Raw genomic sequence first — 115343 nt, 5'->3', positions numbered from 1 at the left:
TTTGCTCATCAAGGGTTCTAGTCAAATTTCTTATTTGTAGATGTATCCTTACTCTAGCCAATACCTCGTCTTGTTGAAACGGTTTGGTGATGTAATCGACGGCTCCGATGGAAAGACCTTTGACCTTATCAACTGTGTCAGTCAGTGCGGTCATAAAAATTACCGGGATGTCTCGATTTGAGGGGTTGGCCTTTAGTCTTTTGCAAGTCTCAAATCCATCAATTCCTGGCATCATTACGTCCAATAGAATTAGATCGGGTTGATTATAGTTAACTTGTTCAATCGCGCTTTCACCATCTGTTTCCACAGCAACCGTAAAGCCAGCATTGTGCAAAGCCTGGGATATAACTGATAAATTGGTGGGTGTATCATCTACAACTAAGATGAGATTTTTGTCTTGATCGTATGTCACTGCTTCAGGATCCTATCAACACAAATTAATTTACTCATAAATTTAAAAATATCTATAATTTATGCTACCTTTACCATGTCTAATTATAATTTTGTTTCTTCAAATCAAAAAAATAGAGTTATAATTATATAAATTTTAGTGATTATGAATTGATTTGGATAAATGAGTTAACTTATTAAAGTTAACAAACCCTAAGCCGGACAAAAAAATGGGTAGCCTGATTCATCTGTGCTGGTGCATACTTGAAGCTATTAATGAAAAAGGTGCTTGTTTAGGATTATATAAACTTACCTTGAACTTACCCTCAGGGAAAATACTGACAGGAGGCGGTATTTATGGCAGTTATTGTCAAAGATTGAGAAACGAGCCAGGAGTATATTTGGCTCGGAACAAGATTCGGAGTTTACAAGTCATCACGCCCAAGTCATTTCTGGGAGTAATTTCAGACATAAGCGAGTTTGTTACCTACTTTTGCTTAAGTCCTGTTCGCGCAGCGGAGGCCTTCGGCCAATCATTTATAGATGATTACCCATGATAAAAACCTCTGCTTGTCTGCTTTCCCATCAGCCTTAACTATGGGTGTTCAACCAGATTTGTTCTGATGGACTATTGATCTGATGGGCTATTTACCAAAGCCAGAATTTCTTGCCACTCCTGATTTGATAAAGGCTTCTCTACCAACTCCACACCAAAACAATCGGCAGCAGCATGAGTTAGGGCATCCACCACAATGTTTATTAAGGCATCTCCCTGTTGAGCCATGGGTAGATTAAAGGGAGGGGGCGCTTCCCCAAACACGTGAGTATACAGTCCAGCATCTGGTTCTAAGCGAATTGAGCCATGCTGCAAAATCACATTACCACGGCGCAATTGAGCACTACCAATCAGTTTAGAACCATCTGCCAACACTAAATCGGCACCAGTAGCAGTCCCGAAACAGTTGGGATTGTTAATATACCCCTGTCCTGCTGAACCATAGTGCAACTCTACACCAAGGGAGCGCCACCCCTGAATCAAAAACTCACAAATTTGGTGATAGGCATCAAGACGTTTACCAGTCAACCCGGAATTAACCACCATATAGGTCAAATCTCCCTGATGTAGCACAGCTCTACCACCACTGGGACGCCTTACCAGCTCTACTGGTTGTGATGCCCAAGTGAGTTGTTCCCAGAACTCAGGCCAACGGCGTTGATGGTAGCCAAGAGAGATGGTTGGTGATGCCCAGGTATAAAATCGCAATACTGGGGGATGTTTTCCCCGTTGGTGCTGGGCTAGTAGCCACTGGTCAATGGCCATCTGAAGCCGCCCTGATGCCTGTAGTAAGGGTATTAAACGCCAGGATGAACTCTGAAGTGGTAAGTCTGAACGATCAGAAGTCTTAAGTGGTAAGTCTGAAGTATTAAACAATGCCATTGTTGGCTGATTTGTTCGAACTGGTATGTTTTAACTTTTATCCTTCACCTGTGTGCTAACATCATCTTGTATCAGAAGATTTTAGGCCGCACCAAACTCAGCTTGTAATAAGTCATCATTGTCATCGGCGATAGTGGCTACCACGGTGATGGCGCGAGAAATTTCCCCTGGGGACAATTCAGCAACAGTTCGCGTGGATAACACGACAACTTGATCCTCAACAATAGCAAAGCGGGATTCAAAGGTGTCATACCAGTTCATTTCCAGGAGTTTGCGCATCAATGTTGCCTCGTCCTTGGCAGGTAGATGCATCACAGAAGACCAAGCTGTAAAGGTGTCATCATCTGTGGAACCAGTGAGCTGGACGAATACTTCCACGCTACCGTACTGAAACTTCCACAAGTAGCCTTCTTCACTGTGGCTTACCATAGCGCTATTGTTTTGTTCCAGGCTGGAGATGACCGTTTCAATGTTTTCGACATAGTTAACGGCAGTCATAGTCTGGTTGAACTCACTGGCAACGATTTCTGCCATTGACAAGTCTTGACTAGATAGAGTGTCAGGATTCGGCTGTGGGTTTGTCATAATCAATTTCTCTGTGCTGGTCTTGGGGTTTGCCTAAGACCCAGTATCACCTGTAGCTATGCTTGTTGACACGTTGATTAATTTTCTTAAATCAAGGGTCGAGACATGGAATTAGGTGAGAGAGGCAAAAAGGAAAGGGTCAAGGGTAAAAGATGATTTTTCTTTAACCTTTTTCCTTGAACCCTTTTCTTATATTTTACCTTTGAGAGATCGAAACACTAACAAAGGCACTTGCTCAGCTTCTGATTACTTGACCAATTTTCTAGGAGACTGCTTTTTGCTGATTTTTAGATACCTGATTGAGACCCTTTAAAAACATTGGCACAAATTTTTCTATAAACCCTTGTGGATCTTGCTGCCAAGCCTTTTGTGCTACCTGAATCCTGGTCATTTGTAGTTCAGGGGCTAGCAAGGTTTGGGGTAAGCGCTCGATCAGGTACTGAGGACGTTCCCACACTGGCAAGGTATTGGCAACCTCCAGCAAGTTATTGATTCGGCGGAGTTCAGCACCTGCCATCAGATCTATACCAGATTCATAAGCCGCCTGTTCTATGGCTACATACTGGCGCTTTGCCTGTTCTACCTTCTGTCGATGTTCTGGGCTTTTCTTGGCAATTTGTGCCAACCACCGATTCCCCCAACGGACATGACCAACTTCCTCTGGGAAAATCCGTTCAATGGTTTTGATAATCTTAATATTTTCTTTAGTTTTTGGTGCCTCTTTCAATGCTTTGATGTGGGCTGAGAAGTACTCACATCCGCGTTTTTCGGTGACATTAATCGCGGCCAAACCAGCGATCAGTCCATCGTTGAGCTTTCCTTGTTGTTTATAGCTTTCCTGGTCGATTAGTCGATCAAATTCCTTGATGTAGGACACTCCAGGGGGCTTACCAATATCTGCTCCCAGTTCCATGAGTAGGTCAGTCAGCCACATGGCATGACGAGCTTCGTCAGCAATGTGATGAGATAGATCCCGCACCAGTTCTTTTGGCTGACCATCCAGCTTTTCTACCAAATCCGTGAGATCTAGGCAACTGTGTTGTTCGTTGTAGCGATAGCGGTTGAGCATGACCAGGTGAAGTTTGCGATCGCGTACCACATGTGGCAAGATTTCACGGGCACCCATGCCATTGTTTGATTTGTGAGGATATGCAACTGTCATAGATTTTATTAGCTATACTCGCACCAAACCGACGTCTGACCCGATAGGGGAACGGTCGTTGAATTGGCAACAGGAATTATTTCTGAGTTTCACCGAACATACCCCCAGTCTACTGTAGTCTGTAATAATAAGAAGTTACTCGACCTTACCAGTAGCCAAAAGTTTGATTCAGTAATAACATCAATCTCAAACAATCTAAAAACAGTGGGATCATACCTATTCCTAAATTGTGAGCGATCTGAAATACTAATTAATCAAGAGTCAGACATAAATAAAGAAGCCACCCTTAAGGATGGCTAATGGTCTTAGTTAACCATTGACAAAGTACTAGACATCGTAGTAGAGTGCGAACTCGTAAGGATGAGGCCGCAACCGCATGGGATTGACTTCGTTGTCTATTTTGAATTCAATCCAGTTGGTAATAAAGTCTTCGGTGAATACTCCTGATTCAGTCAAGAAGGTATGATCCTTTTCTAAGGCTGCCAGAGCATCCTCTAGAGAACCGGGGGTTGATGGAATTTTGCTCAATTCCTCTGGAGAGAGGTCGTAAATATCCACATCCAGAGAATCACCGGGTTCAATCTCGTTCTTGATGCCATCAATACCAGCACAGAGCATGGCGGCGAAGGCGAGATAGGGGTTACAGGTTGCATCAGGGCAACGGAACTCTAACCGCTTCGCCTTGGGATTGGGTCCAGACAGAGGAATGCGGATGGAAGCTGAACGGTTACCTTGGGAATAAGCTAAGTTCACGGGCGCTTCAAACCCAGGTACCAGACGCTTGTAGGAGTTGGTGCTGGGGTTGGTAAGTGCCAACAGAGCCGGGGCGTGCTTGAGTAAACCACCGATGTAATTGAGCGCCATTTTACTTAGGTTGGCGTAACCATCACCCCAAAACAAGGGTTCTCCATCCTTCCAGATAGATTGATGGGTATGCATCCCGGAACCATTGTCGTTCAAGATTGGTTTGGGCATGAAGGTGACAGTTCTGCCATACTTCTTGGCAACATTTTTGATGACATACTTATAAATCATCAGATCGTCAGCAGCCTTAATTAGGGTGCCAAAGCGGATACCCAACTCGTTCTGTCCACCTGTAGCCACCTCGTGGTGGTGCTTTTCAATGGGTACACCGCACTCTGCCATAGTCAGCAGCATTTCGGTACGCATGTCTTGCAGGGTGTCCGTGGGGGCAACAGGGAAATAACCTTCTTTATAGCGAGGCTTATATGCGAGGTTACCACCTGCTTCTTCTCGACCAGAATTCCAACGACCTTCAACGCTGTCTACATAGTAGTAGCACTGACTCTCGGTTTGGTCAAAGCGAACATCATCAAACACAAAGAATTCAGCTTCTGGACCAAAGAAGGCGGTATCCCCAATGCCAGTGCTGCTCAGATAGTCAAGGGCTTTCTGAGCAATGCTGCGAGGATCGCGGCTGTACCACTCCCCTGTACGCGGTTCCTTAATGCTGCAAATCATGCTCAGGGTTGGTTCTTTCATGAATGGGTCGATCCAAGCCGTTGTGGGATCAGGAACCATTGCCATGTCAGATTCGTTGATTGCTTTCCAACCCCGAATGCTTGAACCATCGAAGGGAACTCCTTCGTCAAAGGAACTCTCTTCTATTTGGTCAAAGTAAAACGAGCAGTGCTGCCAGATCCCTGGCATATCAATGAATTTAAGGTCGATGATTTTTATGTCTTCGTCTTGAATCATTTTCAAGACTTCTTGTGGGGTTTCAGGCATGAATGACTCCTTTGAACAGCTTTACGTTTGTTTACAAAGAAACAATTTTAGAAAATTACTTGAGGCACGTGAATCTACCAAAATTGGCTACACTTAACCTTTCCCAAACCGAGGACTGGCTAGGTAAGCATCCGAGTCAGTTATTCGTGGGGAGATACTTTTTTTGCGAGTGGTTCAAGGAGCACGATTTCCTTAAAAGCATCCTGAGGGGGTGACATGAGCCATTAAAAGCTTGCTATATAAGGCTTTAAGGCCAATAATTCATGTAAGATCTAGTCCCAAATTAACTCTCGATTCATTTAATGGCAAGCTCAAACCCTTATAACATAGTCCAATGTCAACCCAAAACAGAATGTATCTTTTTGTAACATATGGGCTGAAATTATTACCCAGTAATGATTTCAGCTTGCATGTCACCCCCCCATAAAAGCATCTTGATTGGCTTTTCCCTTGAACAGTGAAAAGTTGTAGTTCCCTGATTCCTGACTCATCCTAGGGATAGAAAGTAGGAGATTATGTATCTAACAATACAGAATGTCCTAAGATGTACGGATCTCATATGAATAAAAAATTAAATTTTCGACTTCTAGACTCAGTCAGGTTGGCAAAAAGGCTCGCACAAAGGCTCAACAGAAGGTCTTTGTCTGCTCAGCAAGGGAGCCCATGGCAAGACTAGGCTCTGGTTAGTGGCAGGTTTTGCCTAAATCCCTCTATATGGCCTCTATATGGGCAATGGGGTTAGTGGGAGCATTTGGTCGGTCGGTTCTAGTTTCCCTGTTTCCCCCCTCTGGGAGTGTCTTGCTCAACTATAAGGTCACATCTATGGTGGGCAACCCCCAATCCTATAGGAGGATTCAGGATGAAAGCAACAAGCAACACGGTACAATCTAGTGATGAAAGATATGTATACGCTTAGCTCCAGGCAATTATAGCGTCTGGAGTTGAGCACACATTCAACTTGCTGTTTAACTCCTGTGGGGCGCATAATGTAGCGCTCTGTATCTGTTGAGTTCTCGCCCTAAATCTAGGGAAGACACCAATAGTAAATCAAAATTATCAAGATTGTTGTTGGGAGAATAATTTAATGAGGGATTTAGTCACAAACTTGATTAGGAATTATGATAGCTCAGGTCGCTACCTAGATCGGGATGCCATCGATTCACTTAAGTCTTACTTTGAAACTGGCACCGCTCGGGTGGCTGTAGCTACTTTAATCAATGGCAATGCTGCTTCTATTGTCAAGCAAGCATCAGCACAACTGTATGAGGAAGTTCCTGAACTGTTGCGTCCAGGTGGCAATTCTTATACGACTCGTCGTTATGCTGCTTGTTTACGAGATCTGGATTATTACCTGCGCTATGCTAGTTATGCCCTAGTTGCTGGTGATACCAATGTCCTGGATGAGCGGGTTCTACAAGGGTTGCGGGAAACCTATAACTCCCTAGGTGTGCCAATCGGTCCAACGGTGCGTGGGATTGAGATTATGAAAGATATGGTCAAAGCAATGGCAACAGAAGCTGGTATCGGGAATATCGGATTTGTTGATCAGCCTTTTGACCACATGAATCGTGAGTTTAGCGAAACAGATGTTTAAGACATTGATGGTTCGTTGAGAGTTGACGGTTGTACGGGTGACCAGACTGGTTGCCCGTACTATAGGGCTGCGCGCAGGGAATCGGGAATCGGGAATCGGGAATCGGGAATCGGAAATCGGGAATCGGGAATCGGGAATCGGGAATCGGGAATCGGGTAATTGCTGATTTAATTGCTAATTTTGTCAAGGTCTATTACTTGAACGCTGCTCCAGTAAGGGACGAAACTAACAAACTGGCGAGAGCGTCCAGCCACAAATAATTGAATTACTGATTTAATTGCGATTGGCCGTAGGCCACGCTACGCGAACGCTTAATACAGGCTTGCTGGTTTGTAGCACTCAGGACGGATAACTGGCTTATAAAATAGTACATAGATACTAATTAAAGTCCAGTATGTGTGGTAGATTCACGCTGACAACGATAGGGGTAAGCCTAGCGCGAGCTTTGAATTTAGATCATGTGCCAACTGAGGAGGCTAAGTACAATATTGCCCCTACTCAGCTGGTAGCAACAGTCTTAAACCCCTCAAACGATAGTGAGCGACAATGGCAATTGTTTCGTTGGGGTTTAATTCCTAGTTGGGCAAAGGATCTTAAAATTGGTGCAAAGCTGATTAATGCTAGAGCAGAAACGGTAGCAGAAAAGCCAGCATTTCGCAGTGCATTTCGTCGTCGGCGTTGCTTGGTTGTAGCGGATGGTTTTTATGAGTGGCGACGAAAGGATGGCAAGAAGCAACCGTTGTATTTCCAGAGGAAAGATAAGCGTCCGTTTGCTTTTGCAGGACTTTGGGAACGTTGGAAAAATCCAGCGGGTGAGATAATTGTTTCTTGTACAATTATAACCACAGTAGCTAATGAAATTATCAGTCCGATCCATGATCGAATGCCAGTGATATTAGAACCTAGTGATTATGATTTATGGCTGCATCATCAGGTAAGTCAACGGGAGCTATTGCAGCCACTACTGATTACCTATGATGCCCAGAAGATGAGTGTTTATCCCGTTAGCACTACTGTGAATAATGTCAGAAATAGTAGTCCTGAGTGTATCATACCTGTGGAAATTAATAATAAGTCCAATAGTCACTACCATTATACATTTTAAATTACCATGACTGCTTTTACAGTAAATTTAAACTCTATTCTTGAAATAACCGATGACCAATTTTATCAGTTATGTCGAAATAACCCGGAGATTAAATTTGAGCGCAATGCCAAGGGAGAACTGATTATTATGTCACCTACTGGTGGAGAAACTGGTAAACAAAATTTTGAACTAGCTACTGATTTTGGAATTTGGAATCGACAAGCTAAATTAGGGGTTTGTTTTGACTCTTCGACATGCTTTAAACTCCCTAATGGTGCTGACCGTTCTCCGGATATAGCGTGGATTAAACAAGAACGTTGGGATTCGCTTAAACCAGAGCAACGCCAGAAGTTTCCACCGATTTGCCCCGATTTTGTTCTAGAATTAATGTCTCCAACTGATAGGTTAACCGTGACTCAAGCCAAGATGGAGGAATATCTAAAAAATGGGGTACGTCTGGGCTGGTTAATTAATCCTCAAGCACGGCAAGTGGAAATTTATCGACCAGGACAAGTGGTGGAGGTGTTGGAGTCTCCTAAGACTTTATCAGGGGAGGAGGTTTTGCCTGGGTTTGTCTTGGATTTGCACTATCTTTGGTCAACCTAGGATTATTGTGCGTTCGCGTAGCGGCTCGTAGCAAGCATTGCTTTTTTTTAAGTAAGCAAGATGTGAGCAATATTTGCCGTTAAAGCTGTTAGATAATTAACCAAAATCACTATTATGACTGCTTTTACAGTAAGTTTAAACTCTATTATTGAACTGACCGATGACCAATTTTATCAGTTATGTCGAAATAACCCGGAGATTAAATTTGAACGCAATGCCAAGGGAGAAGTGATTATTATGTCACCTACTGGCGGAGAAACTGGTAACCATAATGCTGAAATCATCATCGATTTAGGTATTTGGAATCGACGAACTAAGCTAGGTAAAGTTTTTGACTCTTCGACATGCTTTAAACTCCCTAATGGTGCTGACCGTTCTCCGGATGTAGCGTGGATTAAACAACAACGCTGGGATTCACTTAAACCAGAGCAACGCCAGAAGTTTCCACCGATTTGCCCGGATTTTGTGGTAGAATTAATGTCTCCAAGTGATCGGTTAACGGTGACTCAAGCCAAGATGGAGGAATATCTAAAAAATGGGGTACGTCTGGGCTGGTTAATTAATCCTCAAGCACGGCAAGTGGAAATTTATCGACCAGGACAAGTGGTGGAGGTGTTGGAGTCTCCTAAGACTTTATCAGGGGAGGAGGTTTTGCCTGGGTTTGTCTTGGATTTGCACTATCTTTGGTCAACCTAGGATTCTGCTTTTGTCAATAATCACTTGCCCCCGGAATGATAATTTTTTAAAAATTCAACACTAGTTTTTTAGAGGTCTGCTATGGGTCGTGCATCAAAACTAAAACAACAACGTCGCCAAGAATCTCACGACGGTACTAACAGAACTTCATCCCGAGCTAGGTACGTATTATTTGAATCCAATAGCTCTAATTACCTAGCTTCATTAGAGTTATTAGGTGGCATGGAACGGTTAAATTGGTGTCCTCATCCAGGGGGAGCACTAAAATTTGATTCCTCTAGTCAAGCCCAAGCCAAAGCTAAGCGGATTGCTAAGCAAAGAGGATACACCCTACAAGTGGTTGAGCTTAATTCTGAAGATGTTAATACTGACCAAAAACTTTAGTTACAACCTCCACATTAGGCTCAACCTCTATCCAAAGGGTGGCACCACCATTCTTGGGAGATTCGGGTCGATAGACTAACCGGGATGGCCCGCTGATTTCTACATAATGACAGTTGATATCGCGATTACCCCGTTTAACTGTAATCACTGGGTCTGTTGTATGGTTTTGTTGATTCTTTTGAAGTACTTCTTCGTTGAGGTAGATGTGAGTCATCGATTTGCTGGGCTGTTTTCTCCAGGAGCCTTGTGGTCCACGGCTACCGGGAATTATCTTGGGCATACCGTTATATAGGGGAATCCGCCAAAAGCGACCCACTTTTTCGGCTCCTTGAATTCTGCCCTCTTTAAGGAGTTGGCGAACTCGTTGAGGACAAATACCTAGGAGATAGGCGGCTTGGGTGGTATCTATCATGATCGGACAACTTACTCTAGCGCTATTAATTTATTCCAAAATATACCATACAATTACAGCAATTGCCAAGTTTTATAGGGAACAGGGAACAGGGAACAGGGAACAGGGAACAGGGAACAGGGAACAGGGAACAGGGAACAGGGAACAGGGAACAGGGAACAGAGATTATTAAAGATTAAGCATTAAGTATTAAGTATTAAGTATTAAGTATTAAAGATTAAAGATTAAGTACTAAGTATTCAAGATTAAGTGTTGAATCTAGTAATAATGGTTTAGCAAAATTGCTGATGTCTGTGCATAAAGTAGAATAAAAATAAGCAAAAATATCTATAACTATAGCAAATTATCGAAAACTACTTCTTAGATCTCCCGTCTCCACCCTATCCCCACACGTAAGCATTCAGGCGTCAGGCGTCAGGCGTCAGGCGTCAGCCGTTGGCCAACTACTGATAGCACCTCAAGTAGCGTGTGCGTAGCACATAAGCTGAATGCTGATAGCTGAATGCTGTTCGCGTAGCGTGCGCGTAGCGCTTATGCTGAATGCTTACCACTCTCGCTTATTCGCTGGCTCCAGCCCTATAGTTCTGACAGTAATACCGTCGAAATCGATAACCAGGGACTTTAGATATAGATTGTTTATCCTTAATACAACCTTGGGATTTTAACTCAACAGAGGCAGAAAAATTGACTACCCACAATTCTAAAGGTTTCGGCAGTTGAGCCACAGTTTTTTGTAGCGTTTCTGTAGCCACCCTTGGCTCGGTGTCTTTATGTGCCAAGAGAAACTGGGGTGAATTAATAGCAGTATCAACTACTTTGCGACGGTTCAATTCCCAAGCTAAGCCCATGATTTCTCCTGTTTGTTCATGGCTTTTGTGAACTGTGGCAATCAGGACTGGAAGGGATTGAGACTGGGAATCACTAATCTCTAATATTTTAGCGATCGCAAGATCTGGTCGATCGGCTTTTTGGTAACTCACATGGGATGCGACTATGACTCCACCTACCAATCCCATCAACAGGATTAGTGCTACCCATTGCTGATCTTTCCCTTGGGCAGCTCTCCAACAACTGGCAAAGCTTGCTGCTAGTAACATAATTACGATGGGGAAGTAGACAAACTGGTAACGAGCGGCTAAGGTCAAATCAATCCCAAGACCGTAAGTGAATAATAAGAATAATGCGATCGCTCCCACCACAAATCCGCCCAAAATCTGAGTCATGAACTTAGTCTGGGAGTGTAAGCTCTGAATTCTGAGTCCTCGACGCAACAGTTGCACTATCAAGACTACTAATATTACTGTTACTAGTCCAGAGGCGACCATAATCGGTAGGGATTGCCCTTCTACTGGCAGCATCACTACCATGGTGATCAGCCAAGAGAACAGTCTAGCTAAAGGTTCGAGCAAATTGCTGAGGGTTGTGTCTTGGTGAACCCACTCTGTCAAACGATTACTGGAGGGGCGTGGCAAAATTGGCAGCCAAACTAAGACTCCCATTAATGTCCCGACCGCTACTGCGTAAATTCGCCACCAGTACTTCCAAGAAAACACTGAACCCCCTGACCCAATCCGCAACCCAAGCATTACCAGTCCTACAGCTGCGATCACGAGGACGAAAAAGTAATGGACAGCTATGCCCAAGCTATTGACAATAACCCAGATTAATGCTATGTAAATCGGCAAGGGAGTCTGCCGTTGAAGCGATCGCGTAGCGTACACCAAACAACTGACTGAAGCGATAACTAATAGAATCCCTAGAGTGTAGTGTCGAGCTTCTTGGGCCAGATAGATGCCATAGGGTGAAACAGCCATCAGTGCTGCTGCGAAGTGACCCACCAGGGAAGAGCGAAACCCTAACCAACCTAACCCAAACATGGCTGGAATCGAAATCACTCCCAGTAGCACACTCAAGGATCGCGCTACCCACAGGGATACCAATTCCCCATGGCCTGGAAACAGCTTCAGCCACAGATGGGTGAGGACGAAGTACAGTGGTGGGTGATTACTCTCTGTGATTAGGTTATTAATAACGGAATTGATGCTAGCACTAGAGTTCGGTTTCAGGGGAGCTAAGAGGGTATCTGAGGTAATCACCTGATCCAGCGGTACCCTCCGAAAACTATTGCCCAGGCTAAACACTAGGGTGGCAAATTCATCTGACCAGGGGGGTTTTCCGGCCAGATAGGTAAACCGTAAACCTGCTGCGATCGCTATCCACACCAGCAGTAATAGAACTATGACCCAACTACTCCAGCTTTTGTCCACTTGGGATTTTGGGTGGTTAAGAATCATTAGCCATTAATTCTCTTTGTAGGTAGGAATAAACGTAACGTTCTCCCACACTACTTTATTATTGTTGATGCCACTGTTTAGTTACTTGAACTGAAATCGGTGCTGGGGCAGAGGAATAATACCGCGCAATAATACCCCTATGAAATAATTAGATGAGCTAATCATTGGGATAATTTTTGAATACTGATGAAGACCAAGCTCAAACCAGACTGGGCGGGGGATGACTTACTCTCCCGGTTCGTTAATCTGTTGATCGACACCAAGCCGATCTACAAGGTGATGCAACACCAGGCCAGGCAGGTGCTAATTAAAACCGCAGAAAAAAATGGGATTGAGTGGCGGAAAAACTACCAGGAGTTAGAAAAATCAGGAGCGAAGACCTTACTATGCGAGATTACTAACCCTAGCCTAGTCTACCCAGACTACTACAAAGTCCCTTTCCATGCTTATGACCAGGGAAACCTATGCTGGGAAGCTGCCTTTGAAGCTGCCAGTGCTACCCAGGCTATGGGGTTGAGGATTTGGCCGAAAGAAAAACTCACTTGGCTTTCGGCACAAGAACGATTACGAAGTAGTTTTCATAAAGTACTAGGAGAGTATAATCCCGAGATAGTGACAGATGTCCTAGACATTGGCTGCTCAGTGGGCATCTCTACCATTACGCTACACCGCTACTACTCCAGGATCAAAAAGGGCAAAATCCGCACCGTTGGGTTAGACTTATCCCCTTATATGCTGGCTGTGGCCAAGACAATGGATGAGACAGCAGAAATATCAGAATGGATCCATGGCAAAGGAGAGGACACCGGTTTACCGGACAATTCCTTTGATGTGGTCACCTTACAGTTTGTGATCCACGAACTACCGCGCCAAGCAACAGAGGGAATTTTTTCGGAAGTGCTACGGATTCTAAGACCTGGTGGCTGCCTTGGTGTTGTAGACAATAATCCTGCCTCCCCAGTCATCCAGAATCTGCCCCCTGCACTGTTTGTGTTGATGAAAAGTACAGAACCTTGGAGTGATGACTACTACAGCTTTGATGTGGAAGGGGCGATGATTAAGGTTGGTTTTGACTATCAGACTACGGTAGCCAGCGATCCTCGTCACCGCACTATTATTGCTACAAAACCTGGTTGAGGTGAGTGTGGTTTGTAGCAATTCCTCTTGATGCAGTGGCTAATAGTGATAATTACGAGTCAATCCCAAACTAGTCCATTTGGGATTGACTCGCTGTTTGCAGCTTCCTGTGCCGTTCAAAGGTGCTGTAAAAACAACCCAGTTAGGTTATATAAGTAAGGATATGAAAAAATCAGTAGAATTTTAATAAATTTATGATGAAGACTAGCCAAATTTTTTGAAAGCTTTTTTAAACTAAATGTGAAGATTTGGTGATTTGTGAAAAAAAAGTAAAAATCTTGTGAATTAAGTCCAGGTGGTTTTCGAGTATCCTAGTCTTGCCCAACCTGAGTTCGACATCACCGAATTTATCCAGGAGTCAGGAGCTTCGATTCAGGAGTCAGTAGCCATAATAACTGAATTTTATAGTTAATTTGGAATTAATCAGAGTTTAATGGGCAATTAAGCTATGTATTCTCCCAATAACTTCTGAATTATTCTCCTTAATTCTCAAAACACCAGCCAATTTCTTAGATAAAACTGAGGTTGATCAAGACCTATTGCCCAAGACCTATTGTTCATACTGGGATTTTGGCATCAACAGGTTTGGGGTAGACTCAAATCTAATCTCTTTGTCCTTTGCCCTAATCCGCTGACAAATCCGGCGAAGTCTAATCAGCGCCCAAAGCCGGTTAGACCAAAGCACGGGCAGAATTTAGGGCAGCACTATGGTATTGATTGGACTAATAGCAGTCAAACCCAATTGGACTAATAGCCATGGGAGGAGGATATCCTGATCTGGTCAGCCTTGGCCTTTATCACCTTTCTCGTCAGAGAGATAACATAAAAGAAGTTCTTGCAAGCAGCACCTACACTAGAAGGTGCGACCCAAGGGCGATTTACTCGTCCTAGGAGGCGCGCACCTATGAAAATTTATAGCCACCATCTACGAGGTCTTCTGGTTATGATCACAGATCTGTCCCCATTGGGATCAGGACTGAAACAAGTTGTTAGGACTAATCAGGGGGTGTCGATAGAACGGATTACTGGCTATCAGCAGGTGCGACCCATGGCTAATTTAATTATTCATGGGTCAAGCGCACCTATAGAAAGTATGGGGTTGGTGAGACTCGATGGCAATCAGGCGAAGCCAAGCTGTCAGTTGTATGGTCTCTATTTTCGTCTTGCAGTTGCCAGGGAACCTATTCGACCTATTTCCTATATTTCTTTAGATGTCTTTTGTTAAGAACATAAACAATCAGTTCTAATTATGTCAGAAATTCTAACACTAATCAAAAAACCAGAGATTCCCAGAAAATTAGTAAAACCATCTCAACCAATTGAACTAATTCAGCCATCAGAACCAAAGTTTATGGCTGTTGGGGTTATTACTGGTGAGGTAGATTTGTCGGAAAAAATTCCTACCATTACCATCCAGGGTAAGGCTTACCCACTCTTTTTTCTGCTGAAGCACAACCGGAAAAGGTATGTGCTGGATATTCTCAAGGGGCACATCGAGGCTGGAAACCGAGAGCATCGCCTCGTGGTATATCCTAAGCCGATCCACTTCCCAGATAGGAACAAATTCCAGGATATCCGGTTTGAGGTGATTGGGATTTTACAGGAAGACAGACCCCATGCTTGGGCTGAAGCGATTGGCAATGGGTATTTCATCTTGGCTGGATTGTGGCAGTTCATCCCTGTTTGTAAAGTTCCCTGTGTGTCAGTCTTTAGGAACCACAGTGAACAATTAGTGAACTATCTCAAAAACCACCAGGCTACAGAAAGAACTCGGGTACTCAAAGCTGGTCACTGTCCATTATTCTGGCGGGACTCCTCGGTCAAACCATTCCGATTCAATCCTAAGCTCAAGGAGCAGGGCAAGCCAAAATTCATCCAGGTCAAAGCCCGATTCCTTCCCCACAAAAATGCTTTCGCGTTTGTGGAAGAATTGGCACCCCCAATGGATCAGGCTCCACGGTTCTGCAAAGTTCGGAAAGAAGATAAGCAGGAAGCCTTGGCCGAAGCTAAGAGAAGAGCTGCTGAAATGGCTGAAAAAAGAGCTGCTGAAACGGCTGAAAGTCCTGAAAAAACAGCTGCTGAAAGTCCTGAAAAAAGACCTGCTGAAATTCCTAAAAGTGCTGAAAGTTGAGTACTTCTATTCACAATACCAAGCTCAGTACCAACCCAACTCCCAGTCGAACTGTTCAGACTTGACTGCTGAGGTGTTTGGTGCTGGCAAGGCTGGTAGGGTGATAGTTAAGATTTCAGCACAGGTCAGGTAAGCCTAGCACTTATCTATAGTGCAGCGCTATAACTTGGTTTACTGACTATATACTTTCCATCAGTTAACTATAGCGCTATAATAAACGAGTAACTCTAGCAGTTTTAAATTAGGTGAGGTACATTTTTCTAGGAAGCAGCGGATCTGGGAGTAGAGAGCAGGGAGCAGCGGATCTCGGAGCAGCGGATCTCGGAACACTGATAGGAATCATTTTACCAACGACTTTACTTAATCTAGCCAATCATTGAAACTAATAAGTTAGGATTATAAACTAACCTATTTCAGGTTTAGGGTATTGCTTTGACAAGGATGCGATCGCGTAGCGTAGCCCTTCGGGCTAATCGCAACTGCCCCCGTTGGTACTTTTCTGTAAACAAGCGAAGCATCCGCAGTTTTTGTACTTAAGAGTAATTATCTCTGATTATCTTCTATTTTCTTGACAATGAAATATCCCTGCTCTTAGAATCGCGAATGGCGCAGGACTTCTTGAGCCGAATTCCAATTTTTTCCAAATTTCGATCGGGCAGGAAACCTGAGTATTCCTGAATTCCCCGGAACCAGAAGCCACAAGGAGACCCTATGGTTCAATCTTCTGAGTGCTCAATCCAAATTGGCCCGGCCTTAAGGGGATGGGAGACACGAGGGTCTCCATCATCTCGACTGTCCTGTCCCTTTAACATCAGGCCAAAATTCGGAAAATCATTAATTCAAACATCATGCTAAGTACACCATTCAACCGCTTCAAGCCAGCTGCTCTTCCCTTGAAGAAAGCACTCTCAAGACTAGCACTCGGTCTAGCGACCCTGCCCTTTGCTGTAGTGGCAGTATTTTGTGTCACAGCTCCCACGGCTTTAGCAGAAACGGTAGAACCATTGCATGGAATAAACATCACTGAAAAAGGTGTCACGATCGTAGTGACGAGCAACGGCTGCACGCAGAAAGAGGACTTCACAACCATATTGGCAAAATCCCAGCCTCCCATTGTTACCTTCATCCGCCTGAAACCGGATCTTTGTAAAGGTGTTTCCCGTCCCTACCCGATTACGTTCTCGCTGAAGGAAGTGGGTGCGGCTGAGTTCAAAGTGGCTAATCTGTTTGTACCTGGTCCCAGATTTTAGCGGCGGAAGTTCTGAAAACAGGACTCTAAGTCGAAAAAAATGTCACAAACTGCCTGGTGAGATCGTTTTAGTTATAGAGGGAAACACCTAACTTTGGGGTAGGCAAGTGTGGCGAACACGAGTTAAACAAGGTTTAACTTTTACCCTATGGTCTCAATTTAATAATTCCGCTCAAATTCCTCCCGATGGTGACGTTACGGTAGAGCGCGGGAGGAATTTTTTATATCGATCTCAGTTATAATAAATCTTAAAAACCCTAAGTCATTTCCAATTGCCCATCTTTCTATGCCAGCCAAGGATATTTTTCACAACACCGTTCGGTTAGCCCTGGAAAAAGATGGCTAGGTTATCACCAAATATATTCTATTATACATCAAAGTTTACGGAAAGGCATGGAAACATTGAACTATCATGAATTAGTCCAAAAAATCCTGAAAGCCCACGCTATCAACCTTAACGATGATGATACAGAAGTTCAAATGATTTTTGATAGTGAGCGCAATCATTATTTAGTGATGGTAGTGGGCTGGTATGACCAACGACGGGAATATGGAAGCTTAATTCATATTGATATAAAAGATAATAAAATTTGGATTCAGAGTGATGGCACTGAAGTGGGAGTAGCTAATGAATTAGTTGAAGCAGGAGTTCCCCGACAGGATATAGTTTTAGGGTTTAAGTCTCCCTTCAAAAGGCAATTTACTAGATATGCTCACCAGTAGCCTGTTACAAAAAAGCAGTTTAGTCGTAGGGTGGGCAAAAAGTAATAGACTTTTTCCATTAAGCTTATCGGCGATCGCTTTTTTACCACCCTACCATTATAGCTTCAATCCAATAGCCAACTAAACAAATCGCCCACAGTAATGCTTAACTCCCTAGCCAAGGATGGCACAGGAAGTTTCTCGGATGATTGATCAAACACTTCGATTTGCTGTTTTGGACGATAAACGAAAACGGTTTGCTCTTCTGGATCAATCAACCAGCCCATTGCCGTCCCATACGTTAAACAATGGAGAATATTCTTTGTCACCTTGGTTTGACTTTGGTCAGGTGAAAGAATCTCAATTGTCCAATCAGGCGCTGCCTGGAAAACATTGGCAATTTCGCCATTGTCATCACGAGGAATTCTCTGGTAAACAAACACAGATACATCCGGAACGGTTGAGCGTCCACCAAAAGTACACCGAAGTTCTGGAAAAGCACGAGCAATTCGTTCTTGCTTCACCACTAGATTAATAGCAGTAACCAATTCCCCTTGAATTGTGCTGTGTTTTCCCTGTGGCATTGGTTTCTGAATAATTTTGCCATCAATGTACTCACTAGCAGGTTTGGTTTCTGGTAGTTTTAGAAATGCTTCCAATGACACTAGTTGTGATTTTTTATTGGGAGAGTTTTGAGTAATCATTGTCATTGGTCACAAACCCCATGGAATTCCTCTCTCTATTATATAGCATTTTTAGTTAAGATGTGAACATAAATATAATCAAGCAATTAGCCATGGTAACCAAATTGCTAAACTCAGCAAGCTAACAAACAAAACTGGCATGGTAAGAATAAAAGTTAAGCGAATATAATAAATCCAACTTATTTGGAGTCCTCTAAAAGCCAATACATTTAACCAAAGTAGCGTTGATATACTTCCTAAGGGAGTAATTTTTGCTCCTAAGTTGCAGCCAATTAAGTTACCATATATCATCACTTCTTTTATAGCTGGATCAATATCGGTAATGCTTTCAATTGCCTTAGCATTCAGCAGTACTGTTGGAAAGTTGTTGAGTACACTAGCAAGAAATGTGGCTAGGAAACCACTACCACTAGCCGCTAAAGTGAGTCCCCAATTAGAAAGGATTTCCAACCGCTGGCTCAACAGAGCAGTTATGCCAAGATTGTCCAAACCGATGCCGAATAGAAACAGGACTAGGATAAGTAAAATAATTCGCCATGGCAGTTGACCTGCTAGCTGTAAAATATAACTAAGTGTAATAGCACGACCGTTAAAGGAACGTGCTGCTAATCCCACCATCACTAAAGCTGCCATAGCAGCAATCCAGGCAATGGGTAAATTTAGGACTTTTGCGAACAAGTAGCCAATTAAGAGTAGTGCTAAAATAGGAAAACTCAATTTAAAGATTAAGGAATCTCGAATCGCACGATTAGGTGGTGGTAAACGGGCAAGGTTATAGGTCAGGGGGATTTCGGGTTCAAAATAGAACCAGAGAATGATGATACTAGTGGCTATTGTGGCAACGGTTACGGGCAACATCACCATCACATACCGCAACCAGGAAATCTGTAAATAATCAACATAAATCAGATTTACTGGATTACTCATCGGCAGTAGCAAGCTAGCGGCATCGGTAATAAAACCACTAGTAAATACAAATGCTAGAGTAGCTTTGGCACTAAAGCCAAGCAGCAGCAAAATTTCCATCACAGCAGCTGTCCAGACTATAGTCGTGGCCACGTTAGTAAACACATTGCTCAATAACATCCCGACTAGGATCACTAAGGAGAAAAGCAAATGGCCACGACCACATCCCCAATTAGCTATGTGAAGCGCTAACCACCGAAACCAACCTGCTTGACCTAAACTTAGGGCAATAATAATTAGAGAAATGAGGGTGAAAGTGGCGTTTCCAACTCTCGCCCAGACTATGGGAATATGGTGCAATAGCAAAGGGAACAGGGAGTAGGGAGTAGGGAGTAGGGAGTAGGGAACAAAAATTATCACAATTCCTACACGGATCCCTAAATAACTAATAACTAATGACTGGTAATCCGATGCTAGGCATAAGTGATGATTTTATGGTACTATCAACAGTCAACGGTGAACGGTAAACGGTGAACTGTCAAGAAAAGCTAAAGCATTAGGTAAAATAAGCTATTAGGTCACAAATAGTGTTATATTCCTTAAGTTAAAGATTAAACCACTAGATATAGCGTGACCTCTGCCAGAGTCTTCCCCAAACCCATGAACCATATCCAGGAGTGGACAGCTAGTAGTGTTGATGAACAGCTGACTCGCCTCAATGTAAGGTCTCTCGAAGGCTCTAGCCCATTTGAGTATCTCTTCTATTCCGACTCCCTGCCCAGACGCAATGATGGTCGATTGCTAAACTCGATTCTGAAACGCTATCAACACCTCGAACAAGGGGGATGGTGGTGTTCTGGTATTGACTTGCTTACTGGTCAGGAAGATATTTGGGGCTGTTTCAAACCCAGCCAACCCCGTCAGAGTGGGGAAACCAGGAAGCTAATTAAATATGAACATCCCCCCAAAACTCCCACAGGCTTGTTTGCTCTGCGAGTACCTTTCCACCTCTGGCAACGGATTGCTGAGCGCAATGATATTACTATTCTCCCCACAGACCTTGACCACAATCAACCCGATCTAGGGTTTTGGCAGTGGCTAATCTCTCACCCCTCGATTCCGTTGTGTATTACTGAGGGCGCTAAGAAAGCTGGAGCTTTACTCACTGCTGGTTACGCTGCGATCGCATTACCAGGAATTAATGGTGGGTATCGAATCCGTAGGGATGCCCAGGGAAATCGGATTGGGAAGTCTGACTTGATTCCTCAACTACGGAAACTAGCGACTCCGGAGCGACCGATTTACATAGTCTTTGACCAAGACTCGAAACCAAATACGATCAATGCTGTCAATGCTGCCATTCGTAGAATGGGATATCTGCTCAATAAAGCCGGTTGCCCTGTGAAGGTAATAACTTGGGATGCCCAGCTAGGCAAAGGGGTAGATGATTTAATTGCTGATCAAGGTCAGAAGACCTTTGAGCAAGTTTACCAACGAGCACTCCCCCTGGATACTTGGAAAGCTAAATCCCTAACCCAGCTCACCTATGGAGCTAACCTTAAAGTAAATTGCCGCTATCTCGAAGAACTTCCGATTCCGGATACAGCCCAACTGATTGGGATTAAATCCCCTAAGGGTACTGGAAAAACCCAACTACTAGAAAAAATTGTCTCTCAAGCCCTAGCCCGAAAGCAATGGGTATTGGTGCTTGGTCATCGGGTGCGATTAGTAGAAGCATTGTGCCAACGCTTCGGCATCAAGTATATCACTGAGGTCAGGGATGATCAGAAGCAAGGGGTGTTAGGTTATGGTTTATGTCTCGACTCCTTGCATGGTAATTCTCAGGCTCGCTTCAATGCCGCTAACTGGTCTGATGGTGTAGTGATTATCGATGAAGTGGAGCAAGTGCTCTGGCATGGATTGAACTCTAGCACCTGTCAGAGTAATCGGGTTGCTATTCTCAAATCCCTGAAAACCCTAATCCAGAATGTCTTGGGGGGGTCTGGTCAAGTTTATATTGCGGATGCGGACTTGAGTGATATATCGATAGATTACTTACTGACCTTGTCTGGAGTTGACCTGGAACCCTTCATCATTGAGAATGACTGGAAACCGAACATTGACGGATCCTGGCAAGTTCATAACTATACCGATAGCACACCAAAAAGACTAGTGCGAGAGCTAGAAGCACACATTGCTCAAGGAGGCAAACCGTTTGTGTGTCTTTCGGCTCAAAAACCGAAGAGCCAATGGGGTACTTGCACTCTAGAAGCTTACCTAAAAAAGCAATTTCCCCACCTCCGGATATTGCGTATTGATTCGGAATCCCTTGGTGAAACCAGTCATCCAGCCATGGGGTGTATCAATAACCTCAACAATGTTTTAGGGGAGTATGACATTGTATTAGCTAGTCCTGCTATTGAAACGGGAGTGAGTATTGATCTGCGGGGACATTTTACCTCTGTGTGGTGTATTGCCCAAGGGGTGCAAGGAGAAAATAGTGTCAGACAAACCTTAGGGCGGATCCGAGAAAATCTACCCCGGTTCATCTGGGTAGCCCCTTATGGCTTTAATCACGTCGGTAATGGCTCCAGGTCTCTATCCTCACTACTGGCATCTGGACAGCGTTTGACCCAAATGAATATTCGGTTGCTACAACAATCGGATTTCGATGCTGTGGATGATTTAGATACGGGCTTTCAAGCAGAATCGTTGATGTGCTGGGCTAAAATGGCTGTCCGCTTCAATGCCGCCATGGTGAACTATCGGGAATCGGTGCTAGCAGGATTGCGTGCTGAAGGTCATCTGGTGATGGATGTTTCCCCAGCCAGTTCCACTAAAGCTGGGAAAAAGAAGTCTAAGGGTTCACCCCAAGCGGAAGAGTTGGGAGCACAGAATGCTCTGATGGCAGCGATTACTGCAGTTAGAGACCAAAACTATCAGGCTGAGTGTAATGCGATCGCATCTAGTCAAGACTTCAGTGATAGCCAATATCAAACGATTAGCAAACGCTTAGTCAAAAACCCATCGGAGCGTCGCTCACTACGGAAGTACGATTTAAAGCAGCGTTATGGCATCCCAGTCACACCAGAACTAGTACTCAAAGATGACCAAGGCTGGTATAAGCAGCTACGGCTGCATTATTTTCTTACCCTAGGTCGGCAACATCTAGCAGAACGGGATGCTAAGGTAGCGCGACTGTTAATTGAGCAAGGTCAAGGGAGTATATTTCTACCGGATTTCAATCGTGCTGTGCTCGGAGCGATGATTGGTACTATGAAGGTTTTGGGGATACCAATTCTATTAGAAAATCTGGAACGAGAACTCAAAAATACTGATCAGGACTTGCAGGAGATGGCTGCGATCGCATTAGCAAACCGTTGTGCTATCAAAACCATCACCGGGATAGGACTAGCTAAAAAAGCAACTCCGATTGTTATTATCAGGCGCTTCTTAGATAAAATCGGCTATGGCTTGCAGTGTATTCGTTATCAGAGCCAAGGAAAAAAGCGGTTCAGAGTTTATCAGCTAGTTAGTCCAGAAGATGGTCGCATGGAAGTGTTCCAGAGCTGGTTAGCTAGTGATGGTCAAAGGTTACGCACTAGTCAGAGTTGGCTGGATAATGGTTTATCCCCTAGGTCGGGTAACACTCAGTCAGTGGATTCAGAAAACAGTAATTATGTTCAATTGTGTTTGAATGTTTAGTCTTAATGTTTAGTTTTAATTTTTAGTCTGAATGTTTAGGGATAATCAACACAACTGTCTCGGAGTTTATTACCTTGACGGACAAGCACGTACCGTCAACTATTCCAGCTAGTTTTTGTGCTCAGCTGAGTCAAAGCCCTTCAAAACCTAAATTGATCTAGCTAAGCGCTTAGCGCTTAGCTAGAAAAGCTTTATTTTGAGACAGGAAATTTAAAGTTAACCACCAATGGCGTTGTTAGTACACGCCAGGATTATAGCGATCATCGCCCGCATTATAAACCTCTGAGGTCTTAGTCACGGTAAAATCATCAAGGTGAGCTTGTAAGTTTTTCTTCTGGCGTGCGCTTAGTCCCGGAATGTTCAGAACATCTTCTACGGACTTGTAGGGAGCATTTTGAACAATCTTACCAGCCAAGGTTGGGTAGAATCCGCGATATTGGCGAAACTTTCGGACATGAGTATTGTTCAGGTCAATCTTCTCACCAAACTCGGTGGATAACTTGCGATCAGCCTCATTGCTCCGGGAACGAGCGATTAAAGCCGTAGATGAGGGCAACGTTAAGTTATTTAACGAAAATGTGTCTGCTGAAGACATAGGGGAAGCGATCGCATTTTGGGGTAAGCCTAAGCACCCCAAGCTAAGCACTAGAAGGCATAGCACTGCCAGATGACCCAATTTTTTCATCATAAAACTCCTTACTTACACAACACAGCACGAAGAGAAATTAATCTCTGTGGGTTTAGTTTAATTTTTGTTTCCTATCATCTCATATTATCGAAGTCCAGACACAAGACCTAAACTTTTTCCAGAAGACGATTCCCACCGTCTATGTATCAAAATATACAATAATTTCCGGGATAATTCTCCCCATTTCCCGCTCTTCCCCTCCTGGGAGGGGTTAGGGTTCCGATTCCCGATTCCCGATTCCCGATTCCCGACCGACACCTAAAAACCTACCCCTGTCAGGACTTTCACCTTGGGTGAGTCTCATGTTTAACGAATTCCTAAGCAAATCCTAAAATAGATCTAAAAGCTGACGGATAAATCTGACTTTTGTGGCAAGATATCTATCCTGAGAAGAAAAAATAGCAACAGGATTTAGCCATGACTCTACGATTGGGGGATACCGTACCCGACTTTACTCAGAATTCTAGCGAAGGTGAGATTAATTTGTATGAATGGGCAGGAGATAGCTGGGTAGTGCTGTTTTCTCACCCAGCGGACTTCACCCCAGTTTGCACCACCGAGTTAGGTATGGTTGCTAAACTCAAGCCCGAATTTGAGAAGCGCAATGTTAAAGTGATAGCCTTGAGCGTGGATGATGTTGACTCCCACAAAGGCTGGATTGGAGATATCAACGAAACCCAGACAACAACGGTCAACTACCCGATTTTGGCGGATCCAGATAAAAAGGTGTCTGACCTTTACGATATGATCCACCCCAACGCTGACAATACCCTAACCGTACGCTCTGTTTTCGTCATCGACTCACAGAAGAAATTGCGGTTAGTGTTAACCTACCCTGCTAGCACCGGTCGTAACTTTGACGAAATCCTGCGGGTGATTGACTCCCTACAGTTGACCGATGACTATAAAGTCGCTACTCCTGTTAACTGGAAAGACGGGGATGACTGCGTCATTGTACCATCCATCAAAGATCCAGAAGAGTTGAAGGAAAAGTTTCCCAAAGGATATGAGGTAATTAAGCCCTATCTGCGGATGACACCCCAACCTAACAAGTAATATCAAGTTCGGTTGAATACCGATAATAAAAGTGTGGGGAGATGGGGAGATGGGGAGATGGGGGAGATTTTTATTAAGCGATGCAGCGCCGCCAAAGGGGGTTTCCCCCATGAGCGACTGCATCAAGACAGGGTAATTATCCTGACATGATATAAAATAATTATCAGGTCTGAAGGATGAAGGATTAAGGATTCTTCATCCTTCATTCTTAATGTTTAATTTTTAATTCTTCATTCTTCATTCTTCATTCTTCATTCTTCATTCTTCATTCTTTATAATTTAAACTTGATTAAAATGGATATCACAACAGGTTTTGTTGACACAATTGGGAATACACCACTTATTCGGTTAAACAGCTTTAGCGAAGAAACGGGTTGTGAAATCCTAGGGAAAGCGGAGTTTCTCAATCCAGGCGGTTCTGTAAAAGACCGAGCTGCCCTCTATATTATTAAAGATGCAGAAGAAAAAGGCTTACTCAAGCCTGGGGGTACAGTTGTTGAAGGAACCGCTGGCAATACGGGCATTGGTCTAGCCCATATCTGTAATGCCAAGGGATACAAGTGCCTGATTATTATCCCGGAAACTCAATCCCAAGAAAAAATGGATACCCTCAGAACACTGGGAGCTGAAGTCCGCCCAGTGCCAGCAGTACCCTACAAAGACCCGAATAATTATGTAAAGCTTTCTGGACGCATTGCCCAAGAGATGGATAATGCCATCTGGGCGAATCAGTTTGATAATTTGGCAAACCGACAAGCTCATTATGAAACCACTGGGCCAGAACTGTGGCAGCAAACTGACGGGAAAATTGATGCTTGGGTCTCAGCAACTGGGACAGGTGGGACCTATGCAGGGGTAGCGATGTATTTGAAAGAAAAAAATCCTAACCTTCAATGTGTGGTGGCTGACCCCATGGGCAGTGGTTTATACAGTTATGTCAAGACTGGTGAAATTAAACCGGAAGGTAGCTCTATTACAGAAGGTATCGGTAACAGCCGTATTACTGGCAATATGGAAGGGGCTCCCATTGATGATGCGATTCAAATTGATGACCACGAATGTCTCCGGGTAGTTTACCAGCTGCTGAGTCGGGATGGATTATTTATGGGAGGGTCTGTCGGGATTAATGTCGGAGCTGCTGTTGCTCTGGCTAAACAAATGGGACCTGGTCATACAATTGTGACTGTACTTTGTGATGGCGGTGGTCGTTATCAATCACGGCTATTCAATCGGGAATGGTTGGTATCTAAAGGACTTTCTGTGGGTGATTGCACCTCTTGAGGAAAAAGGATCAAGGGTTCGTAATCTTTGTAAGTATTCAGCCAATGGGAACGGGCAACAGGGAACAGGGAGTAGAAAGAAATCCTTGACACTTGTTACTAATCTTTAAGAATAACACAAATAAAAACAAATAAAAGTACCCTTTTGAGTACTGTCACATATGCAAGCAAACTTGGTATTGTAATTGATATGGATCAATATCAAGCCTTGCTCTGTGAGCACCTTGAGGAGCCTAAGCACCACGGATGTCCCTAAAAAGACACCTACAGACACTCGTGCCAAGGCTTTCCACTTTGGAAAGACACCTCAAGTCAACTTAGCTTTTGGTTATAACTCAAACCTAAGCTCCTTGCCTGTATAGGTCTAGGGGCTAGTAGCTGTTTGCAGAAAGTGTAGCATGGGCGTCGCGGCTTAGCTGACCGCTCAAACTAGATTAGTCTAGATCAGTGTCACAAATCAAGACTTAATTCTCATTATTTATTAAGAATAATGATTAGGCTTTTTCAAGAAAAACTGAAGTAATAAGCCTTAACTTTGTATGTTGATTTTTCTAGAGGAAGTACACCCGATGCAAACCCAAGACCTCCTAAAATCCCCTAATCGTCAAAAATTTGATGCAGTAGTTGATTCTAGCTGGAACCAAAAAGAAAACTCTGAGGTATATACATTTATTAAACGCCAACTCCAGTACTTCAATCTTGAACAGGAACTTGATATAGGCCAGATACTTTTTGAAGGCTGTCTTCGTGGGGTTAGCAAAATTGAATCTGGACAAGATATTCAAGACCCCTCAGACTGGCTAAAAGCTACCTGCTTCTACATAATCCTAGAGCATATCCGAATCACTTACGTCTACAGCAGTTTTGACTGGGAGCTGACCACAGGGAATTGGGACCAAGCATCGCCGACCCACGCCATGGGCACCTACAACTAATGTGGCAACTAATGTGGCAACTAATGTGGTAATTCTTTGATGATCATAAGGGCTATAGTCATTAGGGTCACTCTTGGACAAATGTAAGTAGGGGCATACTAAAACACCGCTATGGAAAGATTTTTTATGCCAATTTGGCAACACAGCTCCGTAACCTCATTGTTTCATGGTTATACCCTTGATCAATTTATTTTCCCCTACCTACTTATCAATGTCACAAATCGAGACTTAATCGTCACTAAGTGAGTAATAGTGATCATAAAGTTTCTCAAATACAATTGAAAGTCAGGGCATCATGTGCTTTTATTTTTACCGAGGAACTACACTATATGCAACCTAGAAAACCTCCAAAGTCCCCTAATCGTAAACAATTTGATGCCGCTGTTAATTCTATTTTAAACCAACGAGAGAAATCTGGACTGTTTGCATTTATTGAATTCCGACTCAAGCAGTTCAACCTTGAACACAAATTTGATATCTTTGACATCTTTATCGAAAGCTATATTCGCGGAGTTAGCAAAATTGAATCTGGACAAGATATTGAAAATCCATCAGCTTGGCTAAGAACAACCTGCTTAAATGTGATTAGAGAGCATTTTGCCAAGAAAGGAAAGCATTGGAAAAAAGAACGTGAGTTTAGCTCTATAGAATACCAGATTAGCTCCAATGATGGTTCCGATTATTTATCGGATGAATATGTCAAGGAAATACTGTCAGATATTAGACAACTAGTAAGTCCTCTAGATTTTGATATTTTTGTGTTACGAGTGATGGAGGAATTGTCCTGGATTCAAATTGAAGAACGCCTGAACTTGGCAAGTAATACAGCCTTGCGAAAACGATATCAGCGTATGAGGAAAGTTTTGAGAGACTATTTTTTTGATATCGACAACTCTATGCTCGAAGACTATGGCTTATCCTGAAGTAAGCATATGCGCTACGCGCACGCTACTTGAGGTGCCGTCAGCTGTCAGCCGTCAGCCGTTAGCCGTCAGCTTATTTTATTCAAAAGCACCTCAAGTAGCACCATCTGTAGCCCATAAGCTGATAGCTGATACGCGACACGCTGATAGCTAAATGTAATGGTGATTATTAAAAATTTCCAGTGAAACAAGCAAATTGATTACGTAGCGTTTCACTGGTCTTAGGTGATTTCTGGGAAACAAAGATTTCTAAATACTCTTCTAACTTAGCGATTTGGTTTTTATAGGTATCAATATCATTGTCACTCAGCCAGCTAAAGTTTTTGGCTATAACTAGATCAGCTTTATCTATCAACAGGGTAAGGATTTCGTCAGCTTCAGCTAGTTCGAGGATCTCAGCCATACGGTTGGTGTCTGACACAGACAAAGTTGGACGGGCTGCCAGTTGGCAATACTCCAGCAATAGTTCCAATCGGCGTAGATTTGATTGGGTTGGGCTTTCTGTTGATATCGTGTACATAGAAAATCTGTTCATGTCACACCACTTGTTACTTTGATTGGGCTTCAGTCTTGATTGGGCTTCACTACATTAGTGAGATTTTTTATGTAATTAGGACACGAATCGAAAGGATTTCACAAAAGCTTTATATCTAAGAGGTTTTTTTTAAAGCAACTATGAAGCTTGATCAGGTTGAAGGTTGAATGTTGATCAGGTTGAAGGTTGAATGTTGATCAGGTTGAATGTTGATCAGGTTGAAGGTTGAATGTTGATCAGGTTGAAGGTTGAAGGTTGATCAGGTTGAAGGTTGAACGCGATTGCGTGGCCATTCGCGTAGCGTGGCCAAAGGCCAAGGCCAAGGTTTAAGAGGTTGAAGGTTGAACGCGATTGCGTGGCCATTCGCGTAGCGTGGCCAAAGGCCAAGGCCAAGGTTTAAGAGGTTGAACGCGATTGCGTGGCCTTTTGGCCAAGGTTTAATAACCAGTTAACCTGTAACCAGTTAACCTGTTCCCTGTTCCCTGTTCCCTGTTCCCTGTTCCCTGTTCCCTGTTCCCTGTTCCCTGTTCCCTGTTCCCTATTCCCTGTTCCCTGTTCCCTTTGCTATATGAGTTAGAATCTCTACCGTAGCTTGCCCAGTTTTTTGCCAACTAAATTCACTGGCTCTAGCAAGACCTGATTGGCGAAGATGCGATCGCATTTGAGCATCGGTTGCTACTGCTGCCATGGCTGCTGTGATTTCTTCAGGGTTGTAAGGATTGATTAATATAGCGGCATCTCCAGCTACTTCCGGTAAGGAGGAGAGATTAGCTGTAATTACAGGAGTACCGCAAGCCATTGCCTCTAATACAGGAATACCGAAGCCTTCCCAAAGACTGGGGAATACAAATGCGATCGCATTTCTAATCATGGTCGGTAACTGGTGCTGAGGGACATATCCTAGGAATTTGACCTGACTGGATATATCCAGTTGCTCCGCTTGGGCTTCCAGCAATGGTGTGTAGCGTTTATCCGTTGCGCCAGCAATCCAGAGTTGGTAGTCTTGGCAATTGGGTAGAGCAGCGAAAGCCTCAATCAGCCGATGGAGGTTTTTGTGGGGGTCTGGGCGTCCGATGTAGAGAAAATAGGGACAATTTTCCCGGTTTTCCCCATCTTTTTCCCCATCTACTGTATCCAGATAATTAGGACTTACGAAATTTAGTTGGTTTTGCCCCCCTGCCCCCCAATTCTGGGGGGTAATGATGTCAAAGTCCCCCAGAATTGGGGGATTTAGGGGGCACTTGCGTAAGTCCTGATAATAATATTGATTGGCATCGTAAGCCAGTAAGACCGGGGTAATTTTTGCGGCTGGAATCTTGAAGAAGTCAGTAAGGTCTCTAGCCGTAGCCCTAGAGTTACAGATGATGTGTTCTGCTTGAGCAAGAACTTGGGGGATATAGTAGCGTTGGTAGGTAGTTAAGGGTGAGAAACCCTGGGGAAACCGTAACCCAATCAAATCATGAACCATTACCACATAGCGGCAATTGGTGAACAGGGGAGCTTCTGGAACAGGAGAAAACAAAAGATCCGTTCGCAATTTTTTATAAATTCGCGGCAGTTGAAACTGAGTCCACAACAGACGACGAAAATGTCCTTTCGTGCCTTGTTCAGGGCTTAAATTCCCTGGAATTGGGTAGCAAGTGTAGGTAGTAGCACTACAGAAACGGCTAGACGCAGTGGAAGAAATTAGTAAGGTAGGGTCGAGAGCTTTTAAATAAGGAAAAAGATTAGCGGCATAGTTAGCAATACCCGTAGGTTGGGAAAATAGAATCGAGAGATTGACCAACAATTGGCTCATAAAAAAAGAATTAAGAATTAAGAATTAAGAATTAAGAATTAAGAATGAGCTATTTTGAAATTCTATATAAGGCAATAGTAATTATCCTTTTAAGGTAATTATCCTCAAAACAAATACTTTACATCATAAGTGCGATAAACGCTATAATTTTTGTTGACTATTTTAATAAAATTAACGTTTATCAACACCTTTATGTTCCCGATTCCCGATTCCCGATTCCCGATTCCCGATTCCCGATTCCCTACTCCCTACTCCCTACTCCCTACTCCCTACTCCCTACTCCCTACTCCCTACTCCCTACTCCCTTCACAACCAATTACCGACCAGAATAAAAGGTGCCCAAAACAAAGGTTCGTTAAACTTGGCATCTCCAATTAAATCTAGTTGGGCTTTCCTGACAGCTTCTGCTTTGGTGATTTCTGGCTGTTTTAGGTATTCGTAAAACTTGTTCATGAATATAGCAGTGGAATCATCACGCACTTTCCACAATGTCCCTAAGGTAGAACGCGCTCCCGATTTAATCGCAAAACCCGCTAACCCTAACATCGCTTGATCGTCCCCTTTAGCAGTTTGACAAGCACTAAGAACGAGTAAATCAATTTTGTCTTCTCCCAACAATTCTTGAGTACGCAGCAGTTGCTCTAATTCTTTGACATTAATTTTATTTTCCCAGGTTAGTATAAACGTCTCCTCAGCTTTGGAGCTAAACTGACCATGAGTAGCTAAGTGTATCACATTGGAGGTTTTAGTGGTTATTTCCTGGGAAACTCTATCGCTAGTGAAGTCTTGATTGAGCATGACTGAGTCTGGGTTCAACTTTTTAGCAATTTGCTCAATTTCCTGCTTCACCCCTGTAATAGCCAATGGGTTTACCGGGGGCGGAGACAATCACAGCTAAACGTTCTGGCAAAATAATCGGGTAAATTACTGTTGCTGACCTGTCAATCTGATCAATTTCGGCAACATTAGCATCTAAACAAGCTTGCCGGAAAAAGTTATCTAATTCTGCTAATTGTAAATCCTCAATTAACTGCCGTGCCTTTTTCAGGTAATCTTGACTAGGATTACCTTCTAGCAACAATTATACCAGTTCTCGGTATACTGGTTCAACGCTTTTTCGGAAGGAAAACTGGATATCTGGATTAATGGAAACCAAATCACCGCGCAAGCTTTTTAAGTCTTTGACTGCTTCGGTATAGGCGGCAATTGGACATAAAGGCGTAGTTGGTTGAGGCGAGTTTTAACTTTTTATTCTGGATTAGTACTCGCACTTTCTGCCCGTTTAAAGTAATCTAATGCTGCTGAATTATCTCCAGAATCAAGGGCTGTATTGCCTAAACTCAACCGGATAATTCCTAATTGGTTAGTGGCTTCGATATCCTCCGCAATAGATAAGCTTTGTTCGAGTACATCTCTACTAGCGCTTACATCCCCCAACACTTCTAAAGCGATGCCTAAACTTCTGAGTATTCCTACTTTAACGGCATAATTTTATGTAATTGCTAATTGTTGATTAATCTCTTCCAGTAGACGTTTAGCACGATTATAAAATCCTAAGCTTTGCAGGGCTTCAGCTTGGTTAATTTTGCTAATCAAAGCACCAATTTTATCTCCACCTTGATTATAATACTTTTGTGCCTGTTTAAATGTTTCTAAGGCAGATTGGTTTTGTCCAGTGTGGAAAAGGAGTCTGGCTTTGGTATTAAGAATTTGCGCCCACAGCAGAGGATTGTTACTGGTAGCTGATTCGACTAACTTAAGGCTGGATTCAATAGCGGTTTGGGCAAGGTCCCACTGACTTAGGTGTTGGTAAGCTAAGGATAGATAATTCAAACTCAAGGCTTGATGGAGAGAGTCACCCCGAGTTGCGTAATCTTGGGCTGCTTGTTCCCAAATTTCCGCTGCTTGGGCAAATTGTCCCCTGTTGAAATAGGCTCTGCCTTGGTTAAGTTTACTAACTTGACTGGTAGCCTGAGGAGTTTGAGCCTGCAGAGTGGTAGCAATAGTGATTTCAGAGTGGTGAGGGGATGCGATCGCTAAACTAGGAGTAGCTGTCAGTGCTAGCAATAAACTGGGTAATCCGACGGTGACTAAATTTAGGATGGTTTTCATGATTATCTTGGTAATAGATTAATGATTAAAGTAGGGTGGGCAAAGTAATCGCTCTCATTAATACTCATTTGAACCAAACTGTTTTTGCCCACCTTACCAGTAATCAGTTAAAGTAGGGTGGGCAAAATACTCTAATCATTAATATTGATTGGAACCAAACTGTTTTTGCCCACCTTAGCAGTTAAAGTAGGGTGGGCAAAATACTCTAATCATTAATACTGATTGGAACCAAACTGTCTTTGCCCACCTTAGCAGTTAAAGTAGGGTGGGCAAAGTCATCTCATCATTAATACTGATTGGAACCAAACTGTCTTTGCCCACCTTACCAGTAAAAAGTAATCGCTCTCATTAATACTGATTTCAAGCAAACTGTCTTTGCCCACCTTACCAGTAATCAGCTAAAGTAGGGTGGGCAAAGTAATTTAATCATTAATACTGATTGGAACCAAACTGTTTTTGCCCACCCTACAAGCTAAAAACTGATTGAAACCAAACTGTTTTTGCCCACCCTACAATCTAATCCTCTTTAATCGCACAAGTTGCTCGCAGAAAATCGAGCGCCTGGTTCGAGTTGACAACAGCGACTAATTCCACATTACCTTCCTCATTAATAATCCAAGCATTAGCTTCCACTATCGGTGCTTTGGTATTAGTGTGTGCTTTACGATCTTCAGCTTCGGGTATGGCGCGCACTATGGATAGATCCGATATATCCCGCACATCCGATAAAATTTGGCCACCCCGTACCATGGCACTGGGATCTTGGGGTATGCCACCCCGTCCGGTAATATAAAAACTACTGGTGGCAGTCCAACGGCAACCTTCAGCGATTTGTTGAGTGCGATCGCTAGTATCTGTGGGTAGTTGAACTAAGCCATTAGCCGGATCGGCGTCAGGATTGTTAATGGTGATCACCCCATCTACCCCAAACTGAGAACTAGCGGTAATGGCACTATCTGGAAACACAAATAAGCCTTGGGTAGTAATGGCAATATCTCCACCATTGCCTCGATTAGCATTGGCGTTGATCAAGCTACTTTCAATGAGACCTACCAAGGCTAAAGTATTCCCTGGTTGAACCTGTAATTGGGATCCAAGATTACTGCGATCGAAAGGTGCGAAAATACTGCCATTTAGGATCTGTCCTGGACCATTTACTGTAATAGTTCCGGGATTTGTTCCCATCTGTAAACCAGGGGTAATATTAATCGTTAATAACGGTGCTTGGTTTGGTTCAGTGGCACTAAATTCAATCCCATTTCCAAATACTACACTCTCGGCAGTAGTAGCAAAAAATGAACCACCAATATTCAACGAAGCATTTTGCCCAAAGATAATCCCGGCTGGATTAATCAGAAATAAATTAGCGTTACCATTAGCACGAATCAAGCCGTCAATGTTAGAAATATTTCCTCCGGTGACACGGCTAAAGATATTGACAATATCCCCAGCATTGTTAAAAAAGGCTGACCCGTTGCTGGGTACAGAAAATTCCGAGAAGCTATGAAACAAATTATCTGAAGTGCGTACGCCAGATTCAATCAAGAAATTCACTCCATCATCACTATTAACCGTAGTGGATAAGGTGCCATCACTGCTGATTTGGGCGGTGGCGATATTGGGGATGAGGACACTAGAGAGTAAAAGATGGCCGAGTAAATAGCATCGCTGAATAGTTTGGTTCATCAACTTGACCCTGGTGGCTGATGTAACTTCGGTTTGAGTGGGATATGGTTATTTTTCCCATCACCGATGGTTAAACTTACAAATCGTCAGCTGTCAGTTGTCAGCTAAAGTAGCTAAAGTAGGGTGGGCAAAGTAATTTAATCATTAATACTCATTTGAACCAAACTGTCTTTGCCCACCCTACAATCTATGGTCACGCTACGCGAACGGGAGAATTTAATAGTTCGAGATTATAGCACTACGCATTAAGGTGTTTGACATTGATACAAGCTGCCAAAGCTGTTATACTGAGGTCTTGCACCAAGTTTAAAATAGACCTGTGAAGGTAGGCAATAGGCATGCTAGCAATAGGCAACAGTGATAATATTTGACTGTTTCTGTAATGAAATTGATTGTTATCCGTTAGGCTATTTAGTATTTCTGTACTGGTGCAAGATCTGAGTTATACCAAACTTTTGCCTTTTGCCTGTTGCCTTTTGCCTTTTGCCTGTTGCCTGTTCCCTGTTGCCTTTTGCCTGTTGCCTTTTGCCTGTTGCCTTTTGCCTGTTCCCTGTTCCCTATTCCCTGTTCCCTGTTCCCTATTGAAAACCGCTATATTAGATTACTTCGTACCATACAAGCGATCGCCTGCATCCCCAAGTCCTGGAACAATATAGCCATGGTGATCTAATTCTTGATCAATAGCCGCCGTATAAATCACTACATCCGGATGCTGCTGTTGGAAATAGTCAAGCCCTTGCTGTGCGGCTAATAAGCACAGAAACTTAATGGACTTCGGGCTAACTTCCTTGAGTCGGTCAACAGCAGCAACGGCAGTATTACCTGTAGCTAACATCGGATCAACCACCAACACATCTCGCTGAGTCATATCATCGGGGAGTTTGAAATAATATTCGATGGGCACAAAGGTATGGGGGTCACGGTACAAACCGATATGACCGACACGAGATGATGGGATGAGTTCTAGAATACCATCTAACAGACCCTGTCCGGCTCGCATAATCGAGACAATCACCATCTTCTTTTCTGAAGCCAGCATCGGAGCTAGCATCGGCGAGATTGGTGTATTGATTGGTTCATACTTCAGGGGCAAATCCCGTGTTACCTCGTATGCCAACAATAACCCAACTTCTTTAAGGAGTTTACGAAATTTGGCAGTACTGGTTTCAGCCTGACGCATCAGGCTTAACTTATGCTGCACCAGGGGATGGTAAATTACTTTGACATTATTGATCATTAGTGATTGATCATCAGTGATTGGTGGCGACCTATTTGACTTTAACAGAAAGTGACACTATTTCAAAAATAAACGGTTGCGTGGCTAATTTGTATATGGCTAATTTGTATATAAAGTGTGATTAGCGCATTAATGATCACAACATCAATAATAAGATAGCATTTACAAATATATCATGAAAACAAATGCTGATTTATGATAAAACCAAAAAATCCTAGCATCCCTCTTTACTGCTGTTCCCTATTCCCAAATCCGCTGTTTTCTTTTTTAATCAATCCTATGTTTACATCTCAACTAAAAATTCTATACTATGAATACTAAATTCTTGAATTCTCAGCGCATAATTAACCTTAGCACCGTGTTGGCTATCCTTTTTCTAGGAGCTTGCACGGGAAAACCCAACCGTCTAACCCAGCAAAGCTTTGAGGTCAAATTCTTAGTCGGTAGCGCTTTAGGGCAATTCTGCGAGCAAGCAGCCGAGCAATTTAACCAACAACAGCCCAAATTAGCCAATGGCAAGGGGTTTTATCTCAACTGCGACACTAAAAGTAGTAGCGATGTGGTAACTAGTCTGACATCCCTGGCACAACAACTCAAATCCCGTAGCCTTAAGCGTAATGGGCCAGAATTTCCTACCTTAGTTTCCGTGGATGGGGAAATCTATCATCGTCAGTTAATCGATCAGATCAATCAGATTTTTCTAGGGAAAGATTACATTGGAGAAATTCCCGATGCGCCGTTGTTAGCCCATAGCCCCATGGTATTTATGACATCGGCAGAATTAGCCGATGGATTACGGCAGCAACCGGATTTGTACAAAGCTTTGGTTAATACCAAAACCCACCAGGAACTGGATCCCAATAGCCCTCAATTGCCCATTCACCTTGTCCACACTGCTCCTACTGGCTCCAATTCTGGTTTACAAACCTTAGTGGCTCAATTTGCCAGTGTATCTGGCAAAGGACCAGAACAATTGACAGTAGCAGATGTGGAGGGTTATCAGACACAGATCCAAGCTATACAAAGTAAAGTGATTCGCTATGGTGTCTCTACTAGTTCTTTGGCAAAGGACATGGTAAAGAATGGTTCATTTTGGGCATCGATTGGTTCAGTGTACGAGTCCTCAGTGATTGCTGCAAATACCGATCAGCAAGCTGGGCAAAGCCGCTATGAGGCAGTGTATCCCCAGGCCACCTTTACCTCCAATATGCGAGCAATTTTACCCAAAGCTCCTTGGGTGAGTAGGCAGGAAAAGGCTGCTGCGCAACAGGTGATTGACTATTTGCGATCGCCCCAAGTCCAAAAAATTGCCACAGAACTTGGTTTAAGGCCAGGTGTACCAGAAGTGCCATTAGGTGCCAAGTTTTCTGGTCAATTCGGTGTTGACTCCAAGGCCAAATACGATTCTCTGGGTTCCCCTCAACCAGAGGTAGTGGCAGCAATGCTCAAGTCCTGGCAGGAATTTGCCAAAAAACCCTCACAAGTGGTGGTGCTGGTAAACTCTTCCGGTTCTATGTCGGAGAATAAATTAGCAGCGGTTAAAAAGACCTTGGGCGCATACATCGAGAGTTTAGGACCAACAGAGCAAATTGCCCTGATTGATTTTGATTCCGAGATTCGTCCACCAGTATTGGTAGATAGCACCCCTCAAAAACGCGATCGCGCTATGGCGTTTATTCTTAATCTCAACCCTGACGGGGGTAATCGGTTATATGATGCTGCCCTGGAAGCCCGTAACTGGTTACAAAACAATTACCGAGAGGGTGCCATTAATGCTGTAGTAATTTTGACCGATGGCGACGATTCTGATTCTAAGCTTCGTCTTGAGCAACTGTTTCAAGAACTGGAAAAAAGTGGCTTTTCCAGCGATAAGCGAATTGCCTTTTTCACTATTGGTTACGGTAACGAAGGAGACTTTAATCCTAAAGTACTAGAACAAATTGCTGAATTTAATTGGGGATACTACCGTCAAGGGGATCCATCAACTATTTCTCAATTAATGGCAGCTTTAAAACTGGAGTTTTAAAACTATGAAATATTAATTTATAATCAGTCGCTCTCAATTATAGAGCTATCGTTGATCAGATAATGATGAAACTTAGCTTGATTATCCGATATTTTTGCTAGTCGGTTGGTAAGCATATGCGCTACGCGCACGCTTACGTCGGTGGTGTACTACTCGTAGTTGGTGTCCGGTTTATACCGAGCTACTGTAGTATCCTAATTTAGAGTAAGTGTTGTGCTCAGTTTACCAGCCGCCTTATTCTACCGATATTCTCCTCCAAGAATTTATTGCCCATGGTTCGAATGACCCAGATGTTGCCACCGTTTACCAAAGTATTGCTATCCATCGGTAGCAATAAGCACCGCATAAATCAGGGTAAACCGGATCAACACTCAGCACTCAGCACTCATACCAAGTTGCGGTCAAACGTACAACTTTCTCTTCCCCCCATCTCCCCATCTCCCCATCTCCCTATCTCCCTATCTCCCTATCCAAGCAATCTACTATCTTTGAATGCAACTCGGTATCAGCACTCAGCAATCAACGCACCTGAGAGAATTCAAATCCATAAGACCACCAAATTGTACAGCAATAGCAGATAATTGATTCTTGACGGCAAATAAATAATAAATAAATGATAAAGACTGCATGGGTGTTTCCCGGACAAGGTTCTCAAGTACCAGGTATGGGAGTGGACTTATTAGACCTGCCCTCTGCAAAGGTTAAGTTTAAGCAAGCTGAGGAAATTTTAGGCTGGTCTGTGCTGGATATTTGTCAAGGGGAGTCCGATCAGTTATCTCAAACCCTCTACACTCAACCTGCCTTATACGTAGTTGAGAGTATCCTGGCTGATCTGCTCATGGAACAAGGGGAACGACCCAATCTAGTAGCCGGTCACAGTTTGGGAGAATATGTTGCCCTCTACACTGCCAGGGTATTTAACTTTGAGGCAGGGCTACGCCTAGTCCAACATCGGGCTAAATTGATGGATAGTGCAACTGAAGGCATGATGGTTGCTCTGATTGGCTTCAAACGCCCAGAACTTGAAGAAAAAATCCAGCAGATACAGGATGTTGTTATTGCTAATGATAACAGTCCTGCTCAAGTGGTAATTTCAGGTAGACCAACAGCAGTTCAGGATTTGCTGAGTCAGATTAAAGTCAAACGGGCTGTTCCTCTAAAAGTGTCCGGTGCCTTTCATTCTCCCTTAATGGCTCAAGCAGCAGCTCAGTTCCAGGAACTTTTGCTGTCTGTCCCCTTTGCTGATGCCCAGGTACCAGTATTATCGAATGTGGACCCTGTACCCACGGTAGAGGCAGCTACCTTAAAACATCAACTCCAGTCTCAAATTACTGGTTCAGTACGATGGCGAGAAATTTCTCTGAGGCTACCAGTGGAAGGCATTGAGAAAGTGGTGGAAGTCGGACCAGGTAAGGTGCTGACTGGCTTAATTAAACGGATGTGTCCCGAGTTAATTTTAGAAAACGTTAATAGCATTGCTGATCTGCAACAATGCTTAGCAGTAAGCTAACTCGAAGCCCTAAGCTCGACCTAATTCATGTCTTGGATGGCGGCGCGATCCTCTTTGACGCGCCGCTTTGATGAAATTCCCCCAATCGTTATCAGGGTGTAGAGATCACAAGTGTGGCAAGTGTGTGGAGATGGGGAGATGAGAAGATGGGGAGATGGGAGCGATTTTTATTAACGGTAATTATCCTGACATGATATGAGGAGCGCTCCGGAAGCGTTTCGGCAAAGCCGACGCTACGCGAACGCAAAGCGTGGCCATTCGCGTAGCGTGGCCCAAAGGCCAAGGCCTCAGCTTCCGCGCTTATGCGATTGACCTTTGGTCACGCTACGCGATGAAGCTTCGCTTCCGCGCTTATGCGATTGACCTTTGGTCACGCTACGCGAACGCATATCGCTCCAGGGCAAACCCATCTAAATTCTAGAAGCCTTACTCAGAAGCGATGCAGAGGTGCGACCCGTGGCGAATTTAATAATTAGATGCGGAAAGCGCATCTAACCAAGATTTCAAAATTAATAAGCAAAAATACTTATCCGTACAAGGTCATATCCAGTAGGCATTTCACGCATCAGATGGGAATACCGCTGCATATCGCTTAAATCCAGAACCATTAGGTTTTTTTTAGTTTCTCAAACTTACCTAACATTCTTGATTGAGTCGCTTTTGAAATCAGAAAAATATGAGAAAATGCAAAATCACAGAGTAAATAGGTAAGTCAGTTGACATTCGATGGCTCGAAAAGGTCTCTGGATTGGTGGTCTTTAGACAAAAAATTAACCACTGTTTCCTTATGCCTAGCAAACTGACTTGTGCTGACTTACATCTGACCCGTATAAGACTTTGATCCAACAGGTTTTGTTAGGGGAAAATGTTAGCTAAATAAGCATTTTTATAGCTGATTTATTTGCTCTATTTATTGTCTTAACAATATGAATAAAACCAATTATTTTTATTGCCAAAGGAGTTGCATATGCTTGAAATAATGAGTATTCACAAAGCTGATGAAATCAGTCAAATAAAAAAAACAAAAACTGGAATAATTCCTGGCAAAATGGAACTCATCATCAAAATTAATGAATTGCCTACAGCAAAAACTGTTAAAAACGGCTGGCAGGAATTTAATGTTGATTGTGATGGCACGATTTTTACGATTAAGGTCAAACCCAAAGTTTGGAAAAAAATCACGACTGCGAATGAGATGTATTCCATGTGGGTTGCTGTTATTACTGGCAAACTGGGAGCAAAAATTAACAAAGGGTTTCGGGTAGAGCAACCAGGTATTCAAGTATTTGAGAAAAAACCCAAGGCACCGAAACCAGATAAAACACAGGTACAAGCCCAATCACAGGAACAACTACAACCACAACCACAAGCTCAATCACAGGAACAGCTAGGCCAATCACAGGAACAGCTAGGCCAATCACAGGAACAGCTAGACCAATCACAGGAGCAGCTAGCTCAATCACACGAACAGCTACAGGAGCAGCTAGCCCAATCACAGGAACAGCTAGCCCAATCACAGGAGCAGCTAGCTCAATCACACGAACAACTTCAGGAGCAGCTAGCCCAATCACAGGAACAGCTAGCCCAATCACAGGAGCAGCTAGCTCAATCACAAGCCTAAGCAAAGACCAAGAATTGGACGTTAAACTGATTTAATCTCAACAGTTATAATCAAATTTCGTTAATCGTTAATTGAGAATTAATAATTTTAAATTAACGATTAACGATTAACAATGAACAATGAAGAATTAACAATTTTCCTGGATTCCTGCTCCAGCGGATCGGTTCCTCAGCCCCCAAGCCACAAAAGCTAATGTTATGCTAGCTTAAATGGCTAATTGTTCATAGTGTTAATTGGTTTACAGGCTTTAGCCATGAGCCATTTCCTATAGGCTATCTCCATATGAGCGATCGCATAACTCATATCCTTCTGATTGATGATGACCCAGTATTCCGATTGGGTCTAAGGACTGCCTTGCAAGCCTTCCAGGATCTGCTAGTTGTAGCTGAGGCTGATACTGGCACAGAAGCCCGATCAAGATTAGCGGCACTAGAGGGGACCAACTCCGTGGATGTGGCAATTTTGGAACTAGCTTTGGCTGAGCCTAATTCAAATCAAGAGGTAACCTTATCAGGATTGCCACTGTGTCAGGGATTACGGCGGGAGTACCCTAACTTGCCAATATTACTACTGACCAAGCAATCTCAACCCACTGTGCTAGCAGCAGCTCAAGCATTGGGTGTCAATGGGTATTGCCCCAAAGGAGTAGCGATCGCTACCATTGTTGAAGCCATTGGTCAAATTACTAAGGGTCAATCCTATTGGCAGACACTGTCTAACTTACCTACTGTATCCTATAAAGGTGCAGGTTTTGCTCCCTGGTATCAACAGTGGCGTAACTCAGGATTCCAACAATTTGAAGCCGCTTTAGTCCAGGTTAATAGTCAGCTGCAAAATCCTGGTCTTTCCAATTGGGATTGGCTGTTTTGGACTGGACGCCGTCGAGAACTGTTGGTAGCCCGTTGGCTGGCGGATCAGCTATTACCGGCTAGCATCATTCTGGTGGAACCGTCACGGGACAATGCCTTAGTCCCAATGCCTAAACCGGAAAGCTCACTGACTGTTGCGCCAAGGGCTCAATCCCAGCTTAGCCCTAAGGCACCACTAGTTGAGCGGAGAGTTGAGCGGACAATGGTAAAACTTCAATCTGGTTTATCCAACCTCTCTGGTGTTCCTCTAGAACTTGACATTCTCCAAGTAGAGAAAAGAGCAGAGTTACTTGGTTTAGTCTTCCAAACCTTTGAAGCGCTGATTGAAGATTTGCGCTTGTCTCAAGTAACACCGGAACAGTTACCTCACAAGCAACAGCTGATTCTGAAAGACCTGTGGGAAGCATCAGTAACAGATTTCTTCGGTAAATATTATACCTTGTACACGGAAAATACTCAACTAGAAGTTGTCACTATTTTGGTGGGTAACTATCCCATTGTAAAAAAGGAAATTATTGATAAAATTCCTCTAGTTATTGATTTATTATATCATCGGCTATTTGACAGCTCATTAATAATTGATAATGTCTCCTATCCTGCCCACACCCCCGAAGCAATTCAACGGTCAGAACTTATCCTGGACAATTTAATTATCCAAATTGCTAATGGGGTGATTCAACCGTTATTAAATCAATTGGCAGATGTAGAAAGTATTAAGGTAAATTTTTATCATCAAAATTTAATGTCATCTCGGGAAATTGCTAGATTTCGCAATAATCTCTCCTGGCGATATCGCCAAGATAAATTATTTGGTGAGCCACAAGCAATTTTCGAGAGTCGATATGATTTATTTATCCTAACTGACACTGGCATTAAACAAACCAGTATCTATGCTCCCCGGCGTCGGGAATTAGAACGGCTACGAGGTTTTCAGCTAGCTGTGACGTTAGCCTATGAGCTACGGGATGCTCTTTCTCCCCGTGTGCAAGCGGCTGTCACTTGGATTGGTAATGGTGTGGTGTATCTGTTGACCCAAGTCTTTGGTAGAAGTATTGGTCTAGTGGTTCGTGGTGTAATTCAGGGCATTGGTAGTAGCGTCCAAGAGGCCAGGTTTGGGAAAAATTCTGGACGTGGGAAGTAGGGAAGAGGGGAAAGTAAAAAAATACCATTACATCCGGCATAGGGACTGATTCAACCCTCCCCACCTAAACAATTTTAGAAAACAATTTTAGAAGCCCCTGCCTCTAGGCATAGGTTTCATGACTCATTCACAGTCACACCCTTTTTGCCATTACTCTCAGTATGCTCTACTACATCCGAGCCTAGAGGATTAGCTTGATGCTGAGATGGTGGCAAAGCGGGTTCTAATATTTTCCAAGCCTCTTCGGCAATGGGCAAATACTGATCGTGAGCGGCTTTAGCTTCAGCAAATTTTGTTAAGGTTTTGGCAAAATTTCTATCCGTTGCCAGTTTCATATGTTCCGGTGTCAGGGGGTCTGGGGAAAATAAGGCTTCGATTACTGGCCGTAATTCCACAGCTTGTTGGTAAGCTTGTTCCAAATTTACCCTTAAACTTGCTAAAGATGCGATCGCTTTTACTGACTGAATAATCTCTGCTTCTTCACCATCTGTACTACCGGTAGCTAGTGGCTCAACTAAAATCAAATCGTCAGCACTCAAGCCATCGGCAAAGCTATCCTCATTGACCGTAGTGTCTTCTGAGTCTTCCATGCGCCGTTGAATCTCGTCGAGAGCTTTGGCTCTGTTTCTGGCATTGTCCGTTCTGCCGGGGACTTCAACGATGAAGCCGAGTTCTTCTAAATCCTTGGTTGTATATTGCAACGTAGCTTTTGACATAATGTTTACCCTAGTTTCAGTATTCGATTAGATTAATCCTACTTAGATTTATAGTACGCCTGATCGAGTTCCCCATGGAACATGGTTCCAAAACCGCAATGGAGTAAGCTATCAGCTCTCAGCTCTCAGCTCTCAGCTCTCAGCTCTCAGCTCTCAGCTCTCAGCTCTCAGCTCTCAGCTCTCAGCCATCAGCTCTCAGCTCTCAGCTATCAGCCATCAGCTCTCAGCTTATGCGCACGCTACGCGAACAGCTATCAGCCATTGGCCAACGGCTGACGGCTAACCGCTGACCACTGACCACTGACCACTGACCACTGACCACTGACTGCTGACCACTGACCGCTGACCACTGACGGTCTAGCTAAGAATTTTTGCTTACTGAGTATTTATTAACTTTTGTAAAAATGAGTGTTCAAGACCTAGAAAACTGATATATACGTCGCTACACTATGCAAAGTGTGTGTTTATACTGATTTTGAAAGTATTAACGGTGTGAGGTTTGTGGATCCTAGATGATTCCTATTCAACTAACTCTAAAAAACTTCCTCAGCTACCGCGACGCAACTCTAGACTTTCGCGGTCTTCACACTGCCTGTATTTGTGGTCAGAATGGAGCCGGGAAATCGTCCTTGCTAGAAGCCATTACCTGGGCAATTTGGGGACAAAGCCGTGTTGCCTCAGAAAACGATGTCATCAATACTGGGGCGAAGGAAGTCCGAGTAGACTTTATTTTTCAAAATAATCAACAAACCCATCGAATTATTCGGACTCGCCACCGAAAACAGGGGAGTTCCCTAGAGTTTCAAGTGGAAACACCAAATGGTTTTAAGTCTTTAAGCCAGAAAGGAGTACGAGCAACTCAATTATTAATAATAGCGAATCTGAAGCTAGATTACGATACCTTTATCAACTCCTCTTACCTGCGTCAAGGTCGAGCCGATGAGTTTATGGTCAGGCGTCCCAGTGAACGGAAACAAATTCTGGCAGATTTGCTCAAACTAGACCAGTACGAAAAATTGGCAGACCAGGCAAAGGATTTGTCAAAGCAGTTGAAAGGTCAAGTAGAACAGCTAGAGCAAAGTTTGCAGGGTATTAAAGAACAACTGGGAGAACGGGATGCGATCGCAAAGGAAACAGCTACCCTCGAAACTGCTTTACACCAGCTGCAACAAGACCAAGACCAAGACGCGCAACAACTCAAAAAACTACAAGCCATTGGACATCAGCGCAATAGCTGGGAACAACAGCTGAACTTTGTGAGGACACAATATCGTAATCTTACTCAAGATTGCGATCGCATACAACAAGACATTGCTACTGCTGTTGCCCAACAAGAACAACTTTCTGAACTACTCTCTCAAGACCAACAAATTACTGCTGGTTATGCCGAATACCTCCAGCTACAAGAACTTGAAGAAAGTCTTGCCGCCAAATTACAGACTTATCAGAAAGCGCAACAGCAACGACAACAACTCCAACAGCAGCTTAATCAAGACATTAATCAACATAATCTGCAAATCCGTGATACCCAAGCTCAACTAGAAGCCTTGGGTACTCAAGAGCAAGAGATTCAAGATACTCTCTCCCGTTCAGGGGAAGTGGCTACAGCCCTGGCACGACTTAACCGATCTCGTCAACGCCTTAAGCAGTTAGATAATCTGCAACTAGAAGTCTCTCCCTTGTTGCAACGCCGTGGGTCTATCCAAAGCGAACTTGACCGGGTTCAAGCCAGACTCAGTGCCAAATTAGAAGAACTGGTTTCTTCTGAAAAACAGTTATCCCAGCAAGTAGCAACAACACCTCAGCTGAGACAGGCCGCACTTCAGTTAGAAGCTGAACTTGGGGAATTAGAGAAAAAGCGGGTCTACCTGTCTCGGTTACAGGACAAAGGACTAGAACGTCGAGGCTTTCGAGAACGCCTCCACGAAAACCAACGTCGCTATCAAAAATTACTGGGGGAACTGACCCAAAAAATCCAGTTTCTGCAAGTTCAGAACGCAGTTTGTCCCTTATGCGAGCAGCCTCTAGATGCAGCCCATTCTGACCGGGTGATTCAGAAAACCACTGCTGAGCACAAGGATGTTCAAGATCAATTCTGGGTAGTACGAGAGCAGCTAACCGTTTGTGAACGAGAACTTCAGGTGTTGCGCCATGAATACTCCCAAATTTCCCAACAACTCTCTCCTTATGAACAGTTGCTCGAACAACGGGGACAACTAGCAGCACAACTAGAAGCCACCGACGAAGTTTATGACCGACTCTATGAAGTATCTGAGGAAAAGAAAGAACTGGAACAATCCCTTACTATTCGTGCTTATGGGGTAGAGTTACACGAAGAACTCAGGCAACTCGACCTCCGAGTCCAACAGCTCAACTACGATGAACAAACCCATGCTCTAGCACGGGGGGAAGTTGACCGCTGGCGCTGGGCTGAAATCCACTCGGCTAAGCTAGAAGAAGCAAGACGGCGTCAGCAAAAAATTGATGCCCAGAAACCACAGCTGCTTCGAAAGCTGGATAGTCTTCAAGGCTCAGTGCATCAGTTACAAACCAATTCCCCGTTGAAGCAGCAATTGGATCAGCTAGATCGATACATTGCTGAGATTGGCTATAACTTGGATGCTCATAATCAGGTTAGAGCCTCCTTGCGTCAAGCCCAATCTTGGCAACTGCGTTATCAGGAATTACAAACCGCCCAAGAGCAAAATCCCCAAGTCGGTCAACGCTTGGCAAGCCTAACTCAAAGCCTCCAGAGCAGACGCTGTAATCTCAAGGAGGTTAATACACAAATTGAGGACATTGTCAAGCAAATGGAACAAAGTCCTGATGTCACTAGGGACATCCAAGCCTTAGAACAGGGGATGAAGCAGCGCCGACAGCAAATGGATAAACAACTATCCCAGCAGGGGCGTCTCCAACAACGGTTGCAGCAACTGGAATCCCTACAAAGTCAGTATCAACAGCAACTCGAAAAGCTGCAACAACTCCAGCGGCAATATCGGGTGCATCAGGAATTAGCGATCGCATTTGGCAAAAATGGCATCCAGGCACTCATGATAGAGAATATTTTGCCTCAACTAGAAGCCCAAAGCAATCAAATTTTGGCTAGACTGACTGGGAATCAGTTACACATCCAAATTGTTACCCAAAAGGCCGGGAGTCGGTCTTCTAAGAAAAAAACCAAACTGATTGATACCTTAGATATTTTAATTGCTGATGCCAGTGGTACTCGACCTTATGAAACCTATTCCGGTGGTGAAGCATTTCGGATTAATTTTGCCATTCGTCTGGCATTAGCACAACTGTTGGCCCAACGCTCAGGCACATCCTTACAAATGTTGATTGTGGATGAGGGGTTTGGCACCCAAGATGCCGAGGGGTGTGAGCGATTGATTGCAGCAATTAATGCGATCGCATCCGATTTTGCTTGTATTTTAACCGTGACTCATATGCCTCAGTTTAAAGAAGCCTTTCAGACCAGGATTGAAGTATCTAAGACATCCCTTGGCTCTCAGTTAAGTTTATCGATGTAATCAATGCTAATATTTGTAGCAAAGGGAGTCGGGAGTCGGGAGTCGGGAGTCGGGAGTCGGGAGTCGGGAGTCGGGAATAGGGAATAGGGAATAGGGAATAGGGCGTCAAGAATGATAACAATTACTTAAATGATAGCTGATTGCTGATAGCTGATTGCTGATAGCTGATAACGGATTGCTGATAGCCCTATAAAATCAAATCCATTGCTGTTTTTATGATTTCCTCCCGCTCCACCATTTTAGCAATTTCTTCAGCTTCATAACTTCCTTCAAATGCTTCTAATGAAGCGCGGTCTAGTGCGGATTGATAGGCATCTTCTAAAGTTTCTAATAATTCCGTTTCGGTTAGATAAGTTCCTTTAGCCTTGTGGCGCTGATTAGTACGTTGAATTTGTTTAACAGAATTACGGATTGATACTTCCCAAGATTTAGTCGTCCGTTTTTCAGCAGCTTTTTTAATTAGATGTAACAGCAGAATAATTCCATAGCTAAATAGTTTATTCAGTTTATCCGATTTGCTCATCTCCTCCAATTCTTCAATCAGTTCCAGGGCTTCAGGGATTTTGCCTTCGTAGAGTAATTCCTTTAGAGTCATTAATTCTTCCATTGGCTAATATTCCTCCGCTTTTCAATTTCCCCGTCGCGACTAATACTGAAATAACCAAAGATATAGCAATCGAAGTAAAGCTTAAGACATATTTCTACTCCCTGCTCCCTGCTCCCGATTCCCGATTCCCGACTCCCGACTCCCGATTCCCTACTCCCTACTCCCTACTCCCTACTCCCCTTAACCCATTACCCATGACCAAAATAACCGTAAAATTGCCCAATGTCTCCAATTAGGCTATTCAACTAATTCCGCAATTGTACGGTTATCTTATTCCTGAAATAGCTTCTACTATAGTAATATCTAAACCGAAATCTCGGCAGTATAGAGGCTGTTATAAACGAGCTAGTTTCGGATCTTCTGTTGACTAACGTTATCAAGACGGTAGGACAATAACTAGTCCAAAGGGAATCAACTATCAGGGCATCTACACATAGGGTTGCAAAAAGGTTGTTGTAAACTAAGAAGCTGATTTAACTTTTGGCTGTAAACTGTTGACGACTTACTGACAACAGTTTACCACAGGCTAAGAGTACAAATGACGCTAATTGGATTATAGCACCTCTAATCAGGGTTGCATCTACTTTTTTTCTGGTTTATTATTACTTAGTTTAGAGTTTATTCTGGAGAACCTTTATAAATTCTTGCTTGCTGCTGAGGTGTTATCCATGCTCCTCTTGAAAACTGGGTTTGAGGGGGTACAAACTGCTTTTGCAGTGGACTATATTCCAGAACCTCTCCGGTTTCTATCTTATAGACCCACCCATGAAGCCGAATGTCCTCACTTCTGAGTCGAGATTGAATAACTGGGTAAGTACGTAAATTTTGTAGCTGGTTAAGGACGTTTTCCTCCACCGCCCCATTCAGGAGTTCATCACCTTCATAGTCTTGATAGTGTTCTTTGATAATCCGGCGAGTAGCTTCGGCATGCTTGAGCCATTGGTAAACGGCTGGCATGTCCTCTTCTAGCTTGTCGATTTTCAGTAAACCTTTCATCGCTCCACAGCGATAGTGACCGCATACGACAATTTCATTAATGCCTAAGGCATAAATAGCATACTCTACTGCTGCTGGTTCACCGCCATTACTTGCTCCATAAGGCGGTATGATATTCCCGGCATTGCGGATGATGAACATTTCACCAGGCTCAGTTTGAGTAATCAGACTCGGGTCAATGCGAGAATCTGAACAGGTGATGAATAGTATCCTGGGATGCTGCCCGTGAGACAGTAACTCAAATAGGTCTCGGTGGGTCTCGAAGTAATTGGTCTGGAATTGATGCAGACCTTGAATCAACTGCTTCATTTAAGGCTTACAGCTAGATGTTCTATAATTGGGATCTTCAATAATTTTATAGGCAATAGCCGTCTTAATTGACTTTCAGGTTTGTATTTCGGTCAGCTATCAGTTATCAGCTATCAGCTATCAGCTATAGCAGAAGTCAGAAGTCAGAAGTCAGAAGTCAGAAGTCAGAAGTCAGAAGTCAAACTCTTGCGCTTACTTAGGTTTGAGACTTTTGTCATGTCCGCGCCTGCCCTGGCGACTGCTATATCAGCTATCAGCTATAGCGCTACGCTTAGCGTCAGAAGTTAGAAGTCAGAAGTCAAAAGTCAGCTATGAGTAAGTTTCGGAGTTTAGGAATGTCCTAACAGTAGCGCGTAGTGCTATATCAGCTAATAGCTGATAGCTTACCAGGTAAGTATTGGTTTAATCTCTGTTACGTCTGCTGACGGCACCTCAAGTAGCGTGAGCTTTTAGCTGACGGCTGACGGCTGACGGCACCTCAAGTAGCGTGGCCAAAGGCCAAGGCTGACGGCTGACGGCTAACGGCTGACCACTGACCGCTGACCGCTGACCGCTGAATGCTGACCGCTGATAGCTGATAGTATTGATTGAATCGGTACGGAGAGGGAGGGATTCGAACCCTCGTTAGAGTTACCCCTAAACAGCATTTCCAGTGCTGCGCCTTCAACCACTCGGCCACCTCTCCAGGTAAAGTATTCAGTTGGAGCTTTGAATCTTTTTCAATTCATCGCCCGATTTCTTATTATACAGAAAATTATATACGAAGTCAATGACTCAATCGTACACCATTCAGATTCATAATCGCCAAACTGGTGCTAAGCACAAGGTAAACGTGCCAACAGACCGCTATATCTTGCATTCCGCCGAAAACCAAGGTGTGGAGCTACCCTTTGCCTGCCGCAATGGAGCCTGTACCACTTGCGCAGTGCGAGTGTTGGCAGGAAAAGTCTACCAACCGGAAGCCATGGGACTATCTCCACAATTGCGGGAGCAAGGCTATGCTCTATTGTGTGTGAGTTATCCCCGGTCAGACCTAGAGGTAGAGACTCAGGATGAAGATGAAGTGTATGAACTTCAGTTTGGTCGATATTTTGCTAAAGGTAAGGTTCGGTTTGGGCTGCCACTGGATGAGGATTAGGACACTAGCGGAGCAGAGGTACAGTAGAGCGGGTAGCCTGCTGAGTTGCTTTCTGCTCTTCCTCGGGGGTTGCCAATTGACCAATGTCCCCAACCAGACTAGTGCTCAAGTGCAACGGGTGATCAGTGGACACACGGTGGATGTGTTGATCACCAATCAAGATCCACCATTAGTGGCACGAATCCGGATGATTGGTATAGAGGCACCAAGCTGGAAACAAAAGCCTTGGGGAGATCAGGCCAAAACCTGTTTACAGAAGATGCTTAGTGAAACTAGTGATCAACAATCGGTTATGTTAGAGCTCGATGTAGAGGAACAAGACCGCTATAGTCGCTGGTTAGCCTATGTATGGCTAGATGGTGTGTTAGTCAATGAGCAGTTGGTAGCTAAGGGCTGTGCCTTAGCTTCACCCCTAGCCCCAAATAACAAATATGATCATAAAATCGCCCGTGCTCAAGAATACGCCAGAATTATGGGCTATGGAATTTGGAACCCAGATCAGCCTTTGCGCTTGACACCAGCAGAATTTCGCCGTCAAAATCCTTAGTGGTTATTAGTTATTAGTCATCAGCTATCAGTTATCAGCTTAAGCGCTACGCGCACGCTACTTGAGGTGCTATCAGCTGTGCTTATGGGTACAGTCACAGTGTCGAAGCCTGTGCCAAGCTAGTGATCGGTACTTTTGAATAAAATCAGCTGACCGCTGACCGCTGACCGCTGACCGCTGACCGCTGACCGCTGACCGCTAACCGCTGACCGCTGACCGCTAACCGCTGACTGCTTACCGACTCAATTGATAAACTACAGGTTATCTGCTCAATGACAGAACATACCTCCGAACAACTACAAACTTTCCTTGATATTGCCGCTAAAGCTGCCACTGCTGCTGGTGATGTTTTGAAAACTTACTGGGGCAATCTCAAAACTATAGAAGAGAAAAGACGTCCTGGAGATTTAGTCACTGCAGCTGATAAAGAAGCTGAAGCAGTAGTCTTAGATATACTCAAAAACGATGTGCCAGACCATTCGATTCTGGCAGAAGAATCGGGTCAACTGGGAGACAATCAAAGTAAATACCTATGGGCGATTGACCCCCTCGATGGTACTACTAATTATGCCCATCAATACCCCATTGCTGCTACCTCTGTGGGGTTGTTGATTGACGGCAAGCCTCAGGTGGGAGCAGTATATAATCCCTTTCGGGATGAGTTATTGTGTGCAGCTGTGGGCTTAGGGGCAACCTGCAATGGTCAGCCAATCCAGGTTTCCCAAGTCTCTGACCTGAGTAAGAGCTTGTTAGTCACTGGATTTGCCTATGACCGGCGGCAGACTTCCGATAACAACTATGCCGAGTTCTGTTACCTGACTCATCTGACTCAAGGAGTTCGCCGTAGTGGTTCTGCATCCATCGATTTGTGTGATGTTGCTACTGGACGATTGGATGGCTATTGGGAACGAGGGCTTTCTCCTTGGGATGTAGCGGCTGGCATCGTTATCCTAGAAGAAGCTGGTGGTAAAGTTACCGCTTATGATCGCAGTCCTATTGATATTAATTCTGGGCGGATTCTGGCAACTAATGCCAAGATTCACGACAGTCTTAGTGCTGCCTTGTTAGAGACACCACCTTTATCTTCTTGGCCTTTATCTTTTTCGAAAGAATAATAATTAATAATTGTCATTAATTATAATTGTCAATGTAAAGTCGATTAACTAGCGTCCATGAGTGACGCATTTTTTATAGCTAATATCTACAATGTCTACAATCTATACAGAAACTGTTGCTCAATTTTTCCATGCTATTTCTCAACAAGAGGATTTAAAACAGCAGCTAATAGCTACTAGAAATCCAGAAGAGGTAGTTAAGGTAGCACAGGATTACGATTTTAAGTTTACCGTAGCTGACTGGCAACAGTTTATCCAGGGGCATCACTCTAGTCAGCCTACCAGTGATACTTTTAAAAATGAAATAATAGGATTAGATGTTACAGAAGAACAGTTAGATGCTTGGTGGAAATTTGCTTGGGAAACAGGAGATATCAATCTGATCGGGTGGGTTTATGACAAGAGAGATGCTATCAATTGGGTGCAATTGCTAGATGAGTTTAAAGTGATTAAAAAAGACGATTAATTGTCAGCTATCAGCGAACAGCGGTCAGCGGTCAGCGGTCAGTGGTCAGCCATCAGTGGTCAGCCATCAGTGGTCAGCCATCAGTGGTCAGCCATCAGTGGTCAGCCATCAGTGGTCAGCCATCAGTGGTCAGCCGTCAGCCCTCATTAATCAGTTTTCAGCTTATTTTATTCAAAAGCTGATAGCTGTTCGCGTAGCGCATAAACTGATAGCTGATAGCTGATAGCTGATAGCTGATAGCTGATAGCTGATAGCTCAAGATTCAATCACCCCATTAATCAGTAAAGCTGCCTTAGTTTTGTCTAAAATAACTTTTTCATAGGTTTTGATTGAGTCCTTATTAATGGGTGTAGCCATGAACCGATAGTGACTAGATGTTGTTAGTTCATCAATCTTCAGGTTAGTCGCCATCGGGTCTTCTATCTGATACTCTTTCTCGAAGTAAAGTAAGCTAATTGTGGTCAGGTGTATTCGATCAGCAATAGCAGCAGCAAGCAAGCGATAAAAACGAGCTGCAAAACGAGGGTCTTGCTCTAGTTTATGGGTTAATTTAGCTCGATCAATTGACCACACAATCGAGTCTTCTAAAGCTTTAACTGTAGCGGAAGGGGGATGATCTTTCACAAAAGACATTTCTCCGACTACTTCACCGTTGGATAATCGAGCAATTTCCCGACTTTTCCAAGCTTCAACGGAAACAGTTAACACGCCATCGAGCACAATGTAGAGGGCATTGATCGATTGTCCTTCATGAATCAAGACATGACCAGCTGGAATTTCTTTACTCTCCCCTGTGGCAATCATCCAATCTCGGTCACGGTCATTCAATTCATTCCAAGCCAGAAGCACTTCCGTGATACTAGGTTCCCATATCCCTCCTCGCTTGATCAGGTTATCCTTGGTCTGTTCAACCAGACCGGGATTTTTGCCAAACCGAGTTCCTGTGACTTGGGCATTACTGAGATTAGCATGGCTTAAGTTTGCTGAAATCAAGCTAGCGCCACTCAAGTTAGCCCCACTCAAGTCAGCCCCACTCAAGTCAGTGCCACTGAGTTTAGCATCCCTTAAATCAGTATCACTTAAGTCAGCATGGCTGAGATTAAGACGACTGAGATTAACACCCCTAAGGTTAGCACCTGCAAAGTCAGTAGTAATATCTAAACCAGCAACTTCTGCTAATTTCTGGAAATTCTTGGTCTTGGCTGCTCGAAAACCTTGGAGTGTCTTGTTTATTTCCTGGCTTAATTCTTGATTAAACATCCTGCAATACTAACCGACTTACATAAGGTTTTAATTGGCGCTTGAGTAAAAATAATACAATCTTTCGATCTAGGACTGCCCGTTCTTCTCGACTAATTTCTTGAAACCAGATTCCCTCCGCTTCATAAAGATGGACATTTTTCGGCAAAACTGTGAAAATCGCTTCGATATAACAGGGTTGATTGATATCTTGTTTGGTAATGCTGCCTAACCATATACTGCTGAGGGTTCCAGTTAATAATGGCTCACCACTTTTGGCAGCAAAAACCCAAGCTGGACTGGTTTCTCCACCTTTAGATGTGATCTGGTAATCCATGATGGTGAATTCATCAGTTTTTTCGTGATTGATATTTTTCCTGAGATTTAATTCTGTGCCTATGTTGAACTCAAATTGATTGGAAGTAGGGTCTAAACCCATGGACATCTTCTTGTCATGGTGAATTTGACTACCTTGCTTTGACCGTCGCTTTTTCTCTATGGAAACTTTAAAATCATCATTGAAACCACGGTGAGAATAGGGAAGTTTGCCATTGGTTAAGTTCAGCCTTAGCTCTCCACCGGTTAGCCCAAGTTTGATGCTACCACCCGGTAGTTCTAAAAATTGATCATGAAAGTTTATAGTTAAGAATAGGTCAATTTTATCTGGCTGAACGATAGTCCCCTCTAATTTCATAAACAGGCAATCTTCGTATTTATTCTCAATTTCAAGAGTTTCAAGTCTTTTTGGCAAATCCTGCGCTATTACCATGCCCGCTGAAATTGGAATCATGAAGTTAGTTTGATTAAAACCTAACATAATAATTTATATATTTTTAATCTATGTTGATCAGAAATTAAGATTTACAAAAGCTATAATAATCCTCGATTTATTCCGAGAAAATACTTATAGCTGTGTTCAATTGGCAATCGGGAATCGGGAATCGGGAATCGGGAATCGGGAACAGGGAACAAAGAAGAGGCAAGAGGCAAGAGGCAAGAGGCAAGAGGCAAGAGGCAACAGAGAACAGTTGACCCGGTGGGTGGAATGGGCATCTTGGTGGAACGGGCATCTTGCCCGTTTCATTTCCAGACGGACTTTCCCAACTAGCGAAGAGGCGAAAAATCAGGGCGAGCTCGTCTTATCACGCACCCTACGTACTTAACTCAGATTAAAATAATGCTTACCTGTTGTTTTGATGCAGCTGTTTGAACCTGTGGTGCGTTACGGGACGGACTGTCCCAATACTGGCTACTGATAAAACCAGGGTGAGTCCGTCCCTAACACACCCTACCCAACTAAAAATTCATTCTTCATTCTAAATTCTTCATTCTTCATTCTTCATTAGATTGGTCAACCCAAGCGCTCCAACCAATTTATTTCCCCTTGCCCACCCTACAAAACTGTGGTGCGTTACGGGACGGACTGTCCCAATACTGGCTACTGATAAAACCAGGGTGAGTCCGTCCCTAACACACCCTACCCAACTAAAAATTCATTCTTCATTCTTCATTCTTCATTCTTCATTCTTCATTCTTCATTCTTCATTCTTCATTAGTCTATTGCCTTTTGACTTGTTCAGCGAAGCTTCCTAATTTACTCTACAGGTATGCCAGTAGTTTGGCTAATCGTTTCATCATCCAAAAGAGGCAGAAGTTGGCGTGCAATTGTTTGGGCTTTTTCTTTCTCCCCTTCTTCTCTCCCTTGTTTCATTCCTTCTTCTATTCCTTGTTTCATTCCTTTTTCTATCCCTTGTTTCTCCGCAAAAAGAATCAGCCCTTGTTGGTCATGCATAAACATTTCTCGTTTTCCTAGTTCTTCCAACTCTTTCCTGGTTAAATTCGCCTGAGAAGCAATCCCAAATGCCTGTTGAAACTCTGGTAGTTGTGCCATTTTATCTGGGACTGTATCTAAGGAAGGGGCATTTTTTAAAAAATACATCCACAACTCATCCAATTCTTCTAACTCCTCCAACTGCTTCTCAAACTTCGGTAACTCTACAAACAATAATTGTAAGTGATTTTCTACGTAGCTGATGTTGGTACTTTTTTCTCGGAACTCAAAATGATTAATTACCTGATTATTCTCAGAAAACATAATAAAATCGGTAATAGTCAGAGCAATCACTGGTTTGAGATAACGGTAGCCTTCCCCTTGACCTAATTGTAGTGAGTAAGCTTTAGCTGCGTTATACAAAACTCGACGAGCAAAAGACTCTACCTGCAAAACCTGCATTTCAATAATCACTAGAGAACCATCCCTCAGCTTAGCTTTCACATCGAGGAAAGAGTCTTTGAGGATTGGCAGAGGAGAAGACTGATAAGGATCAATAATTTCCAAATCTTGGATGAGAGGTTGATTGTGATAGACAAGAGCATTGAGGAAGCTAATCAGAATCGGCTTACTTTCCTGGGAGGCAAAGATTTTTTTAAAGGCAAAGTCGGTTTTGGGGCTGATGAATTTCATGGCTGAGATTGGGCTGAGGGTTGGTTTACTCAAAAAAGTAGTAGACTACAACTATGATACAGCGGTTTGCAATTGCTGTTAGGTACAAATTGCTGGATTTTAGGGAACAGGGAACAGGGAACAGGGAAAAAAATCCTGTTGAGCTTACACTCCCCATCTCTCCACCCTTGCCACACTTACTTTCTTTTTTACAACTCTGATATCGACCCTACTCGTCTTCTTCTTCTTCCCTGAGCAAACGCCAAATCAATAAGCAAAGATTCAACACTATGATTAGGTTTGCATCAAGGAATAAAGCCAGTAACTCCACAACGAATTCTATTAATAGCCAACGTTTTAGGTTGCGATTAGTTTTTTTGGTCATGGCCATGATTTTCAATGTAAATGCTTCTGACCTCTAATCTATTGACTAAAAAAATAGGTGTATAGGAGTTTGATATAAAAATTTTTGACGGTATTTACTGGAAAGTATGACTAACTAAAAATAGGTATTTTAAATATGAATTAATAAACTTAAATAAGCTAAAATAAAAACAAATAAAAATTGGTGATTAGCTAACACAATTTCCAATCTACATGGCAGAATTTAAGTAAGCAAAAATTTAGCAAGTGGTTCGTTACGGGATGGACTTTCCCAACAATAGCTACCGATTAAATCAGAGTGAGCCTTTTGGTGGTGCGTTACGGGACGGACTTTGCCAACACTGACTACCAATAAAATCAAGGCGAGTCCGTCTTATCACGCACCCTACGCAACTGTGCTTCCCTTGCTGATTTGGTCCTAGACCTAACCCAAAGTGGGATCGAAATTCACTGTATGCGGGATCTGACTCGTGGTGGTTTGGCCAGTGCTTTAAACGAAATTGCCCTTGGGGCTAATCTTGGCATCCATATTGATGAAAGTCTGATTCCAGTCAAGGAAGATTTACAAGGAGCCTGTGAAATTCTGGGGTTCGATCCGCTTTATGTGGCCAATGAAGGTCGATTTGTGGTTATTTTACCGGAGCAAGAGTCACAAAAGGGTTTGGAGATTATGCGATCGCACTCCTTGGGAAAAGATGCTGGTTTAATTGGCAAGGTAACAGACGAGAATTCCAGTCTAGTCACTATGCAGAGTAAAATTGGTGCAACCAGGGTCGTGGATCTGTTAAGCGGTCAACAATTACCACGTATCTGCTAATATCATGTCCGGTTGAATAATTATACTAGACGCAAAAGTAAGGCATAAGGCAGAAGGCAGAAGGCAGAAGTAAAGGAGTAAGGTTTCAAGGGATAAAGTTTTTTATAACTAATTATCCGAACCTGATATATAGCAACCCTAAATAGCTTGTAACAGATATAATATAAATATTAATATTATTAACTAAAAACTATGAATAGTATAGATGAATTATCAAATTTTATTAATCAAACTATAGAGTCCAAAGAAATTAAAAGAGCTATAGCAGTTAAAATGATTCTCCAAGGAAAATCTTATCATGAGATTCAAGAATTATTACAAGTTTCTCATGGGTTTATTAGTAAATGGAAAAATCAAGCAATTTTTGAGGGTGTAGACAGTTTAACACTTAAATATAAAGGAAGAATAACAGGGTAAACGCATCTAAATCGAGTTCTAAAATTACGAGAATAAAACTGAAAAATTAAGGCTGATTGAGGCACTCAATTTAATAAACCTCCCTCACAAATTTAAGATTACCCAATCGGGTTATGTTGTTAGGTTTTTTTGGGAGGGATATTTTCTCACTTGAGCTACGCTCAAGTGCTTAAGTAGTAGCACTGGCTACCAAGATTTTTAGGAGAAACTCGTTATCAAGTCCTGCCTTATATCGCTTCATCGCCAAACTCCCCCGAGAGGGTTCTCTGTTGAGCAAGTTGACGGTTAAACGACGCAATAAACTCAAGTTTTCGGAAGCATAACCCTGGCGAATTCGACTGGCATCTTCTTGAAAAGTGACGTCAAGTACCCAATGAAGACTGTTCTCGATCCGAAGCGTGAGAACGGATAACAAGGTTGTGTTTCTCCCCATCTGCAGAAAGACTACTGATGTAGAAGCGAACTTCTGTAGTCGTCTTATTCCACATCTGACGGGTACTCTTAACCATGACAACTGTGCTCAATCCCTCCCACAGACTCTGGCGATGCAAGGCAGGTAATTGAGCAACCGACACCGCCCAACACTGACGAGTTTCAATCCGATGGTGCCGCGCTTCAATGGTTTGATGATAACTAAACTTTATGCCTTCCCAGTTCTTGGCTTGGGCTTGTTGAAACCAATCTTTAACTTGTTGAGCGAGTTTTCCCTGATTACCTTTGAGAGCTAACACATACTCCCCCTGTGCTTGTTTAATTTGCCCAGCGATTTGTCGCTGGGTTCCCATGGCATCGAGAGTGACTATTGCTCCTTTGAGGTTGAGTAACTTCAATAGTAGAGGCACTGCGGTAATTTCGTTGGATTGGCTGTCCACCTTTTTCTGGGCTAACATCAACGAATGTTCACTGCTCCAGGCACTGACACTATGTAAAGCTTTGAGTTTTCCCTCTCGGTCGTAAGACCCTAAGCGCGGTTTTGCCATCGATGTGGATCAGCTCAATGGTTAAATTTTCGGTAATGCTGTTGATCCAACTCAGAAAGCTTTCATGGAACTGTTGGGGTTCAAGGGCAGCAAACACCCGAGAAAATGTATCATGTGAGGGAATGCCATAGGGCAAGTCTAAAAAACTCTCCAACCATTTCTGTTTGGCTTGGCCATAGGTCTCTATCGCCACGAACCCATTGGCTCCGGAGAGGACAGCCAAAATAGCAATGGTGATTATCTCCATCAAACCATGATGTTTCGTTCTCTCCACTCTGGGGTCTTGAAGATGGGCGAAATGCTTGAGAACACTCTGTCTGAGGATCTTAGCCTCTGCTGCTTCCCTTGGTTGGAGAACAAATTTACCAAAGCCTTTTGCCATAGGGAAGTCTCCCAACAGGATAAATCTGGTATAGCCCTTAGTTTAACTCAATTACACCTTTATAGACCTTTCTAATTCAAGGATTTCTTTCTAGGAGACTGGGAGGGAGGGAATCTAGTGATTGCAGACGTGAACTGAGATAGTAACCGTCATTCCTAATACAAATTTTTAAGATTTTGTCAAGTACATTTTTCACAAAATTAGAGGCGATTACCCTGGGAAGAATAAGCAGGGCTATTTCATTCTCATGAAAGCTAATAAATGCTAGGCTTACAAGTTAGCTGAGAGTTTCATGAGTGACCATGCGTTTGTCTGCCCAATCTGCCCCTGCTGTCTCAGTTCCTAGCCTCACCCCAAATTTCTTTGCCCGACTCAAGCAATATCGAGGGATCGCGACGCGCTACGATAAGCGAGCCAAGAACTTTCTAGGAGCAATTTATCTGGCTGCTGCCGTAATCTGGCTTAATTGATGACACGCCCTAGAAGTCACTCTGGACAACTAAACTAATTATGCCAGTGCGACTTATATAATCATTGGTTTCTTGCTCTGTAGCTGGGCGGTTGCGAGTGGCACTGAGTTGCTGAACTGGTGGCTTGAACAAAGGAACCTGAACAAAGCAACCTGAGCAAAGCAACCTGAGCAAAGCAACCTGAGCAAAACTGCCTAATCCTAGCTTCAAGCCGACTCTGAAAACTATCAGTCAGTAAGTAATGATTCAATAATCTCCGGGACTGGATATAGTGAGTGGTCTCACTGAGTTTGACCGGGGGCTGGTAAAGGACAGCAATTGACATCATTCAAGCAAACTTTGCCCCACTTTAAGGCCCAACGAACCAAACCCACCCGGTTATCAGTGCAGGTTTTGGTCAGAATGTTACTGATATGATTATCAACAGTGCGCTTACTGATTGCCAGCTGGTGAGCAATCTCGAGATTGGTTAAACCAGCCGCTACATGTTCGATGATTTGCAATTCGCGGTAAGACAGAATTGCGGGAGTCTGGGATTTACCACTAGCCATAAGTAATTTTTCTCTAGTAGATATACCTATCTTATCTAATTTTACCGCCAACGGTGAACCGCTTCACGATATCTCCTATGGGTGAATAAATAGATTATCAGTAAACCGGACAAAGAAGAATTGCGGAAAGGCGAGTGGGAGGAGTGTGGGAAGTGTGGGAGGAGTGTGGGAAGTGTGGGAAGTGTGGGAAGTGTGGGAAGTGTGGGGAGTTAGATGAGCAACTGGCGTCGAAACGTAAGCTTATGGGCGACGCGCACGCTACTTGAGGTGCTTATGGGCGACGCGCACGCTACACCGAACAACTTTCAGCCATTCCCGTAGCGTGGCCAACGGCCAAGGCTGACGGCTGACGGCTGACGGCTGAATGCTTACGTCGAAACTTCTGAAATTAACATCAATGGAGAGCAACTAATGGAAGGTCTTAGTGAATTTATTAACCAGAGAATGGAAGAGTGGAAAGTCCCAGGGCTGGCTGTCGCTATTGTTCACGATAGCCAGATCATCTTTTGTGAAGGCTTTGGTTTTAGGGACGTAGAAAAAGGCGTGAAGTACCCCAACCTGCTTCGCTGAGGTTGGGGCAAGCCATTCTCAACTCAAATCAGGGACGGTCTTATTCGTCTCTGGGATTTCCCGCTTCATCCGCCGATGCCTCAACCAGAGGCGCTTTCCAAGGCCGGGGAACCCGGCCTTGGAAAGCGCGCCTGCTGATATTGGTCTTACTCAGCGTCCACAGGCAGACGTCCGCCTTCCGCAGACGTATAGTTTTTTTTTCGACAGACTCACCTTGGAATTACGACTCTATGGTCAACCAGCCGGGGCAAGTCTCTTCCCTGAGCTCTGCTAGTACTTTGTAGACCTAATGGTCTGAAAACTGATAGGATATCAGACCGTTTGTCAGGTAGCCTTTTAGTCAGTCAGGCGGGTCAGCAACCAACTTTATTATAACACAAATTATTGTAATTTGTCGTCTCGCTATCCATCCCCACGTTGTAAGAAGGTGGGGATGGATAGCGAGTTTTGTTAAAAGTAACCTCTAAAACCCTGTTTGCCATTGGGTCTTGCACTAAAGCCTTTACCACAATGGCTATGGGCATCTTGGCTGAGGGAGGAAAATTAGATTGGGATAAACCAGTTAGACATTATCTGCCCACCTTTAAATTATGGGAAGAATTTGTTCAGCAGGAAATTTTTAATCCTTTGTCGATGGTAGACAGCAATTTTTCCGTTGTCAAATCCCAGGAGACTGACGATTTTTCCCTTCTTTATCGAGAGAAAGATGACGTAGTTAAAGCCATCCCATTTCGCAATATCGACACTATTGGTCCTGCTGGCTCTATTAATTCCAATGTTACTGATATGGCGAAGTGGCTTCTACTCCATCAAAACCAGGGAAACTATGAGGATAAGCAGATTATCAACCCTGATCTTCTTACTCAGATGTATACGCCACAAATCGTGATGCCGTCATCCCTTGAGTATCCGGAAATCTGGCATTCCTTTTATGGATTAGGATGGATGCTCACTTCCTACCGAGGTCATAATCACGTTGAGCATCGGGGTGGTATTGAAGGATTTTCTGCCCTGACAACGTTGATGCCTCAAGAAAAAATTGGTGTAGTAGTTCTCAGCAATCTCCACGGAACCCTATTGCCAAGTATTTTGACTTATCACATATGCGATCGCTTGCTCGGTCTCGACGAAGTGCCTTGGAATGAAAGGATTAAGAGTAAGGTTGAGGAAGCTAAACAAGCGGCTGTTCAAGGCAAACAGAACACCAAAGCACAGCGTAAAACTGGTACTCACCCCTCACATCCCCTAGAAGATTACACAGGAGATTTTGAGCATCCCGGATACGGAATAGTTTCAATTGCGATCAAAGATCAGCAGTTAACGGCAACTCATAATTCCATCGTTTACGAACTAAAGCACTACCACTATGATAGTTTTGAATTACTATCAGAAATACTTGATGATACTTTTCAACTATTATCTTTCTTTAATGACCCCAAAGTAAATATTCAGAGACTGTCCATATCCATAGAACCGAAGGTGAAGGATATTGTATTTGAAAGGATGCCTGACCAGAGCATGTTCACCACTAATTTTATGGAAAAATTTGTTGGTGACTATGACATTTCTGGTCGATCTCTGACTATCTTGCTCAAAGATAATAAACTAGTTGCGTTATTAGCTGGTCAGCCAGAGATAGAGTTAGTTCCTTACCAAGGAACCGAATTGAATTTTAAGAATTTACCAGGATATAGTATTAACTTCACTACCGATAATGCTGGGGTTGTGACTCAAGCAGTGATTACTCAACCCAATGGGGTATTCACGGCTAATAAAAAAGTGTCTACGTAAGCTATAGCAAAGGGAGTAGGGAGTAGGGAGTAGGGAGTAGGGAGTAGAGAGAATAAAATTGACTGTACCTCAATAATATGTAAAATAGTGTTTGCGTCAATTCTTGTCCACTGTTCCCTGTTCCCTGTTCCCTGTTCCCAACAACTGCCGCGAAGTCTAATCAGTAATTTGTTGAATTCAAACCTTCCATCTACTCAACCCCTACCCAAGGTAATTGCTAATCACATTGCTACAGCACCTAACCAGCGAATTACCTTTGCCCAGTACATGGACTTAGCACTATACCATCCACAGCTAGGTTACTATGCTACTGGTGCAGTTAACATTGGTTCATCAGGAGACTTTTTCACCTCACCCCACCTAGGAAAAGACTTCGGGGAGTTACTTGCTGAACAGTTTGCCCAAATGTGGGATATCCTCGGACAACCTAATCCCTTTACCCTGATGGAAATGGGAGCAGGACAGGGACTCCTAGCAGCAGATGTTCTAGTTTACTTGCACCAGCACTACCCAGATTGCTATGGTGCGGTAAATTACATCATTGTGGAAAAGGCAACAGCAATGATTGCTCAACAGAAGCAGCTGTTGTTGAAACTAAACCTACCTAGACTAAACAATCACCAACACTCGTTACCTGTGCGGTGGTGTTCTTGGGAAGAAATAGAAGACAATTCCGTGACTGGTTGCTGTTTCTCTAACGAATTGGTTGATGCGTTACCGGTACATCAAGTTGTGCTGCAAGCAGGAGATCTCAAAGAAATCTATATCGCAACTGTTGATCAGGATGGCGATGACATTAAGTTTGTAGAAGTTTTAGATACCCCTTCTACACCGCAACTGAGAGAGTATTTTGATTTGGTAGGTATTGATTTGTTCTGTGGTTCCTATCCAGAGGGTTATCGCTCTGAGGTGAATCTAGCAGCACTGGATTGGAAAAAAACGGTTGCGAAACGGTTAAACCAGGGATTTGTCCTAACTATTGATTATGGCTATCCAGCCCAAAAGTATTATTTGCCAGCCCGTGATCAGGGAACACTACAGTGTTATTATCGCCACCGGCACCACAATAACCCCTATAGTTATATCGGCCAACAAGACATTACTGCTCATGTGGATTTTACTGCCCTAGAGCGACAAGGAGAGTTATGTGGTTTGGGTAAGGTAGGGTTCACCAAGCAAGGGTTGTTTCTAATGGCATTGGGATTAGGCGATCGCATAGCTGCCCTTTCTGATCCGACAGAAGGGGGAAATGGGATTGGCCGTAGGTCACGCTACGCGAACGCAACAGCACAGGATGTTATCAGGATTATGCAGCGTCGCCAACGGTTACACCAGTTGATCGATCCCACCGGATTGGGTGGCTTTGGGGTTTTAATTCAAAGTAAGGGATTAACGCCATCAGCAGAACGGATGGCTCTTAAAGGGTTGACCGTACCACCGATCAGCTCATAGGGCTGCGCCCAGGGAAATAGAAAAGAGAGGGGAGTGTGGGGAGATGGGGAGATAGGGAGATGGGGAGATGGGGAGATAGGGAGATGGGGAGATAGGGAGATAGGGAGATGGGGAGATGGGGAGATTTTTATTAAAGGTAATTATCCGGACATTATATCTAGCGGTTCTCATAGTAATTTTCTGATAATAATAAGATAAACAAGATTTTTTCCCAATTCCCGATTCCCTACTCCCGATTCCCTACTCCCGATTCCCTACTCCCGATTCCCTACTCCCGATTCCCTACTCCCGATTCCCAATTCCCGATTCCCGATTCCCGATTCCCGATTCCCGATTCCCGATTCCCGATTCCCGATTCCCAATTCCCAATTCCCGATTCCCAATTCCCAATTCCCGATTCCCTAAAATCCCAAATCCTATCTATCACAAAAAATTCACACTTATTTTAGATAGTGTATTTGTTGAATCTTGGCTAGAGGCGATTCATGCACCAATCGCCTCGTTCCTTATATTTAGGCTAGTTTTCAGTAAACTAATCCCACCGAGTAATCAGATTAGAAAATTTTTTCTGGATGAATAAACTGGTAACCTGCATCAATTATCTTTTTATTTGACACTCGGGCATTGTAAGGTCGGGCTTTAGTAACGGAGGAATCCCAGGATACAGAGGGTAAGTTGTGCTGTTTAAATACTTTTTCAAGCAAGTCTTGATAAGTCAGTATTTGGTCATCTACTAGATTATAAATCCCTTGCAGTTGGTGAGAACGGACAAATTCTATCGCACCAACTATGTCATCTAGATGAATCCAATTGGTGACTTCTTGACCCGAACCCTCACGAGTAGTACCTGCGAATCGACCAAATATTTTGAGTAGTTCCCGCTTCGGACCATAAATTCCTCCCAGACGCAGGATACAAACCTTCAGATTAGGATTGGATGCTGATAGTAATACCTGCTCGGTTTCCGCCAGAATTTCATAATTGGGACTAGGGGGAGCAATCGGTGATGTTTCGTCTACCCAGCCTCCCTGTCGATCACCGTAGACAGCATAGCTTCCCGTGTAAATTAGCTGTCGTACCGTAGGAGCGGTTTTGAGCACAGAAACTAAGGTTTGGGCTGTGTCTAAGTAGGTTTCTTGATAGACCTTACCATTGGCAGCACCCACAGACAGAAGAATAATCTCCTGGTTTTTCACTACCGATTCTAAACCAATCGGGTCGTTTCCTTTAACCACAACCACTCGGTCAGCAATTGTTTTTAGTTCTGGGACGCGCTCAGGGGTAGTAGTGGTTACTGTAGTGGATAACCCTAACTCTTGATGCCAAAGGTGAGCAACGGCACTACCCACGTATCCACAACCAATGATTGCTACATTCATAGCTCGTATGTTTGAAAATTCGATTATTATAAAAAATCTTACCTTCGCGCAAGCTTTAACCCTTGGGTCTTGCCTTGAAAACTCCATCTTTTTAAAACGGGGATGAAACCTGAGCGTGTGGAGGGGTTTTAACCGCCGTTGATAGTTTTCTTGACATCTGGGTCTAATTGCGTTAAAATAATCCTGGATTACCAGAAAGTTTTAACAAGAGTGGGAACGCAAAATTTAGCAAGTAACAAAAGTTAAAAAAAAATCAGTTAATCAACTAATAAAGTAATAAACCAACAACAAGTTTAACCTATTGGTTAAACCAATAATTTAAAAATAAATTAAAAAAACAATAAGTTATTGCCCAAATCCTTCGTCCGTAGAGTAAAGTAAAAAGTATCGCCAGAGATAGGGTACTGCGTAATCCTTGCCTAACAATTTGGTCACCTAGGTCGGCTTAGAAGCAAAAAACTAGTTAGCTATCAACAGCCGTTTTGATAAACAAGTTACAGCAGGGAATGCGGAAAACTGGGTCAATAAGACCTAAAACCCTTCGGGAGATTTGCCCTCTAGCTTGGTTGGTATAAACCTTTCAGGTTATGGCGAGTATATCAACCGAGAATCCTCCGTGCGAGCAATCCCTCCCACGGGGGAATGTCAAGATAGAAAAGTTTAGCTATCAGCAAGCCCCAGGTCTATATGGCTCGCTACACTCGTTCCATTAAAATCACTATTCCCCTTGATCGTCTTCTGCCGTTACTCATTGAGGTTCTAAAATCGCAGGATTTTGAAATTCTCTACGAGAGTGATGACTATATAATGGCAAGAGAGAGTCCGGGTAATATATCCTTTACCAAGCTGGTTACAGTGGACGTATTGATTGACAAATCGAAAGCCACTGCTCAACAAGTGCCCATCAATTTTGTCGTCAAAAATGAAGAGTTACCTCTACAGGTTAATAACCATTGTCGGCAAATGTTTGAGCTACTTCAGGAGGCAGTTAATAACAATCCCGATTGGCAAGTTGCGGAGGAGCTAGCTACTTAAAAAGTAAGTAATCAGCAATCAGCGTTTGAATAGCTTTTGAAGAAAAGAGGTAAGGATTCGAATAATGCTGAGTTACCTCACAGCGCTTGTGGCCTGTGCCACCTCGAACGAGGTTTATTTTCAGCTGACGGCTGACAGCTGACGGCTGACCGCTAACGGCTGACCGCTGACTGCTGACTGCTGACTGCTAACAACCTAGCTAGTTAACAATAGTTTTAAAAACATCTTCTCCATTGTAGCTCGCTACCAGCTGCATTTTTAAAGGACCAGCTGTGTAGGCAGTTTCTTGGGCAATAGCCTTGACATTAAGGGGTTGGCCATACTTCTCCAGCTGCTCAATAAAGTTGATTAGGGTGGTCAGCCGACCATCTCCAACTTGAATATCACCCAAAATCCCAGCGCGACGGGCACGGAACTCAGAGGCTGCCAATAACTGATCGAGGCGCTTGCGGATTTGTTCATTGGTCATAGTTGAGGGATTAGTGGAGATGGTAGCAAGGATATCACCCCCCTTAAAGACAACCTCATTGAGGGCTGCATCTGCAAATACTTGTATTGGTTTTTCCCCCTCAACGTAGTTACCTGCTGAAAGAATTCGCACCACGTAGTCTCTACCATCTTGAATCTGCTGGACTAACTGATCCACTTGTGCTTGAGTAATTTGCACCAGTGGCTCTTGGGAATTACTGCTACTAGCACGGGTAATGTCTACGGCTGTCTTATTGGCTTGGCTCAACAGTTGATCAACGGCTTGATTTACCGCTGTTGGATCGACAATTCGTACTACTCCGGAAGTGAGTACCTGACCACGAATTAAAGCAACATTTCCCTGACGCAGTACTCGATAATTCTGATAGTACTGTTCTAGAATTTCTAGTTCCCGCTTTAAAAAAGCCAGTTGTTTTTCTTGTGATTGAAGTTGTTTATTACGTTCAGCAAGTTGACGCTCCTTTTGTTTAAGTTGTTGTTCAAGTTCTTTAAGTTCTTGTTCGAGTTTTTTTAGGAACGTTTCACGCTGAGCAATGACTTGATCCCGTTCGGCAATTTTCCGGTCAAATTGTTTTATAGCTTGGTCTTTGTCAGCCAGCTCCTGATCCCGCTGTTGGATCGTTTGGTCTTGTTTGAGGATAGCTTGGTCTCGCTCCTGGATAGCTTGGTCTCGCTCCAGCATTTCCTGATCCCGTTTTTTCACCAATTCTTTTAATTGAGTGATTTGGCTCTGGAGTTGGGTAATTTGTTCATTGAGTTGATTCCGCTGTTGGATTAGCAGCTGACGTTCCCCTAGGAGTGACTTAATTTCAGTACGCAGCACCCCAAGCTGAGCAGAGACATCTTTCAGTTGATTTTGAGCCTGTTGGAAATTTCGATTGGTTTCATCCAAACGCTTCTGAACCTCTATTTGCTCTGCTCTGGCGTCCTCTAACTGCTGCTCTACTCGATTTTTCTCATCCTCTAATTGGCTGACCTCCCGGCGAGCACTTCTAAGTTTTTTGAGGATATTATCAAGTTCAAAAATGCCATCCCGTAGAGACTCGCTGGTGGCAAACAAAATCCCCAAGGTCGAGGCGGAAATTAAGCCACCGGTGATAATTGTTACTACCGTGGCAGTAGTACGGGGACGTAGATTAAATAAACTCAACCGTGCTTTTCCTACTCGTGTACCCATGCGATCGCCTAAGGTAGCGAGTAACCCCCCCAACACCAAAATTGAGGCAATCAGGATATAAGCGCTGGTCATCTAAAGCCTCACGGGAGAGTGGAAACTACTATTATTTATGTGGTCATTTATATGGTTGATAAAACGCGAGGAGGCGATTTTAACGGCTGTCAAAGTACTACAATAATAGTTATACAAAAAAAACTTTAAGGTTGGCTGGGACTCCCAGTGGTGGGAAATTCCACTCAAAAGACAATCAATCGAAATTATTGATTGGCTACAGGCACGTAGTCTAGTTTTAGCCCCTGCCAGCAAAGGCTTTAAGGCTAGTGAATCAAACCACATACTTACAAACCACATACTTACAAACCACATACTTACAAACCACATACTTAAAGGTAACCTCAACCCCCACCACCATGAGAGAGTAGCGGTAATTGGCACTGCCTGATGGACTGCAAGCCTTTTGGTGTTACGGAAGGTTAGGTTGATGTGGTTGTTTCGAGCAATGGCTAACATTTGTTAGTTAACTCCTCCGAAGAATCTGCGCCTATGGAAGAGGGCAGAGTTTCAATACTGCATTGTTGTCTATCCAGATACAGCCTATCTCATAGCTGTACATAATTATGTTTGTTTATGGTAAACGGAAACGATTTATCGACTTCCAGCACCAGCAGTAGGGCGTGGGGATTAACCCATAGACTAACAAATTATTCCTAGTTTGTACAAAGCGTGCTCCAAACAATAGACCTGGTAGTTTTGATTTATCAAACTAACCTTGAAATCCCTAAAATCTTTATATAATTTGTAGCAAAGATTTTTGTTTAAAATTTTTGTTTAAAGAATTTTTCCTTGGGCTGTAACGCTTATATGCTACACTCTAAAAGTCTTTGCATCAATGAAGTATACCACGCCTCACACCCTACCCGAGATAACCACACGATACCGGATACAGACCGATGATTACTCCAGATGAATGCCATACAGACGGGTAGGTGTCCCATCTGGGCATCTAAATTCCATTTGATTTTACTATAGGCTATCCACTCTCCCCTGACTCTCCAACCGATGCGTTCACCTAGCCTAACGCAGTCTCCTCCGGCCTCTTGATAAATGGACTGCTGAACACTAAGCCCAAAGTGTCCTTGGCTGTATCTTACCCAAAGCTGGTCAATGGTCAGCAGGTCAGCACAGGGAAATGTTTTGAGAGACTCTACATCTAGCCATTTTTCAGCTTCTCGACCTGCTGCTTCCAATAGTACCCTGGCTGTCTCTAGGTCGGCTTCTTTCCACTTGCCTGCTGCTAGTACATCTCGCAGTTTAGTGTAGTCTAATCCTTTTTCAGAATGCAGTTTGAGTTCAGGTTCATAGTGATGTCGTGTCATAGGTTTGCGCCATGATGATGGGAGTTGATCAGCAAAGATATAGTAAAGATCTAGTTTTGGCTTTTCTGTCAGGTGTGGGGTACACCCATCAACCATAGCATTGCCCCAAGAGTCAACTACCAGACACTGACGGCAAAGTCATACAGCAATAATCCATAAATTCTAGGTATTAGGCATTTGGTATTAGGTATGAGGGACAACAGGGGTACTTGACAACTTTCGTGCTAACCGAGAGGATCGCCAAGTTACAACAGAACCCTGAACCCTAGAGCCTAAACCCTAAATTATATTCGCGAAGCGTGACCGCAGGTCAAACAGGTATCTAAGAGAGAAAATATGTAACAAAATGCGTTGGTGTAGCGTGACCAAAGGTCAATCGCGTAGCGGCGACCTAGGAGCATCGCTTAGCGTGGCCTACGGCCAATCGCATCTTTACAGATGTTCCTTGTCGTGCTTCAATGTATAGCCTGTGGTTAAGGAGTTTAACAGGAAACCCGCCAGAAAAGGCTTAGGGGTAAGACCCCTCATTCAAATTCACTACCAGTATCCGAAAATTACTGGTAGTCTAATTTAATGAACATCAGACCTGCTCCCGTTTAGTTGCTCCATTTCTGTTGACGGTTGACACACAATAATCAACTGTAAAGTGTCAACATAAGGTGTCAACACAAGGTGTCAACATAAGGTGTCAACATAAGGTGTCAACAAAACCAAGTTTCACCGAATCGTGCAGGTAAAATGTGGCTCAAAGGGTTTTTAATGCAAATTCTTACGTTGGAGTGGCAACAAAAACACGAAAAACATCACTAAGGGTGATTAAACATGCACAAAGCTATCAAGACCAAACTAAAACTGAATAATCAGCAAAAAACTTTGATGGCTAAACACGCTGGCTATTCTCGGTGGGTTTATAACTGGGGACTGGCTTTATGGCAGCAAGCTTACTCAGAAGGTCTAAAACCATCAGCAAGTAAGCTGAGGAAGCTTTTTACCAACCATGTCAAACCCCAGTACCCTTGGATGAATGAACTATCCTCTAAAGTCTATCAATATGCTTTTATTGCCCTAGGCGTTGCCTATAAACGTTTCTTCAAGGGGCTAGGAGGATATCCAAAATTCAAAAAGAAAGGGAGAAATGACAGTTTTACGATTGACAACTCTGGTAAGTCGATTAATTTATCAGGCATAAGACATAAGTTACCCAAGTTAGGTTGGGTGAGAACTTATGAGCCATTACCAGAGATAACGACCAAGAAAATAACTATTTCTAGGCAAGCTGACGGTTGGTATGTGAGTTGTCATTATGAACACGAACCATTAGCGACCCCCAAATTAAAAGATGTGGTAGGGGTAGATTTAGGAATCAAGGAATTAGCTGTACTCAGTACTGGCATTGTGTTCCCAGGTTCTAAGCCCTATGGTCAAGCCCAGAAGCAACTAGTCAGATGCCAGCGTGACCTATCGAGAAAAATTAAAGGTTCAAACAATTGGTACAAGGCAGTCAATCGACTAGGTAAGAAACATCAAAAAGTAGCTAATATCCGCAAAAATACATTAAACCAACTCACTACTTATTTAGCTAAGAACCACGGCACGGTAGTGATTGAAGACTTAAATGTATCTGGAATGATGGCTAATCATAGGCTAGCTGCCTCTATGGCTGACCAAGGGTTTTACGAGTTCAAGAGACAGCTTGAATACAAATGTCAATGGTATGGCTCACAGTTAGTCATGGTTGACAGATTTTACCCATCATCTCAACTGTGTTCAAGCTGTGGGCATCGTCAAAAGATGCCACTGAAAATCAGGACTTATAACTGTCCTGAGTGCGGGTTAAGTCTCGACAGAGATTTAAACGCAGCAATTAATTTGAGAAACGCCGTAGGCTCTACGGTGTCTGCCTGTGGACGGAGTGCTGCCGACAGTTCCGGAAGAAGCAGGAAGTAAACAGCTTTAACGAGCTAAGCGCGAGTTTTGTATAAGTTTTATGGAGCAGCAAACCTAAAATTATGGCACCTGTATGGCCCCTACAGACGGTCGTGTTTCAAATTCTCTTCCTGCTGGTGGTAATTGCGGTGGAAGGGGTAGTCTTACAACGAGGGCTAAAACTCAACCGCAAAACCAGCATGCAGCAAGCAGCATCGATTAATCTACTTTCCACCATTGTAGGTTGGTGGTGTTTTTTTGCCCTTCACGACCAACTCCCTGCGGCATTTCAAGGCCAGATGATTAGTTATATCTTTTTCGATCACTTTTCAGAGGATAAGCCAGACAATTTTTATGCTCTTATCGCTATCAGTGTGATCGCAATTTTCTTTATTTCCTTTATTATTAAGCTGGCAGGGCTGAGGTTACTCAAAATCTTTTTAGAACTAGCTGAAGATCAGGCAACTGGTTCCAAATCGGCTTCTGATGAGGAAAAATCATTATCCTTTAGGCGCTCTGGTCAGAGAGGATCGGGTGGGGAAAATCGAGCTATGGTCGTCCTCATTGCTAATTCCTGTAGCTATAGCGCTATCTTACTGCTTTTGTTTCTGCGTTTCCTTTATGTCAACCCCATTAGTGGATAACTAGCGTCGTGAAATTTTTCACATCCTTCTTCGAATTTGTCATTGGCTTAGCAGTGGTAGACTGGGTGGTAAAGGTACTGAAACCTCCCAAGGCATTTTCCTGGCAGGCTATAATGTGGCTAACTGTGTTTTCCTATGTAATGGCAGGGTTAGCCACTGGATTTGTACAACGGCTGATAGCAAGCTGTGGTGGTATTTTCTTTATTTTATTTGTCTACTGGGTAACAGCAGCGGCGGCTAAGCTAAGAATTGCCAAGAAGAGCTTGCCCCTAGGTGCCTGGATTACTGGCGCATTAACTAGTATTTATCTATTCGGAATCAGTTGGAACGTTGGAGAATACCAGCTCAGAATTGATGGTATCAGTACCTATTTATTAGGCATCGACTCAGGGGAATTATCATCCTTGACGTTCATTAGTTGGCCATTGATATCAGCAATAATTGCGGCTTTACCCTATATTTTAGCAGTAGAATTTAAGGTAAAAAAACCGTCCCCAGCAGAACGTCAATATCTAGTTATATTATTCGGTAGCCAACTCCTGATTAGCTGCTGGATACAGTTTTATTTCGTGATTCAAAATTGGCTAGTGCAATATCCTAGCTTACTGAGTGATGATTTTATCCATAGTTCCTTTGTGTGGAAATTGCCCTCTGCCCAAGTCACTGTCCTATCTAGAGGTGTATCGATCTTAGAGGGGATGGAAGTTCAATTGAAAGAAGAGTTGAATGAAAAATCTTGGTCAGAGGTTGAGAAATCCCTGCTTAAAGTAAATCACAAAAAATTGCTGAAGGGGATTGAATATCAAGCTAAGCAAAACTCACCGGTTGCTGAAGATCCTCTATGGAAAGTGACCTATAAATTTTCATCCAGGGAGTCTGGGTCTGACTATAACTTAGACTTGCAGGCCAATTGGAACGGCCCCCGTTCAAATCCTGACACCAAACCTGACTCTTATTCCTTCACCAAGTCTTGTCGCATTAAGCAGGTGGATGGGCGATCCGGGTTAGGTTCTCAACCAATTGGTAATGTGGAATGCCAACCCTCTAGGACAGGGGAAATGGAGGTGTTTGCTGACCAAGGAAAACGGTAAAAAGTCAAATAAAAAAGGCTTGCTTGCATCTAGTAAAATAGCAAATAGCAAGTAGAAAAGAACAAATAACAAATAACAAATAGCAAATAATAAATACCAATTATCAAATACCAAATGACCAATGACCAATGAGGAACAATAAATTCCCATTCGTGCTATCAGGAAACTGGGGAAGTTTAGCAGGAGGATACTATCAGCCCTCCCGTAATATCAAAGTAGCTGAATCGGGAGGAGCTTACCAATTACCGCTACCCTTTGACACTCACTCACCAAAGGGATGTCCTAGGATACCAGCGGATATTCAGTTGCGGCAGTATCAGCGGCAAGCGGTGGCCAATTGGTTTGCTCATCGGGGACGAGGAACCCTGAAAATGGCAACGGGTAGTGGTAAAACGATTACTGCTTTAGCGATCGCAACGGAACTGTATCAAAAAATCGGCTTACAGGTGTTGCTGGTGGTTTGCCCTTACCGTCACTTGGTTACTCAATGGGCAAGAGAATGCGAACACTTTAATCTAGAACCGATATTAGCCTTCGAGAGTGTCTACAGCTGGCAAAGTAAACTGTCTGCCCAGCTATATAACCTCCAGGTTGGGAAACAATCCTTTATTACCATAATCACTACCAATTCTACCCTGATCAAGGAGGGTTTCCAGTCTCAGCTGAAGTATTTTCCTGAAAAAACCCTGATAGTGGGAGATGAAGCCCATAATTTTGGGACTACCCGCATCGAAAAGAGTTTACCCCGTAACATTGGACTGCGCCTTGGTCTGTCAGCTACACCGGAACGGCATTTTGATGAAGCTGGCACAGAAGCGTTGTTTGACTATTTTGGTTCAGTATTACAACCAGAACTGACCTTAGCCGATGCGATTCGCCAAGGAGCGCTAGTGCGTTACCTCTACTATCCGGTGTTCGTGGAATTAACAGAGGCGGAAAATATTGCCTATGCTAAATTAACTCAACGGATTGGTTGGGCATTAGGGGAAGCAGACGATATAGAAAATGACACTACTTTAACATCGTTATTGATGCAACGAGCTCGGTTAGTTGGGGCGGCGGCAAACAAGTTAAGGGCGTTGCAGCGGTTAATGGCTAAGCGTCTCAACACCTACCATACCTTGTTTTATTGTGGGGATGGTTCGGTAGATGGGCAAGTGAGTAATGAAAGCAAGCGTCAGTTAGCAGCAGTAACCCAGTTACTAGGTTCTCAACTGGGGTATCGGGTCAACACGTACACTGCTCAGACATCGTTGGCAGAACGGGAGGAATTACGTCGTCAATTTGAGCGGGGGGAGTTGCAGGGGTTAGTAGCAATTCGATGTTTGGATGAAGGGGTGGATATTCCATCCATTGAAACTGCGGTAATTCTGGCAAGTAGTAGCAATCCCCGCCAATTTATTCAGCGGCGGGGGCGAGTGTTGCGACCGCACCCAGGTAAGGAACGGGCAACGTTATTTGACATGATTGTTTTGCCCCCAGATTTGGGACGGGAAACTTGGGAAGTGGAACGGAGTTTGTTGAAAAAGGAATTGAAGCGATTTTTGGAGTTTGCTGAGTTGGCCGATAATGCTGGGGAGGCCAGGGTAAAATTGCTGGAAATTCAGCAGCGCTATGGAGTGTCAGAGTGCTAATTGCCAATCGCATTCTTGGCAATTAGCACTCCGGGTTTGGTAAGGCACGGTTTTTTATTGCCTACCACTATTTTTTGTCAAAAAAAACGGTGGCACTGCCACCGATTACGACAATCAATACGACAATAAGCAGGTGCACAAAATTAATTACACATTTTCCAAAACTCAAAACCTTACGATGTAAGGGTTACAGAGATTGGTAGTAGGAAATTAATTTTGTTTAGGTGCTTAAAAATGTTACTCTTCTTCCAGTTCAAAATCTTCCTTACCGACTCCACAAACCGGACATACCCAGTCATCTGGAATATCTTCAAAAGGTGTTCCCGGTGCAATGCCACTATCTGGATCCCCTACCTCTGGGTCATAGACATAGCCGCAAGTGGTACAGACATATTTCTTCATGGATATTGTCCTAAATTAGTGTTCTTCTCTCATCAGTCTGATCATATCGTGTCCCGTTGTTTCGGTAGTGTTATTTGTTATTGTTTTTTTATAAATTAATTCCATGATTGCCATGGAACTGAGTAGCCAAGTAGTTCTTCTAATGCTGTAATTTCCTGTTTATAATACTTACTAAGAGCATTTTTGAGAGTTGGTGAAATCGACACCTTTTCCTGAGGCTGCACATTAAGGCGTAAATAGACCGGATCCAGGGACCGTCGAATTTTCCTCAAAACTTTGTGGATAGGTTTGTCTTGGGTATATTGACGCATAGACTTTAGAAACTGCTCATAATTCCGGTGAAACCACCAATTTTTTACTGCCTTACTGGAATTATAGACTTTAAAAAGATAATCCCCATAGAAGGTTGGATCAATTCCTGCAAATCCACATATTTTTTCAAGCACATATTTGGGATTTTGGGATAACTCTTCATAAAAAGCAACATAAATTCGATCGGCTCCGAATAACTCAAAGTAAGGCTCTAAGTAGACAGAATAACGCCCTTGCTCAAGGGAACGCATATAGGTATAGGTATTTTCGTGTTCAAAATTATCATTAATTAATTGCTGGTTAACATAGTTATCAAAGCTGATATCTTGAGGAAGATACTCTTTTTGTTTAGCAAACTTATACCAAGAAATTAAGCGAGAAACCGGTTCCCGTAGGATAAAAATAAGTTTCACATTTGGTATAGATTCTTTGATTTTAAGGGGTGTCCCTGATGAGTAAAGATAGTCTGGTGTTGCCTCCATGCGAATTTTTTCGACATGGTAACACTGAGCAGAACAGAAAATATCATCATATTTTTCTAGACCATCTTCATATCGATAGTTAGAAGCTTCTGGATAATCTTGATCCAAAAAGAAGCGAATTTCTTTGAGGTTAGATGTACAAACTTCAGGATGATCAGCTAGATAATAAAATAATGATGTTGTTGCCGCTTTTGTTGTGCCTCCAATAATTAAGTAAGAGTGCTGTTTCACCCTTGAACTATTCATAGAGTTTATTACTCCTCATTAACTAGGATGGTTTTTGAGCACCGAAACACCCTTTTGATGGAGTAGATAGATGATGAGTATCACATAGATAATAGCCATAACAGGCCAACTCATAGCAATACCAATCAATCCCCAAACTTGCCAAAATAACCAACTCAGAGCAACCCCTACAAATGCCATGGTCACCATACTCCAGACAACCAAACCATAAGCTCTCTGAGCATACAAACCAGCTTCAAGCACGGGGATTAGAGAAATAAATGCCAACGACAGCCCTAACCAAAAGAAGACTTGAGAGGTCTGATCAATAGAGGCAGCTTCAAAAGAACCATGTCCGTATAGCAAACGAATGATTTCCCCATGGGATACCACAATGAAAAGTACTGCAGGTAAGCTTACTAATAGGGTTTTGATCAGGTTTTTGCGCAAAGCCGATCCCAACCGGGATTTATGCCCAGCTAGGTCATGCTCTGTCATGGCAGGCAAACTGGTTGTAGCAATACTGACACCAATAATCGTTTGAGCAGCGGAGACGATCCGAATTGCAAAGTAGAATGTGGAGACCCCGCCAACTGCTACTAAGGAAGGCAGCATCTGGCTCTTGACTAGATTAGATGCGAGCTTAATAACAAAACCGATAGTGGGTAAAGAACCTGCTTGCCACAGACGCAGGAGGTCATCTTTGCCAGCCCAGGCCAACCATTGATGCTGGTGTCCCGCTTTAAAAGCATCTAGAAATACCAGCACAAAGAATCCACCAAATCCCAAGGTATAAGCGTACGCTATCCACAGAGCAATACTAGACTGATGCCATGCCAACCCAATGGCAGCCACTACGAAACCTGGTGCGATCGCATTCCGCAGAGCTACCGCACTAAAGCGCCTTTGGCTGTTGAGGATCACGCTAAAGACCGCAATCCCAGGAGCAAACAAAACCATTGGCGCACAGACCCGAAATAAAAACGTTGCTTGTGCTCTACCCTCTGGGGAAAATCCTGGGGCTAACCCAGTTATAATCAATGGCGCTAGAATTTCCAACAGAACAGTTAGACTAACACCGAGTACTAAAGCTAAGTTTACAATGCCACTGACCAAACGATGATATTCCCTGAGACTCAGAGCATCTCGGCGCTCCATGAACATTGGAACCAAGCTTTGTCTGGTTCCCTCCCGGCTCACGGTATCAATTAGTCGTGGTAAGCTCAGGGCAACAATCAAGGCATCTGTGGTTTGACTAGTCCCCAGTTTCGCCGCCATCAAAATGTCTGCAACCCACGCCAGTAGCATACCTAAGAAGGTCAGAGACATCACTCGCAGCGTGGGAGATTTCCAGCCTTTGATTATACGGTTGGATAGGTTCATTGCTATTACTTACTGCATAGACCTGATTAAGGTAGCAGACTTGGAGTTTTTCCCAATTGGATTGTCCGTGCTAGCAGTTTCCAACAATTAGACCAAATTGTTGGTAGATCCAAATTGTTGGTGCTTTTGAATTTACTAGTTTAAGACTCAGGTTGAAGTACTGGAGTGGAATCTTTAGGAGCGTCTGTCTTAGAACTTGGTTTTTCCCAGGCCAGGATAACCAGCCCAGTTGTCATTAAAAGGCAAAGCGCCACAGCCCCCAGCATCACCGTTTTTTTGGTATTACCAACAGGTTCTTTCGGTAAGTTCGGCTCTACTAACAATTGCAGGGTTGGATAAGCAGTAGCATGATCCGATTTATTCAAGTTTAATTGAGCCGACTTCGCCGTAAATATAGCTTCAGAGATTTGCACCTCTCGCTCAAGCTCAGTCAGGGTTAACTGCTTCTCAATCAACGTCTGAAGTCTAGACTCTAGCTGAGCAATTTGTTCTGCCAAGGTGTTAACTTGACCGGTTAGTCCCTGTTGTTGAGCTCTCTGGTTAATTAACACTTGTGCCAGATTTGCTCGACCTGTCTGGGCATCTAAGCCTAAATTGAGATTATCCAAACGTTGAAGATCCATCCGCTTGCCCAATAGCTGTTGGCTACGAGCAAGTAATGCCTCAAGCGCCGCTTGCTTCTTAGCTTTGAGATTAATCACCTGAGGGCTATTTGGTGTCCATTGAGTATTGAGTATCGTTAGGTTAGCGCTGATATCGCTATAGTTTTGCCAAAGCTTTTTAAAGACTTCATCATCCTGAAGCATCAGAGCATCGGCTGCTTGGTCAGTTGACAACCTTAGGTTAGCTTCTAGCTGCCTTAATCCAGAGGTAGCCGCTTGCTGCTGAGCCAATAAATTAGCACGCTCCACTCGCAAGCTCTCTACTTCTTCTGAAAGGTTCTTGATTTGTTCAGAAATTTTGAGCGGTGAATTCTTTTTGAATTGAGAAAGCTTTGTTTGGGCTTTTTTTAAGTTACTATTAGCAGAGTCTAACGCTAACAACGTCTTGTTATCCTGACGAGCTGATTCTTCTGCTCTTAAGTAATCAATCCGTTTAACTAACGCTTCATAAAAAGCCCGAGTATTTCGCTGAGCTTCCAGTTTGCTTTTGCCATCCGCTTCAAATTCTATGATAGTGGTACCTCTATCCAAAGAAACCCTTGGCTTGGCAAACTCTTCAAAATCTTTGACTGAGGTATTAACAGCAGCAGCAGCTTCAGTTAATACGACGTCACTCATGGCGATATACTGGTAGTTTTCTCGTGGATCTACCTTTAAAAGATATCCGTAAGGAGACTTCTCACCTGGATTGGAGGAAGCTTGACCGACTCCAGGGAGTTGAACAGATCCTTGAGAACCCACACCAGGTATAATTGCTGCTGCCTTACTGGTGTAAGTTCGAGGGATTTGCTGGAGCACAAAAAAAGCTAAACCCAAAATAGCAGCATTACTCAAAATCCCCAAACTTATGTAGGAAAACCATTTCAACCCATTGGGTCGAGAACGTTGGCGTGCTTTTGGTAAGGCTCGAATCGGAATTGAAGATTCTGTCATCGTCTGTGATCAGAATAGATGCAGTCCACAAATTTACATTCAGACTAAATTATGAATATTTTGTGATTGTAGTTCAGATCCCGTGCTTTTAAACAATTTTGACCAGTGGGATAAATCCTCTAGCTGCTATTATTATAGAACTAGATGACAGAATTAGATGACGCCCACAATAGTTTTTTTTGACCATTGAAATCACACCCCCATAATACTACAGATGCAGATGGGGTTAGCCAAGACCAACTAACAACGGCCTAGCCTAATGGATCTTAAAATTCACTTGATCAATCAGTTCTGATCCATGTTCAACCTACCCTACAAGGGAAGCCAAGGGTTAACAACCTTCAACCTTCAACCTTCAACCTTCAACCTTCAACCTTCAACCTTCAACCTTCAACCTTCAACCTTCAACCTTCAACCTTCAACCTTCAACCTTCAACCTTCAACCTTCAACCTTCAACCTTCAACCTCCAACCTTCAACCCCCAACCTCTAACTTTAAACCTTCAACTTCCCAACTCCCGAGAACGCTGATAAGACCCCAAAACCGCCTCAATCAAAGCCGAGCGAAAACCAGCCTTCTCCAACTTAGCGATCGCAGCAATCGTCGTTCCCCCAGGACTAGTAACCCTATCCTTCAATTGAGCTGGATGGATTTGAGTTTCTTGTAACAGCTGGGCTGTCCCCAATACTGTAGACTTGGCCAACTGCAATGCGATCGCTCTGGGTAATCCAGCTGCCACGCCCCCATCTGCTAGGGCTTCGATCAAAATCGCCACATAAGCTGGGCCTGACCCAGATAAACCGGTCACCGCATCCATCAGGTGTTCCGGAATCTCTACTACTTCACCAACAGCCCTAAAAATTGTCTTTGCTTGCTCCATTTGATCAGGCGAAACCCATTTTCCAGCAGCTAGTGCTGTGATTCCCGCCCCAACTGTTGCAGGAGTATTAGGCATTGCCCGGATCACTGGCTGGGATGGAAAAGCATTTTCCAGCCGTTCCAGAGGCACTCCAGCTAGAATTGAAATCACCATTGGCAACGTTCCTAAGCTGTGACCGTTGTCACCTCTACCCATGGCCAGTTCTGCCGCTACCGCTTCAAATACCTGAGGTTTAATTGCCAGTAACAAAACCTCTGATGCTGCCGCTGCCGCTTGGTTATTGGCAGTGACCCTTATCCCGTATTGTTGCGCCAAACCATCACGGCGCTGCTCCAGCAGCTCACTCACCAAGACCTCATCAGGCTGGTAAAGTTGTTGGGCAAGTAGGCGGGATAGGAGGGCTTCTCCCATGACACCGCCACCAATTATGCCAAGTTTTATAGGCAACCCAACACCTCTCTTTTCAACTATTAATGTTATTCACGCGCGCACTAGACACTTGTCTTGTCCTGACTCTTACTGAGCCATCTGATCTGGCTCAGAACCCCAGGCTGGTGACGGAGCTGTCTGACGGGGAGGAGGAGCCTGGGGAGTAGGTATCTCATGAATCACACCAGACTGAGTACTTACCTGAACACAGCTTGGTGTAAACAAGAAAATACTTTCACCAATACGCTCTTGGTGACCATCAATAGCGTAAGTCCCACCAGCCACAAAGTCAACTGCTCGTTGTGCTTGGTCTGGATCCATGATGGTCAGGTTTAAAACCACCGACTTCCGTTCCCGCAGTGCCTGAATCACTTGGGGCATTTCTTCAAAGGAACGAGGTTCAATCACTGCCACCTCTGAAATGCCATTGACTGCTCCAGGCATGCCAATCACATTATTGATCGGAGATGGCCCTACCCCTGCTTCTGATACCGTTGTCCGCTCCCGAGAACGTCGTCTGGTCGGACGTTCCTCCTCTGGTGGCGGTTGAACCGGTTGCTCTTGTGGGTAGGGAGTTGGGTAGGCATCCCCCTCAATGTCTTCATATTCGTATTCGTATTCCACTGGCTCATTCAGACCGACGAAATCGCGCAGTTTATTAAAAATACCGCTCATAGTCAACTCTCCATCACAACTTTAGTGTAAGCTTCTGCAAAGCCGATAATCGACCTTCTCTAGGGCAGCAGTCTTTAGTAGATGCTTAGACTAGAACTTAAACAGTCTAACTTACCCTTGAGCTTACTTAATAATTTTCACCCTTGAGAACACCACAAGGTTATCAATATAAAAGATATATCTGCCTTCTGATCGGGGTGTAGTTCTCGAAAAAAGCAACTTTCAGAAGGCTATGCCATTATATATAAGAGGGCAATATTGATGATGGATGTGGTTGGGTATATACTACCCCATTACTTCCTCATCCGATAATCTCATTTCACCAGACGCTCACAATGGTCGTTGGGACCTACTTTTGGCGGTAAGACCAACCCATTCAACAACCTTCGATTTGGTTGTGGGTACTTCAAATTTAGCTTCCAGCAAAAGAAGCCCCAGGTCGTAACCACTTTTGGAGGCAATCCCGCAGATGGCGCAGCATCAGCCCCTCCCCTAGCTTCTAGGGACCTAGTTTTAGTAACTGCTTTCAGCGGTAAATTGGGTGGGATTTGTTGGCGAATCTTGGTAATGGGTTCTGTAATTAAACCAATCATGGGAAGGTTTCCTTATGGAACTTATTGGAAGGTTTGCTGATAGATAACTCTAAGCTGCTCATAATCAGCCGATGAACCACTGCGCCTAAGTAAGCGCAGGCGATTTTCTACCAACAGCCGAGCCTCAGAACGACTGATTGGCTCAAAGGCAATGCCATTGGTAGTACTTTTCACCAAAAAGAAAAGTCTCTGGGCATAGATCGTAGTGAACAACTCTTGTTGTGGTTCAACAATGCAAACTCGAAACAGTAGACCAAAATTGGGGTGATTGAGGTAGTTTTCAGAACTCATCAAAATCCATATTAGGCGGGACTTGAGCACCGAACGATCTTAGGTTAGGTCAAATAAGTCATTGCTATGGCTTACTTTCCCTTAGTAAGGTTAGTGGTATTATGCCAGGGGTTTGGTTGGTTAGTGAATTCAGGTAAGACTAGGAGTCAGCAAGACCCTAACAATTCCTAAAGACCAAAACCGAAGTTATAGAGATAATAGCTTGAGCGCGTGGATTTGAGTTTGCTAGGTAGAAAATTAGGGCTAGTGGTGATTTTGTTTCTGACGGCATTAGACTTCTAAGATAATGGCCATCTGATATAACTTACCAAGTCTACCCAAATCTGCTATAACAAAATCTCTCCTACCTTGGTTGAACTCCTCAATACCGATACCAACCGATTTGAGATAGACTGAGGATTGAGAAGACGCTCATAGGGAAAGAGGATGGGGAAGGAAAAAATACACTAATCGTTTTGGCTATAGTTTTAGCTGTGAATTCGTGAAACTTTAATAAAGATTCCTCAAAACTCTACATGTTTCAAAAATTATAGGTCAATAATGGTTATACAAACTAATGATTACCCTAATAATTAGCCAACTAAACTATCCGGATTAACGAGTCTAATGACTGAAAAATTGAATGAACAAGAGACAAAAACTATCAGTGTAGAGGTGCATCCAGATAATAACTGATTAGGCGTTTTCAGGATGTTATCGATTAAGGGTAAGCATTTTGGTAATAGCCTAATCTCGACCCTGCAATGTTTGTAGGGTCATTATTATGAATTGATAGTGATTTTACAATTCCCGAATGTTAGTTTGTCTCAATTGCTGGGCATCAAGCGTGAGTAAGTCCTGGTAAATTGGTCACTCAACTTGGATAGTAGGCTGACACACTGGGCCGTTAGTCTTTGAAATTCAATCGATAAATCTTTGAGGAGTAAAGTAGAAACATCATGTTTGACTGCATAATCGTTGGTGCGGGACCGGCTGGTGGAACGGCTGCTTATCACCTGGCTAAAGCTGGAAAGTCTGTGGTGGTTCTAGAAAAAGAATCCTTACCCCGGTACAAGGCTTGTAGTGGTGCGGTTTCCCCACAAGTGCAACAGTGGTTTGATTTCGACTTTACACCTGCGATATCTCTGAAAGCTGAGAGTGTACGCTACACCTGGAAAATGGATGATCCAGTAGAGGTGAAACTGGACACTCAAGAACCAGTTTGGATGGTGCAACGGGATGTTTTCGATCACTATCTCATCCAACAAGCCCAAAAACAAGGTGCTGAAATTCGAGATAATACAGCAGTTACAGGGGTAGAGTTTAAGGGAGACCACTGGCAGGTCAACACTGTCAATGGCACTGTTGAAGGTCGCTACGTGATTGCAGCTGACGGTGCTACTGGACCGATGGCAAAATGGTTGGGATTCAAAGAACGTAAATCACGTTTGGCATTAGCCCTAGAGGTGGCCAAATCGGACACCAATAGTAAGGAGATCCATTTTGACTTTGGTCAGGTCAAAAATGGCTTTATCTGGAGTATTCCTAAACCCGAAGGCTACTCCATTGGTCTTGGCTCCTTACGGGGTGGTGACCTCAAAGACATGGAAAAGATAGTCAAAGGTTATGCGGAGAAATCCGGCTTAGACTTAAGTAGCTGTAAACAGCACGAAGGTGCCATCTGTGTCTGGGAAGGTCAGGAAAAGCTCCATACACAAAATGCTGTATTAGCTGGGGAAGCTGCCTGTGTGGTCGATCCCATGACTGCTGAGGGAATTCGACCCTCCATGTTCAGTGGCATGAAAGCAGCTGAGGCCATTCAACAAGCTTTGGCAGGTCAAGCTGATGCCTTAGAAAACTATACCCAGGTGATGCAGGAAGAACGGGGAACTGATATGAGTTGGGCTGCTAAGCTCGCTGGAGCTTTCTACCGCTTTCCTGGAATTGCCTACAAAGTCGGCGTTAAAAAACCCGTTGCTACTCAAATCATGCTCAACATTCTCTGTGGGGAATTACGCTACTCCGATGTGGTCAATCGTGCCATGAAGCGCTTGAACCCATTAAGCGGTGGATAATAGTGATCAGATCATTGATTTGATTACGTGTTTTATCACCTAAATAGATCAGCTAAATAGTTAGGGTTGTTGAGGGTTGACAGTCAAGGGTCAACCCTCAATCGTTAACATATAACAGAATTAATGTCGGGTAAAAATGACCATACTTGACCCCACCACAGGACTACGGGCAACTAACGTTCCCTCTAGGTCAGTAATTTCCAACTTGCTAAAGTCTAATTCTTGAGACTGGCTCAGCATCCTTTGAGCTAAGGTATTCTGCTGACCATCGTTGAGTTGGTACCATTCATCACTGACCTTGACCAAGAGCATACTTCTGAGAAAGTTGGCCTCAATTGCTTGAATCAGGTCATTACCGTACTGAGCCGTAATACCCGCAATTTGATTTTGAATTGCGACAATCAGGCTTTGTTCCGGAGTTAACTCTGGTGTGGGTATGGGTTCCGATTCCACAAGTTGTGATTCCTGAGGAACTTCCAAATTTTGTGGAGAATTAATGGTATCAGCAGGAACTTGTGCCACCTCTGCTGGTGTCTTTGGTAGAAGCGCTAGTGTTGTCCACAGAATTACTACTACCACGCTTGCGATCGCACCAGTCAACATCCAATCAGACAGTTTTTCATTCCAAGCTGCCGGTAGCAAGGAGCGGACTTTTGTCAAGGTCCCATCCCACAACCGGCCAAGACTACTAAGAATCGGCAGCAACCGATTCATTAATTCAGACTTAGGCTCAGAAGACGATAACTTTTCCTTGCCAGTTGTCTGAGGTGATTGACTTGTTGTTTCCAAGCTGTCTTCGGATTTATCTGTCACTGATGGTGTCGGCGGCGTTTGAATTGGTTCATCCTTTGCCGCTTCTGGCTGCTGTTTTTGCTCTTCTGACATTGTAATTCCTCCCAGGCAGCGCCATTTGTTGATTCAATGGATTGACACTCCTCCCTACTCACTATATGTCGGTTTCGCGTTGCTCAAGCAAGTTGATGTCAGGGGTAAGGCTAACCCCGTATCTATAGCACCTCACCCCTCACAGTCCCCAATTTTTCGGTCAAAATGTTCCCATAATGTTAATGGGAAATTGAAGAGGTATTATACCCAATCAATTTCCCAGTATTAAAGCTCCGTCTTCAAGGTAGGAGGGCTGAGATATTTGCGATTCGGTTATACCGCAGCAAAGTAAACTTTTGATTTAACAGGGTCAGGGTTCATAGTTTTGTCACCTGGTTGCCACCCTGCTGGGCAAACTTCATCGGGATGAGCTTGAACGTATTGAATCGCTTTCAAGGTACGCAGGGTTTCGTCAACGCTACGACCAAAGGAGAGGTTATTGATAGTAGCGTGCTGGATTATGCCCTCCTTGTCGATGATGAATAAACCACGCAAGGCAATACCGGCTTCCGGGTCAAGAACGTTGTAAACTGTGCTGATTTCTTTTTTGATATCAGAAACCAGAGGATAAGCTAGATCGCCTACACCACCATTCTTGCGGTCAGTCTGAATCCAAGCTAGGTGAGAGAATTCACTGTCAACAGAGACGCCAAGGACTTCGGTGCCTAGTTCTTTGAATTCTTCAAAGCGATCGCTAAATGCAGTAATTTCGGTAGGACAAACAAAAGTGAAGTCTAGGGGATAGAAAAACACAACGACGTATTTACCACGATAGTCAGACAGTTTAATTGTCTTGAACTCTTGCTCGAATACAGCAGTGGCCGTGAAGTCGGGAGCCAGTTGGCCTACCCGGAGACATCCTTCTGTTGTAGTCATGTAGTTATGCTCCTTAAAGTGTGTAGGGTGTCAGTTGGCTACAGATTGCTGATCAAGTGGTGGTCACCTCAAACCATGCTACTCATACTATTTCTCAAAGTGCTGGCTAAATACATACATCTTGAGAGGGAGTTCATGGATAAGAAAATGATCTACCCAATATCCGATTTTCATGGCCAGACCATGATCTGTAACCAACCACACAAATGGTATCAAATCTAATTGATTATTTACGAACCTTTACAAATATATCATAGTCATAACGATTTTGATTAGTAGGATTTCCTTCAGGTGCGACCCGTGGCGAATTGAATTCTTAATGGTAAGAGCGCACCTAAGTATCCAGTATTAGGAAATACTTGATGGAGCTTTATCCTTGATCCTTCCCAATTACTCTTTTACATTTTATTCTTCATGCTTTATAATTGATCCTAAATCCTTGATCCTTCAAGAATACTCAATTCCAACAGGGTTACCTCCCAAACCAATCGCGGCTGAGCATAACTGAGCAGGTATTGCCGAGCTTGCTCTAGCTTTTTAATCATGTCTGGTTGAGTGTGTGATTGCCAGTAGCAGTGTTGTAAATACTTCACTAACCAAAGCTGAGTGTGGGTATCCAGCTTGTTGTCGATTTCCTTTGCCAGTGCTAATGCTTGACGGGATGTGTGGGGTAACTGGGTAAGTTGGGTGAGTAACTTTGGGGGCATAGCTTGGAGTTGTTCAAAAGCAGCGATCGCTTCCCCCGGACTTCCCTGGGCAATGGCGAGTACTGATGGTTCCTGTAAAATCTGTTGATGACCGGTTTGCCGCAGCACTGTTGTCATAGTTTCGGGCCCCAGCCGATAAAATGGAATCCGCTGGCAGCGAGACACTAGGGTCGGCAACAAAGCCTCAGTGCTAGGTGCGATCACAATCAACGTAGCATTTCCCGGTTCTTCGAGAGTCTTCAGCAAACCATTGGCTGCTGGCTCTGCCATAGTTTCTGCCTGCTCTAGTACCACCACCTGGCGCGATGCTTCTAGAGGAGAATTACTCAGAAACCGAGCAATTTCCCGAATTTGTTCCAACCGAATTTGGGGGGGTGCCTGACGCTGAATTCCTTTTTGGACAGCCTCTGTAGCAGAAACAAGTATACCATTGTGGAGATAGGTTGGCTCTACCCACAATACATCCGGGTGATTGCCCTGAATCAGTCGTTTTTTAATTGATACTTGCCCATCAGCTGGGATACCTTGACAAAACAACTGTTCAATAAAAGCCCGTGCTACCAGATTCCGCCCCACCCCAGATGGACCGGCAAACAGGTAGGCAGGGGCAATGCGGTTGGTTGTAATTGCTCCGTGCAATAATGCGATCGCTTGGTCTTGCCCTAGGATAAAATCGAATGCTCCTGGAACCATGATTTAAACCGTTCACGCAAAATCTTCTGAATGGAATTATGGACTTCCTCCTCACTGTAGCTAGCATCTACCCGAACAATCCGATGGGGATTTTGTTGATACAACTGCTGAAATCCCTGCTGCACTCGTCGGTGAAATGCTAAGTCAGCTTGCTCCATGCGGTCAACGGTTCCCCGTTGTCGCGCCCGTTCCAGACCAATTTCGACATCAATATCCAGCCACAGGGTGAGGTCACTTTCTAGTCCAGCGGTAGCAATTTGATTAAGCTCCTCGATCAATTTCAAGTCAATACCTCGCCCATAACCCTGGTAGGCAATTGTCGAATCCGTGTAGCGATCGCATAAAATAATTGCTCCGTTGACTAACTGTGGCTTAATCAACTCTTCAACATGTTCAGCCCGATCAGCAGCATAGAGTAAAAGTTCAGCCCGAGGGTGAATGGGTGAGGAATCTTTATCCAGTAGCAGTTGGCGAACCTTAGCGCCTAATAATGTTCCCCCCGGTTCTCTAGTGACTACAACAACGGGCATGGTTTGATTTCCCAAACAAACATTACCTAGACAGTCTTGTAAGCCACCAGCTCGAAGCCAATGTGAGCATCGCTGCAGTTGGGTAGTTTTACCACCCCCTTCCACTCCCTCGAAAACAATTAGCTTACCGCTCAAGCCCACCTCCTCTACTACTCATGCCTAAACATGTTGATAGCCTACAGCTTTTTATTGGCTTTTTATTGATAGTGCAAGGTTTGATAGTGCAAGGTCACATTTGCAACTATAGCTTTAAGGAAGCCACCCCACTCGCGCTCTGCATCAAGACAAAGCTCCTCCATCCGGCGGTTCTGTCTTAACACACAGACCCAAAACCACTTGCTTTTTCCCTCAAGACAGGGAATTAGCCTCAAATAATACTCTACCTCATAAGTTCGAGAAACGCTATATCCTGTCCGATGCTTTTGGTAGTGTTCATAGTTGTATATAAAATTTGTCTGTAAAAAAAAATTTAGCTTTTTTTCCTTTATAGTAATTCACCAACTATTCACTTAATAGTGTTAGCGCTTTTTACATCCAGTAGTTTTTAAAAATTTATGTAAAAATCCTGATTGTTGATTTTATATTTGTATTAACTAACAAGTTGATAAACTATAAACTACCATTGTATTTTTTTATTAAAAAATACAATAATTACTTTTGATAAAAATATAGTTTTATCCTAGGTTAGGGTATTTAATCAATGCCATCTACCTATTATCTATAGGTAATAAAGGGTAACGATTCCAATAATTATACTTAGTTAGTGAACACACGATGCTTAATTATAGAGTTTATCATAGCTATGAGGTACAGAGATTTTTTTTTCCTTATTACCGATTCTCTGCTCCCTGCTCCCTGCTCCCTGTTTCCTGTTACCTGTTCCCTAAAACCCATAAATTTATACCTCACTCGTGAAGATAATTGCTATATGTAGCATTTGCAAATAGATGATAAAACCAAATACTAGACCTCTTGCAAAAGTAGTTTTCTGATAGTGTTTGCGTCAATTCTTGTCCACTGTTCCCAGATCCGCTGTTCCCTGTTCCCGACAACTGCCGCGAAGTCTACTGATTTATCAGCACACCAAAAAATCCTCGGATCGTCTTGATGGAGCGCGGTCTTGGGGAGGCAGTGCGGTCTTGCTCATAAGGGTAGGTTTTTTACTTTGACCTCAGGTGTGGGGTGACCGGGTGTGGGGTGACCGGGTGTGGGGGATAAGAAAATATACCATTATTGTCGTTAAAAATCATCATTGTCTTGATGGAACTGCCGTGGTTTCCCCCACTCGCGCTCTGGTACTTGACAATATTTCCCCCACTCGTGCTCTGGTACTTGACAATAAAAGTACGTACTCGCCCCTTTGTAAAAAACCTACCCCTGTGAGGTGCGGTCTTGGGGGTCTCCCCCATGAGCAACTGCCGTGGTTTCACCCAAGACCGCGTTCCATCGCTCTTTAATACTGATCGGAAGTTCCGAGATCCGAAATTCCCTTGTTCGATGACTCCTCTGTTTACATATAAACAAAAAGTGCTATTGCGGTTCTCATTTTAATTCAAGTAATGCAGAAACTAATTTTAACTATTTTCTATCAGTTTAATCCTTGGCATAGCAGCATTGGTGGGATTCAGACCGTGATCCGCTCCTTTATCAAATATGCTCCGAGTGAGTTCGAGGTGCGGTTGGTGGGAACAGGAGACCTGGCTTCACCTTCCGGTGTATGGCAAGAAGGGGAACTAGCCGGTCGAGCCATTCAATTTATGCCCTTGTTTCCTATGGAAGATGACAATGTTAGGCGCTTGATACCCACGACAGTGAAGTATACGACTGCCCTGTTCGGTCGTTGCTTGGCATCGGATTTCATGCATTTTCATCGCATCGAACCTAGCTTAGCAGCTCTCAATTGGTCTGGAGAGAAGACGCTGTTTGTACACAATGACATTGCCAAGCAGATGAATCCTGCAACGGCTAATAATGGCATTCTTTGGCAGCGTTTTTCTGCAAGCTATTTTGCCCTCGAACGCTTACTGGTGAAGCAATTTAGCCAAATTTTTTCCTGCAATACTGAATCAGCTAAGTTTTATCAACAGCGTTATCCAGCGATCGCAAATCGTGTTGCTTACCTGAAAAACACCGTTGATGAGGAGGTGTTCTATGCCCTAGACCAAAAGGAACGAGAACAAAGACGCAAAGCTCTAGCACAGGAGCATAATTTGCCTGAACAGACCCGTTTTCTCCTGTTCGCCGGTCGTCTGCATCCTCAAAAAGACCCGATGTTACTGATACGGGCAATGGCAGCTTTATATATTCCCAATGTTCACTTACTGATTGCTGGGGATGGGGAGTTAAAAGATGAACTCCGTGGTGAAATTTGCTTTCTTGGGTTGTCTAACCGAGTGACTATGCTCGGAGCAGTAGGTCAACAAAAACTAGCAAACTTATACCGTGTCTGTAGTGTCTTTGTTTTGAGTAGCGTTTACGAGGGACTGCCCTTGACTGTCCTTGAGGCTCTCGCCTGTGGGACACCTGTAGTGACTACGAATTGTGGTGAAACCCCCAAATTTCTCGGTGCTGACAGTGGGATTGTTTGCAAGGAGCGTACCAAAGTTGCGATCGCAGATGCTTTGGGCAAGGTTCTGCACCATCCAGAGCATTATCCAGCCTCCTCCTGTGTGCGCACGGCTCAACCCTATAGTGCTCGCACAGTTGTCACGAGTGTTTATGAGCAAATGCTACACCGTGCTCACCAACGGTCTCTGTAATCTCTGTCTAATCGGCTGCCTTTAATCAAGATAGAGCAGTCAAACTTACATACTCAGGATGTCATCACCACTTCATTCGTCTGCCGAAGAGTATTGTAAAAGAGGAAACTAGAAGTAATGAAAATTGCTGTAATTGGAGCCAAAGGAGTACCTGTTAAGCAAGGTGGCATTGAACGTTACTGCACAGAACTCTATCCCAGAATGGTTGCCCAAGGTCATTCGGTAGACCTATTTGCACGCTCGTCTTACACCAAGTCTACCGGTTTTTCATCCTCTGACTACAAAGGTGTTCGAGTAATCTCTCTACCCTCGATACGCTTGAGAGGAATAGATGCTTTTGCTAATGCTGCCCTGGCAGCGATTATCTCCAGTGGCAAACGCTACGATATCATTCATTTCCATGCCCTAGGTCCAGCTGTGTTCTCCTGGCTCTCCAGAATTGCCTCTTCTGCAAAGATTGTGGTTACCTGTCAGGGATTGGACTGGCAACGAGCCAAGTGGGGGGCATGGTCGAGTGGCTTAATTCGTTTGGGGGAAAGGAACGCGGTTTACTCTGCCCATGAGTTAGTCGTAGTCTCACAAGCACTCCAAAATTACTTTCTCAACACCTATAGCAAGAATACAATTAATATTCCCAATGCTCCAGGGAGTTACCCAGAGTCAGACCCCAAATTTCCCTATGGTAAATTCCTAGGTCTAAACTCGGGGCGTTACATTCTGTTCTTGGGCAGGCTTGTACCGGAAAAACGACCTGATCTACTGATCAAAGCTTTCCAACGGCTCAAATCTAACGGTTGGAAACTGGTGATTGCTGGTGGTGATAGTGACACTCATAACTACATCGCCAACCTACATGACTTGGCAGGCACAAATCAAGACGTGTTATTCGTTGGTGAACTCTATGGAAGTCGCTTAGCCGAGATTGTTCGGGGGGCAGGGTTGTTTGTTCTGCCTTCGGATTTAGAAGGATTACCGCTGGTGATGCTAGAGGCAATGCAAGAAGGGATTCCAGTGCTTGCTAGTGATATCCCTCCCCATCAGCAATTGATTGGTGAAGAACGAGGTCTACTGTTCCGAGCAGGAGACGTAGACTCTTGTGTCCAAGGTCTAGAGAGGGCGATCCGCCAACCTCAAGAGTTAGCGGAGATGGCAAAGAAAGCACAAGACCATGTAGCTACTTACTATAACTGGGACAAAATTACTGCTGATAACTTGAGACTCTATCAAAAACTCTGTGCGTCCTCTGATGCCAAATTCAGTGTCACACTCCCCTTTGTCAAGAACCAGTAAAACCACAGAGTTTCGTCAACGTTATGGACACAAGCCTTTCATCACTACCATTAGCCTTAAGGCGGCGGCTGTTGCCAGCCCTTGCTACCTTTACATCTGTAATTGGTGGAGCGATTGCCTATTTGGTTGTTACCCCACCAGTCTACCAAATGAAAGCACGGCTGATGCTGGACAATAAAAAGGTGAGTGTATCTGAGTTGGGTCGTAACCTCAGCCAAGTCCCTGCTAATACACCCGGTGGAGCTAACCCGATCGCAACTCAAGCAGAACTAGTGGGGTCAGAACGGGTTCTTCAGCGAGCACTTGACGAGATTGCTCTACTGGGCACTTCAGACGAAGGACTGACAATAGACAAACTCCGTGAGGATTTAAAGGTAAAAATTGTGCCTGCCACCAATATTCTTGAGCTGAGCTATCAGGGTCAAAATCCAGAATTGGCAACCACGGTGCTCAATGCGATCGCTAACGCAATGGTTTCCGAAAGTGCTGAAGGGATTCGATCAGAAGCTAAGGCTGTGCGGGAATTTTTGGAGAAAGAAGTACCATTACGGCGTTTGGAGGTGGCAGCAGCAGAAGCAGCGTTAAACAAATTTAAACAAACCACTGGTTTAGTGTCTCCGGAGGAACAAACACAACTCTTAGTCAGGAGTTTAGCCAGTTTAGAAGACCAAGAACGTGCTGTGTCTATTCAACTCCAAGACGCTAAAACCCGTAGCCAAGAACTCCAGACCATAACCAGTCTGAATAATACTCAGAATGCTTACATTGCTGGACGCATTGGTCAAGATCAAGAACTCCAAGCCTTACGAGCTCAGCTAGTAGATTTGGATCGGGAGTTAGCCAAAATGCGATCGCGTCTAACTGATCAGAATCCAGCGGTGATATCACTGGTTCAGGAGCGGTATGAACTTCTTGCCCTCTACAATCAAAAACTTTCTCGTCTGTTGCCCACTAATCAGCTCACTAATCAGTCCACTAATCAGTCCAATAATCAAATTATTCCCCCTGCTGATGTGGCCTCTGATCAGTTGAGCCAGGACTTTACCTCTAGATTTATTTTAGCTGAAACAGAACGGTCGGCACTGGAACAAAAGCTCTACCTGGTGCAGACTGAGCGTATTAAACTCCAGAATCGTCTTGGTCAAATACCAGTTCTACAGCAACCCTTTGCTACCTTAGTTCGCCGACAAGAAGAAGCAATTGCCTCTCTTAAACTCCTCCAAAACAAACTCGAAGAAGCACGGATTGCAGAAGCCCAACTAGTTAACAATATTCAAATTATTGAGCGGGCAAAACTTCCTTCATCACCCAAGGAACCCAATCCAAAAGTGGTGCTGGTGATTGCTACTGCTGCTGGAATTGCCCTAGCTGTCGGTATGGTGCTGCTGCTGGAGGTGATGGATAATACCCTACACGATGCCTCGGAAGCGGAGGCACTGCTGAACCTGCCTAGGCTGGGGGTATTACCCAAGATACCTGCTCAGGCACTCAGTCTTAAGCAACCGAACCGATTCTTAGCAGATATGAGGTTAATCGAGCCTTACCGCCTGCTCCTGACCACCATGGAGTTGCGTGCTCAGAAGAAGTTACAGCTGATTGTGGTCAGCAGTGCTGTTTCCGGAGAGGGTAAGTCAGTGGTAGCTTCCCACTTGGCTGCGGTTTCAGTAAGATTTTCCTGGCGGACATTGATTATTGATGCTGACTGGCGTCACCCAATGCAGCACAATTTGTTTGGCTTACCCCCTCAGCCAAAGGTTACAGATGTGATTAACAGCAATCAAACCTGGCGGTCGGCGGTGCAACCCACAGCCATCGCAAACCTTTCGATTTTGACCTGTAGTGAACTGCCTTCTGGTTCGGCTACCTTCCTACAGTCACAGGTGATGAAGTCTATTTTGGCAGCAGCCGCTGATCATTATGACCTAGTCATTGTAGACACCCCACCAGTTAGTAGTTTTGCTGATGCCCATAGCTTGAGTCGGTATAGTGATGGATTGGTGATAGTCACACGTCCCAACTTTACCCAGAAAGATATCCTACTAAAGACAGTATCGGAATTGAAAGAGAGTAGCACTCCCATACTGGGGTTTGTTGTCAATGGCATAAGCGATCGCAATCAACAGTACTATTCCTATTCCTTCGATAGTTACCAGCCTCAATCCCAATTCAGGCAGACCCATGACAACGAAGCCAGTAACAATTGTGCTGTTGTATCCAGGGGGGTTGATCATGCAGATTCATAACCCCTGGCATCGTTTCTCTGCTCTGACCTTTTGGCTAGGACTGGCAGGTGTGCCCATTGGTCTAGCTGTTGGCTTACTGGCAGGTACTCAGCCGAGTTTGCTTGGTTTAGGCTTGGTTGCAGTAGCGGTGGTGGTGTACTTCTTTGCCCGGTTTGAGCAAGCCGTACTGGGGCTATTGATATTGCGTAGCTCCCTTGATATTTTCTCAGATCAGGGGGTACCAGCCGCTTTCGCCGTTGGGTTGATTGGTTTGACTTTGCTCTATGTGACCGTGAGGTTATTAACCGGTCAGATTGTTCACACTGATAAGTTTTGGTGGTTGCTAGCAGGTTGGGTGGTGCTACAAGGCTTATGGGTAGTACTGTTACCGTTAGGAGGACTAGGACTAGATGGCTCCTATTTTTCCACTGCTATCCGGGAGTGGGTACGCCTATTTTCTTGGCCGATGGTGTACCTACTAGTGATGCAGCTAAAGGACAGGCTTCCACCTCAAACAGTTATAAATCTGCTGTTTCTTGGTCTGGTCATGCCCCTTACCGTCGCATCAATCCAGATCCTCTTGCCTGACTCACTTCTTCCTGACCTGATTAAACCATCAGGGTATAGCCTTTCTGCTTCCTTAGAAGTCACTGCTCGCATCAACGGCACTCTCGGTCACTCCAATACCTTTACCACTTTCGTGTTTTTGTTCCTTGGCTTGACCTACTGGAAACAGAATCAGGCACAGCAATCTAAGCCTTGGCTTCTCCTGTTAGGTGTACTAGCTTTTTTCTTCGTGAGTACCAAGGCTCTATTTGGGTTGATGATGCTGGCTGCTTTTATCGTCTTTTTGATTGCTCCCAGATTGAGCCTGCTTAACCTGATCGGAGGAATCGTCCTGTTTGCCCTAATTATCAGCTTGTTTGGCAGTACAGAGTTTGGACAAGAACGCCTCGGCTCCATCGCTCAAACACCACTGGGTAATCCAGATATCGATATTTGGAAGGCAATTTTGCTGTCCCAGGGAGATGGTAATAGTTTCAACTGGCGGCTGGCCCAATGGACCTATCTTTTAGAGCAATGGAAACACTTCCCAATCCTGGGTTATGGTCTCGGAACTAACAAACTCATCAGTAGTAATGGGCTGGAACCCCACAACGACTATGTGCGTTTCCTGGTAGAACAAGGAATTGTAGGTATGATCAGTTTTTTCACTTTTTTGGGTATTCAGATTGTGCCTCTTGTCCAGTTAATCAGATCGGCCCGTCCTGGGAGTCAACAACGGGCTTTGTATTCAACACTGTTGGCCATTCTTCTAGCAATACCTGTAGGAATGCTTACCGAGAATATTTGGACTCATACAACTCTCTTTTTCTATTGGTGGACTCTGTTGGCAGTAGCTGGTTGGAATTGGAATAAACCAAATACTGAACAAAATACAATTGACAAAACAATATAAATTTTTATCTTGAATTAGGTCTGTTTATTTATGGCATTAATTATATAAAAACGGATATTATTTAGGAATATTAAACTCTAATAAGAAATAATAACTCTAGTTTTTTTTAGTTTAAAAAAATAAAATTATTAAAAATTAAATAAAATAGTTTATTTGTTTTTTTCACTATTTTTGTCCTGTAAATTATGAATAGTATGACTCAAAAACTTTTGGGTTCTGATGTCAAACCTCAGATACTCACGAAAACCGAACGCTCTTACAGAGTTGCCATAGTGCATCCCAGTGCAGGAGTGAACTGGAGTGGTGGAACCGAAAGCTTTGCGATCGAGCTTACTGATCACCTTAGTTCTTATTTTGAGGTGGAATTGTTAGCAGGGGCTCCCTGTAGTCCTTTTTACTATCCTGCTGGTGGCATCCCTCGTACAAAAGCTCGTCATCTCCTACGTAATCCTTTAGTTAACTCAGTGTTCAGGAGCTTCTCCACTCACCCTGATATGGTCATTGAACACTTGAGTAGTTTTCTTCCCTGTGCGATGCGACTGCTAAGAAAGCCAGCCGATTTAATCTTTCCTTGCAATGACTATGGCGGTTTGGCCATGGCAGCTTTTGTACGAGGACTGATTGGCACACCCATTCTGTTTAAGGCAGACACTGGTTTGACTGGCGATGGCAAATCACTGGCACGAAACCTTCGATTTCGTCCCAATAATCTGGTGGTTTTCTCTGAGACAATGGCTGACTTTGTTGATAAACAGCGTCTTAATCAGCCTGTCACAATCATTCCCAACGGCGTAGATATGAATCGATTCAAGCCAGAGGGAGATCATATCGACCTAGGTTTGAACAAGCCGATTGTCTTGTGTGTTGCTTCTTTAAACCGTAACGATCACAAACGGGTGGAACTGGCAATTCGAGCGATCGCAAAGCTTCCTTATGGCAGTCTTCTGATTTGTGGCGATGGACCTGACCGTGCGTATTTTCAAGCATTAGGTGAGGAATTGCTGGGAGCTAATCGCTTTGCCATAGAGAGCTTTCCCTTCAATCAAATGCCTGACGTTTATCGGTATGGGGATCTATTTACCCTCCCTTCTATCGATGAACCATTCGGACAAGCCTACATACAGGCAATGGCCTGCGGTTTACCAGTAGTTGCTACTGATGATGAGATCCGGCGTTACCTTGTAGCTGATAGCGGAATTTTATGTGATGTAACAAATTTAGATGCTTATGCTGAAGCGATCGCAAAGGCTTTGACCAAAGATTGGCAAACTAAGGCTAGACAGAATGCGGTGCGTTTTAGTTGGGATATGGTTGCTCTACGCTATCGCGATTTAATCATGGAAATGATTAGCCAGTCTAGTAAAGACTAATAGCTCCGATGAAATAGTTAAGTATTTGCTACTTTTACCAAAATTTTCTAAGCCCAAGTTACCGGTTACCTATTGCCTTTGATCACAATTAATCTGTCGTATTATTGTTTCAATTTCAAATTAATTTGACCAAACTAATTTGATTAACTAACTTAATTAATGCACTTGACTATGCCAAAAGTTACTGTTGTTATTCCAGCATATAATGCCATGGAATACCTCCCGAAAACAGTGGAGAGTGTTTTAGCACAAACCCTTGCTGACTTTGAGTTACTGATTATCAACGATGGTAGTTCAGACCACATTGTTGAATGGGCATCTCAAATAGCAGACCCCCGAGTCAAACTGATTTCCCAAGAAAATCAAGGGGTGTCTGTAGCACGAAATACAGGCATCGCCGAGGCTCAAGGAAAATATATCGCCTTCTTAGATGCAGATGATTTATGGAAGCCAACTAAACTTGAAAAACAGGTAAGCTGTTTAGAAGAATATCCAGAGGCAGGTCTAGTGTATACCTGGACAGCTCTAGTTGATCAGCAAGGTAAACCCACAAACAGCATGATCGCTTTCCATCAAGAAGGAAATGTTTGGGAGAAAATTCTGGTGGTTGACATGATTGGCAATGGCAGCTCAGTTATGGTTCGTCGGAGTTGCTTTGAGACTGTCGGAATGTTCGACCCCAACTTATCCAGCGCTGCTGATCGAGATATGTGGATTCGGATTGCAGCAAACTATCTCTTTGGAGTGGTCAAAGAACCATTAACTCTTTGGCGACAGCATCCCAGTAGCATGTCTAAAAGGCGTGAGGAAATGATCCAGGATTCACGTCAGGCCATAGAAAAAAATTTCCAATCTGTTCCTTCTGAGTTGTTGTACTTGCGTAACCGGAGTTATAGCTACTTAAATCTCTACCAGGCTTGGAATTCAGTGGATCAAGGAAACTACAAAGAAGCAATCCATTTCCGTAGGCAAGCTTTCTTGCACTATCCACAAATGGCCTATTCAGAAAGCTATATCCGCCTGAGTTTAGCAATTCTATTAATTCGCTGGTTTGGACCTCATGGCTACGACAGCGTGCGATCGCTGACCCAAACCCTCCGTCAACTAGCGTTGGGTATTTCAACTTAATCTTTTCTGTAATCGAAGACGAATTTATAAAACCTTTAGAATACTACGCTAAATCATTCCCTATTCCCTATTCTCTATTCCCTATTTCCTGCGCGCAGCGCTTATAATTAACAATAAAGCATGAATCAACTCAGAATCCTATCGCCATTACTTAAATTTTATCCTTGGGTTTTGCCATTAATTATAACCTTAGGCGTCTTCTCTTCTTTAGCAGAAGGATTTAGTATTAGTTTATTTATTCCTCTTCTGGAAAGTTCTGGTAATATAGGCTCTCAAGCCTTCCAAAATAGCTTTATTTTAAATAATATCGAGCAAATCGTTATTGATTGGCCAAGCGAAGCTCGGATTTTAGTTATTGCTTTATGTATCTTCATAATCATTTTTATTAAAAACTTAATTGTTTATATAAATACTAGTTTAGTCTCTTGGCTTTACCTTAAGATTAACCATCGGTTACGAGCCAGTGTTTTTAATCAGCTTCTGAAAGTCAGTTATTCTTTTTTAGAAACGAATCAATCAGGAAATTTACTCAACACACTGACTGAGCAAACCTGGCGGAGTTGTGAGGCTCTATCGCATTTTTTTAACCTGATCATTAATGTCTGTACCATTTCTGTATTTGTAATTTTGTTACTGTTAATATCGTGGCAACTAACCCTTTTAGTTGCTGCTGGATTAGTACTAATTTCCCTCAGTATCAAGTTGGTGACAGGATCCGTAAATGACAGAGGGAAACAAGCGGTGCAGGCTAATTCTGCCGTTGCTTGCCTGATGTTGGAAGGGTTTTCTGGAATGAAGATAATTCGGGCTTTTGGCCATGAATCCTATGAGCATAAGCGTTTTGATGTGGCATCAAAGCACTTAAGTAATACTTTACTAAAGATTCAGCTTTTCGCTAAAGTTGTCAATCCCCTCTCTGAAGTACTCTCGACAATTCTACTTCTATGCATTCTAGTTATTGCACTGCTTCATAACCAAGCTACCCTACCGACATTACTAACGTTTCTATTTATGCTCTATCGTCTACAACCTCAGGTGAAACAGTTAGATAGTGCCCGTGTGGAACTTGCTGCGTTGACAAGTGCTGTAGAAGACGTCATGTATCTTTTGAATCCCTCTGATAAACCTTATATTCACTCTGGTCACACTCCTTTTAAAGGTCTCAGACAAGAAATCTCTTTTGAATCTGTCACCTTTCACTACAACCCCTCAGAAAAACCTGCACTTAAGACTATTTCAATTGCTATCCCACAAGGTAAAACCATTGCGTTAGTAGGCTCTTCAGGTGCGGGTAAATCCACAATTATTGACTTGATTTACCGTTTTTATGACCCGACAGAGGGAGAGATTTATGTAGATGGTTGTCCCTTGCAACAGCTGGATCTAGCTGACTGGCGCAGCCGAATTGCCCTGGTTAGTCAGGAGATTCATATGTTTAGTACAACAGTAGGGGAAAACATTGCCTATGGTCGGCTGGATGCTACAGAAGACGAAATTAGAGCAGCAGCCAAACTTGCCCATGCCCATGAATTTATCAGTCAATTGCCTCAAGGTTATGATACCAAAGTAGGAGACCGGGGAATTCGACTCTCAGGAGGTCAGCGACAGCGTATTGCCTTGGCTCGTGCTATCGTCCGCGACCCAGAAATTCTGATTCTCGATGAGGCAACTAATGCTCTCGATAGTGTTTCCGAGAACTTAATCCAAGAGGCGCTAAATAATCTTAGTCAAAATCGAACGGTGATTGTTATTGCCCATCGCCTCTCCACCATTGAACAAGCTGATCAGATCTTGGTGTTGAACCAGGGACAGGTGATCGAACATGGGAAGTTTCAGGATTTATTGAAGCTCAATGGATTCTTTACTGAACTCTATCGCTTGCAAAATCGCTATGTCCACATTTGATAAAAGCAAGTTAGCTGTCTATCTCCTACATCATTAATTAGACATTGACTTGATTGGATAAATACTAATATTGGGAAGAATAATATCTGTGCTAATTTAATGAATGATTTTGATTCAAAACTCTTAGATTTAATCGATAACAATCATAAATAAATTGAGAAAATATTTGTTCCCGATTCCCGATTCCCGATTCCCGATTCCCGATTCCCGATTCCCGATTCCCGATTCCCGATTCCCGATTCCCGATTCCCGATTCCCGATTCCCTGTTCCCTGTTCCCTGTTCCCTTTGCTAGATAACTTTTGTATAAATAAATGAGATGAATAGCAAACCATTAGTTTCTGTAATTACGATTTTCTTAAATGCTGAAAAGTTCATTGAGGAAGCAATAGACAGTGTAATTGCGCAAACCTATGACCATTGGGAATTGCTGCTGGTAGACGACGGCTCCACCGATAACAGTACTGCCATTGCCCAACGGTATGTGGAAAAATATCCTGACAAGGTACGTTATCTAGAACACCAAGATCACGAAAATCGCGGCATGAGTGCCTCCCGTAATTTGGGTATTGGTAATGCTAAGGGTAAGTACATTGCTTTGCTAGATGCTGATGATATCTGGCTACCTCAGAAACTGCAAAAACAGATAGCAATTTTGGACTCTCATCCAGAGGCTGCTATGGTCTATGGAAATACTTTGTATTGGCACAGCTGGACTGGCCATCCTGAAGACAGTCAGCGGGACTACATGCCAGAATTGGGAGTTCAACTCAATACTCTGATTCAGCCACCAACCCTAATTAAATTCTTGATACAAGGTGGAGGCGCTGTTCCCTGTCCCTCTAACTTTATGGTAAAACGGCAGATTGTCGAAGAGGTCGGTGGCTTTGAAGAGACATTCCGAGGTCTTTATGAAGATCAAGTCTTTTTAGCCAAAATCTTCCTGAAGACCCCTGTCTTTGTGGAAAGTGGATGTCGGGAAAAGTATCGTCAGCATAAAGATTCTATTTGTTATACCTCCCAAGACACAAAAAAAGAATATACGGCTCGTCGGATTTTCTTGAATTGGTTAAAGGAATATCTGTCTAAAGAAAGCTTCAAAAACCCTAAACTTTGGTCTGCTCTACAAAAGGAGCTATGGCGATATAATCATCCAGCCTTGCAGTATTGGAAAAATCGTATTCGATATTTTGTAAAACCTATGAAAAAACAGTTGAAAGCACAATTGCAACCAATAGCAAAGCTAACATTGCCTGCCTCTAGATACCGTTGGTTATACGATATATTTCATGGTCGTCTACCAGTAGGGTCGGTCAATTTTGGCAGCCTGCGGCGGATTACACCTATCAGTCGCGAGTTTGGCTATGACCGTGGTCTCCCCATAGACCGCTACTACATCGAAAAGTTCCTTGCTCACCGCAGTAATGACATCCAAGGACGAGTATTGGAAATTGGCGAAAACACCTACACCTGTCGTTTCGGAGCAGACCAGGTCACAAAAAGCGATGTACTCCACGTCGTGGAAGGCAATCCCCAAGCCACCTTTGTGGGAGACTTAACCAACGCTGATCACATCCCGTCAGAGGCTTTCGACTGCGTAATCCTGACACAAACCCTACACCTAATCTACGACATGCGAACCGCTTTAGGGACACTCCACCGAATCCTTAAGCCTGGTGGAGTCTTGCTGGTCACTTTTCCGGGAATCAGCCAAATCGTTAAATGCGACTGGGGCGATGATTGGTGTTGGGCCTTGACCTCTCAATCAGCAGGCTTGCTATTTGAAGAACTATTTCCGAAAACAAACGTTCACGTTGAAACCCATGGCAATGTACTGGCAGCGATCGCATTTTTGCAGGGACTAGCCATGGAGGAGTTGACCCAGAAAGAACTTGATTACCGAGACCGCGAGTATCAAGTCTTAATTACAGTCAGGGCAGTTAAAGGGGAGGTGAAATCATGACTATAACGGAGGTTAGCAGATGGCCTATTTCTGTATACCGCTGGCTACGAGAAATATGGCACGGTCGTTTACCAGTAGGATGGGTAAACCTTGGTAGCCTCCGACGAGTCAAGCCGATCAGCTCTGACTTCGGTCTAGACCGGGGTTTACCTATTGACCGATATTATATTGAGCATTTTCTTGCCCGTCATGGTCAGGATATTAAAGGACACGTACTAGAGATTAAAGAACCTCTCTACACTCACAAATTCGGTGGCGATCGCGTCACCCAGAGTGACGTGCTTCATGTGGAAGAGGGTAATCCCCAAGCCACGATTGTGGCAGATTTAACCAAGGCTGACCATCTACCATCCGACACCTTCGACTGCATTATCCTAACTCAAACTCTCCCATTCATCTACGATGTGCCAGCCGCCCTCAAAACCCTCCACCGCATTCTCAAACCCAGCGGTGTCCTACTCGCCACTGTTCCAGGCATCACCCAAATCAGCTGTGATGATATGAATCGCTGGGGTCAATACTGGAGTTTCACTACTCTGTCAACTCAGCGACTTTTTAAGGAAGCCTTTCGAGAAACCCCAGTGCAGGTTGAAGCCCAAGGCAATGTGTTGAGTGCGATCGCATTTCTGCACGGCTTGGTAACTAAGGAATTGCCCCAGGCACAACTCAACTATCACGACCCTAACTACCAGGTCTTAATTACGGCTAGAGTCGTCAAGGAGCTGAAACCATGAGCATAGGCAAGGTCAGTAGCAAATTGGAAAAGACAGCCTGGCGGCTCAAAAATAAAATCTTGCCAGGTGTGGTGATCTTAATGTACCACCGTGTGGCTGAAGTAGATTCAGACCCTTGGTCTCTATGTGTAAGCCCAGAGCATTTTGCGGAACATCTAGAGGTTTTACGAAAACATCGTTACCCTCTGAGTCTACAGCAATTGACAGAAACAATTCGCGTCCGCCAGCTTAGAAAGCGGTCAGTTGTTATCACCTTTGATGATGGCTATGCTGATAATTTTTACAATGCTAAACCATTATTGAAACGCTATGACATTCCCGCAACAGTTTTTGTAACAACTGGAGGAATTGGCCATAGGCATGAATTCTGGTGGGATGAACTAGATAGACTAATATTACAACCTGGTATATTACCGGAAATACTTGAGTTAACTATCAACGGCAGTACCTACACATGGGAATTAGGCAAAGCCGCCTATTACAGTCAAGCTGATTACCAATTTTATCGCCATTGGAGTGCTGCAGGAAAAGAAGATCCCACCCTTCGCCATACCCTCTATCGCTCCCTTTATCAACTGCTATATCCTTTATCTACCCACAAGCGAGAAAAGGTGCTAGAGGCAATTAGGGTCTGGGCTAATGCTGAACCAATTGGTCGCTCGACCCATCGCTCTATGTCTCCTGAGGAACTGTTAGCTCTCGAAGAAGGGGGACTGATTGAAGTCGGGGCTCACACAGTAACCCACCCATTTCTTTCTAAACTTCCAGTAGCTTCTCAGCAGGATGAAATCCAACAAAGCAAACACTATCTTGAGGAAATCCTAGGGCATCCAGTTACGAGTTTTTCCTATCCCCATGGCGATTACACTGCTGACACTATTTCTAGTATCAAAGAAGCTGGATTTACCTGCGCCTGTTCTAGTGTTGTTGACCGGGTTCATAAACATAGCAACTCTTTTCTGTTGCCTCGTGTTGAGGTTCAGGATTGGGACGGAAAAACCTTTGCTCGTTGGTTGTCAAGATGGCTTTAATTATGAATAACAAATCACTAGTTTCCACTATCATCATTTTCTTAAACCCTGAACCATTTATTCAAGAAACCATTGAGAGTGTTTTTGCTCAAACTTACGACAACTGGGAACTACTCCTGGTTGATGATGGTTCCACTGATGGTAGTACAGAAATAGCCTTGCAGTATGCTCGTAAATATCCGGAAAAGGTTCGCTATCTGGAACACGAGGGTCACCAGAATCGCGGCATGAGTGCCACTCGCAATCTGGGTATCCGCCATGCCAAAGGTGAATATATTGCTTTTTTAGATGCTGATGACATCTGGTTACCAAATACCTTGGCAGAGCAAGTTGTTCTCTTGAATGCTCATCCCGAGGCTGCCATGGTCTACGGACCAATTCAATGGTGGTATAGCTGGACTGGAAATCCTGAAGACCAACAACGGGATTATTTCGAAAAGGTTGGTGTGCAGACCGATACCCTGATCAATCCACCAACCCTGTTTCTTCTTTTATTACAACGCCGGATTAGCATATCTGGCATGTTGTTGCGACGTCAGATTGTAGAAGATGTTGGTGGTTTTGAGGAAAACTTCCGAGGTCTTTATGAAGATCAGGTCTTTTGCAGCAAGATCTGTCTCCATGCACCGGTTTTTCCAGTTAGCAATTGTTGGTACAAGTATCGACAGCACCCGAACAACTGCTGTTCTATTGCAGAAAAAACAGGCAAAGAGTATATTGCACGTCTATTTTATTTGAATTGGGTAGGACAGTACTTATCTGAACATAAAATCAAAGATATCAAAGTCTGGTATGTATTCATCAAGGAACTATTACTAGCTAGTAATTCCACTGTGTATTATTGGTCCTCCAAGTCTATGTATCTTAAATGGAAGATCAAACAAAGACTATTAAGTATATTGAAAACGTTTTCAAAATTTTCGGAACTCAGATCATTAATATTGTCCATTAACGGAAAGTAAATAAACTTGAATTGAATAGGAGTGATATCAAATGAGTCACAAACCACTAGTTTCTGGCATTATGATCTTCTTAAATGCTGAGAAGTTCATTGAAGAAGCCATTGAAAGCGTATTTGCCCAGACCTATAACAACTGGGAACTGCTGCTGGTAGACGATGGCTCCACCGACAATAGCACAGCAATTGCCCAGGGATATGCCCAAAAATACCCGGAAAAAGTCCGCTATTTGGAACACGAAGGTCATCAGAATCGGGGCATGAGTGCCACACGCAATCTAGGCATCCACCATGCCAAAGGGGAGTATATTGCCTTCTTAGATGCTGACGATATTTGGTTGCCCCAGAAACTGGAAAAGCAGCTAGCAATTTTCAGTTCACAACCAGAAGCCGATGTAGTTTGTGGTCTAACTAAATTTTGGTATAGCTGGACCGAGAAACCTCAAGATATTCATCGCGACTCCATGCGAGAAATTGCGCCTGACTACAATACTTTGTTTGACTCCCCCAGGCTGCTCACCCTGTTGCTGCAAAATCAAGCTAGAACTCCCGCCACTTGTAGCGTCCTGATCCGGCGAACACTATTTGATATTACAGGTGGATTTGAAGAAAGCTTCCAGGGAATGTACGAAGATCAAGCCTTTTTCGCCAAGGTATATCTCAAAGCCCCTGTATTTGTCACTAGTGACTGTTGGGATTGGTATAGACAGCATCCTAATAACTGCTGTTCTATGGCAGAGCAAACAGGAAAATACACTCCTGGTCATCTGAATCCAGCGCATCTGACTTTCTTAAACTGGCTATCAAAGTATTTATCTCAACAAGGGGTCAAAGATACTGAACTCTGGGATGCTCTTGAAAAGAGACTTTGGTCTTATAAGCATCCTATCCTGTACTACCTTTTGCGACCTAAGCTTCTTGTGAGGTTAATAGCACAGCGGACATTGCCTGTAACAGTTCGCCATTGGTTTCAGACTTAAGACAAGGTGATCAAGAGTACTTAGTGGAGCTCATTTTGATTAGTAAATCTCACACTAATTAGGCAAATAAAACTTACTTAGTTAAACCTTACCTAGTTAACCATTACTTAGTTAACCATTACTTAGTAAAAACTCAAAAATTATGCACTTTATTGTCACTGGCGGAGCTGGTTTTATTGGCTCTCATCTTACCGAACAACTTCTATCAGAAGGTCATCAGATCACAGTAGTTGATAACCTTGCCACCGGTAGCTTACAAAACCTACCTAAGCATCCTCATCTCAAATTCCTGGAAAAAGACATATCCACCTGTAAACCAGAGGATTTTACAACTAAATTTACAAGTAAAATTGATGGCATTGCCCATTTAGCAGCCACCCCCTCGGTTACAGCATCTTGGCTGCAACCTCTAGAGTCTCATCACAATAATCTTTCGGCAACGATTGCTGTTATTGAACTTTGCAAAACCTTAAACATTCCTAAACTAGTCTTTGCCAGCTCAGCCGCTGTATATGGCAATCCAACCCAAGTACCTATTTCAGAAAATCAACAGACTTCTCCTATTTCTCCCTATGGCTTACAAAAACTGGTGAGCGAGCAATATGCCAGTTTAGTTGCCAAACAAATAGATTTTTCATTTGTGGGATTACGGTTTTTTAATGTATTTGGTCCTCGACAAGTACCTAACTCCCCATACTCCGGTGTAATTTCTATCTTTGTTAATGCCATGCAGCACAATTTACCCATCACTATTTACGGAGATGGGACTCAAACACGAGACTTTATCTATGTCAAGGATGTTGCCAGGGCTTTTGCCAAAGCTTTAACAACACCCCTAGAATCCGGCTCATGCTTAATTTGTAACTTAGGCACCGGAAAATCTACTTCTTTACTTCAGCTCGTTGATAGTCTAAAAACGTGCTTTCCTCAGTGGAAATCAGAAACTAAATTTGCCCCTGCCCGTCCAGGAGATATTCAACATTCCCAAGCTGATATTTCAAGGGTATCTTCCTGTTTAGATTTTACACCTCAGTGGTCAGTAGAGTCAGGTTTACAGCGTTTAATCGAATCATTAAAATTAAGTTCATTAAAATTAAGTCCGGTTAATCACTATCAGCTGTCACCCATTGAAATTGTGAATCGGTCCTGATGGGAAGATGGGGTTCAGTTTTGCGTAAGTCCTGCTGGTTTATGGGTAGCGATCGCTCTTCTTTGCCTGAACTAGCTACAGTTGAGGGTGCCTACAGGTAAACTATAACAGTAACCATAAACTATTCCCTCTCCAGGAGAATTGAACCCCTGATGCTGAGAGACCTTAACTTTAGTGGCTTAATCAATCAGCGCTTCTTCCACAATTTTGTGCCTGTACCAGCAACTAACGCGCTACAACTCGGAGCAAGGACACCTGATTTTGAGCTACCAGATATTACCAATAACCGTCAGACCAAATTATCCGATTATCAGGGCAAACAACCGGTCATCTTGGCATTCACCCGAATTTTCACAGAAAAGCATTACTGTCCCCTGTGCTTCCCTCACATCAAAAACATCAATGAGAACTACCAACGCTTGACTGAGAAAGGGGTTGAGGTGTTAATGATTACGAGTACAGATATCAGGCAAAGCCAACAAGTTGTTAACGATCTCAGTTTACAAATGCCACTGCTGAGCGACCCCAACTGTAGAACCTTTCGTGCCTATAACCTTGGTCAAGCACTTGGTGCTCCCCTACCTGGCCAATTTCTTTTAGATCAGCTAGGAAAACTCCGCTTTCAACATCTATTTTCTTTCCTGAATCCCAATGCTGAAGTAGATAGACTGCTCAATGCCATCGACACCCTCTTATGAGGTACCTTCCATTGTCTTACCCGTACTGGCTACTGCCTACTCCCTACTGCCTACTCCAATTAACCCAGCAGGAAAGTACCTAGCCCCATTGAAAATTGCTAGATATATAGCGTTTATCGCAGTTATGAGGTACACATTATTTTTTACCTCTTGCCTCTTGCCTCTTGCCTCTTCCCTGCTCCCTGCTCCCTGCTCCCTGCTCCCATTAACCCAGAGATTTGTACCTCATGGGTATAAGACTTGCTATAATCAAAGTCGAACTTGGGACAAGTGACTGCGAGGATTGAAGCGGCGACTTTCACGGATTTTTTCATAGTACTCCCGCTCCTGATTAGTGAGGTTTTTCGGAGTTACTATCGTAATTCGCACTAACTGATCACTACGTCCACCCTTAGGTAAAGACCAGCCTTTACCCCGCAAGCGCAGAGATTGACCAGAACGAATACCAGCAGGAATATTCATACTCACAGAGCCATCTGGAGTTGGTACGTCGATTGACCCACCCAAAACGGCTTCATCTGGTGTGATTGGCACTTCGCAAACCAGATTCTCACCATCGAACTCAAAGAAAGAGTGAGATTTGAGTTCTACTTTCAAATACAAATCTCCCTTTTGCTGATTCAGAGGGTTGACCTGACCCTTGCCTCGCACCCGAATACGACTACCGGGTTTGGCACCAGGGGGAATCTTGACAGTTATAGTTTCACTACCTAGGCTGAAACGTTTTTGGACACCATTAAAGGCTTCAGACCAACTGAGGCTAATGGTTGCTTCCCGGTCAGCACTTGCTCCTGTAGTGTTGTTAAAGCCTGAGGTGCTGCTATAGCCACTAAAACCACCAAAATCATTAAACCCATTAGAGCTAGAAGTACTTGTACGGTAGGAGTAGCTATGACTACTTCTGCCAGCACCACCGGGGGCACCAGTGCTAAAGCGACCCAGCAATTCATTAATGAACTCGTCAAAGCTGCCGTACTGGCTAAAATCAAAGCCACCAACATCAACACCGACTCCACTACGACCAGACCATCCTTGTCCCGCTTGCTTCCAGTACTGACCAAATTGATCGTATTTCTTGCGTTTGTCCGAGTCAGATAAAACTTCGTAGGCTTCATTGACTTCCTTAAAGCGAGCCTCGGCTTGTTTGTCACCAGGATTCAGGTCTGGGTGGTACTTCCGGGCCAAACGCCGAAAGGACTTTTTAATGTCATCAGCACTAGCAGTTTTGCTGACTCCTAGGATGGAGTAATAGTCTTTGAAGTCGGTCGCAGCCATCAAGAGTTTCTCCTAATCGTCTAAGATCGTAAGGGGTAAGTTATTGCCCTTGGATTATGGTTTATCTACCTCAACGCTAGGGTAACAAAGGTTTCAAGTAAACTTAGTTCGGTTGTTCCTCACTGGTGCGATCGCAATTTCCGTACATGGGCGCATACTCTGTCAAAGGTTTTTTCAGGGTTAGGGCAATGTCTGAGGTAGCAAGGTCTGAGGCTAATGGTTAATGGTTGTAGTACTTAATGCCTAGGCTAAGCATGTCTAATCCCTATCCCTAGGGTAAGTTTGCCTAGCGCCTAATTTTGATGTGGATTAGCTTACCCTTTCCACCCCATACTAAATCACGGCTCCATGGGGAATTACGGCATTTTTGATCACTACAACAATGCCATTACGAATATAAAATCCCTCACTTTCGCAGTTGGCTTCTTCCACACGATCCTTGTTGAAGATTTTGACATTGTTACCGATACAAGCATTTTTATCGATAATTGCACGACGAATAACGGTATCCTTACCAATCCCTAAAGTCACTTGGCCTTGTTCTTGGGCTGAGAGACGTTCTGTTAAAGATTGATAGTAGTCAGCCCCCATAATTAAACTGTCCTCGATAACTGTTCCAGCTTCCACTCGCGATCGCAATCCCAATACCGAGTTATTAATGCGGCAGTCTTTGAGAATACACCCTTCCCCAATTATTGACTCTGTTACCCGACAGTCTAAAAGCTTTGAGGGCGGTAGATAACGAGCCCTGGTGTAAATCGGAGCATCTTCCTGATAAAAGCTAAAGGATGGCTTAGGTTGACGAGTCAGGGATAAGTTAGCATTGTAAAATGCCTCAATAGTGCCGATATCTTGCCAATAATCATTAAATAAGTAAGCTTGAATGTTATATTTTTGCATCGAGGCTGGGATAACTTCGTGACCAAAGTCTGTGTGCTCAGAATTAGCTTCGAGGAGTTCTTTCATCACTGCTTTACTAAAGACATAAATCCCCATCGAAGCAATGTAAGGACTATTTCTGGCTTGTTCTGGTGTAAGCCCAAGCACAGTAGTATCCACTTGCATTTGTTTAAGCAATTCCCCTGTAGGTTTCTCGCGAAAGTCAATCACCTTGCCCCGATCATCAATTTGCATCAAGCCAAAGCTAGATGCCCGTGTCTCATCAATAGGCACAACCGAGAGAGTAATATCCGCTCCAGTGTCCCGGTGACGTTGGACAAATAAGCGGTAGTCCATCCGGTAGAGGTGGTCTCCTGATAGAATTAGGTATTCATCAACATCCCAGCCATCAAATAGCCACAGATACTGACGAACCGCATCTGCTGTTCCCTGAAACCAGCTTGGGTTTTCGGCAGTTTTTTGGGCTGGTAAAATTTCAACAAACCCTTCTGTCAAGCCAGAGAAATTATAGGCACGGGTAATGTGGCGATTGAGAGATGCTGAGTTAAATTGGGTTAGGACATAGATTTTGTAAATCTCAGAATTAATGCAGTTACTGACAGGAATATCGATCAAGCGGTATTTACCTGCCAACGACACCGCTGGTTTAGCCCGGGGCTTGGTTAAGGGATATAAGCGGCTTCCTGCGCCACCACCAAGAATGATTCCTAAAACTTTTTTCACAAAACACCTCTGAAACGCTCATGCCTGAACAACTCCAGTCTCTGACGGGTGTGGGGCAGTTTTCAAGGGGGGTAAGCCAGTAATTTATTATAAACGCAAAGTTTTCGAGAAGTCTATGTAAAATCCCTAGTTAGCGCCACAGTCAATTCGGTACTTTCCCGGTGAACAGTAGTAGGTCAAGGGGAAGACAATAAAATCGCTGGGTCAAATTAATTGGGGAAAGGTTTTAAGACAAATTGAAACCCGGTCGGGGATTTGTATTGCCAGAGGATGGATAACTCAGATCGACACCTATACCAGTGGGTGTCGGAAATCCCTTTAGCCAATTCCTATAGACCCAAACCCATTGACCCAAACCCGAAGCGAATTCTGATGCAGCTATCCCTAATTAGCAATTGGTACTAGCTATCGCTATAGATAACTAACTAAACATTTTGAATCACTATGGCAAACGTTACTCTTTCAACAACAAATATCGACCTTAATGAAGGTAGTTCTCAACAGCCGTCATACACTATTGCCTTAGACCCCCCACCAACTCAACCCGTCACTGTTACCCTCAGAACTGATGGGCAGAGTCAAATCAATGTGGATGAGCAAGGGTTCGATACCCAACACACCGTCGTCTTCAGTGACAACTCAGCAAAAACTGTAACAGTGCGGGTTAATGATGATGGCACTGCTGAAGGTGTTCACCCAGGCACAATTACTCACACTGTTACAGCCACAGAGGACGAAGCCAACTATCCTCTAAATACCGAACTTACTCCTGTCAGCCTTGACATTACCGATAATGACCCAGGGCTATATATCCAAGGCACGCCTACACCCATTGAAGGGGGTGAAAATGGTACCTATGAATTTGGATTGAGTACCGCGCCGGATGGAAACGTAACAGTCGAAATCGAAACTACCGATGGTCAGAGTGAATTTAGTTTAGATGGGGGCAAAACCTTTGTCTCTTCCCGAGAGATAACCTTTACCCCAACTGACTTCACCACCGAAATCACCGTGCAGGGGATTGAGGACAACATCCTAGAAGGTCAGCACAGCAGCACCATCACCCACACCATTACTCAGTCCCAGGCAACACAAGGACAATATTCTGAAGGTCAAACTAGACAGGTCTTTGCCACGATTACTGACAATAACCCAGATCTGCTCACCTTCGATAACCAAATGTTGTCTATTACAGAGGGTGAAGAAGGTACGTACACCATTAAAGCAGACGGGCTTGATGCAGACATAACAGTCACCATCAAAGCCAATGGATCGAGTCTAATCAAGGTAGAAGATGACCAAGAATTTGCTTCCGAGCAAATGATAACCCTCAACAGCACCACATTTGAAAAAACTATCACGGTGCAGGCTGCTGAAGACTCAGATGTCACAGGACCTCAAACAGTCAGCATTAGCCACGAAATTACTAATTCAAACAGTTCAAACTTTCCACGTGGTAAAGTTGGGGATGTCACTCTCAAGATTGCTGACAATGATCCTGGGGTAATCATTACTCAACCTACTGGTCAGATTTTAGAAGGTGAGGAAAATGAATACACCATTGCATTAAGCACCAATCCTGATGGACCGGTAACAATCACCCTTGAGTCTGATGACGATAGTGACATCAAATTGCCGGATGGGAGTGGGTTTGTAGAGCAGGGAACTATCACACTTAGCGATACTACACCCCAAACCATTAAGGTACAGGCTACAGGAAATGACGACTCATCAGAAGGGACTCCTCACGAAAGTACAATCACCCACACAATCACTGATACAGACGATACCGACAACTATCCTGAAAACACAACAATAGATAACGCTACCATTCAGATTATTGATGATAGCTCCAGCCTTTTCGATTTTGGTACTGCCTCATCTGTTGAAGAGGGTAATGACGGTAACTACACACTTCGATTAACAGAGTCTCCTGGTGGAGATGTAATAGTTACTATTCAGGCTGATGACCAGAGTCTGATCAGTATTGACGGAGGTAGCACATTTGCCGCAAGCCAAGAGGTTAGATTCAGTGACACAGGCGCAAAAACTATCACCGTCAAGCCTATAGATGACTCAAGCCCCGAAGGAGCTCACACCAGCACCATCACCCACACCATTACTGACGCTCCAGAGAACTCAGATTATAAAGTAAACAGTAAGGCTGGAGATGTAATTGTAAATATTACTGACAATGACCCAGGTCTGATCATCACTCCAGCAACCGAGCCCACTGAGGAAGGTGGAGACTCGACAACCTATCAAGTGGCTTTAAGTACTACCCCCACTAGTGACGTAACAGTTACTATCACCACAGATGGGGAAAGTGAACTTGCTCTGGATAACATAAACTATGCTCCCAGTCGAAATATTCAACTTAGTGACACTACACCAACCACTGTCACGGTGCGAGGTACAATAGACGACGATGTAGAAGGTCTTCACACCAGTACCCTCAGACACGAAATTACCGATTCTGTGGATCCGAACTATCCTGAAAGACAGGGAACAGAGTTTACTACTATCGACATTAAAGATGGTACCCCTGGAGTCATTATCTCCAATCAGTCTTTGTCTCTCTCAGAGGGTGAAGAGGGTACTTACACCATTAGTTTAACCACCGAGCCTACTGAGGATGTAACGGTTACCATTACAGCGGATGAGCAAGGTCTGATCAGTGTTGATGGTCAAGAGTTTGGATCAGAGCAGGTGATTACCCTCAACCAAAGCACACTGGAAAAAGAAATCAAGGTGCAGGCGGTAGATGATGATCCGCCGGAAGGAATTCACAGCAGCATCATTACCCACAGCATTGCTTCAGCGGATACAAACTATTCTAATGAGAACACACCCATTGAGGACGTCACTGCCACCATTACTGATAATGATATCGGAGTGGTTATCATTGGTACTCCTCAGGTCACTGAAGGCAGTACTGATACCTATGAAATTGGTTTAAGCACTCAGCCTACTGGAGATGTCAAAGTTACTATCACAGCTGATGATGAGACTGAAATCAGTATTGATGGTACTAGCTTTGCTTCTAGTCAAGATGTTACATTTAATGACCTCACCCTTCAAACCATTACCGTGCGGGGTAAGGATGATAGTGAATTTAGGAGTCTTCGCGACAGCACCATCACCCACGAGATTACTGAATCCCAAGACAACACAAACTATCCCCTGGATCTGGAAATTCCAGATGTTATAGCTGAGATTACTGATGATGAGCCTGGAGTAGTCATTATCAGTAATCTCGATCTCACTGAAGGAGAGATCGGGACTTACGAAATTGGTTTAAATACTCCTCCTGTGGGGGGTGGTTCAGTAGAAGTCACTATCACCGCTGATCCACAGACTAGAATCAGCACAGACTTTGGTACAAACTTTGCTTCTAGCCTTCCGATCCAGCTCAGGGAAACTATACGGCAAACTATCACAGTCCAGGTGGTTGATGACACCGCTGTGGAAGGCGACCACAGCAGCACTATCAGCCATGAAATTACTGGTTCAAGTGATACCACCAATTATCCTCTAGGCCAGGAGATCGAGGATGTTACTATCGACATTACTGACAATGACCCTGGACTAATCTTTAGTGATGCGATCGCAATCACAGAAGGCGGTGATGAAGGGACTTACACAGTTGCTTTAAATACTCTGCCTACTGGAGAGGTGACCGTTACTCTGACCGCTGATGACGATAGTTTAATCAAGGTAGGTGAAGGGGAGTTTGCCTCCGGCCAAGTCATTACTCTCAACCCAGAAAAACTCCAAGAAACCATCACTGTACAAGCGGCTGATGACGAGCTGGTTGAAGGAACTCACACCAGCACTATCAGCCACGAAGTGACTCAGACCGAGGATAACACTAACTATCCTCTAGGAACTAGCGGCTTCTTTACTGCCACAATTACAGATAATAATCCTGGAATTGTTTTCAGTGAGACCACCTTGTCTGCTGAGGAAGGTCAAGAAGATACTTACACAATTGGCTTAAGCACTGTGCCTACTAGTGACGTAACAGTCACTATCAAAGCCGATGACCAGAGTCTAATCAAAGTGGGTGACGGAGAGTTTGCCCCTGAGCAAGAGATTACCCTCAACGCTGAAACCCTGGAAAAAGAAATTACAGTACAGGGGTTGGATGATGATCAGGTCGAAGGTGATCACACTAGCAAAATTAGCCATGAAATTGCTTCCGAAGACCAAGACTATGACCTGGGCGAGCTACCAGAAGAGATCACTGTCGATATTGGTGATAATGACTCTGGGCTAATCTTCAGCCAGGCCATCACCATCACTGAAAACAATGGTTCAGGCACTTACACAGTTTCTTTGAATACTCCTCCCACCGGAGAAGTACAAATTACTATCCAAGCTGATGACCAGAGTACAATTAGTCTGGATGACATCAACTTTGGCTCTCAGCGAATCATTAGCCTCAACCCAGAAACACTTGAAGAAACCATTACGGTACGAGCACTTCCGGATACTGTGGTAGAAGGCGTTCACACTAGCACCATCACTCACACAGTTACCAGTAGCGAGGATCTTGAGAACTATCCTCTTGGAGAAGGGCCATCATATACTGCCAATATTATAGACGATGACCCTGGAATTGTTTTCATCGATGGTCCTGTGTCTGTCCAAGAGGGTCAAGAGGGAATCTACACAGTTGCTTTAAGTACCCGACCCACTGGGGATGTAACAGTTAAGCTGACTGCTGATGACCAGAGTGAAATCAAGGTAGATGGAGAAGACTTTGCCTCTGAGCAAGTTATTACTCTCAACGCTGAGACTCTGGAAAAACAAATCACGGTGAAGCCGGGAGATGATGACCAGGTTGAAGGGGATCACAGCAGTAAAATCAGCTACGAAGTTACAGCTTCCGAGGATGAAAACTATACTGTTGGCTTAGATGGAGAACTCACTACCAATATTACCGACCCTGCTCAAGTGGTTATCACCCCGATTTCCCCTCTGACCGAAGGGGGAGAGCCTGGGGAGTATACTATTGCTCTAAACACTGTTCCAGCTGGAGTAGTAGAGATTACTATTACTGCGGATGATGATAACAGTGAAATCAGTCTGGATGGGGTTACCTTCTCTAAAGAAGTGAAAGTAACCCTAGAAAATACTACTGCCGAAACCATTAAGGTACAGGCGGTGGATGACGATTTACCCGAAGGTGAGCAGAGCAGTACCATCAGCTATGCCATTACCAGCAGTGGGGATTTAGACAAATATCCATTGGATCTCGAGATCCCATCCAGCCAGATCACCATTACTGATAATGACGCAGTTGTTCCTGGTAAAGTTGAGATTAGCGAGATTTCTGCTCCTGTGGAAGAGGGAGAGCTTGCAGAGTTTACCATTAATCTCGACACTGTTCCAGCTGGGGCAGTAGAGATCAAGATTACTGCTGATGAAGACAGTGAAATCAGTCTTGATGGGGAAACCTTTGACACGGATTTGATGGTCAGCCTCAGCAATACCAGCCAACAAACCATTAAGGTCAAGGCAGTGGATGACGATGTACCGGAAGGTGACCACAGCAGCACTATCAGCTACGAGATTACTAACACCGAGGATTCCGAGACATATCCATTGGATCTCGAGATCCCATCCACCGAGATCCAGATTACTGATAATGACGCAGATGCTGCTGGTCAAGTCGAGATTAGCGAGATTTCCGCTCCTGTGGAAGAGGGAGAGCTTGCAGAGTTTACTATTAATCTTGACACTGTTCCAGCCGGGGCAGT

Annotated in this window: 114 protein-coding genes, 1 tRNA gene and 3 pseudogenes (1 of these 118 cut by a window edge); 65 read left to right on the top strand and 53 right to left on the bottom strand. The window is 43.8% G+C overall.

The annotated features are described in order from the left end of the window. The 5 genes from F6K46_RS02270 to glnA form a co-directional block, all read right to left on the bottom strand. Positions 1-412, bottom strand: the 5' portion of a protein-coding gene (locus F6K46_RS02270) for a response regulator (protein WP_293058414.1). 896 nt of this gene lie to the left of the window's left edge; 412 of the gene's 1308 nt are visible here — the first part of the coding sequence; its start codon is at positions 410-412; its stop codon lies beyond the left edge, outside the window. Between the two features lie 606 nt (positions 413-1018). Further along, complete coding sequence (locus F6K46_RS02265; protein ID WP_293058413.1) at positions 1019-1828, bottom strand: lipoate--protein ligase family protein; 810 nt, start codon at positions 1826-1828, stop codon at positions 1019-1021. An 81-nt stretch (positions 1829-1909) separates the two neighbouring features. Beyond that, positions 1910-2413 (bottom strand): YbjN domain-containing protein, encoded by a 504-nt coding sequence (locus F6K46_RS02260; protein WP_070396130.1) that lies wholly within the window; start codon positions 2411-2413, stop codon positions 1910-1912. A gap of 262 nt (positions 2414-2675) precedes the next feature. Continuing rightward, positions 2676-3575 (bottom strand): ferritin-like domain-containing protein, encoded by a 900-nt coding sequence (locus F6K46_RS02255; protein ID WP_293058411.1) that lies wholly within the window; start codon positions 3573-3575, stop codon positions 2676-2678. A gap of 327 nt (positions 3576-3902) precedes the next feature. Continuing rightward, on the bottom strand, positions 3903-5324 hold the full coding sequence (gene glnA / locus F6K46_RS02250) for a type I glutamate--ammonia ligase (RefSeq protein ID WP_293058409.1): 1422 nt from the start codon (positions 5322-5324) through the stop codon (positions 3903-3905). A gap of 714 nt (positions 5325-6038) precedes the next feature. Between glnA and F6K46_RS02245 the strand changes: the two genes are divergently transcribed. Continuing rightward, on the top strand, positions 6039-6215 hold the full coding sequence (locus tag F6K46_RS02245; RefSeq protein WP_293058407.1) for a hypothetical protein: 177 nt from the start codon (positions 6039-6041) through the stop codon (positions 6213-6215). Between the two features lie 193 nt (positions 6216-6408). Next, a complete protein-coding gene (apcB, locus tag F6K46_RS02240; protein ID WP_293025858.1) occupies positions 6409-6918 on the top strand; it encodes an allophycocyanin subunit beta in 510 nt (169 codons plus the stop codon). Here the strand turns inward: apcB and F6K46_RS02235 are convergent. After that, the gene (locus F6K46_RS02235) at positions 6899-7105 is read right to left on the bottom strand and encodes a hypothetical protein (RefSeq protein WP_293058405.1); all 207 of its coding nucleotides are present in this window, start codon (positions 7103-7105) and stop codon (positions 6899-6901) included. The two genes, apcB and F6K46_RS02235, sit on opposite strands and share 20 nt — an antisense overlap. 207 nt (positions 7106-7312) lie before the next feature. On the opposite strand from F6K46_RS02235, the gene F6K46_RS02230 reads away from it, so the two are divergent. The 4 genes from F6K46_RS02230 to F6K46_RS02215 all read left to right on the top strand — a co-directional run bounded on the left by F6K46_RS02230 (position 7313) and on the right by F6K46_RS02215 (position 9691). Next, positions 7313-8023: an SOS response-associated peptidase gene (locus tag F6K46_RS02230; protein WP_293058403.1), complete on the top strand. Its 711-nt coding sequence runs from the start codon at positions 7313-7315 to the stop codon at positions 8021-8023. Positions 8024-8029: 6 nt separating this feature from the next. After that, positions 8030-8611: a Uma2 family endonuclease gene (locus F6K46_RS02225; protein WP_293058401.1), complete on the top strand. Its 582-nt coding sequence runs from the start codon at positions 8030-8032 to the stop codon at positions 8609-8611. 114 nt (positions 8612-8725) lie between these two features. Further along, positions 8726-9307, top strand: a complete 582-nt coding sequence (locus tag F6K46_RS02220) for a Uma2 family endonuclease (protein ID WP_293058399.1) — start codon at positions 8726-8728, stop codon at positions 9305-9307. An 81-nt stretch (positions 9308-9388) separates the two neighbouring features. Beyond that, positions 9389-9691, top strand: a complete 303-nt coding sequence (locus tag F6K46_RS02215; protein WP_293058397.1) for a hypothetical protein — start codon at positions 9389-9391, stop codon at positions 9689-9691. On the opposite strand, the gene F6K46_RS02210 is transcribed toward F6K46_RS02215, so the two are convergent. Next, entirely contained in the window at positions 9669-10103 is a 435-nt protein-coding gene (locus tag F6K46_RS02210) for a helix-turn-helix domain-containing protein (RefSeq protein ID WP_293036834.1), read from the bottom strand. The genes F6K46_RS02215 and F6K46_RS02210 overlap by 23 nt on opposite strands. A 557-nt stretch (positions 10104-10660) precedes the next feature. Then, on the bottom strand, positions 10661-12397 hold the full coding sequence (locus F6K46_RS02205; RefSeq protein WP_293058395.1) for a hypothetical protein: 1737 nt from the start codon (positions 12395-12397) through the stop codon (positions 10661-10663). A 186-nt stretch (positions 12398-12583) separates the two neighbouring features. Between F6K46_RS02205 and F6K46_RS02200 the strand changes: the two genes are divergently transcribed. The 5 genes from F6K46_RS02200 to F6K46_RS02180 all read left to right on the top strand — a co-directional run bounded on the left by F6K46_RS02200 (position 12584) and on the right by F6K46_RS02180 (position 17637). Then, on the top strand, positions 12584-13534 hold the full coding sequence (locus F6K46_RS02200; protein WP_293058393.1) for a class I SAM-dependent methyltransferase: 951 nt from the start codon (positions 12584-12586) through the stop codon (positions 13532-13534). A 904-nt stretch (positions 13535-14438) separates the two neighbouring features. After that, positions 14439-14759 (top strand): AAA-like domain-containing protein, encoded by a 321-nt coding sequence (locus F6K46_RS02195; RefSeq protein WP_075905231.1) that lies wholly within the window; start codon positions 14439-14441, stop codon positions 14757-14759. A 24-nt stretch (positions 14760-14783) separates the two neighbouring features. Then, positions 14784-15665 carry a hypothetical protein gene (locus F6K46_RS02190; RefSeq protein WP_075905233.1) on the top strand — a complete coding sequence of 294 codons (882 nt, stop codon included), beginning with the start codon at positions 14784-14786 and terminating at the stop codon, positions 15663-15665. A gap of 848 nt (positions 15666-16513) precedes the next feature. Further along, the gene (locus F6K46_RS02185; RefSeq protein ID WP_293036824.1) at positions 16514-16915 is read left to right on the top strand and encodes a hypothetical protein; all 402 of its coding nucleotides are present in this window, start codon (positions 16514-16516) and stop codon (positions 16913-16915) included. Positions 16916-17307: 392 nt separating this feature from the next. After that, positions 17308-17637 (top strand): XisI protein, encoded by a 330-nt coding sequence (locus tag F6K46_RS02180; RefSeq protein ID WP_293058389.1) that lies wholly within the window; start codon positions 17308-17310, stop codon positions 17635-17637. 104 nt (positions 17638-17741) lie between these two features. Here F6K46_RS02180 and F6K46_RS02175 read toward each other — a convergent pair whose 3' ends face one another. Next, positions 17742-18326: a Uma2 family endonuclease gene (locus tag F6K46_RS02175; protein WP_293058387.1), complete on the bottom strand. Its 585-nt coding sequence runs from the start codon at positions 18324-18326 to the stop codon at positions 17742-17744. Between the two features lie 72 nt (positions 18327-18398). Then, positions 18399-19646 carry an ArsB/NhaD family transporter gene (locus F6K46_RS02170; protein ID WP_293058385.1) on the bottom strand — a complete coding sequence of 416 codons (1248 nt, stop codon included), beginning with the start codon at positions 19644-19646 and terminating at the stop codon, positions 18399-18401. A 240-nt stretch (positions 19647-19886) separates the two neighbouring features. On the opposite strand from F6K46_RS02170, the gene F6K46_RS02165 reads away from it, so the two are divergent. Further along, positions 19887-22931 carry a plasmid replication protein, CyRepA1 family gene (locus F6K46_RS02165; protein WP_293058383.1) on the top strand — a complete coding sequence of 1015 codons (3045 nt, stop codon included), beginning with the start codon at positions 19887-19889 and terminating at the stop codon, positions 22929-22931. Between the two features lie 235 nt (positions 22932-23166). On the opposite strand, the gene psbU is transcribed toward F6K46_RS02165, so the two are convergent. Further along, positions 23167-23616 (bottom strand): photosystem II complex extrinsic protein PsbU, encoded by a 450-nt coding sequence (gene psbU, locus F6K46_RS02160; RefSeq protein ID WP_293058423.1) that lies wholly within the window; start codon positions 23614-23616, stop codon positions 23167-23169. A gap of 67 nt (positions 23617-23683) precedes the next feature. Between psbU and F6K46_RS02155 the strand changes: the two genes are divergently transcribed. The 6 genes from F6K46_RS02155 to F6K46_RS02130 all read left to right on the top strand — a co-directional run bounded on the left by F6K46_RS02155 (position 23684) and on the right by F6K46_RS02130 (position 27967). Next, complete coding sequence (locus F6K46_RS02155) at positions 23684-23881, top strand: hypothetical protein (RefSeq protein WP_293058381.1); 198 nt, start codon at positions 23684-23686, stop codon at positions 23879-23881. A gap of 155 nt (positions 23882-24036) precedes the next feature. After that, complete coding sequence (locus tag F6K46_RS02150; protein WP_293058379.1) at positions 24037-24675, top strand: peroxiredoxin; 639 nt, start codon at positions 24037-24039, stop codon at positions 24673-24675. 294 nt (positions 24676-24969) lie between these two features. After that, a complete protein-coding gene (locus tag F6K46_RS02145; protein WP_293058375.1) occupies positions 24970-25956 on the top strand; it encodes a cysteine synthase A in 987 nt (328 codons plus the stop codon). 568 nt (positions 25957-26524) lie between these two features. Then, the gene (locus tag F6K46_RS02140) at positions 26525-26890 is read left to right on the top strand and encodes a hypothetical protein (protein ID WP_293116723.1); all 366 of its coding nucleotides are present in this window, start codon (positions 26525-26527) and stop codon (positions 26888-26890) included. Between the two features lie 329 nt (positions 26891-27219). Next, a complete protein-coding gene (locus F6K46_RS02135; RefSeq protein WP_293058371.1) occupies positions 27220-27813 on the top strand; it encodes a sigma-70 family RNA polymerase sigma factor in 594 nt (197 codons plus the stop codon). After that, on the top strand, positions 27800-27967 hold the full coding sequence (locus F6K46_RS02130; RefSeq protein WP_293047769.1) for a hypothetical protein: 168 nt from the start codon (positions 27800-27802) through the stop codon (positions 27965-27967). Before F6K46_RS02135 ends, F6K46_RS02130 begins: the two co-directional genes overlap by 14 nt. A gap of 15 nt (positions 27968-27982) precedes the next feature. Here F6K46_RS02130 and F6K46_RS02125 read toward each other — a convergent pair whose 3' ends face one another. Then, entirely contained in the window at positions 27983-28348 is a 366-nt protein-coding gene (locus F6K46_RS02125; protein WP_293058369.1) for a hypothetical protein, read from the bottom strand. Between the two features lie 213 nt (positions 28349-28561). Next, positions 28562-28741, bottom strand: coding sequence for a hypothetical protein (locus tag F6K46_RS02120; RefSeq protein WP_293058367.1), 180 nt, complete (start codon positions 28739-28741; stop codon positions 28562-28564). A gap of 25 nt (positions 28742-28766) precedes the next feature. Between F6K46_RS02120 and F6K46_RS02115 the strand changes: the two genes are divergently transcribed. Beyond that, positions 28767-28925, top strand: coding sequence for a hypothetical protein (locus tag F6K46_RS02115; RefSeq protein WP_293058365.1), 159 nt, complete (start codon positions 28767-28769; stop codon positions 28923-28925). Here F6K46_RS02115 and F6K46_RS02110 read toward each other — a convergent pair. Next, positions 28887-30146: a glycosyltransferase family 1 protein gene (locus tag F6K46_RS02110; protein ID WP_293058362.1), complete on the bottom strand. Its 1260-nt coding sequence runs from the start codon at positions 30144-30146 to the stop codon at positions 28887-28889. The two genes, F6K46_RS02115 and F6K46_RS02110, sit on opposite strands and share 39 nt — an antisense overlap. A 153-nt stretch (positions 30147-30299) precedes the next feature. On the opposite strand from F6K46_RS02110, the gene F6K46_RS02105 reads away from it, so the two are divergent. Beyond that, positions 30300-30524, top strand: coding sequence for a hypothetical protein (locus tag F6K46_RS02105; RefSeq protein WP_293058359.1), 225 nt, complete (start codon positions 30300-30302; stop codon positions 30522-30524). Here F6K46_RS02105 and F6K46_RS02100 read toward each other — a convergent pair. The 5 genes from F6K46_RS02100 to F6K46_RS02080 form a co-directional block, all read right to left on the bottom strand. Further along, positions 30453-31010 carry a CHAT domain-containing protein gene (locus F6K46_RS02100; protein ID WP_293058356.1) on the bottom strand — a complete coding sequence of 186 codons (558 nt, stop codon included), beginning with the start codon at positions 31008-31010 and terminating at the stop codon, positions 30453-30455. The genes F6K46_RS02105 and F6K46_RS02100 overlap by 72 nt on opposite strands. Further along, positions 30979-31224: a hypothetical protein gene (locus F6K46_RS02095; protein WP_293058353.1), complete on the bottom strand. Its 246-nt coding sequence runs from the start codon at positions 31222-31224 to the stop codon at positions 30979-30981. Before F6K46_RS02095 ends, F6K46_RS02100 begins: the two co-directional genes overlap by 32 nt. A 170-nt stretch (positions 31225-31394) precedes the next feature. Continuing rightward, positions 31395-31616: a tetratricopeptide repeat protein gene (locus F6K46_RS02090; protein WP_293058421.1), complete on the bottom strand. Its 222-nt coding sequence runs from the start codon at positions 31614-31616 to the stop codon at positions 31395-31397. Positions 31617-31637: 21 nt separating this feature from the next. After that, positions 31638-32258, bottom strand: coding sequence for a hypothetical protein (locus F6K46_RS02085; protein ID WP_293058350.1), 621 nt, complete (start codon positions 32256-32258; stop codon positions 31638-31640). Positions 32259-32774: 516 nt separating this feature from the next. Further along, positions 32775-33944, bottom strand: coding sequence for a filamentous hemagglutinin N-terminal domain-containing protein (locus tag F6K46_RS02080; protein ID WP_293058347.1), 1170 nt, complete (start codon positions 33942-33944; stop codon positions 32775-32777). A 462-nt stretch (positions 33945-34406) separates the two neighbouring features. On the opposite strand from F6K46_RS02080, the gene F6K46_RS02075 reads away from it, so the two are divergent. Further along, complete coding sequence (locus F6K46_RS02075; RefSeq protein ID WP_269087104.1) at positions 34407-34529, top strand: hypothetical protein; 123 nt, start codon at positions 34407-34409, stop codon at positions 34527-34529. A 16-nt stretch (positions 34530-34545) separates the two neighbouring features. On the opposite strand, the gene upp is transcribed toward F6K46_RS02075, so the two are convergent. Further along, a complete protein-coding gene (gene upp, locus F6K46_RS02070) occupies positions 34546-35181 on the bottom strand; it encodes a uracil phosphoribosyltransferase (RefSeq protein ID WP_075905299.1) in 636 nt (211 codons plus the stop codon). A 310-nt stretch (positions 35182-35491) separates the two neighbouring features. Here upp and F6K46_RS02065 point away from each other — a divergent pair, with 310 nt between their 5' ends. The 5 genes from F6K46_RS02065 to F6K46_RS02045 all read left to right on the top strand — a co-directional run bounded on the left by F6K46_RS02065 (position 35492) and on the right by F6K46_RS02045 (position 42348). After that, a complete protein-coding gene (locus tag F6K46_RS02065) occupies positions 35492-37207 on the top strand; it encodes a VWA domain-containing protein (RefSeq protein WP_293058342.1) in 1716 nt (571 codons plus the stop codon). A gap of 613 nt (positions 37208-37820) precedes the next feature. Beyond that, entirely contained in the window at positions 37821-38717 is an 897-nt protein-coding gene (fabD, locus tag F6K46_RS02060; RefSeq protein WP_293058339.1) for an ACP S-malonyltransferase, read from the top strand. A gap of 250 nt (positions 38718-38967) precedes the next feature. Further along, entirely contained in the window at positions 38968-39138 is a 171-nt protein-coding gene (locus F6K46_RS02055; protein WP_293058336.1) for a hypothetical protein, read from the top strand. 546 nt (positions 39139-39684) lie between these two features. Next, positions 39685-40338, top strand: a complete 654-nt coding sequence (locus F6K46_RS02050) for a hypothetical protein (protein WP_293058333.1) — start codon at positions 39685-39687, stop codon at positions 40336-40338. A 282-nt stretch (positions 40339-40620) separates the two neighbouring features. After that, positions 40621-42348, top strand: coding sequence for a DUF3685 domain-containing protein (locus tag F6K46_RS02045; RefSeq protein ID WP_293058330.1), 1728 nt, complete (start codon positions 40621-40623; stop codon positions 42346-42348). Between the two features lie 116 nt (positions 42349-42464). On the opposite strand, the gene F6K46_RS02040 is transcribed toward F6K46_RS02045, so the two are convergent. Further along, positions 42465-43064, bottom strand: a complete 600-nt coding sequence (locus F6K46_RS02040) for a hypothetical protein (RefSeq protein WP_293058327.1) — start codon at positions 43062-43064, stop codon at positions 42465-42467. Between the two features lie 512 nt (positions 43065-43576). On the opposite strand from F6K46_RS02040, the gene sbcC reads away from it, so the two are divergent. Beyond that, complete coding sequence (gene sbcC / locus F6K46_RS02035) at positions 43577-46597, top strand: exonuclease subunit SbcC (RefSeq protein ID WP_293058324.1); 3021 nt, start codon at positions 43577-43579, stop codon at positions 46595-46597. Here the strand turns inward: sbcC and F6K46_RS02030 are convergent. Further along, complete coding sequence (locus F6K46_RS02030; protein ID WP_293058321.1) at positions 46557-46706, bottom strand: hypothetical protein; 150 nt, start codon at positions 46704-46706, stop codon at positions 46557-46559. The genes sbcC and F6K46_RS02030 overlap by 41 nt on opposite strands. Before the next feature lie 78 nt (positions 46707-46784). Beyond that, a complete protein-coding gene (locus F6K46_RS02025; protein WP_075905323.1) occupies positions 46785-47204 on the bottom strand; it encodes a DUF29 family protein in 420 nt (139 codons plus the stop codon). On the opposite strand from F6K46_RS02025, the gene F6K46_RS02020 reads away from it, so the two are divergent. Then, positions 47204-47440: a hypothetical protein gene (locus F6K46_RS02020; protein ID WP_293058318.1), complete on the top strand. Its 237-nt coding sequence runs from the start codon at positions 47204-47206 to the stop codon at positions 47438-47440. The two genes, F6K46_RS02025 and F6K46_RS02020, sit on opposite strands and share 1 nt — an antisense overlap. 382 nt (positions 47441-47822) lie before the next feature. On the opposite strand, the gene F6K46_RS02015 is transcribed toward F6K46_RS02020, so the two are convergent. Continuing rightward, a complete protein-coding gene (locus F6K46_RS02015; RefSeq protein ID WP_293058315.1) occupies positions 47823-48509 on the bottom strand; it encodes a carbonic anhydrase in 687 nt (228 codons plus the stop codon). 81 nt (positions 48510-48590) lie between these two features. Here F6K46_RS02015 and F6K46_RS02010 point away from each other — a divergent pair, with 81 nt between their 5' ends. Further along, complete coding sequence (locus F6K46_RS02010) at positions 48591-48797, top strand: hypothetical protein (RefSeq protein WP_293058312.1); 207 nt, start codon at positions 48591-48593, stop codon at positions 48795-48797. Between the two features lie 310 nt (positions 48798-49107). Here F6K46_RS02010 and F6K46_RS02005 read toward each other — a convergent pair. Further along, positions 49108-49194 (bottom strand) — tRNA-Ser (locus F6K46_RS02005). Between the two features lie 84 nt (positions 49195-49278). On the opposite strand from F6K46_RS02005, the gene F6K46_RS02000 reads away from it, so the two are divergent. The 5 genes from F6K46_RS02000 to F6K46_RS01980 all read left to right on the top strand — a co-directional run bounded on the left by F6K46_RS02000 (position 49279) and on the right by F6K46_RS01980 (position 51925). Next, on the top strand, positions 49279-49647 hold the full coding sequence (locus F6K46_RS02000; RefSeq protein ID WP_008178059.1) for a 2Fe-2S iron-sulfur cluster-binding protein: 369 nt from the start codon (positions 49279-49281) through the stop codon (positions 49645-49647). Further along, entirely contained in the window at positions 49637-50194 is a 558-nt protein-coding gene (locus tag F6K46_RS01995) for a thermonuclease family protein (RefSeq protein WP_293058307.1), read from the top strand. Before F6K46_RS02000 ends, F6K46_RS01995 begins: the two co-directional genes overlap by 11 nt. Positions 50195-50466: 272 nt before the next feature. Then, positions 50467-51309: an inositol monophosphatase family protein gene (locus F6K46_RS01990; RefSeq protein ID WP_293058304.1), complete on the top strand. Its 843-nt coding sequence runs from the start codon at positions 50467-50469 to the stop codon at positions 51307-51309. Positions 51310-51400: 91 nt separating this feature from the next. After that, on the top strand, positions 51401-51775 hold the full coding sequence (locus F6K46_RS01985; RefSeq protein ID WP_293058301.1) for a Nif11-like leader peptide family natural product precursor: 375 nt from the start codon (positions 51401-51403) through the stop codon (positions 51773-51775). Further along, positions 51776-51925 carry a hypothetical protein gene (locus F6K46_RS01980; protein WP_293058298.1) on the top strand — a complete coding sequence of 50 codons (150 nt, stop codon included), beginning with the start codon at positions 51776-51778 and terminating at the stop codon, positions 51923-51925. A gap of 105 nt (positions 51926-52030) precedes the next feature. Here F6K46_RS01980 and F6K46_RS01975 read toward each other — a convergent pair whose 3' ends face one another. The 6 genes from F6K46_RS01975 to F6K46_RS01950 form a co-directional block, all read right to left on the bottom strand. Further along, positions 52031-53035 carry a pentapeptide repeat-containing protein gene (locus tag F6K46_RS01975; RefSeq protein ID WP_293058295.1) on the bottom strand — a complete coding sequence of 335 codons (1005 nt, stop codon included), beginning with the start codon at positions 53033-53035 and terminating at the stop codon, positions 52031-52033. Further along, positions 53028-53804 (bottom strand): hypothetical protein, encoded by a 777-nt coding sequence (locus F6K46_RS01970; protein ID WP_293058292.1) that lies wholly within the window; start codon positions 53802-53804, stop codon positions 53028-53030. The genes F6K46_RS01975 and F6K46_RS01970 overlap by 8 nt, the downstream gene beginning before the upstream one ends. A gap of 126 nt (positions 53805-53930) precedes the next feature. After that, positions 53931-54098, bottom strand: a complete 168-nt coding sequence (locus F6K46_RS01965) for a hypothetical protein (protein ID WP_293058289.1) — start codon at positions 54096-54098, stop codon at positions 53931-53933. Positions 54099-54608: 510 nt separating this feature from the next. Continuing rightward, complete coding sequence (locus tag F6K46_RS01960) at positions 54609-55478, bottom strand: Rpn family recombination-promoting nuclease/putative transposase (RefSeq protein WP_293058286.1); 870 nt, start codon at positions 55476-55478, stop codon at positions 54609-54611. Positions 55479-55503: 25 nt separating this feature from the next. Beyond that, positions 55504-55635: a hypothetical protein gene (locus tag F6K46_RS01955; RefSeq protein ID WP_293058283.1), complete on the bottom strand. Its 132-nt coding sequence runs from the start codon at positions 55633-55635 to the stop codon at positions 55504-55506. Between the two features lie 51 nt (positions 55636-55686). After that, positions 55687-55848, bottom strand: coding sequence for a hypothetical protein (locus F6K46_RS01950; RefSeq protein ID WP_293058280.1), 162 nt, complete (start codon positions 55846-55848; stop codon positions 55687-55689). Positions 55849-56253: 405 nt separating this feature from the next. On the opposite strand from F6K46_RS01950, the gene F6K46_RS01945 reads away from it, so the two are divergent. Beyond that, the gene (locus F6K46_RS01945; RefSeq protein ID WP_229424163.1) at positions 56254-56658 is read left to right on the top strand and encodes an AIR synthase-related protein; all 405 of its coding nucleotides are present in this window, start codon (positions 56254-56256) and stop codon (positions 56656-56658) included. A gap of 192 nt (positions 56659-56850) precedes the next feature. Then, a pseudogene (locus tag F6K46_RS01940) lies at positions 56851-57163 on the top strand (helix-turn-helix domain-containing protein); the annotation flags it as partial. A gap of 81 nt (positions 57164-57244) precedes the next feature. On the opposite strand, the pseudogene F6K46_RS01935 reads toward F6K46_RS01940, so the two are convergent. After that, positions 57245-58437 (bottom strand): annotated as a pseudogene (locus F6K46_RS01935) (ISAs1 family transposase). A 359-nt stretch (positions 58438-58796) separates the two neighbouring features. Between F6K46_RS01935 and F6K46_RS01930 the strand changes: the two are divergent. Beyond that, a pseudogene (locus tag F6K46_RS01930) lies at positions 58797-58907 on the top strand (transposase); the annotation flags it as partial. Positions 58908-59188: 281 nt separating this feature from the next. Here the strand turns inward: F6K46_RS01930 and F6K46_RS01925 are convergent. Then, positions 59189-59458 (bottom strand): LuxR C-terminal-related transcriptional regulator, encoded by a 270-nt coding sequence (locus F6K46_RS01925; protein WP_075900424.1) that lies wholly within the window; start codon positions 59456-59458, stop codon positions 59189-59191. 258 nt (positions 59459-59716) lie between these two features. Beyond that, positions 59717-59866 (bottom strand): hypothetical protein, encoded by a 150-nt coding sequence (locus tag F6K46_RS01920; protein ID WP_158069620.1) that lies wholly within the window; start codon positions 59864-59866, stop codon positions 59717-59719. Between the two features lie 3 nt (positions 59867-59869). On the opposite strand from F6K46_RS01920, the gene F6K46_RS01915 reads away from it, so the two are divergent. The 4 genes from F6K46_RS01915 (at position 59870) to F6K46_RS01900 (ending at position 63469) form a co-directional block, all read left to right on the top strand. Continuing rightward, positions 59870-60028: a serine hydrolase gene (locus tag F6K46_RS01915; RefSeq protein WP_293052729.1), complete on the top strand. Its 159-nt coding sequence runs from the start codon at positions 59870-59872 to the stop codon at positions 60026-60028. A 447-nt stretch (positions 60029-60475) separates the two neighbouring features. Next, positions 60476-61819 (top strand): serine hydrolase, encoded by a 1344-nt coding sequence (locus F6K46_RS01910; protein ID WP_293052726.1) that lies wholly within the window; start codon positions 60476-60478, stop codon positions 61817-61819. A 213-nt stretch (positions 61820-62032) separates the two neighbouring features. Continuing rightward, a complete protein-coding gene (locus F6K46_RS01905; RefSeq protein WP_293052746.1) occupies positions 62033-63271 on the top strand; it encodes a class I SAM-dependent methyltransferase in 1239 nt (412 codons plus the stop codon). A 33-nt stretch (positions 63272-63304) separates the two neighbouring features. Next, positions 63305-63469: a hypothetical protein gene (locus F6K46_RS01900; RefSeq protein ID WP_293052723.1), complete on the top strand. Its 165-nt coding sequence runs from the start codon at positions 63305-63307 to the stop codon at positions 63467-63469. 70 nt (positions 63470-63539) lie between these two features. On the opposite strand, the gene F6K46_RS01895 is transcribed toward F6K46_RS01900, so the two are convergent. Then, the gene (locus F6K46_RS01895; RefSeq protein WP_293052720.1) at positions 63540-63698 is read right to left on the bottom strand and encodes a hypothetical protein; all 159 of its coding nucleotides are present in this window, start codon (positions 63696-63698) and stop codon (positions 63540-63542) included. A 127-nt stretch (positions 63699-63825) separates the two neighbouring features. Further along, a complete protein-coding gene (locus F6K46_RS01890) occupies positions 63826-64650 on the bottom strand; it encodes an NAD-dependent epimerase/dehydratase family protein (RefSeq protein ID WP_075900418.1) in 825 nt (274 codons plus the stop codon). 687 nt (positions 64651-65337) lie between these two features. On the opposite strand from F6K46_RS01890, the gene F6K46_RS01885 reads away from it, so the two are divergent. Beyond that, complete coding sequence (locus tag F6K46_RS01885) at positions 65338-65685, top strand: hypothetical protein (protein ID WP_293052717.1); 348 nt, start codon at positions 65338-65340, stop codon at positions 65683-65685. 199 nt (positions 65686-65884) lie between these two features. Here the strand turns inward: F6K46_RS01885 and F6K46_RS01880 are convergent, their stop codons facing one another. Both F6K46_RS01880 and F6K46_RS01875 read right to left on the bottom strand, forming a co-directional pair. Continuing rightward, positions 65885-67423, bottom strand: a complete 1539-nt coding sequence (locus F6K46_RS01880) for a DUF3084 domain-containing protein (protein WP_293052714.1) — start codon at positions 67421-67423, stop codon at positions 65885-65887. Between the two features lie 785 nt (positions 67424-68208). Then, complete coding sequence (locus F6K46_RS01875) at positions 68209-68727, bottom strand: GUN4 domain-containing protein (RefSeq protein WP_070396733.1); 519 nt, start codon at positions 68725-68727, stop codon at positions 68209-68211. Positions 68728-69549: 822 nt separating this feature from the next. Here F6K46_RS01875 and F6K46_RS01870 point away from each other — a divergent pair. The 4 genes from F6K46_RS01870 (at position 69550) to F6K46_RS01855 (ending at position 74022) form a co-directional block, all read left to right on the top strand. Continuing rightward, the gene (locus F6K46_RS01870) at positions 69550-70674 is read left to right on the top strand and encodes an RNA-guided endonuclease TnpB family protein (protein ID WP_070393471.1); all 1125 of its coding nucleotides are present in this window, start codon (positions 69550-69552) and stop codon (positions 70672-70674) included. A 62-nt stretch (positions 70675-70736) separates the two neighbouring features. Continuing rightward, entirely contained in the window at positions 70737-71297 is a 561-nt protein-coding gene (gene fraC, locus F6K46_RS01865; protein ID WP_075900410.1) for a filament integrity protein FraC, read from the top strand. Positions 71298-71305: 8 nt separating this feature from the next. Next, a complete protein-coding gene (locus F6K46_RS01860) occupies positions 71306-72388 on the top strand; it encodes a DUF5357 family protein (RefSeq protein ID WP_293052707.1) in 1083 nt (360 codons plus the stop codon). A gap of 128 nt (positions 72389-72516) precedes the next feature. Next, positions 72517-74022, top strand: coding sequence for a DNA phosphorothioation system restriction enzyme (locus F6K46_RS01855; protein WP_293052704.1), 1506 nt, complete (start codon positions 72517-72519; stop codon positions 74020-74022). A gap of 237 nt (positions 74023-74259) precedes the next feature. Here F6K46_RS01855 and rd read toward each other — a convergent pair whose 3' ends face one another. The 8 genes from rd to pipX all read right to left on the bottom strand — a co-directional run bounded on the left by rd (position 74260) and on the right by pipX (position 81289). Continuing rightward, entirely contained in the window at positions 74260-74424 is a 165-nt protein-coding gene (gene rd, locus F6K46_RS01850) for a rubredoxin (RefSeq protein WP_293052701.1), read from the bottom strand. Between the two features lie 95 nt (positions 74425-74519). Next, positions 74520-75464, bottom strand: coding sequence for a sulfotransferase domain-containing protein (locus F6K46_RS01845; protein ID WP_293052698.1), 945 nt, complete (start codon positions 75462-75464; stop codon positions 74520-74522). A gap of 18 nt (positions 75465-75482) precedes the next feature. Further along, positions 75483-76826, bottom strand: coding sequence for a lipid II flippase MurJ (locus F6K46_RS01840; RefSeq protein ID WP_293052695.1), 1344 nt, complete (start codon positions 76824-76826; stop codon positions 75483-75485). Between the two features lie 140 nt (positions 76827-76966). Beyond that, positions 76967-78421 carry a hypothetical protein gene (locus F6K46_RS01835; RefSeq protein ID WP_293052692.1) on the bottom strand — a complete coding sequence of 485 codons (1455 nt, stop codon included), beginning with the start codon at positions 78419-78421 and terminating at the stop codon, positions 76967-76969. A 502-nt stretch (positions 78422-78923) separates the two neighbouring features. Beyond that, the gene (gene proC, locus F6K46_RS01830; RefSeq protein ID WP_293052688.1) at positions 78924-79748 is read right to left on the bottom strand and encodes a pyrroline-5-carboxylate reductase; all 825 of its coding nucleotides are present in this window, start codon (positions 79746-79748) and stop codon (positions 78924-78926) included. 69 nt (positions 79749-79817) lie between these two features. After that, positions 79818-80405, bottom strand: a complete 588-nt coding sequence (locus tag F6K46_RS01825) for a cell division protein SepF (protein ID WP_070393463.1) — start codon at positions 80403-80405, stop codon at positions 79818-79820. Between the two features lie 314 nt (positions 80406-80719). Continuing rightward, complete coding sequence (locus F6K46_RS01820; protein ID WP_293052681.1) at positions 80720-80998, bottom strand: hypothetical protein; 279 nt, start codon at positions 80996-80998, stop codon at positions 80720-80722. A 21-nt stretch (positions 80999-81019) separates the two neighbouring features. Continuing rightward, positions 81020-81289, bottom strand: a complete 270-nt coding sequence (pipX, locus tag F6K46_RS01815; RefSeq protein WP_293052678.1) for a transcriptional coactivator PipX — start codon at positions 81287-81289, stop codon at positions 81020-81022. A 938-nt stretch (positions 81290-82227) separates the two neighbouring features. Between pipX and F6K46_RS01810 the strand changes: the two genes are divergently transcribed. Beyond that, complete coding sequence (locus tag F6K46_RS01810; RefSeq protein ID WP_075900391.1) at positions 82228-83343, top strand: geranylgeranyl reductase family protein; 1116 nt, start codon at positions 82228-82230, stop codon at positions 83341-83343. Positions 83344-83463: 120 nt separating this feature from the next. On the opposite strand, the gene F6K46_RS01805 is transcribed toward F6K46_RS01810, so the two are convergent. The 4 genes from F6K46_RS01805 to tmk all read right to left on the bottom strand — a co-directional run bounded on the left by F6K46_RS01805 (position 83464) and on the right by tmk (position 87169). Next, positions 83464-84228, bottom strand: coding sequence for a hypothetical protein (locus F6K46_RS01805; RefSeq protein WP_293052674.1), 765 nt, complete (start codon positions 84226-84228; stop codon positions 83464-83466). A 273-nt stretch (positions 84229-84501) separates the two neighbouring features. After that, positions 84502-85104 carry a peroxiredoxin gene (locus tag F6K46_RS01800; protein ID WP_070393460.1) on the bottom strand — a complete coding sequence of 201 codons (603 nt, stop codon included), beginning with the start codon at positions 85102-85104 and terminating at the stop codon, positions 84502-84504. A gap of 431 nt (positions 85105-85535) precedes the next feature. After that, on the bottom strand, positions 85536-86504 hold the full coding sequence (gene holB / locus F6K46_RS01795; RefSeq protein ID WP_293052671.1) for a DNA polymerase III subunit delta': 969 nt from the start codon (positions 86502-86504) through the stop codon (positions 85536-85538). Continuing rightward, entirely contained in the window at positions 86474-87169 is a 696-nt protein-coding gene (tmk, locus tag F6K46_RS01790) for a dTMP kinase (protein WP_293052668.1), read from the bottom strand. Before tmk ends, holB begins: the two co-directional genes overlap by 31 nt. Before the next feature lie 667 nt (positions 87170-87836). On the opposite strand from tmk, the gene F6K46_RS01785 reads away from it, so the two are divergent. Continuing rightward, a complete protein-coding gene (locus tag F6K46_RS01785) occupies positions 87837-87968 on the top strand; it encodes a hypothetical protein (protein ID WP_293052665.1) in 132 nt (43 codons plus the stop codon). 437 nt (positions 87969-88405) lie between these two features. Here F6K46_RS01785 and F6K46_RS01780 read toward each other — a convergent pair whose 3' ends face one another. Next, positions 88406-88558: a hypothetical protein gene (locus F6K46_RS01780; protein WP_293052662.1), complete on the bottom strand. Its 153-nt coding sequence runs from the start codon at positions 88556-88558 to the stop codon at positions 88406-88408. 35 nt (positions 88559-88593) lie between these two features. On the opposite strand from F6K46_RS01780, the gene F6K46_RS01775 reads away from it, so the two are divergent. From F6K46_RS01775 to F6K46_RS01700, 16 genes are all read left to right on the top strand, one after another. Further along, positions 88594-89793 (top strand): glycosyltransferase family 4 protein, encoded by a 1200-nt coding sequence (locus F6K46_RS01775; RefSeq protein ID WP_293052659.1) that lies wholly within the window; start codon positions 88594-88596, stop codon positions 89791-89793. Positions 89794-89910: 117 nt separating this feature from the next. Beyond that, positions 89911-91083 carry a glycosyltransferase family 4 protein gene (locus tag F6K46_RS01770; RefSeq protein WP_293052656.1) on the top strand — a complete coding sequence of 391 codons (1173 nt, stop codon included), beginning with the start codon at positions 89911-89913 and terminating at the stop codon, positions 91081-91083. A gap of 23 nt (positions 91084-91106) precedes the next feature. Beyond that, complete coding sequence (locus F6K46_RS01765; protein WP_293052653.1) at positions 91107-93326, top strand: polysaccharide biosynthesis tyrosine autokinase; 2220 nt, start codon at positions 91107-91109, stop codon at positions 93324-93326. Next, positions 93262-94764 (top strand): O-antigen ligase family protein, encoded by a 1503-nt coding sequence (locus tag F6K46_RS01760; RefSeq protein ID WP_293052650.1) that lies wholly within the window; start codon positions 93262-93264, stop codon positions 94762-94764. Before F6K46_RS01765 ends, F6K46_RS01760 begins: the two co-directional genes overlap by 65 nt. Before the next feature lie 185 nt (positions 94765-94949). Beyond that, positions 94950-96134, top strand: a complete 1185-nt coding sequence (locus tag F6K46_RS01755; RefSeq protein ID WP_293052647.1) for a glycosyltransferase — start codon at positions 94950-94952, stop codon at positions 96132-96134. Positions 96135-96305: 171 nt separating this feature from the next. Further along, positions 96306-97262, top strand: coding sequence for a glycosyltransferase family A protein (locus tag F6K46_RS01750; protein ID WP_293052644.1), 957 nt, complete (start codon positions 96306-96308; stop codon positions 97260-97262). Between the two features lie 120 nt (positions 97263-97382). Beyond that, positions 97383-99167 carry an ABC transporter ATP-binding protein gene (locus F6K46_RS01745; RefSeq protein WP_293052641.1) on the top strand — a complete coding sequence of 595 codons (1785 nt, stop codon included), beginning with the start codon at positions 97383-97385 and terminating at the stop codon, positions 99165-99167. Between the two features lie 154 nt (positions 99168-99321). Beyond that, positions 99322-99465: a hypothetical protein gene (locus F6K46_RS01740; RefSeq protein WP_293052638.1), complete on the top strand. Its 144-nt coding sequence runs from the start codon at positions 99322-99324 to the stop codon at positions 99463-99465. A gap of 20 nt (positions 99466-99485) precedes the next feature. Beyond that, positions 99486-101129, top strand: a complete 1644-nt coding sequence (locus F6K46_RS01735) for a glycosyltransferase (protein WP_293052635.1) — start codon at positions 99486-99488, stop codon at positions 101127-101129. Further along, positions 101126-101863, top strand: a complete 738-nt coding sequence (locus F6K46_RS01730) for a methyltransferase domain-containing protein (protein ID WP_293052632.1) — start codon at positions 101126-101128, stop codon at positions 101861-101863. The genes F6K46_RS01735 and F6K46_RS01730 overlap by 4 nt, the downstream gene beginning before the upstream one ends. Further along, the gene (locus F6K46_RS01725) at positions 101860-102894 is read left to right on the top strand and encodes a polysaccharide deacetylase family protein (RefSeq protein ID WP_293052629.1); all 1035 of its coding nucleotides are present in this window, start codon (positions 101860-101862) and stop codon (positions 102892-102894) included. Before F6K46_RS01730 ends, F6K46_RS01725 begins: the two co-directional genes overlap by 4 nt. 2 nt (positions 102895-102896) lie before the next feature. After that, positions 102897-103856 (top strand): glycosyltransferase family 2 protein, encoded by a 960-nt coding sequence (locus F6K46_RS01720; protein ID WP_293052626.1) that lies wholly within the window; start codon positions 102897-102899, stop codon positions 103854-103856. A 31-nt stretch (positions 103857-103887) separates the two neighbouring features. Then, positions 103888-104832 (top strand): glycosyltransferase family A protein, encoded by a 945-nt coding sequence (locus F6K46_RS01715; RefSeq protein ID WP_293052623.1) that lies wholly within the window; start codon positions 103888-103890, stop codon positions 104830-104832. Positions 104833-104974: 142 nt separating this feature from the next. Then, the gene (locus F6K46_RS01710) at positions 104975-105982 is read left to right on the top strand and encodes an NAD-dependent epimerase/dehydratase family protein (RefSeq protein ID WP_293052620.1); all 1008 of its coding nucleotides are present in this window, start codon (positions 104975-104977) and stop codon (positions 105980-105982) included. Between the two features lie 152 nt (positions 105983-106134). Then, the gene (locus F6K46_RS01705; RefSeq protein WP_293052617.1) at positions 106135-106680 is read left to right on the top strand and encodes a redoxin domain-containing protein; all 546 of its coding nucleotides are present in this window, start codon (positions 106135-106137) and stop codon (positions 106678-106680) included. Then, the gene (locus F6K46_RS01700) at positions 106658-106954 is read left to right on the top strand and encodes a hypothetical protein (protein WP_293052614.1); all 297 of its coding nucleotides are present in this window, start codon (positions 106658-106660) and stop codon (positions 106952-106954) included. Before F6K46_RS01705 ends, F6K46_RS01700 begins: the two co-directional genes overlap by 23 nt. On the opposite strand, the gene F6K46_RS01695 is transcribed toward F6K46_RS01700, so the two are convergent. Both F6K46_RS01695 and F6K46_RS01690 read right to left on the bottom strand, forming a co-directional pair. Beyond that, complete coding sequence (locus F6K46_RS01695; RefSeq protein WP_293052611.1) at positions 106930-107955, bottom strand: DnaJ C-terminal domain-containing protein; 1026 nt, start codon at positions 107953-107955, stop codon at positions 106930-106932. The genes F6K46_RS01700 and F6K46_RS01695 overlap by 25 nt on opposite strands. A gap of 333 nt (positions 107956-108288) precedes the next feature. Beyond that, positions 108289-109578 (bottom strand): glucose-1-phosphate adenylyltransferase, encoded by a 1290-nt coding sequence (locus tag F6K46_RS01690; RefSeq protein ID WP_293052608.1) that lies wholly within the window; start codon positions 109576-109578, stop codon positions 108289-108291. Between the two features lie 444 nt (positions 109579-110022). Here F6K46_RS01690 and F6K46_RS01685 point away from each other — a divergent pair. After that, positions 110023-115343: Calx-beta domain-containing protein (locus F6K46_RS01685; protein ID WP_293052605.1), on the top strand; the 5321-nt coding region annotated here is incomplete at its 3' end.

This window comes from Moorena sp. SIO3E8 (assembly GCF_010692445.1).
GTDB lineage: Bacteria > Cyanobacteriota > Cyanobacteriia > Cyanobacteriales > Coleofasciculaceae > Moorena > Moorena bouillonii.
This window is presented reverse-complemented; position numbering and strand designations above follow the sequence as displayed.

Bases quoted from the DNA above. Each gene is read 5' to 3' on its own strand.
- rd (WP_293052701.1), bottom strand. From the start codon at position 74,424: ATGAAGAAATATGTCTGTACCACTTGCGGCTATGTCTATGACCCAGAG.
- F6K46_RS02145 (WP_293058375.1), top strand. From the start codon at position 24,970: ATGGATATCACAACAGGTTTTGTTGACACAATTGGGAATACACCACTT.
- F6K46_RS01715 (WP_293052623.1), top strand. From the start codon at position 103,888: ATGAGTCACAAACCACTAGTTTCTGGCATTATGATCTTCTTAAATGCT.
- F6K46_RS01825 (WP_070393463.1), bottom strand. From the start codon at position 80,405: ATGAGCGGTATTTTTAATAAACTGCGCGATTTCGTCGGTCTGAATGAG.
- F6K46_RS01765 (WP_293052653.1), top strand. From the start codon at position 91,107: ATGGACACAAGCCTTTCATCACTACCATTAGCCTTAAGGCGGCGGCTG.
- F6K46_RS02225 (WP_293058401.1), top strand. From the start codon at position 8,030: ATGACTGCTTTTACAGTAAATTTAAACTCTATTCTTGAAATAACCGAT.
- F6K46_RS02265 (WP_293058413.1), bottom strand. From the start codon at position 1,828: ATGGCATTGTTTAATACTTCAGACTTACCACTTAAGACTTCTGATCGT.
- F6K46_RS01995 (WP_293058307.1), top strand. From the start codon at position 49,637: ATGAGGATTAGGACACTAGCGGAGCAGAGGTACAGTAGAGCGGGTAGC.
- F6K46_RS02195 (WP_075905231.1), top strand. From the start codon at position 14,439: ATGAAAATTTATAGCCACCATCTACGAGGTCTTCTGGTTATGATCACA.
- F6K46_RS01695 (WP_293052611.1), bottom strand. From the start codon at position 107,955: ATGGCTGCGACCGACTTCAAAGACTATTACTCCATCCTAGGAGTCAGC.
- F6K46_RS01710 (WP_293052620.1), top strand. From the start codon at position 104,975: ATGCACTTTATTGTCACTGGCGGAGCTGGTTTTATTGGCTCTCATCTT.
- F6K46_RS01755 (WP_293052647.1), top strand. From the start codon at position 94,950: ATGAATAGTATGACTCAAAAACTTTTGGGTTCTGATGTCAAACCTCAG.
- F6K46_RS01785 (WP_293052665.1), top strand. From the start codon at position 87,837: ATGAGGTACAGAGATTTTTTTTTCCTTATTACCGATTCTCTGCTCCCT.
- F6K46_RS02180 (WP_293058389.1), top strand. From the start codon at position 17,308: ATGGAAACATTGAACTATCATGAATTAGTCCAAAAAATCCTGAAAGCC.
- F6K46_RS02025 (WP_075905323.1), bottom strand. From the start codon at position 47,204: ATGGAAGAATTAATGACTCTAAAGGAATTACTCTACGAAGGCAAAATC.
- F6K46_RS01730 (WP_293052632.1), top strand. From the start codon at position 101,126: ATGACTATAACGGAGGTTAGCAGATGGCCTATTTCTGTATACCGCTGG.
- F6K46_RS02260 (WP_070396130.1), bottom strand. From the start codon at position 2,413: ATGACAAACCCACAGCCGAATCCTGACACTCTATCTAGTCAAGACTTG.
- F6K46_RS02200 (WP_293058393.1), top strand. From the start codon at position 12,584: ATGAAGACCAAGCTCAAACCAGACTGGGCGGGGGATGACTTACTCTCC.
- F6K46_RS02150 (WP_293058379.1), top strand. From the start codon at position 24,037: ATGACTCTACGATTGGGGGATACCGTACCCGACTTTACTCAGAATTCT.
- pipX (WP_293052678.1), bottom strand. From the start codon at position 81,289: ATGAGTTCTGAAAACTACCTCAATCACCCCAATTTTGGTCTACTGTTT.
- F6K46_RS01870 (WP_070393471.1), top strand. From the start codon at position 69,550: ATGCACAAAGCTATCAAGACCAAACTAAAACTGAATAATCAGCAAAAA.
- F6K46_RS01845 (WP_293052698.1), bottom strand. From the start codon at position 75,464: ATGAATAGTTCAAGGGTGAAACAGCACTCTTACTTAATTATTGGAGGC.
- F6K46_RS02085 (WP_293058350.1), bottom strand. From the start codon at position 32,258: ATGAAAACCATCCTAAATTTAGTCACCGTCGGATTACCCAGTTTATTG.
- F6K46_RS02110 (WP_293058362.1), bottom strand. From the start codon at position 30,146: ATGAGCCAATTGTTGGTCAATCTCTCGATTCTATTTTCCCAACCTACG.
- F6K46_RS02130 (WP_293047769.1), top strand. From the start codon at position 27,800: ATGGCTTATCCTGAAGTAAGCATATGCGCTACGCGCACGCTACTTGAG.
- F6K46_RS02245 (WP_293058407.1), top strand. From the start codon at position 6,039: ATGGCCTCTATATGGGCAATGGGGTTAGTGGGAGCATTTGGTCGGTCG.
- apcB (WP_293025858.1), top strand. From the start codon at position 6,409: ATGAGGGATTTAGTCACAAACTTGATTAGGAATTATGATAGCTCAGGT.
- F6K46_RS02135 (WP_293058371.1), top strand. From the start codon at position 27,220: ATGCAACCTAGAAAACCTCCAAAGTCCCCTAATCGTAAACAATTTGAT.
- F6K46_RS01990 (WP_293058304.1), top strand. From the start codon at position 50,467: ATGACAGAACATACCTCCGAACAACTACAAACTTTCCTTGATATTGCC.
- F6K46_RS01985 (WP_293058301.1), top strand. From the start codon at position 51,401: ATGTCTACAATCTATACAGAAACTGTTGCTCAATTTTTCCATGCTATT.
- F6K46_RS01805 (WP_293052674.1), bottom strand. From the start codon at position 84,228: ATGTCAGAAGAGCAAAAACAGCAGCCAGAAGCGGCAAAGGATGAACCA.
- F6K46_RS02125 (WP_293058369.1), bottom strand. From the start codon at position 28,348: ATGAACAGATTTTCTATGTACACGATATCAACAGAAAGCCCAACCCAA.
- F6K46_RS01725 (WP_293052629.1), top strand. From the start codon at position 101,860: ATGAGCATAGGCAAGGTCAGTAGCAAATTGGAAAAGACAGCCTGGCGG.
- F6K46_RS01975 (WP_293058295.1), bottom strand. From the start codon at position 53,035: ATGTTTAATCAAGAATTAAGCCAGGAAATAAACAAGACACTCCAAGGT.
- F6K46_RS01775 (WP_293052659.1), top strand. From the start codon at position 88,594: ATGCAGAAACTAATTTTAACTATTTTCTATCAGTTTAATCCTTGGCAT.
- F6K46_RS02175 (WP_293058387.1), bottom strand. From the start codon at position 18,326: ATGACAATGATTACTCAAAACTCTCCCAATAAAAAATCACAACTAGTG.
- F6K46_RS01885 (WP_293052717.1), top strand. From the start codon at position 65,338: ATGGCTCGCTACACTCGTTCCATTAAAATCACTATTCCCCTTGATCGT.
- F6K46_RS01760 (WP_293052650.1), top strand. From the start codon at position 93,262: ATGACAACGAAGCCAGTAACAATTGTGCTGTTGTATCCAGGGGGGTTG.
- F6K46_RS01925 (WP_075900424.1), bottom strand. From the start codon at position 59,458: ATGGCTAGTGGTAAATCCCAGACTCCCGCAATTCTGTCTTACCGCGAA.
- glnA (WP_293058409.1), bottom strand. From the start codon at position 5,324: ATGCCTGAAACCCCACAAGAAGTCTTGAAAATGATTCAAGACGAAGAC.
- F6K46_RS02185 (WP_293036824.1), top strand. From the start codon at position 16,514: ATGCTAAGTACACCATTCAACCGCTTCAAGCCAGCTGCTCTTCCCTTG.
- F6K46_RS02045 (WP_293058330.1), top strand. From the start codon at position 40,621: ATGAGCGATCGCATAACTCATATCCTTCTGATTGATGATGACCCAGTA.
- fraC (WP_075900410.1), top strand. From the start codon at position 70,737: ATGGCACCTGTATGGCCCCTACAGACGGTCGTGTTTCAAATTCTCTTC.
- F6K46_RS01770 (WP_293052656.1), top strand. From the start codon at position 89,911: ATGAAAATTGCTGTAATTGGAGCCAAAGGAGTACCTGTTAAGCAAGGT.
- F6K46_RS02190 (WP_075905233.1), top strand. From the start codon at position 14,784: ATGTCAGAAATTCTAACACTAATCAAAAAACCAGAGATTCCCAGAAAA.
- upp (WP_075905299.1), bottom strand. From the start codon at position 35,181: ATGATCAATAATGTCAAAGTAATTTACCATCCCCTGGTGCAGCATAAG.
- F6K46_RS02000 (WP_008178059.1), top strand. From the start codon at position 49,279: ATGACTCAATCGTACACCATTCAGATTCATAATCGCCAAACTGGTGCT.
- F6K46_RS01950 (WP_293058280.1), bottom strand. From the start codon at position 55,848: ATGGCCATGACCAAAAAAACTAATCGCAACCTAAAACGTTGGCTATTA.
- F6K46_RS02205 (WP_293058395.1), bottom strand. From the start codon at position 12,397: ATGATTCTTAACCACCCAAAATCCCAAGTGGACAAAAGCTGGAGTAGT.
- F6K46_RS01970 (WP_293058292.1), bottom strand. From the start codon at position 53,804: ATGATTCCAATTTCAGCGGGCATGGTAATAGCGCAGGATTTGCCAAAA.
- F6K46_RS02015 (WP_293058315.1), bottom strand. From the start codon at position 48,509: ATGAAGCAGTTGATTCAAGGTCTGCATCAATTCCAGACCAATTACTTC.
- F6K46_RS01700 (WP_293052614.1), top strand. From the start codon at position 106,658: ATGCCATCGACACCCTCTTATGAGGTACCTTCCATTGTCTTACCCGTA.
- F6K46_RS02210 (WP_293036834.1), bottom strand. From the start codon at position 10,103: ATGATAGATACCACCCAAGCCGCCTATCTCCTAGGTATTTGTCCTCAA.
- F6K46_RS02230 (WP_293058403.1), top strand. From the start codon at position 7,313: ATGTGTGGTAGATTCACGCTGACAACGATAGGGGTAAGCCTAGCGCGA.
- F6K46_RS01875 (WP_070396733.1), bottom strand. From the start codon at position 68,727: ATGACACGACATCACTATGAACCTGAACTCAAACTGCATTCTGAAAAA.
- F6K46_RS01880 (WP_293052714.1), bottom strand. From the start codon at position 67,423: ATGACCAGCGCTTATATCCTGATTGCCTCAATTTTGGTGTTGGGGGGG.
- F6K46_RS01820 (WP_293052681.1), bottom strand. From the start codon at position 80,998: ATGATTGGTTTAATTACAGAACCCATTACCAAGATTCGCCAACAAATC.
- holB (WP_293052671.1), bottom strand. From the start codon at position 86,504: ATGGTTCCAGGAGCATTCGATTTTATCCTAGGGCAAGACCAAGCGATC.
- F6K46_RS02255 (WP_293058411.1), bottom strand. From the start codon at position 3,575: ATGACAGTTGCATATCCTCACAAATCAAACAATGGCATGGGTGCCCGT.
- F6K46_RS02220 (WP_293058399.1), top strand. From the start codon at position 8,726: ATGACTGCTTTTACAGTAAGTTTAAACTCTATTATTGAACTGACCGAT.
- F6K46_RS01750 (WP_293052644.1), top strand. From the start codon at position 96,306: ATGCCAAAAGTTACTGTTGTTATTCCAGCATATAATGCCATGGAATAC.
- F6K46_RS02165 (WP_293058383.1), top strand. From the start codon at position 19,887: ATGAACCATATCCAGGAGTGGACAGCTAGTAGTGTTGATGAACAGCTG.
- F6K46_RS02050 (WP_293058333.1), top strand. From the start codon at position 39,685: ATGCTTGAAATAATGAGTATTCACAAAGCTGATGAAATCAGTCAAATA.
- F6K46_RS01705 (WP_293052617.1), top strand. From the start codon at position 106,135: ATGCTGAGAGACCTTAACTTTAGTGGCTTAATCAATCAGCGCTTCTTC.
- F6K46_RS01960 (WP_293058286.1), bottom strand. From the start codon at position 55,478: ATGAAATTCATCAGCCCCAAAACCGACTTTGCCTTTAAAAAAATCTTT.
- F6K46_RS01890 (WP_075900418.1), bottom strand. From the start codon at position 64,650: ATGAATGTAGCAATCATTGGTTGTGGATACGTGGGTAGTGCCGTTGCT.
- F6K46_RS01720 (WP_293052626.1), top strand. From the start codon at position 102,897: ATGAATAACAAATCACTAGTTTCCACTATCATCATTTTCTTAAACCCT.
- F6K46_RS01800 (WP_070393460.1), bottom strand. From the start codon at position 85,104: ATGACTACAACAGAAGGATGTCTCCGGGTAGGCCAACTGGCTCCCGAC.
- F6K46_RS01835 (WP_293052692.1), bottom strand. From the start codon at position 78,421: ATGACAGAATCTTCAATTCCGATTCGAGCCTTACCAAAAGCACGCCAA.
- F6K46_RS02215 (WP_293058397.1), top strand. From the start codon at position 9,389: ATGGGTCGTGCATCAAAACTAAAACAACAACGTCGCCAAGAATCTCAC.
- psbU (WP_293058423.1), bottom strand. From the start codon at position 23,616: ATGAAAAAATTGGGTCATCTGGCAGTGCTATGCCTTCTAGTGCTTAGC.
- F6K46_RS01735 (WP_293052635.1), top strand. From the start codon at position 99,486: ATGAATAGCAAACCATTAGTTTCTGTAATTACGATTTTCTTAAATGCT.
- F6K46_RS01840 (WP_293052695.1), bottom strand. From the start codon at position 76,826: ATGAACCTATCCAACCGTATAATCAAAGGCTGGAAATCTCCCACGCTG.
- F6K46_RS01915 (WP_293052729.1), top strand. From the start codon at position 59,870: ATGGAAGGTCTTAGTGAATTTATTAACCAGAGAATGGAAGAGTGGAAA.
- F6K46_RS01745 (WP_293052641.1), top strand. From the start codon at position 97,383: ATGAATCAACTCAGAATCCTATCGCCATTACTTAAATTTTATCCTTGG.
- F6K46_RS01810 (WP_075900391.1), top strand. From the start codon at position 82,228: ATGTTTGACTGCATAATCGTTGGTGCGGGACCGGCTGGTGGAACGGCT.
- F6K46_RS02140 (WP_293116723.1), top strand. From the start codon at position 26,525: ATGCAAACCCAAGACCTCCTAAAATCCCCTAATCGTCAAAAATTTGAT.
- F6K46_RS02080 (WP_293058347.1), bottom strand. From the start codon at position 33,944: ATGAACCAAACTATTCAGCGATGCTATTTACTCGGCCATCTTTTACTC.
- sbcC (WP_293058324.1), top strand. From the start codon at position 43,577: ATGATTCCTATTCAACTAACTCTAAAAAACTTCCTCAGCTACCGCGAC.
- fabD (WP_293058339.1), top strand. From the start codon at position 37,821: ATGATAAAGACTGCATGGGTGTTTCCCGGACAAGGTTCTCAAGTACCA.
- F6K46_RS01955 (WP_293058283.1), bottom strand. From the start codon at position 55,635: ATGGGGAGTGTAAGCTCAACAGGATTTTTTTCCCTGTTCCCTGTTCCC.
- F6K46_RS01965 (WP_293058289.1), bottom strand. From the start codon at position 54,098: ATGAAACGGGCAAGATGCCCGTTCCACCAAGATGCCCATTCCACCCAC.
- F6K46_RS02065 (WP_293058342.1), top strand. From the start codon at position 35,492: ATGAATACTAAATTCTTGAATTCTCAGCGCATAATTAACCTTAGCACC.
- F6K46_RS01855 (WP_293052704.1), top strand. From the start codon at position 72,517: ATGAGGAACAATAAATTCCCATTCGTGCTATCAGGAAACTGGGGAAGT.
- F6K46_RS02040 (WP_293058327.1), bottom strand. From the start codon at position 43,064: ATGTCAAAAGCTACGTTGCAATATACAACCAAGGATTTAGAAGAACTC.